Below are 96,490 nucleotides of genomic sequence, written 5' to 3'. Positions count from 1 at the left end.
AAATTTCAGGATGGCCGCCTCTACCGGCGGCAGACCGCCGAACTGTCGCACCTCACCGCCCATTTTCTTTTCCCTCAGTTGTTCGCTTTACCGGCCGGCTGAATCCGGATGAGCCGCAATCCATACCGCTCGTATTCCCCTTCTTGAAGCAAATCGACATCCGGCAACGAACGAACCTGTTCCGTAAAGTTTTCACGTAATTTTACGAGATCAATACCATGCACAACGTCCGGCAACATCTGCAACGACGGGTATGCGGATGCGAATAATTTCTTGACACCCCGCAACATCCCTTTTTGCAGTTTGAATTGAGCGGTTGCCACTTGTACCAAAGCTTTGTAAAACGGCTTTTCCACCGGATGGTTCGTTTCTTTCCAAGCTGCTTCAAAAATTTCGTGACATTTGTAAAAATCCTGCCGTTCGTTAAACAAACGCACAAAATCATTTGTCACCCGGTTCATCTTTGCATCCCACCTTTATTCGCTCCACTGAAGGACTTATCGCTTTCATTTCGGGGCAGGTGTGGCGGGCGGCAGCAGTTGATACGGGGCTCCGGGCGGAGCGAACGGGGTTCCTTTGGCATCGTAAAAAAATTGCGGAACCTCACCCACCATCATAATCGAAGCGATCGGAACCTGTGTCTCGATATCCACCGGCTGTGTGACAAAAGGGATGATCACATTGACTTGTGCGTGGATGATCAATTTTAAAGAATACTTGGTCTGATTGATGCCAAGGGATTCCGAGTGTTCGTCAATATCCGATTTTACGGTACCCATCGGCACGATTTTTATCGGTATGTCGGGACCCAACGTAGCCAAAATCGAGGAATGCATGGCTTGCCCGATCGGAAGTCGAATTTCCTTTTTCTCGATCTCCCGCAATATGCTTTGCACGCGATTGGTCGCTTGCGCTTTGATTCGGCCGGCTTCCGACATATTAAAGATCGCGGAGCGGATATTTCCCCGGTCGTCTTTAAAAAACTGCACGATTTGCTGATAATCGGTTTCTTCCGCCACTTTCCTTGTGATCGCTTCGTTAATTGCTTCTGTTGCGATTTTACGCGTGTAGTTTTCGGCGATTTGGACAAACTCCGGCCGGAGACTGTATTCAAGAAACATGAATGTCTGTACCGTCATGAGAATCACCAGAAACAAAACCGTCACGGTTATGGCTTTCCATCGCTTAACGGGTTGCCGCAGGCGCATGCGTCTTCTTCGAAATCTCACCATGCACGCCTCTCCCCTTTCGGCTTCATTTTATGAGCCAAAGGGAACAGGCAGTACAATTTTTATGACTCGAGTCGAATTCTGACGAATTTCCGTTTTCCGACCTGCAGGATCATTCCGTTTTCAGCCTGAATCCGGGCTTCCACATTGTCGATTTTTTCGGAGTTGAGCTTGACGCCGCCTTGCTGGATCATCCTTCTCGCTTCTCCGTTCGACGGACAAAGCCCCGTATCGGTCAACAATTTCACGATCCAATAGGTTCCGGCCGCAAGACTGACCTCGGGAATATTCTCAGGAACGGCTCCCTGCTGGAACACCGTTTTGAAATGTTCTTCCGCGGCTTGGGCCGCCTCTTTCCCGTGGAAACGGGTGACGATCTCGCGTGCCAAGCGCATTTTTACGTCTCGCGGATGAAGACTGCCGTTTTCCAACCCGGAACGGATGGCTGCAAGCTCTTCCACCGATACGTCGGTGGTCAACTCGAAATATTTGATCATCAACTCGTCCGGAATCGACATGGTTTTTCCATACTGTTCAGCGGGCGGTTCGTTGATGCCGATGTAGTTGCCGAGCGACTTGGACATTTTCTGAACGCCGTCGAGGCCTTCGAGTATCGGCATCATGATCGCAACCTGCTGTTCCTGGCCAAACTCTTTCTGCAGCATGCGCCCCATCAGCAAATTGAATTTTTGATCCGTTCCGCCCAGTTCGACGTCCGCTTGCATCGCCACCGAATCATACCCTTGCATGAGAGGGTACAAAAATTCATGCAGCGCAATCGGCTGGTTGCTCGAATATCTCTTTTGAAAATCTTCCCGCTCAAGCATCCGGGCCACCGTGATTGTCGAAGTCAGCCGCACCACGTCCGCAAACGTCAAGGGCGCCAACCAGGTGGAGTTGTACAGGATCTCCGTTTTTTCGGGATCGAGCACCTTAAAGGCTTGTTCGGCGTATGTTTTGGCATTCTCAAGCACTTCTTCCCGCGTTAACTGTTTGCGGGTTTCCGACTTGCCGGTGGGATCTCCGATCATCCCTGTGAAATCCCCGATCAGAAGCTGAACGCGGTGTCCGAGATTTTGAAACTGCCGCATCTTGTTCAAAACCACCGTGTGCCCGAGCGTCAAATCGGCACCGGACGGATCCACTCCCAGTTTCACGATCAACGGCTTGCCCGTTTGAATCGAACGGCGCAGCTTCTTGACCAGTTCGTCCTCGGGCACGATCTCGGCCGTACCGAGGCGGATGATAGACATCTGTCTTGCGACCTCTTCCTCGACCTTTGGATCTTTCGCTTCTACAGTCTCTTTTGGCATTTCCATAAAAATTCTGTCCCCCGTCCACAAAAATAAAACCTTCCCAAGGCGCGAGCAAACGCCTGCGGAAAGGGATGTCCATCCAGGTTAAACCGTGTCACAGCAAAGTATGTTTTGGGTAATCCTGTTTATTCTAATCGTACATAAATGTATCACACGCCGGCAAGCATTGTCAAAACGAACGGGTCGAACCAAGTCTCTTAAACGGTTTCCGCAATTTGGTATAATAGAGACACGATAAGGGGGATCTCTGATGGAACACACAAAAAAACAAGCGCCGCCGGACGACTGGACTCGTTCCAATCCGAACAAACCGAACCGGACGTTCCGCCGGTGGCTGAAAATCGGCCTGTTTTCGATCCTGGTGCTGGGCGCGACGGGAATGATCGCCGGGGCAGGATACGCATACTACCTGATTCAAGATGCGCCCGCGTTCAACCCTCAAGCCTTCAGCAACCTTTCGGCGACAACCAACGTATATGACCGCAACGGCGAATTCTTGGGTTCCATGCAAACGGACGGAAACCGCGAACTGATCAAAAGCCTTTCGGAAGTTTCCCCGCTTGTCGTGAATGCCTTTATCGCGGCCGAAGACAAAGATTTCTACAATCATCACGGCATCAATCCCTTGTCGATACTGCGGGCTGCCTACCAAAATTTCATCGGCGGGGGCGTTGTGTCGGGAGCCAGCACCATCACCCAGCAAACGGTAAAAAACGTGATGTTCCCGTCGCAGGAGCAAACGATCAAACGAAAAGTGCAGGAAATGTACCTCGCCCTGCAGCTCGAACGGACGATGACCAAAGAAGAAATCCTCGTTCATTACTTTAACTGGATTTATTTCGGCAAATCGGGCAATTCGAATCTGTACGGAATCAAAGCCGCTTCCAAAGCGATTTTCAACAAAGATCCGAAAGACCTGAACCTTGCGCAAGCGGCGCTGCTTGCCGCACTGCCCAACAATCCGAGCAAGTACAATCCCTACATCCGCTTGGAAAAAACGCTTGAGTATCAGGACTATGTCCTGAAAAGCATGCTGGAGTCAGGAAAAATAACGGAAGCGGATTATAAGGAAGCCCGCGCCTTCGATATACAATCGTCCATCGCGAAACCTGCCGTCACCGCCACTGGATACGGCAAGTATCCGTTTGTTATTTCGGAAGTGGAACAACGCGCAGCCGAGAAACTGATGACCGTGGCAAAATACGACAGCCTCGACGATGCCCGGCAAGCGCTTTTTAAAGGCGGCTACAAAGTGTATACGACGATAGACCGGAATCTGCAGGACACAGTGGACCAGGTTCTCGGCAACGACAAAAATTTTTACCCGAAACCGGTCACTTATACGGCGAAGAACGGCAAAACCGTCGAGAACGCCTTGCAGCAAGCCGGCGCGAGCTTGGTAGACAACAAAACCGGGGGGCTCCTTGCAATCGGCGGCGGCCGCGACTATCAGCGGGATCAAAACAACCACACGATTTTGCCCCGCCAACCCGGTTCGACCATGAAACCGCTGTCGGTATACGGTCCGGCGGTGGAAAGAAAACTGCTCTCGCCCGGCTCGGTCCTCGACGACACGCCGCTGCCGCTGGCAAACGCCAACGCAGCCGGAGGCAAATATTTCCCCATGAATCACGACCGGAAATTTCACGGTTTGATTACAGTCAGGGAAGCGTTGCGCCACTCCTACAACATCCCGGCTATCAAAGCCACCCAACTGGTAACCCCTTCCGTGGGGCTGGAGTACGTGAAAAAAATGGGGGTAACCACCCTGGACAAAAGCGACGAACATCTCGTCTCGGGGATTGGCGGCTTGGCTTACGGCCTTTCCGTCGAGGAAGCCACCAGCGCCTACTCGACCTTCCCGAATGCCGGGGTCTGGAAAGAATCGCACCTGATCGACAAAATCGTCGATCGCAACGGAAAGGAAATTTATGTCCACAAGCCGAGGGAAACAAGAGTTTTTTCCGTCCAGACCGCCTATTTGCTGACGGACATGATGCAGGACATTGTAAAAAGAGGTACCGCTTCCGGCGTGGGCGCCCGGTTTCCTGGCCGCGCCATCGCAGGGAAAACCGGGACCACGGACGACACCACCGATTCCTGGTTTATCGGCTTTACGCCGGGAGTCACCCTTGGCGTCTGGGTCGGCTATGACATCCCTTATCCGATGGACCGTCTGAGCGACACGGACAGCCGCGGCCTCCGGCCCATCCTGCTGTGGAACGCCATCATGGAGCAAGCGTATCCGAAAATCGCCGCGCAAGAAGACGGTTTCCCCGGTATGCCGGGCGGGATTGTGCGGGCGGAAGTCTGCACGAAATCGGGCAAAATCCCGACCGACCTGTGCCGGGCTCTCAACACTGTGACAACCGATTTGTTCGTTGCGGGAACCGAACCGAAAGAGCCCTGCGACGCAATGATCAGCGTCAAATATGTTGAGATCGACGGCAAAAAATATTTGTTGAACGACAAGACTGCAGATTTGGGCGGCATCGTGAAAGACGGAATCTTCATCAAGCGGGAACCGTATACGCTTCCCAACGGAGATCCGCGATACAAACCCGCCGATGCCTACCTGGAAATGCCGCATGAGTTCAGCCAAGAACAAAACGGGAACTCTGCCGCGGCATCCCCGACCGGATTAAAAGCGGCCAGCGGTCCCTCCGGTTCCGTCATTCTGCGGTGGGACCCCGTACAGGGAGCGGACGGTTATGTCGTATTGCGGTCCGCTTCACAGACCGGCCCCTATGCGATCGTGTCGGAAATCCTAACCGGCACCGAATATACAGACTCAAGCGTTCAGCCCGGAACCGTCTACTATTATCAGGTGTCGTCGGTCATAAAGGGCACCATTCAACCCGCGCACGACTTTATCGAAGCAATGCCGGGCCGGACAAGCGGGACGGGTCTGACCGCTCCATCCGGACTTGCAGCGGTCAGCAGCCCTGCAGGTATTGCCGTTTCCTGGAAAGCGGTCCCCGGGGCCATCGAATACATCCTGTACCGAAGCGTCGACGGCATCTCCTTTGAGACCCTCGCTATCACTCCCGGCACAAGTTACCAGGATATCACGGCGACCGGTCCAAACGTTTGGTATCAAGTCGCAGCCAAAAACGCGTCCGGCACATCCGCCGTGTCGGGAGCCGTCAAAGCGGGAAGCGGTTTGACGCCGGCTTCTCCGCCGGCTCCTTCCCTTTCGTTAAGTGCGGGGAACGGAAGTGTTGCGCTCTCCTGGAATCAGGTGCCGGGGGCCGTTCGATATGCCATTGAACGCAGTTCGGGTGGTTCCTGGCAGCAAATCGCCGAGGTCACCGGCACATCGTACACGGACGATGCCCTGGATCACGACAGCGTTTATTCCTATCGCGTTCGTGCCGTAAGTGCCGGCGGACAGGCTTCATCGCCGTCCAATACGGTCATGTCAAAACCGTAAAGGAAGGAATCTTGCATGAAACGATTGATACGAAATTTTGATTTGCTGGTCATCTTGCCGATGGGGATTGTATTGGTTGTCCAACTGCTGATCCCGCCGATTGTGGGGCTTGCCAACAACGGGGATTTTGAACGGATGATGCAGTGGGCCGGACTGCAGTACCGGACGGATGATTTTGACGAGAAATATTTTAACTACGTTGTGCGCAACTTTGACATCACAACAGCCCGTTTCGGTTCGTATGTGTCGTCGGAAGTGTTGTTTTTGAAACTCACCTTGCTGGTCAACCCGCTTTTTGCCCCGGGCAGCACGTTTGATATCCGCTCGATCGGCATCGTGCATTCCATTGCCTTTCTGGCGGCCATGCTGTTGATCGTTACGGGAATCCGCAAACTGAATTTGCCGGGACGAGGGTTGATCGCGCTGTTGTTGTTTGTCTCGTTTGTCGATGTCGGCTACTTTGCCTATTTTAACTCGCTATACTCGGAGAATGCGTCCCTGATTTTCTTGCTGGCGATGTTTGGCTTTGCCCTGCATCTGTTCGCTCCCGGGGGAAGCCTTCCGGCGGAAAGCGCCGTGGATGCCGGTTTGCAATCCGATGGACAAACGCACAAGAATCGGCCGAATTATTGGATGCTAAGCGGCTTTTTCCTGACTGCGCTTTGCCTGGTGCTGGCAAAAGTGCAAAATTCGCTGCTCGGCTTCATGCTCCCGCTGTTTGGCTTACGGCTGATGAAACTCCATCCGGACAAACGCTGGAAACGGACGGTCGCCTCCTTTTCCGTCCTGATTTTGCTGGTGTCGCTGGCAATGTCCGCGTTTAATCCCTTTGACCGGATCAATACCTATCAGACGGTGTTTTACGGTATTCTGAAAGATTCTCCCAACCCGTGGGCGGATCTGAAAGAACTGGGATTGAGCGAAGAGTACGCGGTGCTGGCGGGAACCAACTATTTTACGCCGGACAAAAAAATCGACATTCACAGTGGAGAGTTTGCAAGGGGATATTACGATCGCATCAGTAAAAAGAAAGTGGCGATGTTCTATCTGAACCACCCCGTGCGTTTCTTTAAAAAACTGGATGTCGTAGCCAAAAACTCGTTAAACAATGGCTTTTACCTGGGAAATTACGAGAAAAGCGCCAACAGGGGGCCACTTGCGCTGAGTCGCAACTTCAGCCAGTGGACGTGGATTTTGAACTCGGTTTTTCCGAAATCGATCTGGTTCCTGATTGCTTATGCCGCGCTGTTCCTCGGCTTCCTCTATCGGGAACACCGCCGAAGCCCGGTTTTGCACGGCAAGCTGTTGATGGAATTCCTGCTGCTGCTTGTGGTGATGGCGATGCTGCAATTTGTGATTCCTTTGCTCGGCGACGGGGAGGCGGATCTCGCGAAACATCTGTTTTTGTTTAATGTGCTGTTTAGCATGACAGTCGTCGTGTCCCTGGTTTGGCTCGGCAGGAAATTGATAGAGATGGTCGCCAGCGGTCGCAACCGGTCCGGCTCCGTCAAGGGCGCTGGCCGTCTTGCTTGACATTTCAAGGGGGCTGTCCCAAAAGTCATCTTCTGATTTTTGGGACAGCCCCGTTTTCATCACTCTCCAATTATTGTAGCCGCTTTTCCATCTGCCGGTTTGCCGTCATTCAGGAAAAGCATCCTCGCGATTTGAGACAGCAGTTCGCTTGCCGTAAGCGATGTCTCACTCACCTGCTCGGCAGAGACCACGGCATGAAAGGTCATGCGTTCATACAGCAACACATTTAACCAAGCGATGCCAAATGAGCCGCTGACTTGCCGGGCCGTGTTGGTGATGGCCGATCCTTGCCCCTCCTTTTTCTTGGGAGCGGTGTTCATTCCCGCCGTCGTAACGGGCATCATCATCAGTCCCACTCCCAGACCGCGAATGATCATCCAGGCCGTGATCGTTGCGAAAGAAGTGTTCACATCGAGAAAATGGGTCAAATATTGCGAATACGCAGTGATCGTCAACCCTACAACCGCCAGCCACCGGGCTCCGATTCTGTCAAACAATGCGCCCGAGATCGGCATCATGATCCCCATCACAATCGCTTGTGGCAGCAGGAGGATTCCGGTCTGAACCGCCGAAAGTCCGGAAACATTCTGCAAGAAGACAGGGATCAGAAACACATTTCCAAACAGAATGATATTCGCAAAACTGGCAATCAGCAGAGACAACGAGAATACCGGATTTTTCATCAACCTCAGATCTAGCATGGGTTCCTTCACATTCAGTTCAATCAGGACGAAAGCCGTTAAACTGATTCCCGCAACAAGGAGGAATGAAACCACTTCAACATCCGACCACCCTCTATCGGGCATAATACCAAGAGCATATAACAGTGAAGCGAAACCGACGGAAGACATTACGAATCCCAAAACATCAAATTTCTGCCTGAAAACCGTCTCCGTCTCCTGTAAAATCAATACCCCCAACAAAAAATCGATCATTCCAATCGGCACGTTGATATAGAAAATCAGCCTCCAATTCAAGTATTCGGTCAAATATCCGCTCAGCGAAGGTCCCAATGCCGGCGCAAATATAATGGCAATGCCCATAATTCCCATGGCCGTTCCGCGGCGTTCGGGCGGAAACATTTGGAAGGCCATCGCCATGCTGACCGGCATTAACGCACCGCCGCCGACAGCCTGAACAATGCGAAAGACGATCATCGATTCATTGCTCCAGGCCATCCCGCAAAGACCCGATCCGACCGTAAAAATCGCCAAAGCATACAGAAAAATCCGCTTATAGCCGTATCGGTCCCCCAAATACCCCGTCACCGGCACAAGAGCGCCGACCACAAGCGTATAAGCCGTGACAACCCATTGAATTTGCGAGGTTGTGACACCAAAAACGGCCATCATTTTGGGAATCGCCACATTCACGATGGTCGTGTCCAAAACGGACATAAAGACTCCGAGGACCAGAATGAACATCGAAAGACCGGTTCGTCGCTTCACGGTGAATCCCCTCCTACTCGACCCGGACCTTGGCCCCGTTTTGCAAGGTGCTGTCAGGCCGGATCACCAACTTATCCGCTTCACGGATCCCCGACTCCGTCACAAACCAGTTGCCATCTTTCATCCTGCCGCGAATTTCGGCCAATTGCACCGTGTCTCCCATGACTTTAAAGACATATTTTTTATTTTCCCTCTCCACAACAGTGCTTGCGGGAATCTCGATTTGTCCCGGCAATAAGAATGCCAGTTCCGCTATCATACCGGCCCGCAGGATCCCGTCCGGATTCGCGACTTTCACTTTTACCGGGAAGGTGTTGCTGTTATTGTCGGAAACCTCTCCCACAAACGAGACGGTGCCCGCCCATTTTGAGTCCCCCAGACCGGGAACCCGTACGATCGCAGAATCTCCCGCTTTCAACCGGAAAACGAGATGTTCCGCAACGCTTGCTTCAATCGCCACTTCATCCAAATTTACCAGCGTCACCAGCGGAACGCCGGGGGATGCCATCTCACCCGGATCGATATTTTTCTTGGCGACGATTCCCGCAATGGGGGCCACAATTCGTGTCTGATTGTAGGCGTTGCGGGCCATCTCTAAGGCAGCTTGCGCCTGGTTCACCTGAGCTTGCAATCCGGTAATCGTGTGTGCAGACGCCCCTTCCCGGTCGAGTTCCAATTTCGCCTTGGCCTGCTCGTACCCGCTTTTCGCGATTTCCAATTCCAACTGAGCTTTCTCGTAAGCGGACAAGGGGATCGCTCCGCTCTCATACAGGCTTTTGGTACGGTCAAAATTGCTTTGCGCCAGATCCAGCACCGCCTTGGATTTCGTCACCTCGATCTCCAATTGCCGCGTTTGCGGCTCCCGGGAATCGGCCTGCGCATCGGCCAACTTTGCCTGAGTAGCTTGCAACTGCGCTTCCGCCTGCAGCACTCTGCTCACATAATCGTCCGGCTCCAATTCAATTAAAAGCTGTCCTTTGTTCACCCTCATGCCTTCCTGCACATGAACGGCCTTGACTCTCTCCGAAAGTTTTGAAGCAACCTGAACCTCCTCACTGGCAGCCACTTTTCCTTTGACTGACGCACCTGTTCCAACCGTAAAAAATTTAACCGTAAAAACGCGGTCCTCCGCCTTTGCCGCAGGTTCCGGTTTGCCGCATCCCGCCAGCAACATAATTGACAACAATGAGACCAACAGCAATATGCCGCGCTTACTATGTTTCTTCATGGATTCCCACCATCCTTCCGGTTTCCGGTATGAATTTTGAGGACTGTACTCATTCCCGGGGATAAAGGCAGGTTCCGTTGATCGTCAATCGTGATTTCAACCGGCACCCGTTGTATCACTTTGGTGTAGTTGCCGCTTGTATTGACCACCGGTAGCAATGAAAAAATGGAAGCGGTCGCTTCCCCGATTTTTCTGATTTTCCCGCTTAATCTGTGACCGGGGAAAGAGTCTACCGTAAACTCGACATACTGGCCGATCTGCAACTTGTTTAGGTCTGTTTCTTCAATATTGGCAGTTACATATAGGTCTTTTTTGTTGATTATCATGGCAACCGTTTGGCCTGGCGCCACCACTTCCCCTTCTTTCGCCAAAATCTTCACGACCGTTCCTTCGATTGGAGAGCGCAGTGTGGCATGATTCAGCATGTTACCGGAGAGATTCGTTACGTCCTGCTGGCCGACGATTTGGTCTGCCACCACATAATCTCCTTCCGCAATCTTTAAGGAAGTCAGTTTTCCCGATATCCTCGGCATTACCCGGTAGATATCGCCGCTGATGCGGGCATCTTCCGTTTCCACGTAGTGGGCCGCCCGATACCAATAGTAAAAGACCGTTCCGCCGCCGCCCAGAAGCAATACAGCAAGGAGTGCAATCAGGACGCTTTTTTTGTTCATATGTTCTCTCCCCCGTAAGTAGCTGTGAAATACCGTCAAGCGACCGGCTCAGGCTCAGGAATATCCGACCATGCGGGATTTCATATCGCTTGCCTTTTGTTGACGCTCAATCCTGTAATGGGCATATAGATAACAACTTCCCATGCCGAACAAGAAAATCGGCGCTACAATCCACGGTGTGGGAGGGAGCAAAAGGCAAATCACCAATAGCGAGTAAACGCCAATGGTGAGCCATTGAATGTGTTTGGACCAAAACGACCGATAGGATCGAGGATAATGGAGCATGGTTTTGCGCAAACGGATGACAGTTCCGGCAATCAAAGCGTAAATCACGCACTCGATAATCGCGGACAGGGTGACAGGTACCAGGAAATATTGCGTAAACACAACGGCGATCGTAATCAGCAACTGCATCACAAACATAAGAGTGAGCGCCGCCCAAGGGGTGTAAAACTTCGGATGAACTTTATCCAAAAAAGAAGGCAAAATCCCTTCCCTCGCCAGTCCGTATAAGAGCCGCGAGTTTCCCATCATGCCCGCGTTAAAAGAAGTGAAAGTGGCCAAAAAACTGATCATTCCCATGACCGCCAAACCTACTGGACCCATCATCGACGATGCGAACGCAAGATGCGGTACGGACGACCCGACCAGTTCTTCGACCGGTATATGCCAGGTCATCGCCACCGTGAACAAGGAATAGGAAACCATGAGCAGAATGATCGAAACCGACATCGCTTTCGACAGGTAATGAATATCTTTCACTTCCTCCACCATGGGAACCACCCATTCAAACCCTATGTACAAATAAATGGAAAGTGCTATCGCCGTCATAAATGAAATGCCATCGGTAAAAGCGAAGAGTCTCGAAAGTTCCGGTGCGCTGGCTTCACTTTTACCCGCCAAAAAAATATAAACCGAAACGGCGGCAATCATGCCAAACACACTGAAGGTAAGCCACTCTTGCAACCTGCCGGCAGTCTCGACACCAACCAAATTCACCAAAAAAAATAAGGTCATCGTCAACACCACCCAAGCCAGTTCCGGAACCCGAGACAAAAAAGTGAAACCGGTATACTCGGCCAGAAACTTCACCACCCTTGCAAAGACATAAGCTTCCGCCGCACCCGCACACCAAGCCAAAACAATGTACATCAGACTTACCGTCGTGGCGAGCCGTATGCCAAAAGCCTGTCTGATAAACACATGGATACCCCCGGCAACGGGAAACATACTCGCCAGTTCCGCAAAATTGGCACCGGCAAGAATATTCACCAGGCCAGCGATTGCGATTGCGGCGGCAACCCATATTCCACCGGCGGCATGCGCCGATTCGACCGCAACGGAGTAAACGCTTGACGCCATCGCCAAACCGGCGCTTGTTGCCACTAAACCGCTCATTTTCAGGCTTTGTCTGAGAACCGCCATTGGATTTCACCTTACTTCCACAGGATTTTCACTATCATATCCAGTTTCATCTCATCTTTAATGCCTCCCCGAAACCGCAGTCTGCCGGCAGCGTATTCCTTGGCCGGACTCCGTTCGCCGTTGAAAATCCCGACAAGGCAATCCGATTGGCCGACCAAAAGAACGTGACACGGTTCCACGCGCTCGCTTTGAATGCGGGTAACATTATTTTCTACAACAATGCAGTAAGTGTCGTTTGTATCCACAGCTTCCACGTTGATATTGCAATCCCAATCTTCCAGATGTTTCAGCACATCCGGGTGATTGTTGATTTTCTCGGAAAACCGGGCCAAAGTATCCATTAACATACTCATTGACAATCCCCTCTCAAGATTGGGTATTTTGTTCTCGCCAGCCGTTTTTGACCAGTTTAAAAAGGCATTGGCCGTGTCCTTCGGCAAAAGTTTGTTCCACTTCCAAAACGAACCCGAGATTTTTCGCCATCGTCAGATCCAGACCGTGGGTAGCCTGGCACAGTTTTCCCTGTCCTTCAGCCAATCCGAACGGACAACCTGGCAGCCTCACGACGATTTCCGATTCCGTTTCCTTGATGATTTCATAACTCAGGTTGTTGTAAAACGAAACATATTTCAGATACTCGGCAGCATTCTGCCTAAAATCATCCGTTTTCCTGAATCCGAACAATTGAGCCAACAACACTCCAAGCCATGGTCCCCAGTACCGGTACAAAAACTCCCTCCCCCATACGGTGTTGAACATGCCAAACTGCAGCCCCATCAGCAAAGCCAGAGGTTTTGCAAAATCTTTAAACCGCCTCATGGCCCCCGTCTGTTTTTCCTCCACCCACTGCCATACACTTTTTTCGCTCATGACTCACACACCAGTGGAAGATGGGAGCCGTTCCGTCCGCAGCATCTGACGGAGTTTGGCGGAAGCCAGAGCGATTGCGGTTGTTCTGATGGTTTCCCCCTGGTCCCGGCTTTGAGTGATGATCGTTCTGACAGTTTGGCGAATACGCCGCGAACATTCTTCCAACACGTTTCCGAGCTCCGCCTGGCCGGTGATGAGAAGCCCGAAACCTGTTGCGGCTCCCGCATTGACGACAAAGTCTGGAAGTACAGGAATGTTTCGGTCGGATAATTTTTGATCCGCCTCAAATGTGGTAGGCATATTGGCGCCTTCCACAATCAATTTCGCTTGAATTTGAGCAGCGTTTTCGCCGTTAATGGCTCGTGCGGCCGCGGCCGGAATCAGGATATCGACCGGAAAATCGAAGATTTGATCGCGGTCTTTGATGGTTACTCCCGTTAACTTTTCGCGGTCGATGCATCCGTTTGCCTTACGGGCAGAGTTCAATCCGTCAATGTCGAGTCCCTCTTCCCGGAAGATAGTTCCCTCGATGTCACTGACCGCGCAAATGGTAGCGCCCCGTTCGGCCAACAGCTTCGCAATCCCCGCTCCAACCTTGCCGAATCCCTGGATGGCGACTTTTGCGCCTTTCAGTTGAAAATCCAGCATTCCGGCCGCTTCATCGATTCCCTCCATAAGACCGAACCCGGCCAATCGGTCCATAAATTGTCCACTCAACAGATCGTTAGCCGTCACGCCTTCCGGCACATATACTTCGACGCCTTTGTTCCGCAAGTGCCGGATGACAAAATCGATCGGATCCAAACCGATAGTCTGATAGATATGTCGCACCTCTTTCGCATTGGTTCCCATATCTTCGCCGACAAGGAAACAAGAACCCAGAAAGGGCTCCGCCATCCGGGCAAAAGCGGAGAGTTTCGCATGTTTGTCCGGAGCGGAAGGGTCCGCTACAATACCGGCTTTCGCTCCGCCGAGCGGCAATCCCATCACACAATGCTTAAAGGTCATGATTTCCGCCAAATCCCGGATCTCATCCAGCGTCACGGTAGGGGATACCCGCAAACCGCCCGTTGCCAGTCCCCCAATTAATCTGTCGATCACGATAAACCCCTGGGTTTCCGTTTCCGGATCAAACAGCTTCACTTCGTAATGAGTGTTCATGTTTCGGCCCTCCTTCGATTTTCTCCCCTACCTCGAAAGTGAATGCAAACGCTTTGTCCTCGTGATTCAAACGGGCGATCATATCCACATCCCGCATGACTTGCGATCCCAGATATTTGGGAATTGACCGTTTTGCTAAAAAATTGCGGTAGCAGAACCTGCCGCCAACGCGTAGCGTTCTGACCACTTCATCGAGAATCGTGTAAAATTCGGCCTCCGGAATCCAACCGGAAATATCCGACAAAGATACTTTGTCGACACTGGATTCCGGCAGCGAGGCCAGATAAGCATCCAGGCGTTCCGTTACGATCTCGATTTTCTCAAGATTTTGTTTGATGCGGTCAAAAAACTTCTTTTGCAAATAAACTGGCATTGCTTCCTCATTGACATACCCGCCGCAAAACAGAAAAGTAAGAAAATGATTTTCCCTGACCAGGTGATTGGTGAAGGTATGTTCCATCCGTTCAAGCAAATAGTTTCCGACAGACTTTCCCTTTTCCACTTGTTGAAAATAGCTGGGATCGCCTAATGCGATTTCGAATATTTTCGGGTTGCTGAAAGTCCTGATCAACCATTTCCAAAACGGGGTATTCCACCTCTCGTAAAAAAAACGGCGTTGCTCTTCGATCGTTTCGCATTTCAGCATCTCCCGGAACTGGCCCCGTTTCAGACGGAACAGCAAGGAACCGAGATATTTCCTGTAAAACAATTCGTGTTTGCCGAGAAAGATCACACCCCGGTTGATCTTGTCCGCATGTCTCCGCCAAAATAAGATGGCTGGCTGACTGATAAACGGCTCAAATTCGCGGTAAATCTCCAGGCGGTTGAAGGAAGCCGGTCGTACTCCGAGAAATTCCAGGTATTCCCGATGGTCCAAATGTTTCATCGCTTGTATTTTCAACTCAAGCAAGAAGTTTTGATGCGGGTTGGCGTCAACTGAGACAAGGCGTTTGGGGCCGTCCGCCAATAAAGCCAGACTCCGGCAGCCGCTTCCCGTAATCACGACAACCGTGTCGTCCAGGTCGATAGCAAGGGCTTTTAATTCCGATTCCGAATCTTCGTCACTGGTGGTATACAGAATCCAATCATCTTGAAAGATACTGTTTTTGATTTTTTCATGTGTCCAATCGTGTGCCTCAACTTCAGTTACAAACGGCATGTTTCCGGTTTCTTCCTTTCTGCCCGGCTATCGGCTATAGCAATGCGAGCCCGATGCGTTCCAAGCGGTTCTTGTGAACTTCCTTGATTTCGTTCAGCAGAAGTTTCACCTGAACTTCGACAGGAGTGTCAATCATTCGCATACCGGGCGCAATCTCGGTGTCGCCGATCAAGTCCGCATGTTCCTGACACGCTTCTTGGTATTCGGACACAAACAGGCCCAGGAAGGTATTGAAGGAATCTTCCATGATCTTTGACAGTTCGCCCGCCAGCTTGGACAATCGTTCCTTTTCGCGGGGAAACTTGCCAATGACTTCCGCCAGTTTTTGCTCGCCGAAACCAACGTGTCTCGTTTCGTCCTTAAACGCGCCGATGATGATTTCGCTGAGTCCGGGATCGAACGGTTTCCAATACCTGGCCTCATAGCTATAAAGGGGAAACGCCATGCCCTCCAATATGATGTTTAACGCAATGATTCCGCCCAACAGGTCTTCCCGTTCAACCTGCAGCAACATCAAGTTTTGAAACTCAAGCATGGAATCGGTCATGACCATGGAGATCAACTGCTCGCGTTCATCATCCGTTAAGCCCATTTCCCGTATTCTTTGGCAAAAAACCTCATAATGGCGGGCTTCGTCAAAAGTTTGCGTGGCAAGGAAGATCCGGCTCCAATCGTCGTCCGCAACAGCGGTGAGACCGGAAGCGGTTTGCACGGCTACCCGTTCGGCTTGCGTAAAAATGGCAAGGTCATACAGACAAACCCGGCGCAGCAAGCCTTCCTCCAACAAAATATCTGGCACCCCGTACTGTGGCGAATGGCCGAACACCATCCCCTTCAGATAGCCATGAGGCACGATTTCGAACCATTTTTCAATCGTAAAGTTTTTCATCGATACCTTGTTTTGTTGAGCCAAGACATTCATTTTGAATCCTCCTGTTCTTTTCTTTTTTACAAATTCACGGCGCACAGGCACTCCGCTTGCCGTCTCACCGCATGAATCTTCTCTTCGCTTATTTCTTTTTCAAAGCTGTGCAGGCTGGCAAGCTGGAATCCGTGCTTTTGAGCGATCGATTGCAGATAATGCACGTCTTCCATCGTAATGCGGCCGCCGATTCCGTAATTCTTGGTTTGCTTTTCAAACGTCAACAGCATTGTTTCCGAAAGACAGGCAAGGTTGACGCCCGGTTTGTAACCGAGATTCTGGCCAAATGAAATCGGGTCCGGGTACTGAACCAAACCTCCTTCGATTACCAGCACATCAGGCCGTTCATTCTGAACGTATTTGCCAACGTTCGCCGGACGGGATATATCGCAAATCACCGCTCCCCGTTTAATTTGCCCGATCGGCAGCAATTCGTCCGGAGTACTGGTGGCTGTAAGCACAAGGTCCATCTCAGGCAATGCGGTTCCAATGTCTATACTGTATTTAATCGGGGGAGCCACTTCGTGCAGTTCGCACAGAAACTCAATGTCGTCAAGGACATACAAACCATCGATCTGGGCTTCCGATATGGTCGAATTGATAATTGTATCCAGTCGCTTCCGGCATTCTAGGTAACGGTCGTCCAGAGTTGTCTGCCGGAGAGGTTTCAGCAAGGCCAGCACTTTTTCCCGAATCCCCTGTCCCTCCTTTTGATACAACAGGACATGCAAATAGATTTCGTTTGCCAATTTCCGTAGTCTCTTGAGATTGACTTCAGGATTCGTATTGCGACCGACGAGTATGAGACTGGACACAAACTGCGCCAGAATAATGGAACAGACTCGCCCGATCGAACCGTTGGCCCCAATCAAACCGGCGGTTGCCCGCTCAATGTCGATATCCATTTTTTGGGCCGCTTTCACCAGAGCATCAACGGAAGTGATTACCGTAAAGGTATTGCCCGTCGTGAGCGTGACGCCCTCATCCAACAAGTCCAATCCTCCGCGGGAAACAATGGACGTATAAGCTCCCAGACCGAACACGTTGGCTCCCAATTTCCGTCCCTTCTTGATCGCCGACCGGATCGCTTTAAGAACTTCTTGTCGCGGCCGTTCCAAAATTTGTTCCCCGCCAAACGGGATTCCGATCAACCACCCCTCGATGATTTCGCCATGCGGCGACCGGACAGCCGGCATATGGCAGAAAACGCCAGGTTCGCCAAAGTCCGCCTGCCATTCCAGAATCGATTTCAATTCTTCCTCGCCAAACTGCTCAAAAGAAGGAGTGTTGACCACCAAGTCACGCGGCGCCGGATAATGACACAAAAATGCAAACGCATAATCCGGAGTCTTTCCTTTATCAAGTGCAGACCCGACCACGGGGCGGTATTTACTGCGATAATCGCGAACTTCGTATGGAACGCGATAGTCGCCGACCGTATAGCGATAGAGAAGATAGAAATCTTTGTAATAGAGGATTTCGCACAAGCGGTCAATCGCCTCGACCAGATAATCGATGTCTTCTCTCGAAATGATTAACGGCGGCTCAATTCGGACGGACGTTTTTTCATTCAAAAACGGCATCAGCCGCAACTTGTAAACATTTAACAAAAATCCGCAAACCAGATAAGCGAAACCACCCTGTGAACAAACATTGGCGAGCTCGAAAGAATCCCCCGCGTCAATCCCCTCAAATTCAAGCGCCAGTAAATACCCTTTGCCCCGAACATCCTTAATGACATTCGGCCATTTTTTTTGAATCGACCTGAACCGTTCAAACATTTCGTTTCCGTTTTTTTTCACTTCCGCAAATATTTCCGGATGTTTTTCCAGATAGCGCAAGTAAGCCAGACTGACGCTACATGTAAAATTGTTGTTGGCAAAAGTGGAACTGTGATTCAGCCCGAAATCCTCGTTCCACACCCCCGGACTGCTGATGCAGACCGAAATCGGCACAAGTCCGGCACCAAGCGCTTTGGATAACACCAGAATGTCGGGGACTATCCCCTGCTCTTGACAGACTAACCAGTTGCCCATCCGGCCCAACCCGGTTTGAACTTCGTCAAGAATCAGCAATACGCCGTATTGCTTGCAAAGCCTTGATACCTCTTGCAGGTAATTCCCGGCCGGGACACGCACTCCCCCCTCCCCTTGTATCGGTTCCACGATAAATGCGGCCAGTTCATGGTGAGATTCGGCCAATGCTTTTTCCAACGCTTCAATATCGTCATACGGGATTTTCAAAAAATCTTGCGAATCGATAAAAAAAGGTTCCTGATAAACCTTTTGCCCCGTAGCGTGAAGAGCACCCATCGTTTTGCCGTGAAAGCCTTTGTAACAGGAGAGGATCTTGCGCTTTTTCGTCGCCGACCTTGCGAGTTTGATCGCCGCTTCGATCGCTTCCGCGCCGCTTTGCGCAAACGTGCAAATCGACAGATCCCCGGGGGTGAACTTAGTTAACCAACTAGCTAACTGTTGCGCAATTAATGGAACGGAGGGCTGACACAAACTTGGAAGGCTTGACTTGCGAAAATCTTCGATGTTCTCCCAAATCGCATCCGGGTTGTAACCAAGCGGAATCGCTCCGTATTGAGCGATAAAATCAATATAGCGTATGCCGTCCCGGTCATATAAATACGGTCCTTTTCCTTGAACAAACACTTTATCAAGATGAAAAATCTTTAACATTTCAGCAACTGTGGGATTTAATTTTTCCACAATGACATTCCCCCTTCCCCCATTTACCCGCTTTTTACATGATTGCGAACCTATTTCTATTATTTCCCTCTTTGCAAAAGGTTGTCTATAGCGAACCATGACTAATTTTGTCGTTTTGTTTTAAGAACTGACTAATTTTTTTATTTTTGACAACTTCACATCTCACTTGACTTAGGGGAAACGATGCTATAAAGTTTTATTTAGTTGGTTGAATAACTTTTTTGCTCACACCCCACGAAGTTTGGAGAGTTTGTATGGCAAAACCTAACGTGGTTTCAAAGCAAGACTTAATCAATTCGGCCAAAAAATGTATCGTGGAACAGGGGATTCAACGGCTGACCCTCAATTCCGTGGCAAAGGGCGCAAACGTGACCCAAGGAACGGTTTTTTACCACTTCCGCACCAAGGAACAACTGATGTTTGAAATCGTCAGAGATTTGTGCCAGTCTTCCTGGGAATCGCTGAAACTCATTCCCGAAACCGGGCACGAAAAAATCAGGTCCGCCCTGGATTCCGCACGCAGCCGGTGCACACCCGACTCCTTTTATCACCAGTTGTTTCTGTCGTTGGTTGTCTCGGGGTTTCAGAATGAAAAAATCAAAGAACAGTTGGGAAATCTTCTGGAGTACGAAAACCGGTTTCTTACGGAACAGCTTACTTCGGTCTGGCCGCGGTCCCCGGTTGAAGGGGTCTCATTGAAAACCTGGGGCATTATCCTCAATGCGATTATCGACGGTCTCGCGCTGCAGGCCCTTTTATCGAAGGATTTCCCGGCAGATGAGGTTTTTAAGGAGCTTGAACTGATGATTCACCACCTGACGCAAGCTTCTCAAGCAAACCCGACTGAAGAGGAGTGAAACCATGTTCTTCCAAAAAATCGGATTGACGCTTTTGTTCGCTGTACTCGTCTGGGGCGCCGCCACCGCCTTTTTCATGTTGCTCGGTCCGGCCATTCTTGTCGATCCCGACAAAGACAGCTTCCTCCCGGTGTTTCTGGTGCTGGAAGCCGGCACCGCCATTCTTTTGTATCTTGTGATTCTGTTGTACACCCGTATCGACCGCAGCCCCAACGCCGCAATCAAGTTCGGAGTGTGGGGAGCGGCTGTCGGCTTGTTTTTGGACACTTTTTCCCTGTGGTGGCACACCGTGTTTTTCCCGGCCTTAAGCCATGGCCAACTGCTCTCGTTTGCTATCTGGATGGTATGCGCCTACGCGATCTATTTGATTCTCCCATTATTCGCCGACCGCGGGAGACAAACGACGTAAGACACCCGACGGGGCTGTCCCAAAAGGGTAATCCCGAATGACTGAATGACATTTGGGACAGCCCATGTACATGTAATTTATTCATTTCAACGTTACAATCGTGACTCCCGTGTGGCCTTCGCCGTGTTCCCCGATCCGGAACGAACGGACTTGCGGATGTGTCTTCAGAAACTCCTGCACGCCCGCCCTGAGAGCACCCGTTCCTTTTCCGTGGATGATGGACACCTGGGACAGGCCGGCCATGACCGCGTGATCCAGATACCGGTCGATCTCGTAGACCGCTTCTTCCACCGTCGCTCCCCGCAAATCCAATTCGAGCCGCGTCGGTTCGTCCGATTTTCGCTTGACGATTCCCCGGGTTTCCTGTTGTTTTTTCTCTTCGAGTTTTTCGAGATCGGATCGCTTGATTTTTATTTTCATCGAACCGATCTGGACATACGCCTCGTCCGGACCCGCTTCCAGAACGGTGCCTTTTTGGTTTAGCGACAAGACTTGCACCTCATCCCCCGCACGAATCTCCTTCACTTCACGGGCGGCTTTCACTTTGCGCTGGATATGGGGCTCCCGGCGTGCGGGGACGGCTTCTTCCAGCTTTTTCTGCAACCCGATCAGTTCGTGCTCCTTGAAATTCGCCTGTTCCCGCTCCCGGATCCGGCGCAGTTCCCGGATGATTTCCTGCGCTTCGCGCTCCGCTTTTTTCACGATTTCGCGCGCTTCTTCCGCCGCCCGCTCCATTCTGCGATCCCGCTCGCTCAGGAACCGCTCGCGCTCCTTCTCAAACTGTTCGCGCAGCGCTTCCGCTTCTTTGCGGACCGCCTCCGCTGCGCGTCTGTCTTTTTCAGCCTGCAACCGGTTGGCCTCAAGCTGCCGGATCAGGTCCTCCACCTGCGCGTGCTCCCGGTTCATCCGGGATTTCGCATCTTCGATGATTTCCTTGCGAAGTCCAAGACGTTCCGAAATGGCAAACGCGTTGGAGCGCCCCGGCACCCCGATCAACAAACGGTAAGTCGGGCGCAGGGTTTCCGCGTCGAATTCGACCGATGCGTTGATCGCTTCCGGTTGCAAATACGCGTACGCTTTCAACTCACTGTAGTGGGTGGTCGCCACGGTTTTGGCTCCCCGCTTCCGCAGGAATTCCAAAATCGCCTGCGCCAGGGCGGCCCCTTCCGCCGGATCGGTGCCCGCTCCCAATTCGTCGAGTAGGACCAGCGAGCGGAAATCCGCTTTTTCAAGAATCTGCGTAATATTTTTCATGTGGCTCGAGAATGTCGACAAGCTTTGTTCAATGCTCTGTTCGTCGCCGATGTCGGCGAACACTTCGTCGAAAACGGAGACCTCGCTTCCGTCGTCCGCCGGGATGTGAAGCCCCGACATCGCCATCAGCGTCAGCAACCCGACCGTCTTCAGGGTAACCGTCTTGCCACCCGTATTCGGCCCGGTAATGACCAGCAAACTGAAATCGTCGCCCAGCCGTATATCGGTTGCCACCGCCTTATCCCGGTCAAGCAACGGATGCACCGCTTTTTTCAGGCGAATTCGGCCCTGATCGTTCACTTCGGGATTTACGGCCTTCATTTCATGGGCGAGATTCGCTTTGGCAACAATAAAATCGATCTCGGCAAGAACGCCTAAGCCGCGCTGAAGCACCTCGGCTTCCCCGCCGACCCGGGCTGTCAAACGGGTCAAAATTCGCTCGATTTCCCGCCGTTCTTTCACTTCCAATTCGCGCAACCGGTTGTTCAATTGGACAACCGCGGCGGGCTCGACAAACAACGTGGCTCCCGAGGAAGACTGATCGTGCACGATTCCGCCGAAAGCGCCTCTGTACTCCGCCTTTACGGGAATGCAGTAGCGGTCATTGCGGACGGTCACAATCGCGTCCTGCATCATTTTTTGGTATTCCAGGTTGCGGAGAATGGAGTCGAGCTTGTCCCGGACTTTTGCCTGGGTTTGGCGAATTTCGTTGCGCACGCTTTTTAACTCGGGAGAGGCGTGATCCGTCACTTCCGCGTTGTTGTCGATGGCGAAACGAATCTCCTCTTCCAGTTCGCGAAGTTCAAACAATTCGCCGGCCAGGCCTTTTAACGTCGGAATCGGATGTTCGTCCGCAAGATCGAACAAAAATTTGCGAAGGCGACGGCCCGCCCTGATGGTATCCGCCACATCCAGCAATTCTTTCGTTTCCAACATGCCGCCTACCGCCGCACGTTTCACCGCTTGCCGGATATCCCGGATTCCTCCGAGCGGAATCAGCCCCTTCAACCGGTACACGGTTCTGCCTTCTTCCGTCGCGGCCAGCGCCTGTCTCACCTCATCCAAACGGGACGCGGGATGCAGCGCTTCCGCAAGCTCCTTCCCCATCCGCGTGCTCGCCTGTTGCACAAGTCTCTCGACAATTTTATGGTATTCGAGTACGCGCAGCACTCGCGGGTTCATATTTTTTCCTCCCGTAGAAACTATTGTCTGCCATAGGATCCAGACTCCCGGAAACACTATTGGATAAGCCGGTCCTTACCTATTGTAACCGAAAGGAGGCAGTTTTTGATGAACAACTTCATAGGAACTGTGGTTCGATTTGTCGTCTCTGCGCTGGTTTTGATGTTTGTCGGATTTTTGGTGCCCGGTTTCGGAAGGCTTACCTTCTTCACCGCCATTCTGGCCGCCATTGTGATCGCGGCGCTTGGCTGGCTGATTGAGCGTCTCTTTGGCAGAGAAGTTTCTCCGTTTGGGAGAGGAATCTCGGGATTTTTGTCAGCCGCTGCGGTGATTTATGTGGCGCAATGGTTTATCCCCGGCATGCGCGTCACCATTCTGGGGGCTCTGCTCGCTTCGCTTGTCATCGGCATCATCGATCTGTTTGTCCCAAGTAATGTAATCCGCCGCGGGGCAGCCGGCAACATCGGAAACGACAACAACCGCAATCGGGAAGACAACCGATAATGATTGAGATCGAGTAGGAGGGGGCGGAACATGCACAGCAGCATGTTCCGCGTCGCAGTGCAAAAAGACCGTTTCAGCTCCCCGGCCGAAACGGTCAAATCGCTATTTGGGGAACAACATATCACTGATTCCCATATTTAACAGGGCGGACGCGATCTGTGAGGATTTCAGGGCCGTTTGGACAGTAGGATTCGGCACGAAAGCACCCAAATTGACAAGCAGCAGTAAAACCAGCACACCGACCGCCAGCCCCGCCGCCAACCCGGCCACACGATTTACAAACGAAAGCCCCGGCAGCGAAACCACCAGATCGATCAGCCGTCCCGCTACGCGGGTTGCAAGGAGTCCGGTCACAAACACGATGGCAAAGGCAAGCATCCCATATCCGCTTTTAAGCAGATACTGGGGCAGCGGGATTTCCATGCCGCCCAATCCGGAACCTTGGCTCGCAGAGGTCGCGTTGGCCCCGCCCAATCCTTTCTCCAGCCAGGGCGTTACGAGAGGACTGTACGTTTTGGCAGCCCAATACGCGACAAAAAGGCCGATAAACCGGATCACTTGCAGTACGAATCCTGTCTTATAGCCGTTCCACGCGAATAACAAGAGCAGGCCCGTGAGCAGGAGATCGGTAATGGTCACGAATCCATTCTCCCTTGGGGTCGTTCTTGCGACCGTTCCAAAATTTTCAACAGTTCTTCGTATTCTTGCCGAAGGCGCAAATATTCATCCGCAATGTTGACCGCGGCCAAAACCGCCAGCCGGTTCAAATCCAGTCGGGGATTGCTGCCAGCGATTTCCCGCATTTTATCGTCGACAAGCCCCGCCACCAGCCGCATGTGTTCAACGGAAGCTTTCCCGCGAAGTTGGTATTCGGTGCCGTATATGTCAACTCGAATTCGGTTGTTTTCCTCTTTCTGCAAGGGATTCGCCCCCTTCATTCCGTCTCTAACTATTTCGTTTCAGAAAGAGTGAAATCCTGCAAAAACGGCGCCACGAAGGCGGCCCAAATCAGCGGAATTTTAAGAGCGCAATTCCGCTTGGAACGCTTTTTCCAGCGATTCCACCACTTTATTGTGCCGCGCTTGCACCTCTTCATCGGTCAATGTCCTGTCTTCCGCCCGGTAAACGATTGAGAACGCAAGCGATTTTTTGCCGGCTTCCACCTGCTCGCCCTGGTAGACGTCAAACAGGCGAACCTCTTCCAGCAAATCCCCGGCCGCTTCCCGAATTGCAAGCTCTAGGGAACCCGCCGGAACATCAAGTGGAACCACAACCGCAATGTCCCTTTCAATTGCAGGGAATTTCGGCAAAGGCTTAAATTCGATTCCCGGTTGAACCGTTTGTTCCAGGGCGGCCAGATTCAGTTCGAAATAATAGGTTTCTTTCAAGTCCCAGACCTCGGCCAGAGCGGGATGAAGCGAACCGAGATATCCGAGAACGACCCCACGCGCTTCAAGCGACGCCGTTCGCCCCGGATGCATTCCGGGAACGCTTGCCGGCCGGTATTGGACGCCGATGATTCCCAGATTTGCCAGAAGGGTTTCAACAATGCCTTTTACCGTATAAAAATCAATTTTCCTCGGTTTCTCCCCGATCGTCAACGGCCCGAAGTTGCCGGTAAAAATCGCGGCCACCTTGACATCTTCGCTTGGCAGTTCGGTGACCGGCAGATTGTCGGTCAGAAAGACTTTGCCGATCTCAAACAAAGCGAGGTCGAGATTTTTGCGGTTCAGATTGTACTGCAGCACTTCCACAAGGCTCGGAAGCAGCATCGTCCGCAAAACCTTGCGTTCATCCGACATGGGCAGAGCCAACGGCAACTGTTTCCAAAGCGGCGATGTTTTGTCCAAGCCGAGGGGCTCCAGCCATGCCGGGGAGGTGAAACTGTAGGTGTACACTTCGAACAATCCCATGCCGGTCAGCAGATTCCGAATCAGACGGCGCAGCCGCTGTTGCCGGTTCAAGCCTCCCCGCGTGAGAACCCCTTCCGGCATCGTGGTGCCGATTTGGTCGTAACCGTGCAATCTCGCCACTTCTTCGATCAAATCGATCTCCCGCGTAATGTCCGGTCGCCGCGTAGGAACCTTTACAGTAAGAGTATCCCCGTCAACTTGCGAGTTGGCAAGCCCCAATCTATCAAGAACAGCTTGCACCGTATCCATTGTAAGACCGGTTCCAAGCACCAGGTTGGTCCGGCTTACGCGGAGCCGCAATTCCATCACTTCCGGCTGCTGTTTGACGACTTCCACAGGTTGGCCGACCAGATGGCCTCCGCCCAGTTCCGCAATCATCCGGGCTGCCCGCAACAAAGCGGGTCGCATGATGGTCGGGTCGATGCCTTTTTCAAACCGCATTTGCGCTTCCGAACGAACTCCCAATTTTTTCCCGGTCTGACGGGTTGTTCCGGGATCGAAATAAGCCGATTCCAAAACGATGTCGGTCGTCGTGTCGCGAACCTCCGAGTTCTCTCCGCCCATCACTCCCGCAAGCCCCACGGCGCGTTTCGGGTCCGCAATGACGAGCATCGACGGGTCAAGCGACCGTTCTTGTCCATCCAGTGTCACGAGCTTCTCGTTTTCGGACGCTTGCCTGACCACGATGGTCGATTCGGTGATTTCGGACAAATCAAACGCGTGCAGCGGTTGGCCGTATTCAAACATCACATAGTTGGTGACATCCACAATATTGTTGATCGGCCGCACGCCGACCGCCAACAAACGCATTTGCAGCCAAAGCGGTGAAGGGGCAACCCGAAGCCCTTTCACCACCTGAGCCGCATACTGGGTGCAGTTCGGCGATTCAATCCGCACTTGTACGGGAGATTCACCCGTCAACCCGGCTGCGTTGGCGGACACGCGTTCTTCGAATTTCGGTTTTGTCCCGAGAATGGCCGCCACTTCGTGGGCGACACCCCGATAATTCAAACAGTCCGCGCGGTTTGGCGTCAGTTCGAGTTCCATCACCACATCGTCCAGCCCGAGCACATTTACGACCGGCTCCCCGACCGGCGTATCTTCCGGCAGGATGTACAATCCCTCCGTCTGCTCTTTCGGAAGCAGCTTGACATCCAGGCCCAATTCGCTGGCGGAGCAGAGCATGCCTTGCGATTCCACATCCCGCAGTTTCGCGCGTTTGATTTTCACTCCTCCCGGCAGTTCGGCTCCCACGACGGCACAGGGCACTTTCTGGCCCGGTTTGACATTTGGCGCGCCGCACACGATCTGCAAGGTTTCGGAACCTCCCGCGTCGACTTTGCAAACCTGCAAACGGTCCGCGTTCGGATGTGGTTCCGTATGCAGCACACGACCGACCACAACGTTTTTGATCCCTTTGTTGAGGGGCTCGATGACTTCCACCGGAATCCCGTGGATCGTCAAAAGGTCGGCCAATTTTTCCGGCGTCATATCCGGCCCCAAATCGACATATTCCTGTAGCCATTTGTATGAAATTTTCATGTCGGATCCTCTCCCTAGTACCGATTGGTGAATTGACGCAAGAAGCGGACGTCATTGACATAAAAATGGCGGATATCGTCCACGCCGTACTTCAGCATCGCAATCCGCTCGACACCCATTCCGAAGGCAAATCCGGTGTATGTTTCCGCGTCGTAACCGGCCATCTCAAGCACCCTCGGATGCACCATGCCCGCACCCAGGATCTCAATCCAGCCGGTATGCTTGCAGATCCGGCATCCTTTGCCGTGGCAGGCGTAACAACTGACATCGACTTCCGTGCTCGGCTCGGTGAACGGGAAATAACTGGGGCGCAGCCGGATCTGCTGCTGCGGCCCGAACATTTGCCGGGCGAATGTCAAAAGAATCCCTTTCAAATCGCTCATCCGGATGTTGCGGTCGACGACCAGCCCTTCCACTTGCGTAAACACATGCGAATGGGTTGCGTCGTCGTCGTCGCGGCGGTAAACGCGGCCCGGGCAGATAATGCGGACTGGAACGGTCCCTTTTTTCGCTTCCAGCGTATGCACTTGAACCGGCGACGTATGGGTCCGCATCAAAATTTCTTCCGTCAGGTAGAACGTGTCCTGCATGTCGCGGGCAGGATGATTTTTCGGTATGTTCAGCGCTTCAAAGTTGTAATAATCGGTTTCCACTTCAGGGCCTTCGGCAATTTCAAAGCCCAATCCGATGAAAATGTCTTCAATCTCCTCAATCACGCGGGTCAGCGGATGCACGGCGCCTACGGGCACGGTTCTCCCCGGCAGCGTCACGTCGATCGATTCCGTTTTCAGTTTTTGTTCCAAGGCTTTTTGCCGGAAATCCGCTTCCTTTTGTTCGTACGAACGTTCCAGCGCTTCCCTGATCTCGTTCACCAACTGTCCGACAACAGGGCGGTCCTCGGCGGACAGTTGGCCCATGCCGCGCATGATGGCGGTTAACTCGCCTTTTTTGCCGAGATACCGCACTTTCCAATCGGTCAATTCGCCCTGGGACCCGACTTTTTCAAGGTCGGATAACGCTTTTTCGCGTAACTCCCGCAGTTGCTCTCTCATGATAAACCTCCCCACACGACTGTATAAAATTAAAAAACCTTTCATCCGTAAGGGACGAAAGGTTTATCATTCCGCGGTACCACCCTAATTAAGCAGAAGAAGGCTCCCGGCAAAAGTTGGTCGCCGGGTGCATCTGCTTCGCTCTCTTTCGATAACGGGAACCCCCGGCCCACCCTACTTTATCCCCCGCCCGGGCGGGCAAAGAAACGGTTCAGGCGGCAGCTTCGGAGTGAACTTCCGCACAGCGTCCCTTAGAGATGCTCCCAGTCTCCGGCATCTCCTCCCTGCAAGGAGCCTGCTGTCCGTACTCTCTCCGTCATTGCTGTTGATTTTGGAATTTGGTACCTAGTATAGTACAGTCAACAGCAGAACGCAAGGCCTGTTACATCTCCCCTGTTACATTTCCCGGAAGAGTAAAAAGCACAGCCCCCATGGCTTGAAAAGGAAACATCTCCCCTGTTACATTTCCCGGAAGCGGACGAATTTTGCGTGATAAAAAATCTCCACCCCCGCTACAAGCAGCCCCAGTATCGTTGCGAACGTCCAGGTGACCCGCATGCCGGGCAGCAAATAATTCCCCAGATAAGTAACCAGAGCAGCCAACGCAAAATCGGCAAAAATCGCCGCAATGTGGTTAACCGCCCGGGGAATCGCCAGATCCGCCACATAGCCGAGAATCGTGATGACAGTTCCCAACAATAGCATGTGAAACAAATTCACAACCCCGTACAACGGGAACAACAGGCCGACAAACAAAACCGATGCGACCGTTCCCAGCCATTTGACCGCAAAAGAAGTGATGAATCCATACGGCACGGGCTACACCTCCTATGCGGTAGCATTCCCGAATCATTTTGCGTTAACCCAGATTCCCGCGAATAAAGTGAAGAGAAACGCGAGGCAAAACGTCAGCGGGACCGCCCAACGCGGAAATACCTTGGGCAACAGCAGCAGATTTCGAATATCGATCATCTGCCCGATCACCAAAAAGCCGAGCACGCCGCCGCTGGTCGTCAAACCGGCAAGGGAACGGGCCACGAAACCGTCAGCGGTAGAACAAAGCGACAGCAGGATCGCCAGCACCATCATTGACAACACCGACCAAACCGGATGATGGCCGATCGGAGCGAGTGCCGCTGCGGGAACGAACGTCTGCAGCAGGGCGGCGACAGCCGCGCTCACCACCACAAACCCCATGATTTCAAAAAACTCAATCACCGCATGGTTGATAACAGAGCCCGTTACCTGACGGAACGAACGCCTTCCCGGGGCGGAAGCGGCAGCCGCGACTTCCAGCATCGGCAGTTCATCACAACTCGTCTGCGGCCGCATATCCTTTTTCCTCTCCAGGAACAGCAGCACCCAGCCAATCGCAACCGCAATCCCGAAGGTTGCGGCGGTGCGCGCCCACATCATGGAGGAATTCATGCCAAAAGCGACGTACGTTGCCAGCATCGTCATCGGGTTGACCACCGGCGCCGCCAGCGTGAAGGCCATCGCCACGGAGACCGGTACCCCTTTTCGCATGAGGCTCCTCGCGAGCGGAACCGTTCCGCAATCGCAAACCGGTACAATCAATCCCAAAAATCCGGCGGCAACGACCGCCAACCCGCGATGATCCGGCAGCAGCCGCAACATTCGCTCCTGCGAGACGAACGCCTGCACGAGGGAGGACAAAATCACCCCCAACAGAATAAACGGCAAAGCTTCCAACACAATCGACAAAAAAATCGTCTGCGCCGCTTGCCACATCCTACTGCCCTCCCGAAACGTAGTTGATGCCAAACGGATTCAGGTAGGGATCCTTCGGCTCTTCGATCTTTTGGATGTCATGCGCGATCAGAACCGGTTTTTGTTCGTATCCGTAATACCAACTGACCGGCGGCACCTGGTCGATTTCGGGAACCTTTGCCGCCGAAAGGGTTGCATCAATCCGCACCCATGTGTCGTTCCCGAATTCTTTCGCGCCTTCCGTCTCGACGGTCAAACCGACAGGCAGCGTGTCCGCCGCGCAATGGACCATCACATACCGCATCAGCACCATCCGATTGTCCGGCCATCCCGGCGGATGATAAACGAACCCGGTGTACTTGTATCTTTGGTTGAAATAATTTTCCGGCGCAATCAAAATGTTATTCATCACTTCATACATCGAAACTTCCGATCCCGCCTCGGGTTTTGGCGGTACCGGAACGCCCTGCATATTCACTTTGGGCACAGTCGTCAGATCCACCGGCTTCACATTAACGGGGTTCGCATACATGCCGCTGCTTAACATCGCCGTGCCCAGCGACTGAATTGGCACGGCCAGCCCAAGGAATACCGGCACCAGCAGCAATATCCATCCTTTGCCCGGCTTTAAACCGTGTTCGTGATCGCAGCAATCGTGGTGTCCATGCTCATGTCCGCAAATGTGTTGAGGTTGCCGCATCGTTATCCACACATACAGGGTCATCACCAACATTACACCTGAGGTCACCGCCAACAGCACCATCATATGCGGTGCCACCAGTCTCTGAATTTCCCCCGTCCAGAACAGCTTCCACAACAGAACCGTAAACCCTGACAATATCACACCTTGCAAAAACCGCCCTCTGTTCAACCCCAACCCGGTCATTTCGAACGCCCCTCTATAACCGTGCAGCCACTGTTTGCAGCAAACCTGATTTGACTACTAATTCACCGAAAACATGCCGACTCCTGCCGATCGCGTAAAGAACAAACCCGTGGAAAATCGTCCATGGGCACTATTTCTTGCTTCTTCTCTGCCGGAGCGCTTCGTACAAAACAATTCCGGAAGCGATCGCAGCGTTTAAAGATTCCGCTTTCCCCGGCATCGGTAGCGAAACCCACCGTTCGACACGGGGTCGAATTTCCTCGGAAATACCGTGGGCTTCCGACCCGATGACGATTGCGGTTTCGGCAGTAAAATCATAAGAATACATGTCTTGTTCCGCATCTGCCGAAGTCCCGATCACTGTCACCCGCTGTTTCGCAAACAGCGAGAGTAGCTGCGGCAGATCGGCTTCGATTACAGGCAGGTGAAAAAGCGAACCCATCGTCGCCCGGACCACTTTCGGATTGTACGGATCCACACTGCCTGTCCCGACAAACACCGCAGTTGCGGCGACCGCGTCGGCGGTGCGGATCATCGTTCCGAGATTGCCCGGATCTTGAATATTGTCAACCACAAGATACAAAGGGTTCGTTTTGCTGGAGACCAGCCCTTCCGTGTCGTGTTGATACTGATGACCGATCGCAATGACTCCCTGCGGCGTTTTCGTATCCGCAACATGCTCAATAACCGCCCGATTTACTTCAACCAGTTCCGCATTCAGGGAATGAGCCGCGTTGACAATCCGGTCCACCCGTCCGGTAGGAAGCAATTCATCAAGCACCAGGACAGTTTCAATCGGAGCGTCCGAGTCCAGTGCCTCTTCGACCAGCCGGATTCCTTCGATCAAAAACAGGCCTGTCCGATCCCGGAATTTCTTCTGTCTGAGCGCCGCCCAATCCTTGACCCGCTCGTTCCGTGTCGACGTGATTCGTTCCAATCGCAATCAACCTCTCTACGCTTGTTGTTCAAGTTCCTGCAAGTCCTCATTTTTCCCGATCACAACCAAAATATCGCCCTGTTTGATCCGATCGTGGGCCATCGGCGAAATGTTGATCTCCGTTCCGGTCTTGATTGCCATCACGGTGCAGCCGAACTTCCGCCGGATATCGGATTCCGCCAGTGTTTTGCCGACCATTTTTTCGTTGGCCACAATCTCCACCATGCTGTATTCCGGCGACAACTCGATATAATCGAGGATGTTCGGGGAAATCAGATTATGGGCAACCCGGATTCCCATGTCGCGTTCCGGGTATACGACTTTGTCCGCTCCGATCTTTTCCAGGACCTTCCCGTGCAGTTCATTCTGCGCTTTGACCACAATCTGTTTGACGCCCTGTTCCTTCAGAATCAATGTCGTCAGGATCGACGCCTGGATATCGGCTCCGATCGCCACAACCACCACGTCAAAATTGCGGATTCCAAGCGCCTTTAACGCATTCTCGTCAGTCGAGTCGGCTGTTACCGCATGGGTGACAAAATCGACCGCGTCTTGAATCCGGTCTTCATCCGAATCGATTCCCAGCACTTCATAGCCCATTTCATACAGTTCTCTGGCCACGCTGGTGCCGAAACGCCCCATGCCGATGACCGCGTATTGCTTCATGGACGCCCCCTCCTCAACCCACAAACAGTTTTTCTTCCGGATATTTCACGAGCGCTTTTTCCTGCCCGCGGAAGGTCAATGCCAGCACCAGCGTAACCGGGCCGACACGTCCCGCGAACATCGTCAAAATTATAATAAATTTTCCCACCGGTGACAGCTCCGGCGTCAAGTTGGTGGACAGCCCGACCGTTCCGAAAGCCGACGTCGCCTCGAACAAAAGCCGGATGAATTCCTTGTTTTCCGTGACAGTCAGGACAAATGTCACGGACACCACCAAAATAGCGGAAATGACGGCGACCGCAAACGATTTGTAAATCGTTTTCGGTTCGATCCGCCGGCGGAACGCCACCGTGCTGTCTTTCCCCGTGATCACGCTGTACACGTACATGAAAATGACAATTGTGGTGACCGTTTTAATGCCGCCGCCGGTCGAACCGGGAGACGCCCCGATAAACATCAACAAAATCGTCCACAGCTTTGAAGCATCCGTGATCGACCCATAATCAATCGTCGCATACCCCGCCGTCCGGGCGGTGGTGGAAGCAAACATGGAAGCCATCAGTTTTCCGTTCCAATCCAGCGTCCCCATCGTCTTCGGGTTGTGCATTTCCAGGAAAAAGTAGCCAATTGCTCCGACAATCAGCATGGCGGATGTCATGGTCAACACCAGTTTGCTGTGCAGGGACAATTTTTCCGGCCTAGGTGCTTTCCACAAATCAACCAGCACCGTAAACCCCAATCCGCCCAAGATGATCAAAATCATCACCGCAAAATTGACGACCGGATCATCCACAAAGTCGGTCAGACTCTTAAAATTCCCGAACAGGTCGAATCCCGCGTTACAGAAAGAGGAAACCGCATGAAAGATCCCGTAATAGACGGCCCGGCCCGCCGGCATTACAAACGAAAAACGAAAAGCCAGTATCGCCGCAAAAAACAGCTCGATCCCCAATGTGATCAGAACGATATTGCGCGCCAGGCGAATGACTCCCTGCAGCGAATTGACATTCAGCGCCTCCTGCATCACGAGCCGCTCTTTCAGTCCGATGCGCTTGCCGGTGAAAATGATGATAAACGTCGCCACCGTCATGAAACCGAGACCGCCGACTTGAATCAAAGCCAGAATCACGAGTTGGCCGAACAGATTAAACTGTGTCAAAGTATCCACTACCACCAGACCGGTCACGCATGCGGCCGAAGTGGCGGTGAACAGCGCGTCGAGAAAATTGAGTCCCTCTCCGCTGTTGGACGCGATCGGCAGACTGAGCAAAAATCCCCCCATCAGAATCAGCGTTGCAAAGCCCACCGCCAAGATCCGGGCAGGCGTTAGCCACCTTTCAAACAATGTCTGAGCCATCAGGGTCCTCCTCTTTCAAAGCGACCGTTTCCCACTGTAGAATACCCATTTTGGCGGGAGTTAAAAGCGGTTTTCTCTTAAACAATGCACTTATAAACAATGAACTTAGCATACTCTCATCAGTTGCAAGAAGCGAGTCCGGCAAAAGCCGTTTTTGCCATAAGAAACCATATAAATTTGGCGAATTTTTGTAGTTATTGTTCTATTTCACACAAAATCTCCGCCTTGCATGGAAAATCCCCCGGGATGTCCCCGGGGGAATTGTTCACTTGCGTGCCTGAATTTCCGACAGAATCATGTCCGCCACGACTTCATACTTTTGCGCTCCCTGATCGCCGGCTCCGCGCTTGCGTACGGCCACGGTGCCGTTTTCCGCCTCTTTCGCCCCGACAACCAGCATATAAGGGATCTTCTGCATCTGGGCTTCCCGAATTTTATAGCCGATCTTCTCGTTACGGCTGTCCAATTCCACACGGATCCGCTTGCTCTTGAGGTACTCGTACACTTTCCGGCCGTACTCCTCAAATTGCGGGGAAATGGTCAGCACTTTCGCCTGAACCGGAGCCAGCCAAGTCGGGAACGCCCCCTCGTACACCTCGATCAGATAAGCGGTGATCCGCTCCATGGTACTGAGAATCCCGCGGTGGATGACCACCGGTCGGTGCATTTTTCCGTCTTCCCCGACGTACTCCAGATCGAACCGTTCCGGCAACAGGAAGTCAAGCTGGGCGGTGGATAGGGTTTCTTCCTTGCCGATGGCGGTCTTCACCTGAACGTCCAGTTTCGGTCCGTAGAAAGCGGCTTCCCCTTCCGCTTCGACATAGGAGAGCCCCATCTCGTCCATCGCTTCTTTCAGCATCGACTGCGCCTTTTCCCACATCTCGTCGTTCGGGAAGTACTTCTCGGTATTGTTCGGGTCGCGGTAGGACAGGCGGAACCAATAGTCCTTGATCTGAAAATCTTGGTACACCCGCTGGATCAGTTGCACCACCTTTTTGAACTCGGACTTGATCTGATCCGGACGGCAGAAAATATGCGCGTCGTTCAGCGTCATCGCCCGCACCCGCTGCAGACCGGACAGCGTTCCGGACATCTCGTAGCGGTGCATGGTGCCCAGTTCCGCGATGCGCAGCGGCAGATCCCGATAGCTGCGAAGCTCCTGTTTAAACAACATCATGTGATGCGGACAGTTCATCGGACGGAGCACCAGTTCTTCGTTGTCCATTTTCATCGGCGGGTACATGTTCTCATGATAGTGGTCCCAGTGCCCGGAAATCTTGTACAGTTCCACGCTCGCCAGATGCGGCGTGTACACGTGTTCATACCCGAGGCTTTCTTCCAGATCCACGATATAGCGTTCAATGGTGCGGCGGATGCGGGAGCCGTTTGGCAGCCACAGCGGAAGCCCCTGGCCCACCTCTTTCGACAGCGCGAACAGTTTCAGTTCTTTGCCGAGGCGGCGATGATCGCGCCGTCTCGCTTCTTCCAGCCGCTGCAGATATTCCTCCAACTGCGACTGTTTCGGCCACGCGGTGGCGTAAATCCGCTGCAGCATCTCGTTGTCCGCCTTGCCCCGCCAGTACGCGCCGGCAATCGAAAGCAGTTTGAACGCCTTGATCCGCCCGGTGGACGGAAGATGCGGTCCCGTGCAGAGATCGGTGAACTCGCCTTGGTGATAAATCGAGATCACCGCATCTTCCGGCAGTTCGTTGATGATCTCGACTTTAAAGCGATCGCCCCGTTCTTCGAACATCTTGAGTGCTTCTTCCCGCGAAATTTCCTGACGGCGGATCGGCAGATCCTCTTTGATGATTTTTTCCATTTCCTTTTCAATCAGCGGCAGATCGTCAGGCGAAAAGGACCGGCCGGAAAAATCGTAATAAAATCCGTCTTCAATCACGGGGCCGATCGCAAATTTCACTTCCGGCCACAACCGGGAGACCGCCTGTGCCATCAGATGGGCGCACGAATGGCGAAGCGTCTCGAGACCCTCGGGGTCGTCGTAAGTGAAAAATTCCACTTTTGCGTCTTCCATAAGGGGCGTGTTCAAATCAACCGGTTTCCCGTTTAGTTTTCCGACAACGGCATTCTTTTTCAACGCTTGCGACAAAGAGGCCGCAATATCCAACAGAGTGGTGCCGGCCGGATACGTTTTTACGGAACCGTCTTTTAACTCCACTTTGATTTCCTTTTCCGAATCGACTGTCATTTTCAGAATCCTCCCTGTTTTAGAAGTCAAAGCCCGATAGAATCCCTGATCGAACGAAAAAACGCTTCCGTTCCCGCAGACCCTAAAAATCTGCAAGGACGAAAGCGTGCCGCTCACGTGGTTCCACCTTGTTTCGATCCGGGGCTTTCCCGAATCCTCATTGCCCCGTAACGGAGGGGAGCCGTCCCGGAATACTGCCCACCAAACCATTTTCATGAGGTTCCTCCGGAAAGCTGCGAGGGGGTCGTTCTTTTGCCGTTTCACAAAAGTGCTTTCAGCCTGTGGCACTTTCTCTCTGGGAGTCGTGCAAAGGAACGCTGTCCTCGGTCATCGCCGCTAAATTCGCTTATGACTTCACTAATGATAGTGCCTTTATCTCAAATAGTCAAGAGGCAACTGACTGTTTGGCAACTGACTGTTTTGCTGCCAATGTTCGGACGGATTCTGACACAACGGGCATCCCTTGCATATATGCGCCCGGTCTTCAAATACGCGTTTCACCGTTTCCACCATCGCATTGTCCGTTAACGACAAATCTGTGACATGAATCCTTAACTTGGCCGGAGCCAGCGTAATCAACGCGGAAACGATCATGTCGTCCCGCTGCAGGTCGCCGTCGCCAAAATCGGTTGCAAATGGGCCCAGATCCTCGGTCACGATACGATTTCCGTTTTGATCCACCAGACGGGACTCTGCCACGTTGGCAATAAGGTGAAGCAAGGGTACCCGCGGTTTTTGCATGATCAAAAAATGGCGCAGCAGCTTGATAAACTCTTGGTATTCCCGGTCCATCAGGTATTCGTCGTTCGCCAGTTTCACAGCATAAACAAGATCGGCCTCGAATGCGCGAAGGCGAAACCGAATCAAACCTTCCAGGTTCAGAACCGGTTGCTCCTTCAGACAGCGCAAAATTTCCAGCTCCATTTCCTTTTTTCTGCAAAAACGCGCATTGGCCCGTTTGTAAGCCGCCAGATATTGAACGGCTTTTTCCGTAAGGTACTCCACTTCCTCCAGATCATAGTATGTATATTCGTTGGCGATTCGTTTGCGGATTTGTTCCCGTTCCCAGATCCGCGTCAGGAAATCGGTTAACGCTTTCGCCAGACAGGCCTGCACCGGCTCGGACACGTCCGTTTCCTGCCACTCGACGGTGAAATCCCAACTGCCGCTTCGTCGGCATCTGCCCGTCGTGATTCGATTCCCGAATATCCGCAGCTCTTGCAGACCGGTCTCTAAACAACAAGCCATCCGGTCAAACAACTTGCCGGCACCGATTGCGCAGAAGTTCAAAACATTCACCCTTTCATTAGGCAAACGCCCCAAAGGTGTTATACAGTATATGTTTTGACTGTGCGCGATATACGGGAGCACAGCGCAAACACTTCTCGCTGGATCTTATCGAACCCTTTGGCGAAAAGCGTTGATCAACTTCCGAAAAAGCAAGAGACCCTGAGCCGGTGCCACGGTCAGAGTCTCGCCTCACAGTAGGCGCGAGGGCGAAAGCCCTCCCCTGCAACCCCATCTGAATATGTGGATCATACCCTCTCCATCTGCTTAATGTAAAATAATGTAAAAACAGGAATTTTAAGTCCTGCAATCGCTGGGTTCCGTTTTGTCACGGGTGAAGAAGAACATAAACACAGCCAAAAACACGGCCATGAAAAAGATAGTGCCTCGCGACGGCTTAATGGCCGGGATGTCCGGCAACGCCATAGGGTATCAGTCCTTCTTTTTGGCAGGATAGAGTTGGCATTTTTGCAACACCAGGTCCTGGTATTCGGTAAAAAAGCGCACCGCTTCCGGTACGTATGCTTCTTTCTTCCGCAATCCGAACGGCGGCCCGCCAATGACTATGGTAAATCCGCCCGACGTTACATAAGTCCCGATCACGTTGATTTGACCGACCAAAAGCAGCAATGCAGCGATGATGTCCAACGAATCAAGGACAATGCTTGCCTGCGGAACTTGCGGGATGGCTTCCGCCCGCGGCCTGCCGGTAAAAGGACCGGACAGCGACAGCGAAACCCCCTCGGGCGTAACAAACACTCCGCGAATCGTAATTTGTCCTGTCAACAGCAGAATAACAACGGCAATATCGATCGTCTGGTAGACCGTACGAACGATGTCTTGTGCAACGTTTCTTCCGTTTCCTTGCAACATCACCCACCCCGCCGTTGCACCTTTGATCTTAAGATATGCAATGGAAAGCTCCGGTGTTCTCAGCATAGCGGGATCTGGTTGAATATACAACGCAAGGTACAATTTTTTCCAATAAAAAATCCCCTCGGTGAAGGCGCAACCCACCACAAAGGGGGAAAAATCCCTTGGGTTAACAAACTTCCGTTAGACACCGGGGATTCATCGTTCAAAACACTGCCCGGTGGTTCCGGACAATCGGCCAAAAACCTTGCAAGTCCCAGTTGGTGCCGGAAGCCGGACTCGAACCGGCACGGGTGTAACCACCCGAGGGATTTTAAGTCCCTTGTGTCTGCCATTCCACCACTCCGGCATCTGAAAATGGAGGCGCCACCCGGATTCGAACCGGGGAATAAAGGTTTTGCAGACCTCTGCCTTACCACTTGGCTATGGCGCCGTAAAACAATATCAACATTAAAAAGTGAAGCGATGGTTCACTGCCTGTTCTATCTAAACGTTATGCTGGCGGGGCCCCGCACATTCTGCTATTACGGAACCCCCAAACAGTGGTGGAATCGATGGGACTCGAACCCACAACCCCTGCGCTGCCAGCGCAGTGCTCTACCAATTGAGCTACGACCCCGAATCGGCGGCAAATATTATTATACATAGCCCCTGCCGGATAAGCAAGAGGCGAGAAAAACTTCCACCCCGCACGTATCCACATCCATACCGACATATCCGTGCCATATCGTTGTGCTTTTCCGGATCACACCCCGGAGTTCGGCGATAACGGGCGTCCCGTCGCATCCACTGCGATCCCTCCAGCAGCTTACCAGACGGATGAGGTGCCGGATTCGCCAAGGAACGCCCGATCAAAAGTGGGAAAAATTTATTTTTTGCGGCTCAGAAACCGCTCGATTGCCGACTGATGGATCTCCGAATTCCACAGCGACGCACACAGCCTGCTTTCCAGATCCATCGCCTTGTCCAGCGGCAATTCCAGCGCTTCACGCATCATTTGCAGCATGCCTTGCACCGCTGCCGGCGAATTCCCGGCGATTTCCCGGGCAAATTCCCAGACTTGCTCCCAGAACGCTTCTTGTGGCGCCACTTCATCGACCAGCCCGAGCTGTTTGGCTTCCCCGGCCGACAATACCCTGCCTGTCAAAACCAGTCTGAGCGCAGTCTGGTAGCCGACGGCTCTCGCAAGCAGCGCGGCTCCTCCCCAACCGGGGGATATCCCGAGCTTGACCTGCACAAACCCGATTGTTGCCGTTGCGGAAGCCACACGGAAATGGCAGGCTGCCGCAACTTCTCCGCCGCCGCCGCGTGCAGCTCCGTTAAGCGCCGCAATTACAGGTTTCGGAAACGTCGCAATTCGGTAGAGAATCCCTCGCATGTCACTCCATTTTTTGTACACGTCCTCAGCAGTCTTCAGGGACTCATGGAACTCTTTCAAATCACCGCCCGCGACAAACGAACGGTCGCCGGTTCCCGTCAAAATCACGGCCCGCACATCCGCATCGGCGGCCGCTTGTTCCAGCGCTTCCGCAAGCAAGGCCATGACTTCGGAGTTAACGGCGTTGCTGGCTTCCGGCCGGTTGATCCGGATAACCGCAATGGAATCTTTTTTTTCGCAAATGACCGGCTTTGTCATGCAAAAACCCCCGTTTCCAGATCGTCTCCGTATATGGTAGCAGACTTCAACAGGGGTGTGAACCTGAACGCCAAACAAATTTTATTGCGTGCTTCAGATGCCTTCCTGTTCGATCGGGTCCCGCACCCCTTTTTTCATCGCATAACTGATCGTCAGCACCAGAGCCGCCGTGACAAGCGGGATGATATAATGAATGCCCGGTATTTCGTACACCAGTCCGTAAACCATTTCGTCATCGACCAGCATCTCCCCGGCCGTGTAGGCCAGGATACCGGCTCCGATGTAAATAATCGCCGGAAATCTTTCAATCAACCTTAAAATGATAGTGCTGCCCCAAACGATAATCGGTATGCTGAACGCGATCCCGATCACGACAAGATAGAAATTCCCCTGAGCGGCACCCGCGATCGCCAAGACGTTATCCATGCTCATGATCAAATCGGCAACGATAATCGTTTGAACAGCCTGCCACAAGTTGTTACCGGCTTTGATTTCCACATGCTCGTCTTTGTCAACCAACAGTTTAAAAGAAATCCAGATCAGCATCAAACCGCCAACTAACATTAAAAACGGGATTTCAAGCAGCCAGACAACGATAAACGTCAGTGTGATCCTGAGCGCCACCGCGCCCAAAGTTCCCCAAAGTATGGCCCGTTTGCGCTGGGTTTCCGGCAGTTTCCGGCTTGCCAGCGCAATCACGATGGCATTGTCGCCGCTCAATACCAGATTGATGATGATAATGCTAAATAAGGACGCGATGGATTCCCACATCTCGTTTCCCTCCCCGAGTAGTGTTCCATAATCCAGAAAAATAAAAAACCCCGCCCTGACAGAGGGCAAAGGTCTTGCAAACAACATCGCGTTGCCAATAAAGCCGGGGATCGCAGAATCCCGGATTGACGGCTTTATTGTCCAGAGAACATTCGAACGCGATTCGCCCGAATGATCTTTCCCAGAAGCTACTCCCCTTTGCAGAACACGCTTTTCCATTCATGAAAAGAATACCGGTTCCCGCCCAAATTGTCAATAAGCAAATCAGGCAAATCAGGCATATGCAAATAAGATATTTTATCGACAGGAATCTGTCGACTCATATCGAATCTTTTATCAAACATGAAAGCAAGTGGAGGTTATGGAATGGAAAACCGTATTCAGCCCCGTGTCAAGATTTTGCGTTATTCCGATCCGGACCGGCTGTCACTCGCCAAAACCGCGGCGATTTTTTTGGGAAAATTGGACGAAGAGAACGTGAAACGCCCGTTAAACATGTTAAAAATGGGGCATACTTCCGTGTTTCGCGGAGAGCATGTCAAATTTGAATTTTGGACGAGCAAAGTGGTATATGATCATCTTGTAACCTACACCACAGCCCAAGTGCGCGCCTGCGGGGGCCTACGGGCAAACGAAGCCCATTATTTTATCCCCCCGATCGAAGCGCCGGAATTGTACGAAATCGGCCAGCGCCACCTGGAAACCTACAAAATGCTGGTCCATGGCATCGACCCGGAAACCAACGATCCGAAGGAACGGATCCGGCTGCAGGCCGCTCGGTCGGTCGCGCCGATCAGCGTGGAATTGCATTACATCCTGCAATTTAACTTCCTGACCCTGATGGAAGCAGTTTTTCCGCAGCGCATCTGGGAACCGGGCGCCCAGCCGGATACGTTCGAGGTCGTCAATCTGATGTGGGAACAGGTTCGCGAATACGATCCGGAACTGTGGGATCTTGCAAAAGAGATTTACGGCCCCGAAGCGATCGCATGGAAAAAAGCGCGGGCCAAACTGAAAAAGGACAACCCGGAGTTGTTTGCAGAAATCATGGCCAAGTACGGCCAATTGAAATCGATGTGGAGCTAATGGGAACCCAAGAACCTGTTTTGTCAGTGTTTCGGAAACCAAAATAACTTCCCATATTTGTGGTGGGGGGAACGGTATGCAAGTTTCAAAACGGCTGGAACATTTCGGTTCCGCCATCTTTTATGAACTGAACGAACTGAAACAACAACTTCGCGCGGAAGGAAAAGAGATCATCGATCTGGACATCGGTTCGCCCGACCTGCCGCCGCCTCCGCATGTGATGCAAACGTTGAAAGAGGCGGTGGCGGATACTGGCGGGTATGGGTATCCCAGTTCGCAAGGCGCCACTTTTTTCAGGGAAGCGGTCGCGGCTTGGTATGGCAGGAGGTTCGGCGTCCGGCTCGACCCCGCCTCCGAATGCATGGCTCTGATGGGGTCGCAGGACGGATTGTCCCACTTAGCGCTTGCTTTGGTCGATCCCGGCGAATATGTCCTGGTGCCGGACCCGGGGTATCCGATTTACGAAGTCAGCGTGCATCTGGCTAACGGTATCCCTTACCGGATGCCGTTGACGGAAGCGAACGATTTTCTGCCCGACTTTTCCGCCATCCCGGAAGAGGTGGCCCGCAACGCGAAGTTCATGATCCTGAATTATCCGAACAACCCGGTTACCGCCGTCGCGGATCGCGGATTTTACGAAAAAGCGCTGGCTTTTGCAAAAAAATACGGCATCGCGGTCGTAAGCGACATCGCCTATTCGGAACTGGCGTTTGACGGGTGCCGGCCAATCAGCATCCTAGAGATCGAGGGAGCCAAAGACATCGCCGTCGAATTTCATTCTCTGTCAAAAAGCTTTAACATGGCAGGCTGCCGCATCGGTTTCGCGGCCGGCAACAGAGAGATTCTGCGGGCGCTGGCTGTGGTGAAGTCCAATATCGATTACGGAGTCTTCACCGCAATACAGAAGGCGGGTGCGGCAGCGCTGCTCGGCGATCAGTCCCACACCGCCAAGATGGCGAAAACGTATCAGGCCCGGCGCGATGTGCTGCTTGACGGACTCGCCCGTATCGGTTGGCGGATTCCAAAACCGAAAGCTACCATGTTTGTTTGGGCAAAAGTGCCGCTCGAAATGCCGTCCCGCGAGTTCGCCCGGAAATTGCTGAAACAAACGGGTGTCGCCGTGGTTCCCGGCATCGGGTTTGGCCAGCAAGGCGAAGGCTATGTGCGGATCGCTCTTGTGCAGTCTGAGGAAAAGCTGCAGGAAGCGGTGCGGAGAATCGAGGAAAGCGGAATCCTCACTTCCGGTTGCGATGCTTAATCGAACCGCCCTGTATGCAACAGGTGACAGCGCCGCTTCCATCGCCCAAGGCGGCGGTTCCGCCGCCCTCTTCGATATTATTCGTAGCAAGCTTCATAAATCGCCAATACATCGGATTCCCGCAATTCGCGAATCCCCGGGATGAACCCTTGTCCCCGCCCACCGACGCGCACCGCGTCGCCAGCCATTATGGACAGTGAATCCCGCGGGATGCCTTGGTTTTTCAGAGTGTCATACACGCCGATTTCCTTAAACCAGGCTGCGACCGATTGAATCGCGGCTTCCGCCGCTTTCAGATCATCCGCCTCCTGTACCCCGAACACGCGCCTTCCCATCTGGGCGAATCGTTCCGGACGATCTTTGTACACATATCGAAAATAAGCCGGAGCCAGAATCGCAAGTCCTCTTCCATGGGAGATGTCGTAATGCCCCGACAGCGGGTGTTCGATTTGGTGCACCGGAAACGATCCCCCGCGCCCGGCTCCCGCCACTCCGATCAGCGCCAGGGTACTGGCCCAAAGAATCGCGGCCCGTGCCTCGTAGTTGCACGGCTCATCCAGAACCGTTTTGGCAAAACGGATCACGCTGCGCATCAACCCTTCCGTGATTTCATCCTGCACATACGCATCCGCTTCCCCCGTCAAATACGACTCATACAGGTGGGTGAAAATATCCGCGCAGCCGTCCGCCGTATAAGACGGCGGCACCGTATACGTAAGTTCCGGGTCCAAAATCGCCGCGACGGGAAACAGGCCCGGCCCGGAGATGCTCGCTTTTTCTTTTGTTTCCCAGTTCGTGACAACCGCGGTGGAATTAGCCTCCGAACCTGTGGCAGCCAATGTCGGAACGGTGATCACAGGCAGCGCTTCGTGCACCGGCAGCAGTTCTTTCCAGAGTTCCGCATGCGTTCCCGCCAAATACTCATGGATCGGCCGTTTCGACAACGCCACCGTCGCAATCGCTTTCGCCGCATCCATCGCGGAACCTCCACCGACAGCGACGACCACTTCGCAATGTTCCTCCCTTGCGATGCGTCCCCCCTCGTCAATTGTGGAAGCCCGCGGATTCGGTTCAATCCGGTCGAACAAAACCGCCTCAACCCCCGCTCCATCCAGCGAATGGAGCACCCGATCCAGCACCCCCGTTTTCCGGGTCGAATTTCTGCCTGTGACAAGCAGGATCTTACGGCCGTATCTGACCGCTTCCGTTCCCACTTTGTCGACTTCTCCCGCTCCAAACAGAATCCGCGTCGGCATGTGCAGTTGGAAATTCAGCATTTCGATCTATCCTCCGATCCGTCTTGCATTGTATGGGTGCAGCCCCTCTCGGGGATTCTATTCTTTGAAAAATTCCGCCAAGGGGGCTTTGCTATGCGATTGGTCACCCCATTTCTGATTGGAGCCAGTCTTCTCGCTCTGGCCGGCTGCAGCAGCAACAGGCCCAACCAAACTGCCCCAAAGACCGGGGAATCCGTGATTCAGAACGCCATCGGGCAAGGCCCAATCAGCGACCTCGAGCTTCCCGCCATTCAACAACAACTGATGCGGGACATGAACCCGCCCGCCGATAAAAAACGGCCGTTGTCCATAAGGCAAACCGCCCACACGCAAAAGGTCTCATACGTATTGTACAGCATACCGGGCAATGACGGGCTCGCCATCGTAACAAAACAAGGCCCCAACATCCGTATCCTGGAACGAATCGCGATCCCAGTCGGAGATCCCGTACGGGAATCGGTCTCCTATAACACGATTGTCGCGGGCAATCCCTGGGACCCTGAGAACGGGGTCTTGTTCGGCATGGTTTACAATCCTTCCATCAAAAGCATCGAAGCTTATTTCCGGGACAACACAAAAATCAAGGTGGATGTCACCAACTCGCGGGGATTTATCATCATCCGGCCCGGAACCGATACAAGATTCGTGCAGATCAACGCAAGCTGATTCTACCACTGTCCGGACAAGGTTTCCAGTCAGTCGCCCGGCAAATACATTTATTTCCTCTCAAGCTGCGCGGTTTTTGGTGCAGATTAAAAGATAAACATTTTCCGGAACGTGAAGGAGGGGCTGTCTCGTGCGACACGTGTTACGGCGGAAAAGCCACAAGGGGATCCCGTTTTTTTACTTCGATCTTGCCGATCCGAGCCATGAGAGTCTGCTGAAAAGGGCCCGCAAGCTGAATCCCATGGCGTTGATCGATGAAATCACCAAGCTTGACGAGTATTGAGGTGGTATGGCATGAAGAAAACCTTCCGTATTCTCCTCTGCGTCTGGGTGCTGTCCCTGCTGCCCCTGGTTCCAACATACGCCGCAGACACGGCAAGAAGCAATCCGAAGGCGGACCCGACCTTGAAATTTAAAAATGTGGCCGCCAAGACCCAAGTTCCCTGGTATTATATCGCGGCGATTTACCAGTACGAATCCAACCTGCGTTGGAAAAAAAAACAGCAACCCGGTGAAACCTCGATGGAAATACCCGCACACATATGGTGCGGGCAGCTCAACCCAAACCAGGAAGACCGCTATGAGGGAACGATTCGGATTTACGGCGGCATTGGCCGCGATGGCAATATGGATGGGAGCGCCGATCCCAAAAATGAAAGCGACATCCTCTATGCTTTAGCCGCTTTGCTGCGATCGGGCGGCACCTCGGAAGACGACATCCGAATCGCGCTTTGGAATCATTATCAAGAATCGCTGATCGTCGACCGTATCACTTCTTTTGCCCGCATTTACAGCCAGTTCGGCACAACCGAACTGAAAGGGAACGCGTTTCCGATCCCCAAACGGTACAATTACACTTACCGCAGCACATGGGGCGACCGGAGAGGTTGGGGTGGCCGCAGAATTCACGAAGGAACCGACATTTTCGCCGCTTACGGAACGCCGGTTGTCGCCACAACCTACGGATACGTCGAACTGAAGGGGTGGAACGATTACGGCGGTTGGCGAATCGGCATCCGTGATCTGAACAACGTCTATCATTATTACGCCCACCTCTCCCGCTTTGAAAAGGGGATTCAAATCCGAAGCATCGTAACCCCCGGACAGGTGATCGGCTATGTCGGGGCCTCCGGTTACGGAAAGCCCGGGACCTCCGGCAAATTCGCCCCGCATCTGCACTACGGCATGTACCGGGACACGGGCAGAACCGAATTTGCGTTCGACCCGACTCCTTATTTGAGACAATGGGAACGAAACGGCAACCCTTCCAAAACGAAGTGAGCCTTCGCAGTTTAAAAACAAAAGCCCGCTGCAAGGCGGGCTTTCATCACTCTTTACTCTTCCCCGTATGTCACGTCGTGTGTAGGATGCATGAACGGCGCGAGCGGTGACGGGACATCTCCTGACAACAACTGCTGATTCTCCCTTCTTTCGGATCCGGGATCGTGTTCGTTGTCAACCCACTGATCCCCCGACATGACGGCGGGATCAATATCCTTGCTCCAGTGGTCGAGCGGGGTGTCGCGCCAAGGCGCTTTCTTCTCCCGCAAAGGCGGATTGATGTCAGTCATTTTCCCTCACCTCCATCTTTAGTCTTTCCCCCCTCCCGCCGGGAATACACTTATGGTCAAACGGAATAAAGTACATACTGGGGTACAAAGGAGGCGGGCAAATGATCCAATTTTTGCGCGTCTGCGGTTTGACGGCGCTGCTTGTTTTTCTGGTCTCCAATTTGACCCACACCGCGCCGCGAAGGGGAGAATTGCCAATGTCCGAAAAGCTGTCCGCCGAATCGATGGGGGATCGAATTCTGATCGTCGCTCCGCATCCGGACGATGAAACGATTGCCGCCGGCGGTCTGATTCAACACGCCAAGCAAGCGGGCAAACAGATCCGGTTGGTGGTGCTGACCAACGGCGACGGATTTCGAAAAGCGGCCGCTACAATTGCCGGTACCGGTTCCCCGGCCCCGGAACACTATAAGCAGTTGGGAGAACAACGCCAGGCGGAACTGCTGCGGGCTGTGTCCATGTTGGGACTTTCCCCCGGGGACGTACTGTTTTTCGGATTTCCCGACGGGGGACTGCATTTGCTTTGGAAAGAGTATTGGGAAGCGGAACCTGCATTTTCCGGCCGTACCGGCCATACCAAATGCCCCTATCCGTTGGCGTATGCAGCGCAAGTCCCCTATTTCGGGCAACAATTGGCAAAGCTGTTGGAGTCTTATATTCTGCAGTATGATCCAACCGATATCCTGTATCCGGCAAGCGTCGACCGGCATGACGACCATTGGGCGGCGCAAGCGTTTATGGAATACGCGCTGGCAAAGTGCCACTTGAATCCTCGGCAGTGGCGCTATTTGGTCCACTATCCGCATTGGCCGCATCCGCACGCTGCGCGGCCGGACATGAGTTTGACGGTTCCCGGCGCCTTAAGCGTCAAGTCCGGTTGGCGCTCACTTGCTTTAACGCCAACGGAGATCGACGTGAAAACGAAAGCGCTGCATCAGCATAAAAGCCAAATCACCGTGATGAAAGGATATCTGGAATCTTTCATCCGAAAAAACGAGTTGTTCGAATCCGTAACCCCTCAGATTTTTAAGCAATCCGCCATTGTTGAGGGAGCCCGCCACCAAGTGTCGTTGACCCGCCAAACCGGAACATGGCGTCTAACCATCCGTCCCTTGCCGTTTGCGGATCCGGCACTGGAATATGTCGCTTACGTCCGTTCCCTCTCAGCCGGCTCAGAGCATCACTTTATCGCGTATGGCCTTAATAACCAAGTACCCGAGCGGATCTTGGAGGGAGCCCGTCATTTTTTCCTGTCTTCGGAAGCGAGAAAGAACGGGAAAACCATCGACCGGACACCGTGGGTGCTATTTGCCGTTCCGGCGAATTTCTGAACACCCCTCCGCGTATGTATGAACTAGACGGTGCTTGCACTGTCAAAATTTGAGGGGGGATTCAATTGGCGACAACGTTTGCACGTGTGTCTGGTTGGATTTTCATCGTCCTCGGTATTTTGGGTTTCTTTGTAAAACAGTTGTTCGGCCTCATTCAATTCGACGTCACACACAATGTCGTCCATCTGGCGCTGGGAGTGTTGGGGATTGCCGCCGCTGCAAACAACAGAGCGAATTTGTATGCCTCCGTTGTTGGCTCCGTGCTGTTGGTGTTGGGAATCGTCGGATTTTTTGCTCCGTCCCTTCCGGGAATCCGTCTCGAAGCGACCGAAAACATCCTGCATCTTGCCCTTGGAATCTGGGGATTTTACGCCGGGGTATACAAGAAGGCTTAATGGCTCATCCTACAGACTGCGGGGATGCTTCGCAGTCTTTTTTATTTCACAGAGGAGGCGATTGGATGAAACTGCGCGAACTCATGACCCATGACGTTCATACATGCAGTCCCCAGAATACGGTTTTGGACGCAGCCAAAATCATGCGCAGCATTGACGTGGGAATTGTCCCGGTCTGCGAAAGGGACAAACTGGTCGGCGTCGTCACCGACCGCGATATCGTTCTGAAAGTGGTGGCGGAAGGGAAGGATGTCAACACCGCCCGCGTTGAAAGTTGCATGACCCGTTCGGTGGTCACCGGCACCCCCGAGATGGATGCCCATCAAGCGGCCGATTTGATGGCCGAGCATCAAATCCGCCGGCTGCCGATTGTTGAAAACGGCCGTCTGGTCGGGATCGTGGCAATCGGTGACCTGGCAACCGTCTCGATTCACGAAAATGAAGCCGGGCACGCTCTGTCGGAGATTTCCGAACCCAGCCAACCGCAGCACTGAAATCCCGGAAAAAATCCCATGAAGTGAAGTTGCGCCGTATGCCTGTTCATCAGCCATTGTTCCCGATGAGCCGTGGGACTGGCAAAAAAAGCACCCTGACGGTAGAATCAAGAAGAATGATCCTGCCGAAAGGGTGTGTTTTTTGTTGTTCCGGAATCGGTCGGGCTATCTGTGGCTGACTGCAGCTCTTGTTTTCATGCTGGCGATTTTTTTGAAATCGGCTGAACCCTATCAACAACAGGACCTGAAGCCGGTTTTGGGTTCCTTCCTCCCGCTGCCGGTCCTGCAACAATGGCTGCCCCATATCGAGTTTTACTACGACGGCGAGCTTGTCACGTGGCAAAAACCCTATGGCATGCTGGAATTTTTTATTCGAAAAGGGGCCCATGTCACAGAATTTGCAGTTCTTACATTCCTCTGGATCCAAACCCTCAAGCAAACGCGTATCCGTCCCCCGAAACCCCTGTTGCTCGGTGCTGCCATCGCCCTTTTATATGCGGCAACGGATGAGTGGCATCAAACATTTGTGCCCGGGCGGACAGGTCATTGGGTCGACGTGGGGGTCGACTCCGTTGGAATCGCTCTGGTCGCGTTATTCGACAGCGTGCGGCCGCTTTTCAGAAAATCGTAAAATCTGACCCGAGTCTCAACGATTTCGGTACGGTTCACCAGGCTGTCCGGGCGAAAGGAACCGTTGCCACAACAAAACCCCCGTTGAACGGGGGTTTTCATTTTTCTGTTATATTACAGATATGCGGTTTTTACTCACACTCGTTTTATTTGCGCTCACGGATCGGCACAAATTCCAGATCGACGGGACCGGTATAGTCGGCACGCGGACGAATGATCCGGTTATTGGCGTACTGCTCAAGGAAATGAGCGGTCCAGCCGGACATGCGGCTCATCGTGAAAATCGGCGTAAACAGTTCGACCGGGATGCCCATCGCGTTGTAAAGGCACCCGGAATACAGGTCGACGTTGTATTTCAAATCTTTTCCTTTGCGTTCGAAATGTTTCAATACGACTTGTTCCGTGATCTCGGTCATTTCGAACCACTTCGTGTTGCCGGCCTTTGCGGTCAGCTCTTTTGCGTAACGCTTCAGAACCAGTCCGCGCGGGTCATAGTTGCGGTACACGCGGTGGCCGAATCCCGGAACTTTGACTCCCCTGTCAAGTCTTGCCTGGACTTCTTTGGCCGTATCCTCAATGGAACCGATTTCCATCAACATTCTCATCACGTCTTCGTTGGCGCCGCCGTGCAGCGGTCCTTTCAGAGCGCCAATTGCGGAGGTGACACCCGAATAGAGGTCGGACAACGTAGCCACCGTTACACGTCCCGCAAAGGTGGAGGCGTTTAATTCATGGTCGGCGTGCAGGATCAACGCCACGTCAAAAGCTTCCACCGCCAGTGCGTCCGGTTCTTTTCCGGTCAACATATAGAGGAAATTGGCGGCGTGCCCAAAATCCGCACGCGGCGGGATATAGTCCTGGCCGTTTTTGAAACGGCCGATCGCAGCCGTTATGGAAGCGGACAGCGCGATCAATTTTGCGGCTTGTTTGAGATGGGTATTGCGATTCATCGACTTGTCGGGATCAACCGCTCCGATATAGCTCACCGCGGTGCGCAGAATTTCCATTCCCGAGGGATTCGCCGGGTTATTGGCCAGCGAGCGCACCAATTCGAGCACATCCGACGGAATGTCACGGTATTGTTTCAATTCGGTTTGCAGATCGTCAAGTTCTTTTTGGTTCGGGAGTTTGCCGTGCCAGAGCAGATACACGACTTCCTCAAAAGAAGCTTTCCCGACAAGTTCGTTAATGTCATAGCCGTGATACACCAATCTGCCTTTTTCACCGTCGACAAAACAAATCTCTGAAGTACCCGCAACCACATCTTCCAAACCTGCTTTTACTTGAGTAGTCATCATCTTCCACCCCCGAAAAATTCCCAGATCGAATATTCTGGATTTATCTATGTAACCCTTTTCATAGGCCTTTCTCAAACCATAATACCACATTTCTGTCATATAACATAGAGTGCAAAAAAAACATGGTTCTTATACCTCTATAAAAACCATGAATGAAGCACCATATGGGAACCGACGGAAAAGCCGACCCCTATCAATACGCCGGCCAACACGTCGGTCGGATAATGAAATCCGAGATAAACCCTGGAAATTCCCACGAGGGAAGCTAATCCGTAACCCCATCCCGCCACGGCCGGAAAAGTCATCGAAAAAGCAGTCACAATGGAAAAGATCGAAGTTGTGTGTCCCGACGGAAACGAGTGGTCTTTTAAAGGTTTTCCCAACAATTTGATCTCAGCCATCACAAGGTAAGGTCGGAATCGCTTGACCATCTTTTTCATCCCTTGCACGGCCACAAAACTTCCCGACAATCCCACAGCGGCCACGATGGCGGCTTGTTTGATCGGGCCGTCCGCTATCAGCAGCAGCAAAAGAACCGTCCCCACAGAAAACACGGCCCCGCCAAAAACGGTGATCGCCCGCATCAACAAATTCAATGCCGCAGAGGATCGCAACCGCAGCAAAGAAGTGAGAAGTTTCCGATCTCCCTCCCGAATCAAAGCCCGAACCCGCGTCATTGATTCTCTCCTCCCTTGATTGATTCTATTATCCATCAACTCCGCATAAAAAGAAACAGAGGCCAATTGCAAACAAACAAAAATTTTCTTGCAAAAAACGACAACGTGGAAAACTGTGCATAACTTTATCCCCGTTATCCACCCAGTTATATAAACGTCCAGCCAACTTTTCCACATCTTGTGCACATCTTGTCAACAACGGATTGTGGATAAATAGAACGCTTGTTCTCACCTCATTTCGGTGTTACGATAAAACCACAGCGAAAAAATCGCTACACGGGCCAAATTCCGATTTGAGGTGATTAAACATGCGGTTGTTGAGCGACGATGCGCTGTTGGAAGCCTACAAAACCGCAGTGGAGCTGAAACTTGACGATCAATTCATCCAGATGCTCCTCGACGAAATCAACCGGCGGGGATTGTGCGTACGAGCCGAGTCATTTTCCGCCTGACCCGCATTCGAGCAACACGTAAGCCACTGCCAGGCCGGATGCGTGAGACAGGCTGGCGCTGATTTTCGTCACGCCAAGACTGTCGGCCTTTTCCCGAGCTTTACCGAGCAAACGGACGACAGGCTCACCCTGCCCCCCGCGCAGGGTTTGAATGTCGCGAAATCTGATTCCGTCTGAAATACCGGTACCCAACGCCTTTGCAACCGCTTCCTTGACAGCAAACCGTCCTGCTAGAATCTCCGCTTTCCGCCTGCTACACACCTCCTGGACAAGCTGTAACTCTTCCTCCGTATAGATGCGGTGCAAAAAGGAGGGGTTTTCCGCAAGTCTTTCGACCCGTTTGATTTCCACCATGTCAACGCCGACAAGCATCGGTTTCACTCCTTACCATGCGGGCGCTCTCTCCCTGCAAGTTCCGTCTCCCGGCATCCGAACCCCCGGGCTGTCCCCAAATCCGCCCTCCGGCCTGCGGGGCCCTGCGCCGCTTTGTGTAATCCGCTTCCGCGGTTGTGGTATATTAGATTTTAGCACACCGTTGGAGGATTGTTATGAGAGGTCTGCCGGAAACTTTTGTCGCCCGCATGACGGAATTGTTGCGGGACGAAGCGGAGATGTTTTTCAACAGCTACGACGAACCGAAAACGACCGGACTCCGTGTCAATACCCTGAAAATTTCAGTCGAAGCGTTTGGGGCGATGTCCCCTTTCAAATTGGAACCGGTTCCTTGGGCTTCCCAAGGATTTTACTGCGATGTAGAAGAAGCTCCGGGCAAACATGCGTTTCATAAAGCGGGGCTGTACTATATTCAGGAACCGAGCGCGATGGCGATTGCACCCGCCCTCGCTCCCCGTCCGGGTGAGCGTGTGCTTGATTTGTGTGCGGCACCGGGCGGCAAAGCGACCCATCTCGCCTCCCTTATGGGAGGCAATGGGGTGCTGGTCGCCAACGAATTTACCCCGAGCCGCGCCAAAATTCTGGCGGAGAATGTCGAACGACTCGGAGTGCGCAACGCTATTCTATTAAATGAAACCCCCGCAAAACTGGCAACCGCGTTTCCCGGATGGTTCGACCGCATTCTGGTCGACGCCCCCTGTTCCGGCGAGGGGATGTTTCGCAAAGATCCGGCTGCACGCGAAGAATGGTCCCCCGAAAATGTGGTCTACTGCACCGTCCGACAGTTGCACATTCTCGAGGAAGCGGCCAAAATGCTGCGGCCGGGCGGAAAACTGGTTTACTCGACATGCACCTTCTCGCCGGACGAAAACGAAGCCGTGCTGGATGAATTTTTAAAACGGCACCCCGAATTCGACCTGCTTCCGTTTCCCAATGCCTCCCTGTTCTCCCCGGGACGTCCGGAATGGGGGAAAGGCCGCGAGGCTTTGGCGCTGGCGGTCCGCTTGTGGCCGCATCGCCTGCGGGGGGAGGGACATTTCGCCGCGCTGTTGGAAAAAACGGACGGGTCCGAAACGCGACTCACTCCCCTCCGGACGGGAGCGCCTGCGGAAGCGGTCAGGCTTTATCTGGACTTTGCGCGGGACAACCTGTCCGATTCGCCACGAGACGGACAATTTCTGGTGCAAGGGGAACACCTCTACCTGCTTCCTTACGATCTCCCCGCCCTGAAGGGGCTGAAATGGGTAAGACCCGGGCTCCGCCTTGGGGCATTGAAGAAAAAACGGTTTGAGCCGAGCCATACGCTGGCAATGACTTTGAAAGGTTCGGATGCGATCCGCAAACTCCGCCTGCAGCCGGACGATCCGAGAATCCGCAGCTATCTCCGGGGGGAAACGTTCCCGCTGGAACACCCTGGCGAATCCGACGGCTGGACCCTGGTTTGTGTTTTGGACTACCCGCTCGGTTGGGGAAAAACGGTGCAGCACACGTTGAAAAATCATTTCCCGAAAGGGCTTAGACTTCCTTGAGATCCTGCCGATCAACGCTCCCTTTGTGCCGGAGGGTTCTTCGGTTACAATCCAAGTTCTTGGAACCGCCGATACTTTTTATTCCTGATTGCCGGTTACCGATTTTCTCTCCGTCGCTTTGGAAGAAACGTTGAAAAATGTGTCCAGCATTTTTTCCGCGATCGGGCCGGCCATCTCATAGGAGTGGGCGTTCAGGGGACCTTCGGGAACGACCACCGCGATTGCGATCTTCGGGTTGTCGTAGGGAGCGAATCCCACAAACCAATAGTTCTCCGTTCTGCGCCCCGTCTCGGAGGTACCGGTCTTCCCAGCGACGTTGTAGGGTTTGTCTTTGAACAGATAAGACGCCGTGCCGTAAGATTCATGCGTAACCTGCCACATCCCTTCCCGGGCGTATTGCAGGAGCTCAGGGGAAAACGAAACTTTGTTCAGGACCTCCGGTTCAAATTTTTTGACGGTATTCCCGTTAGGGTCTCGAATTTCTTTTACCAGATACGGTTTCATGCGGTTCCCGCCGTTGGCGATCGTGCTTACGTATTGCGCAAGCTGGAGCGGAGTAAAAGCCTCGTTTTGGCCGATCAACATAAACGGCAAGTTGATTGCGGTCAACTCGTTGTAGTTGTAGCTACCGGCAGCTTCATACGGAAGATCGATCCCCGTTTTCACGCCAAGACCGAATTCCCGCTGATACTGTTTTAATTTATCGATGGCGGGCTTGTCGTATTTCTCCATCCAGTTTCGCACATTCATTTGGGTGAGGTATTGGTGTTTGGCCAATCTCATTGCAAGGCTGTACATATAAACGTCGCAGGACTCTGCAATCGCTCTTTTCCCGTCGATGGCACCGTGTCCCCTCGGGTTCCAGTCGCCTGCATTGTAACCGGCGATATTCAGGCTGCCGCTGCAATAAATCGTTTCCTCTGGTTTTACAACACCCTCTTTAAGCCCCATCATGACGGACAGCATTTTGACGGTGGAGCCCGGCTCGACCGGATATTCCGCCGCATAGTTCCATTCGGCGGGTTTAAACAGTTCATAGTTTTCAGGGGAAATTCCGTTCAGCCAATGGTTTGGGTCGAAGGGCGGATAACTCGCCATGGCAAGCACTTCCCCCGTATTGGGGTCCAGCGCTACCGCAGCCGCATGTTTCACGCCACGTGATTTCAACGAATTCACCCTTTCGGCCAACGCCTCTTCCGCAGCTTGCTGCAGATTTTTTTTGATGGTGAGGATCAGGTCGTCTCCGGGAATCGGCTTTTTCTCAATATAATTGCTGTTTTGGTCGCGGCGGATCGGATCGCCGTTGATGTTCACTTCCACCCGTGTCGCGCCGTGCGTGCCTTTCAAGTATTCTTCGTACTGTTTTTCCAGGCCCGTATAGCCGACCCTGTCGGTCATCAGATAGCCTTTGTCCTTGTATTTCGGCCACGTTTCGGCCGTAATCGCGTTCATATAGCCGAAAATGTGGGAAGCAAACGTCTTCAGCCGGTAGTCCCGTATCGCCTCCGGAATGACGGCAATCCCCGGCAGTTCGTGCAGGTGTTCCCTCACTCTCGCCACCTGCCTGTCCGTGGCGTTGACCTTGATCTTACGCGGGGTCGACCGTGGCATGTCGGCCGGATTGTTTTTGATGATGGAAGTGATTTTTTCCTTGGTCAGTTGCTCTTTGTCGTCCGGATCCTCCAACAATTCCGCCAGCTTCCCGGCGATCTCTTCGATTTGCCTGTCCTTTTCCGTCTTGTCCTTCGTGGTAAACGGGTCGGTATATTGAATCGTAAAAGAGGGTTTGTTCCCGACAAGCACCTCGCCATTCTGGTCCAAAAATCGCCCGCGCGGTGCAGGAAGAATCTGCTGCGCATAACGGTTGGCTTCCGCTTGTTGCGCGTATTTTTCCCCGTTGCCAAGCTGGATGAAACTCAACCGTAACAGCAAGATGACCAAGCCGATAAACAAAATCAAGAACAATATATGCAACCGCGCACTCTGCGGCGACTGGTTTTCCGTTTCCATACGTCTCCCTCTTTCCAAGTCAGCCTCGACATCATTATTTTAACAACGGAGAACTGTGTTTTGAACGGATATAATTTCCTTTTTTTCAAAATATAACAAATTCATTTTGTGGCCACGCTGCGCAACCTGCAACAAAAAACCTTCCCGCCAAAAAGCGAAGAAGGCTTTGCTGCTTCCGGATCTTCATTTAATCGTTCTGCGGAAAAAGTTTCAAAATTTCCCCCTCTTCCGGAAATCGGTTCAATTCCTTTTTCGAAAAGATCAGCTTATCGCCCGCCATTACCTCAAACACACCGCCCGCCGAAGGGATGAGAGTCAGACCGGAAATTTGTTTGGCATACTGCCCGAGCAACTCTTCCGCCACACTGACGGCTCTCGGCAGGTAGTTTCACATGGTGCAGTATTCGATGCTTACCTTTACCCCTTCCGTCATTGCAAAACGCCTCCTTCATCCGGTTTGTTTCCACCTTCACATTGTACCCCATTTTGCCGCCCCGTGCTGTAGGCTGCATTACGTTCGATTTTATTTTCCGCTGCTGATATAGAAGATTACGCGTTCTCCCGGCTGGAAAGGCCGGTAAGGTTCTTGCAACTGTTTGAAAACGGTGCCGGCAGGAGCGTCAGACCGTTCGAGGTAATACGCATAGCGAAACCCCATGGACAGCAACAACTGTTCCGCTTCCTGCATCCTCAACCCGACCAGATCGGGAATCAACTGCCGCCTTTTTTCCGTTTTTCCAATCGGTTCTTCCGGCGAGATGGCGATTGGGGACACCGGGGTTTCCGCTTTGGCCACGCTGACGGGAGAGGTGTCGATACCGCCCGTCAGCCGCTCCCGCTCCTCTTCCCCCGGATCAAAGAGAAAAAAGGAAGCCAGCATTCCCAACACCAACATTCCCGCCGAAATGCCGAAATAAGACATCCGCTTCGCGCGAAATCTGCCGAACGCGGCACTGGCGCGATGCTCCTCCGGCAGTTTTCCCGGACGGGACAGATCCCGCAACTCCAATCGGGCAGCCCCACAGGAGTTTGCCAACCGGCCACCTGTCGCCAGCGGACTTGCAAAGAACGGATTTGCATCTTTTGTGAGAATCATCTTCAGGTCGTGGGCAACATCCGAAGCAGCCGTGTAAGCCGGCTGCCGCCGCCCTGTCAACCTGTCGGCCACTTCCCGGGTTTTTGCGTGAACGTCCGGTTTGTAAAGCGGTGGTGTCGCGGCCAGCAGCTCCTTGAAGATTTTTCCCATCGCCACCAGATCCTCTCGCCATCCAGCTGATGGGTCCGGCATCCGCGGACAACCGAAGGCCACCTTGATGTCTCCTCCCTGCCACCAAATCATGTCAGAAGACAACTGTCCGTGCACCACACGGTTTTGGTGAGCGTGAGCCATCGCCTTCGCGATATTGAGCGACATAAACAAGACTTCTTCCAGCGAAAACCGATGTCCTTCGTCGATTGCTTCGCGCAGGGTCAGACACTCCCGGAATTCCGAAATCAGATAACAGGTGTCACACTCGCATTCGAGGTCGTAAATACTGATGATATGGTGGTGGGAAAGCCCGGCCAACGATTGGGTGCGGGAGCGAAGGGATTCGATGGTGGGTGCGTCACAACAGGAAAAAACGGTAACAAAAACATTGCGTGGAAACAAATTGTCGCGTGCCCGGTACAGGTTAACGCCATCCGAAGCGTCCAGACACTCTTCCAGCTGATACCGCTCTGAAATCGTAAGACGCCGCAATGCTTGTCCCTCCTCCGGAATTCGAAGCCATGTATATCCGAACAACCGTGCAGTCCTAAAGTGTTATCATTCGAGAAATGATCCGTTTTGGCTATTAGACAATATTCGCCAATATACGGACATTTCCTTCATGAACCTCCCAAAATTTTCGTTGAAAACCGTTTGCCAAATCCGATATGATTTTGCCATAAAGGAGAGGTTACCGATGAAAACCCGAAAAATGGTGATTACAATCATTTCCCTGCTGATTGCGCTCGCAGGCACGTGGCTGTACACGGCTGGAAAAAATTCCGGGCGGCCGGTTCCGTATTACGTGCTGGGAATGTTGGCTTATGGCTGGATTTTTGCCGTATATCTGCTGATCGATTCCGCAGCTCGCGGTTTCAAAAAACGGTACCGGGGGAAATAAGGCGCGTGCGGACTTTTGTGACTGAACCCGTTGTGCTTGCCATGTTTGGCGAATTGCTTTCCCCCGCCTGTCCGGTTCGCTATTTGTTTCCTCTTTCCACCGTGCGGGAATTGCAGATCCTGGCCGGTGAAAATCTGTCCTCCGGAGATGAGGAGCAAGCGGTACTACACTCGAATCTCGAGCGTTTGCGGAACTTTTTTGAGAATCCGTTTGTCCGCAAAAACATCGAATCGGGTACCAACGCCCCCTGGCGGATGAGTAACCCCGTCATATACAACGACAAAGTCACGTTCCAGATTGTGAACGCGGTGGATACGGCGGCTTACGGGGAAACGTTCGACCCGATCGAGACGGAACTGATTCTTGTTGCCATGAAGGAAGAGGTGCCTCTGCTGATTGAAGACCCGTCGGTTCACGAACGGATTATCGAACTGGGGATTCCCGTCCAGGTTTACGATGTGGCCGATTTTGAATTCGCGCTGGAGGAGGATTTGCCGGGCATGCCTCCCGTCAACGCGGAGAACCGCTCTGAACACCACATTCTGCCCGCTGTGATCTTCGGCGGGTTCCTGCTGATTCTGGCAGCAGCATTGATCATTTCGCTTCGATGAAGCGGAAAGACCTGTGGCCTCGCAAATCGAAAAACGGGCAGCGTGTTACGCGCTGCCCGTTTTTTGCAAACCCGCCGGAAACTGCCGCCTCGCCCCGCCATTTGCCGGTGCAACGCCGTATTCCGGCACCGATTTTTTAATGCGGTATCATCCAAGTCAATACATGCGCCTGCAACCAGGAGATGATACTGATCAGCAAGACGAAGACCACGCTGTGCTTCAAGGTAAACCGCAAAATGTTGCCTTCCTGCCCCACCATGCTAGTGGCACCCGCGCCGACGGCGATCGACTGCGGAGAGATCATTTTCGCCGCGCAACCGCCGGTGGAGTTGGAGGCGACGGCAAGGATGTCGCTGATGCCGACTTTTTGCGCAGCCACTTGCTGCAGCTTTCCGAACAGCGCGTTCGTCGAGGTGTCCGAACCGGTCAGGAACACGCCGATATATCCGATAATCGGCGCAAAGAACGGAAACGCGACACCCGTGGAAGCCAGCGCTTCCCCAAGCGTTCTCCCCATTCCGGAACGGCTGCTCAACTCCGCGTAGGCGAGGAAACAGGCGATTGAAACAAGCGGAAGCGCAAGCTGTTTCATGGTTTTTCCGAACGTTTGCAGATACTTGCCAATGGGCATCCCCAGCACCAAAGCGCTGAGCAAAGTCGCAATCAGGATCGCGGTTCCCGACATCAAGAACCAGTTGTAGTCATACACCGCGGCCACCGGTTTTCCGCCGGCAACCACCGCGTTGTGCACCCCCGGCATGTTAAACTTGATCTTCCAGAACGGAGCGGTAAACAGATTCTTAAACTCCGGACGGCCCCAAACAAAGATAACAATCGAAGTGATGATATAAGGCGACCAGGCACGCAGGATCTGGCCTCCGGTGTAATGCCTATCATCTTTCACCGCCACATTGGTGCCTTCAAAACTCCATTTGTCTTTCGGCTTCCAGAAGAGAAGCAGGATGGCCAATGCGACAATCGAAGTCATGGCGGCAATCAAGTCGGTCTGCTGATAGCTCATATAGTTCGAAGCCAAAAATTGGGCACCCGCAAACGAGACACCTGCGACCGCCAGAGCGGGCAGCACGCCTTTCACCGCTTTCCAGCCGCCCATGATCATTACGACCCACAGCGGAATGATCAACGTCAAGAACGGCAACTGACGGCCCGCCATCGCACCGATCAGTTCCGCTTTGATACCGGTTACGTCCCCGGCCGTGGTAATCGGAATCCCGATGGAGCCGTACGCGACCGGGATCGAGTTGGCGACAAGCGCCAAGCCGGCTGCGTAAAGCGGCGGAAACCCCATACCGATCATCATCGCCGCCGCAATGGCGACCGGCGTACCGAATCCGGCAGCCCCTTCAATGAAAGCACTGAAGCAAAACGCGATCAGGATCGCCTGAATCCGCTGGTCATCCGACACTTTTGCGATGGAATGTTTGATCACTTCAAACTGCCCTGTTTCGACCGTCAAGTTGTACAGGAACACCCCCATCAACACGACATAACCGATGGGAGCAAGGCCTTTCAACGCCCCGAGAATATCCGTGGCTATGGCGATCCCGACAGGCATCCCATAGACGACAATCACGATAAGAGTCGCTAAAACGATGGTGAAGAGTGCGGCAAGATACCCTTTCATTTTTTTGATGGCAAGCGCCCATCCCAGGAAGAAGATCGGGATGGCGGCCACCAGGGCCGATAACCAGAGGTTACCGAGAGGATTGGAGATTTGTGTCCAAGTCATTCATGAACCTCCTATCAGATAAGGTGATATGATCACATGATCATGATAGTATAAATATATCATGAATGAAAGCGTTTGCGTAGAAATTTTTAAAAAAGATTGAACAAAAAATATCAGACGGAACATGTCGCACGAATAATCCTCTCCGTTGCGTTTGTCAAAAGTTCTTCCGCATTCGCCAACGCTTCTTCCAGTGACATCGGACGGTCCACGATTGAAAATACGCTTTGCACCCCATGCCGGTACAGCACCTCGACACCCCGCCCGATCGACCCAACGACCAGAATGACGGGCACTCCCGCTCTCCGCGCCACCTGTGCCACGCCAAACGGCGTTTTCCCCCGCTCCGTTTGAAAATCGCACTGCCCTTCCCCGCTTAAAACAAGAGCCGCTCCCCGTACCTTTTCCTGCAAACGGGTCGCTTCGATCACAATCTCGACACCGCGTTTGAGAGTTGCCGCCAGAAACGTCACCACACCGGCTCCCAAACCGCCGGCGGCCCCGGCTCCCGGCAGATGTTGCACCGAGATCCCCAGTTGTTTTTCAATGACGGAAGCGTAGTGGGCAAGATTTTGGTCCAGCTTGGCCACCATTTCGGGCGTCGCCCCTTTTTGCGGCCCGAATACGTGGCTGGCCCCGTTCGGACCGGTCAAAGGATTGTCAACGTCGCACGCCACGGTAAATGTGCATTCTTTCAATCTCCCATCGAGACCAGACACGTCGATGGTATGCAATCGCCCAAGGCTTCCCCCGCCGGGCGGAAGTTCCTTGCCCTGCGCATCGAGAAACCGCACGCCCAGAGCTTGCGCCATGCCGGCGCCGCCGTCATTGGTGGCGCTCCCGCCAATCCCCAGGATAAACTTGCGGCAGCCGTGGTCCAAAGCTGCCCGAATCAACTCACCGGTACCGTAAGTCGTGGCGGTCAGGGGATTCCGCAAAGCGGGCGGGACCAGGCATAGCCCGGACGCCTCCGCCATTTCAAGGACAGCGGTTTCTCCATCGCCAAGAATTCCGTATCTGGCACGCACCGGTTCCCCCAGCGGATTTGTCACCTCCCGCGAAAAAATTTGCCCGCCCGTAGCGGCCACCAGGCTCTCAACCGTTCCCTCTCCGCCGTCTGCCATCGGGACTTTTATAATCTCCGCAGCGGGGAGTACGCGGCGAATCCCTGCTTCCATCGCGTCGCAAGCTTCCTTCGCCGTGAGACTGCCTTTATAGGAGTCGGGAGCCAACACAATCTTCATGTCCACCCTCTCCTTCACGAACAATTTTACTCCCGCGTGACACAAGTTTGTAAACCGCCATGTGCCCGTCACTTTTCCCGGCAATTTGCCACCTGTTTGACCGCCGCTTCTTTCAGCAGTCTTTGCTTGAGTTCCCAGAGCTTCTCCGACAAATCCACATGGTAAGCGTGCGGATTGATCGGCCGCTTGATCTCGCGCGGCATCGCTGCCAGCTGCCGGTCGGCCCGTTGCCTGATTTGTTCAAGCTCCGGCAGTTCGTATACGATCTCGCCGTTCACCAAAATGGGCACCAGCAGTTCTTCCACTCGATAGTCGCGAATCGTCTTTCGCTTGTAGGTGTGGATCGGGTGAAACAGGGTCAGCGGCTGCGACGGATCCAGTTCTTCATCCGCCAGCAGAATAAGGTCGGCTGTGGCCAATCCGTTTTCCAGGTATAGACGAACAGCTTTCTTGTAGCCCGGATTCGTGATTTTTTCCGGGTTTTCGGAGACCTTTATTTTGGGAACCATTTCGCCGTTCTCTTCTTCGGCGACCAGTTTGTACACGCCGCCCAAAGCCGGGCAATCGTCAGCGGTGATCAGGGCGGTTCCGAAACACCACGTATCGATTTTCGCCCCCTGCAAAATCAAATCGCGAACCACATATTCGTTGAGATCGCCGGACGCCAATATTTTTACGTTGGGAAACCCGGCTTCGTCCAGCATGCGGCGCGCTTCCTTTGACAACCACGCCAAATCGCCGGAATCCAAGCGGATTCCCTTCAGTTCATAGCCCTTTTCCCGCAGTTCGCGCCCCACCTGAATCGCATTGGGCACGCCGCTTTTCAGCGTATCGTATGTATCGACGAGAAGCGTTGTGCGGTCCGGATAGGTCGCCGCATAAGCCCGGAACGCTTCCAGTTCGCTGGGGAAACTCTGGATCCAACTGTGGGCCTGCGTTCCCACCACCGGAATCGAAAAATTTTGCCCCGCATACACGTTGCTTGTCCCGACAAACCCGCCGATATAAGCCGCGCGGGAGCCAAATGTCGCCGCATCCGCGTTCTGGGCCCTCCGCAAACCGAATTCCACCGACTCGTGAATGTGCTCGTACAGTTCGCCGCGGGTTGCTTGCACCATCCGGGCCGCTTTTGTCGCAATCAGCGTCTGATGGTTGATAAACGACAGACAAGCCGATTCCACCAGCTGCAGTTCAAAAATGCGGCCTTCAAAGCGCATTAACGGGATGTTCGGAAATACAACGGTCCCTTCCTCGACGGCGTAAACGGTCCCAGTAAAGCGAAACCGCTTAAGTTCGTCGAGGAAATCCTCATCAAACAGCGCCAAAGAGCGCAGATATTCGATATCTTCCGCCTGAAACCGCAAGCCTGTCAAAAACATGACGGCCTGCTCCAATCCCGCCGCGATCGCGAAGCCGTTCCGGCACGGATTCTTGCGGTAAAACAGGTCAAACACGGCACGCTGGTTCATTCGTCCCGATTTATAGTAACCATACATCATGGTCAATTGGTAAAGATCGGTCAACAAAGCGGAACACGTATTGCGGTAGACAGGTTTTTGCCGCAGTTCTTGCAGCCGTTTCGCCGCCGGAGAGACGGTCATTGCTCCTCACCTTCTGATCGTTTTTTCTTTTCATTCTACCCGATTTTATGTATAAATTTCTTTGTAGCGCTCATAGTTGTAAAGAACCCGCTGCACGTAGTGGCGTGTTTCCCCAACAGGGATCCGGTCGAGATGTTCCAGTGTGCCGTCCCATTTGCCTTCTTTCAGCCAGCCGTCGACACGGCTCGGACCCGAATTGTAAGCGGCAAGGGCGGCTACCCGGTTTCCTTGGAACCGTTTCTCCAGATAGGCGACATACCAGCATCCAAGCCGGATATTCGTCTGAGGCTGGGCCAGATCCTCCGGACTGTTGTACGCGAGCCCGCTCTGCTTGGCAATCCACTCGGCCGTTTCCGGCATTAACTGCATAAGTCCGACCGCCCCGGCGCGGGAAACGTTCGTTTCCTTAAACCTGCTCTCCACGCGGACGATCGCGACAACCAGCATCGGATCCACATTGTAAGCGAGCGCGCTTTCTTGGATGATGCCGTAATGATACAGCGGATACATCCACCGTAAAATCGGCTTGGATCCGAGCAGCGTCAGAAAAACGACAAGCAAAACTCCGATCAGCGCATACCTTTTCTTCACGAGAGCGACTTCAACTCCTCCCAGATGCGGGCCACTTGTAAGCGCGTTTCATCCAACGAACCGCGGTTGTCGATCACATAGTCGGCAAACGCCTTTTTCTCTTCGATCGGCATCTGCGCATGAATCCGCTTCAGCGCTTCTTCCTCCGTCATGAAATCCCGTTCGATCAGGCGTCGCAACTGGGTTTGCTGATCGACATAGACGAGGATGACCTTGTCCACTTGTTTGTACAGGCCCGTTTCGATCAGCAGCGGCACATCCTGGATCACGGGCCTTTTCGGATCTTCCCTTAGAAAATCGGCCGTCTGCCGGTTCGCTTCCTCCCGCACGCGGGGGTGGACGATCCGGTTCAGCTTGTCTCTTTCCGCGGCATCGGAAAACACGATACTCGCCAGCTTCGGCCGGTTAATCGTGCGGTCGGGCAACAAAATCCCTTCCCCGAAGTGATCAACCAGATCGCGCCATGCGGGACGATCCGGTTCCACCACGAGCCGTGCGATCCGATCCGCGTCGACAATGGGGGCCCCCAGTTGTCGGAACATGTTTGAAACGGTGCTCTTTCCTGTGGCGATGCCGCCTGTCAGCCCAGCAATCATGTTTTGTCCCCTCAAGAAAACATCTTGGTCAGTCCGATTGCGATCAAAATCAGGCCGGGCGCATAAGCCATCCGGCGGATAAGCGGTTTCTCCGCATATTTATGCCCAATTTTCAATCCCATGCCAATAAAAAGCAAGCTCATCAGCGAGACGGTGGCAGCCGTCAAAACGGCGGGATACCCGATCATGGAAGCCCCAATCCCCGCCCCGAACGCGTCCATCGACAGGGCGAAACCGAGCAGGAGCGCTTCGCCGGCACTGATCGACCCTGAGCAGTCAATGTCGGCAACCGCCGGGGTTTTTAGAATCTGAATCACGAACCCGAGCTTCCTGAACTCCAGTTTGAAGACCCGGGCCGCACTTTCCTCCGCTGCCGGAAGGGGGGCGTACGCATCGTCTTTTTGCGTGAAGATCTGACAGATTGCCCAGGTTCCGATCAGAATCAAAATACCGGCCCCGATCACCTTTGCGCCGGCCGGGGACAGGAAGCGGACAAGCAATCCCCCGAGCCACATCGACAACAGAATCATCATCGCGGAAAGAAGGGTGACTACCAAGAGCGACCACCAGGGAAAACGGATTCCCCGCAGTCCGTACGTGATGCCGACCCCGAATCCGTCAAGACTGACCGCAAACGCCAGAACAAACAGCGACAGGAATTCCACAAGTCTTGCCCTCCCCGTTCAACTCATATGGCAGTGTATGAGGAAGGGCAATGTCCTGTGCACCCGGACTTGTGCACCCGGAGTTTATTTCTTTCCCGTCCGCCGTTTCGGCTGACAGGCGGGGCAGAAATGGGTGCCCCGCCCGCCGACGCGGATCTTCTCGATCCCGGTGCCACAGTTCGGACAAGGCGTTTTTGCTTTGCCGTAGACTTTCAGCCGGAATTGAAACCCGCCCGGCTGGCCGGCGCCGTTGACATACGATTTTATGGAGGAGCCGCCCAGTTCCACCGCCTTCGACAAAACGTCCACAATCGCGCGGTGCAGCCGTTCGCATTCCTCGCGGGTCAGGCTTTGGCCAATGCGCTCCGGGTGGATCCCCGCTTGAAACAACGCTTCGTCCGCGTAAATGTTGCCGATGCCCGCCACAAGATCCTGATCGAGCAAAAGCGCCTTGATTTTTCCCGTGCGTTTTTTCAACCGCTCCTTGAGAATTTGCGGCGTAAAACCGGCTTCAAGCGGCTCCGGGCCGATTTTGCGAAGACCCCGGACGGCGGACAAGTCCCCGCGCAAAAGCAGGTCGAAGGTGCCGAACTGCCGCACGTCTTTGTAGCGGAGCTCGGTGCCGTCCGTAAAATGAAAGATCACATGGGTATGCTTTTCCACGGGGTCTTCCGGATGATACAATCCGTATCGTCCTTCCATCCGCAGATGGGAGACCAATGTGTAAGGACCTGTTTCAAACAACAGGAATTTGCCTCGTCGGCCGACCTGTTGGATCGTCTGTCCGCATAGCATCCGTTTGAACCGCTCCGCATCATCGGGGGTTCGAATCAAGCGGGGCAGGTTGACGGTCACGTCCCGAATCTTTTTTCCGGCGACAAGCGTTTCCAGACTCCGTCTGACTGTTTCAACCTCGGGCAATTCCGGCACACCTGCACACCCCTTTTTGTCAACGGAACATTCCAATGGTGCCGTTTATTTGGCGTCATACCAGGTGTCCCCGTATTTGACGTCGACTTTCAGCGGCACGTCCAATTGAACCGCGGTTTCCATAATGCCGGGCACAAGGGATTGCATCGTTTCCAATTCGTCCTCCGGGACCTCAAATACCAATTCGTCGTGCACCTGCAGGAGCATCCGGCTTCTCAGCCCCCGCTTTTTCAACTCGCCGGCAACCCGGTTCATCGCGAGCTTGATGATATCCGCCGCCGACCCTTGCACGGTGGTGTTTTGCGCGGCCCGCTCCGCAAAACTCCGGACATTGTAGTTTGACGCGTGCAAATCCGGCAAATACCGCCGCCGGTTCAACAATGTAGTCACGTACCCGTCTTTGCGTGCCTGGACTACGACGTCCTCCATGTACTTTTTAACGCCGGGGAACTTGGCGAAATAATTTTCGATGAACTCGGCCGCCTGCTTGCGGGGGATGTTCAGGTTTTGCGACAGGCCGTAATCGGAGATGCCGTATACGATTCCGAAGTTCACCGCTTTCGCCGCGCGGCGCATTTCCGGCGTCACTTTGTCAATCGGCACTTCGAACACGTCGCTTGCCGTCCGCGTATGAATGTCCATATCCTGCACGAAAGCGTCGATCAGCGACCGGTCGCCCGAAATGTGGGCCAGAATCCGTAATTCGATCTGGGAGTAGTCGGCAGCCAGGATCTTCCATCCGGCTTCACTCGGCACAAACGCCTGCCGCAACCGGCGGCCTTCCTCCATCCGGATCGGGATGTTTTGCAGATTCGGTTCCGCCGAGGACAAACGTCCCGTCGCGGTAGTCGCCTGGTTAAAACTGGTGTGCACCTTGCCCGTGTCCGGCCGCACAACTTTCAACAATCCTTCCACGTAAGTTGACAGGAGCTTGCCAAGCTGCCGGTATTCTAGGATCTTCCGGACAATCTCGGAGAAGGGAGCCAGTTTTTCCAATACATCGGCCGAAGTGGAGTAACCGGTCTTCGTCTTCTTCTGGGTCGGCAGCCCCATTTTGTCAAACAGGATTTCTCCCAGTTGTTTAGGGGAGTTGATGTTGAATTCCTGTCCGGCCAGTTCGTAAATCTCCTTAGTCAACCGGTCGATGTTCACGCTTAGTTCCTCGCCGATCTCGCGGAGACGCTTGGTGTCGACCTTGACGCCCTGGTATTCCATGTCGGCCAGCACGTAAGCGAGGGGCAATTCCAAATCGGCATACAAAGCGTGGAGTTCCTGTTGCTGCATCTGCCGATCAAGGATCGGTTGAAGATTCGCGAGGGCGGCCGCCACTTCCCCGTAAAAATCGGCCCTCTCCGCAAGGGTCGGTGCGGCCTTTTTCCTGTCCGTTCCGGAAACCGCCGGCATGGACCAGTTCAGTTCCCGGGCGACGATATCCTCCAGTTTCGGCGTCCCGTCCTGGGGATTCAACAAGTAACCGGCCAGCAGCGCGTCAAACGTGCGCCGGTCCAACTCGATTCCGGCGTCGCGCAGCATATAGACCGCAGATTTCACGTCAAAAAACACTTTCAACCTGTCCCCGTTTTGAAAAAAAGGCTTGACCGCGTCCGGCACGACTCCCCCCTGCAACGGAACAAACCAGGCCCGATCCGGCGCGCCAAACGCTAGCCCCGTCAAAGTCGCCTGCTGATAGCTTCCGGTAAATTCGAGGCAAACCCCCACAGTCACCGGCAGGCCGGACAGCACTTTGGCGATGTCGCCGGCCGGGACGATTTCAACCTGCAAAACTGCCGCTTTCCGGGGAGCTGCGGATTCGCCTCCGTCAGCAGGCAGTTTGTTCAGCAAAGATCTGAATTCATACTGTTTGAACGTTTCCCGGACACGGGCCGTGTCGAACCCGCCGTATGCAAGCCGGTCCAGCGTAACATCCACCGGGGCCTCGCGGGAAATCGCCGCCAATTTTTTGGAAAGCAGCGCGCTTTCGCGGTATTCCGCCACTTTCTCCTGCAGTTTTTTGCCGGGGATCTTGTCCACATTGGCAAGAACGGCTTCCACCGACCCGAATTCGTGCAGCAGCTTCAGCGCGGTTTTCTCTCCCACGCCGGGAATGCCGGGAATATTGTCGGACGAATCGCCCATCAGCCCTTTCAGGTCAATGATCTGATGCGGGGAAAGCCCGTATCGCTCCCGCACTTTTGCGACATCATAGTACTCGGTTTCGGTAATCCCTTTGCGGGTCAAAATCGCGTGTACGCGATCGGACACCAGTTGCAGCAAGTCCTTGTCGCCCGACACGACGAGGGTTTCATACCCTTCCTGTTCGGCGCGGCGCGATAAGGTTCCGATGATGTCGTCCGCTTCATAACCCTCGATCTCGATATGGGCGATGCCAAACGCATCCAAAACTGCGCGGACGATCGGGAACTGCTCCGACAACTCGCCCGGGGTTTTCTCCCGCGTTCCTTTATACGCGCCGTAAAATTCATGACGGAATGTCGTTTTTCCTTTATCGAACGCAACCGCCACGTGGGTCGGGCGTTCGTCCTGCAGAAGCCGCAGCAGCATCATGGTGAAGCCGTAAGCGGCATTGGTATGCCTGCCGCTTGCCGTCGACAATAGCGGCAGGGCGAAAAACGCGCGGTATGTGATACTGTTCCCGTCAATCAGGATCAGTTTTCTTGTGTCGCTCAATCCTGTCCACTCCGATCGTGCAGTTTGTTCTATTGTACCATAAAAACGCCCCTGTACGCGGAGCGCAACTTCCGCAATAACCGGAGATCCCCCACACAGGACACCTGTTGACAGACTGACGGGAGCGAAAAATACGTTTATTTCAGCGATTTAATATACAGAAAAAGACTATACAAGGTCCGCACACCGCGGTGTTCCAATTCATCCAAAAACCGGCTCCAGATTTCGGCCGTAAGGATTGCGTCCGCCAGCGATTGATGGCGGTTCGCCCACTCGATTTGGTAGTGGTCCGCCAATCGTTCCAGCGAATAATCCTTCCAAAGCGGAAACAAATGGTAGGCCACCGACATCATGTCGATGACGTGATGCCGCAGCGTGACCTTGCAATACCGGCGCAGCTTGAGATTGATAAAATTCAGGTCAAAGTCAGCCGGATGCGCCACCAGAATCCCCGTCCCGGCAAATTCCAAAAACTCCGGCAAAATCCGGATCAAGCTGGGAGACCGCTCGGCTTGCTGCTGCGTGATCGATGTCAGTTCCGTAACCGTCTTCGGAATTTCGCGGTAGGGGTTCACCAAACGGTCGAACACAGGGCTTTCCAGCCGCTTTCCGCCTTCCACAACCACCGCGGACAAAGATATGATTTCATCCCCGGCATACGGATGAAATCCGGTTGTCTCCGTGTCAAAAACAATATACCGCATGTCGCGAAGAGGCTGGTCGGCTACAGGCCTTTTTTCGTGGGACTGGACCAGTGCCCGCAGCGCCGCAAGCAGTTCAGGGGTTACGTCCGGCGGGAATTGGGCCGGAACGGATGCAAATTTCATTCGCACATGTTCGATCGCCTTGCGTATCATAATGCCAACCCTTCCGCACGAAATGAGTGGATCAACAGATTCTGCAAATCCTTGGTTGCCTGGAACACCCGCTTCAGTCGCGTGCGTTCATGTTTGTTCAAATTACCCATATCGACAGTACGGATGCCTTGCACCCGGTATCGCATAATCTCCTCATACACCTCTTGATACGTTTCAAATTCGTCCCGGCTGAACACACCTTGCTCAGTCAACGCCTGCAGCCGCTCCAACGAGTTGATCTGCGACAAACCATGTTTGAGCGCAAGGATGCGCAGCGCATTTACAAAATGAACACTTAAGCGCGTCTTGATCTCAATTTCGCCGCGGTCAAACCAGCCAAGATGAACTTGGGATTGCACGTCGTCAAGCACCAACTGGTGAAGAAACGCGGGGACGTTTTGGGTCAGATACAAGACGCGCAGCCGCAATTCATGCGCCAGTTCGAATGTGCCGTAGACCGGACGGAAATCCAAAAAAATCGTCAGGTTGCGAACACCTTGCCCGTCAGGTTCCAAGATCCAGTCTGACACTTCGCTTCTCCATTCGGAAATCGATTTTCGCCAGACGGGGTTCTTCGCCATCACGCCGCCCGGACAATAGGGAAAGCCGAAGCGTGCCAAAGCGTCGTTTGTTTTTTCCGCAAGCCGTTCAAAGTAACCCTCGACGGCCTCTTTTTTCTCTGCGGCCGGATCGCGGTAGATCAGCGCGTTGTCTTGATCGGTCCGGCGCGGCTGTTCTTTTCGGCCACCGCTGCCCATCGTCACCCAGCAATAGGGCACCGGAGGAGGCCCCCATCCTTCTTCCGCCAATTCTTTCTCGACAAGATGGATGATTTTGCGTGTGATGCGATCGTCGTAATCCGCCACCACGCGGCAAATCTCGGAAGGCCGTAAGCCTTCCTCCTGCATCCGGTCGACTAAAGTTTCCACACGGTCTGCAATCGCATACAAATCCTCAAGCCGGACAGCGTGTTCGATCCGCTCTGTCAAAGCCAACGCATGATGGCTCCTGGCATCAAGCAAGTCTTTTATGGTCAGAATCCCGGCCAGTCCCGCTTTTCCCATAACCGGAAGATGGCTGATCCGATGATTCATCATCAGCAGCAACGCCTCATAATAAAAGGCTTCCTGCGATACGGTGATCGGCGGTTTCGTCAGGAGCGAACCGATCGCAGTTGATGCCGGGTCCAATCCGACGGCGAGTATCCGGGTTACAAGATCCTTATCCGTGATAATCCCCTGCAGTTCACCGTTCTCATCGCACACCACCAACGATCCGATATTGCGCTCCCGCATGATCCGGGCCGCTTCCAGTACCGTCGTTCCGCTTTGGCAGGCGGCCACGTCAACGGTCATCATCTCCCCCACTTTGAGACGGATCGGATACTGGTCTATCCCTTTTGCGGCATACGACGATTCAGCCGCAAATTCCCGATACAACTGATACAACCGGTCAGCGAGCAGCCGGCTGGATGCCCAAAGCGCACCAGCGCGAGCCTGCAGCAGCGGCTTGACGACCGCATGCGGCACAGCGACGGCTTCCCCGTCTTCCGCGGCGATAAAATGGAGAGGCGCGGACGATGTCGCCAGCAAGCCCGCCAATCCGAAGAGATCCCCCGGCCCGTGATAGTGTAACGTGATTTCCTCGTCCGCCCTATTGTGAATCACAACCCGGACATGCCCCCGCAAAATCACGTACAGAGCGTCAAGCGGAACCTCTCCGCCCGCCACCCGTTCATGCTCGCGAAACGGGCGCAATTCGGCCGATTGTTCGAGAACCGCCAGTTCGTTCCCGCCGAATTCCGCGAAAAGATCGATTTTTTCCAGTTGTTCGCGTATGGTTGCCATCATGGCTCCTCCCTTGCCCGATACTGCACCTATGCCCATGATAACAGAAATTTAAAATTTAAGGAAAGTTCCTGATCATCCAAAAATTCAAACTGCGGAAAAGGAACCCCACCCTCCAACAAAAAACAGCCTTCCGCCTGGTCAAATACCAAGCGGAAAGCTGTTGCGCCCATGGCTCAGCGATTAGCCAACCACATTCATCACATTGCGGACAGAGTCAGCCGATTTGTCGAGAGCGGCTTTTTCTTCCGCGGTAAGTTCCAGTTCGTAAACTTTTTCGATACCGTTGCCGCCAAGCAGGGTCGGTACGCCCATATACAGATTCTCGTATCCGTATTCCCCTTCCAGCAGGGCGATCGCCGGCAAGATACGCTTCTTGTCTTTCAGAATCGCCTCCGCCATTTGCGCAAGGGAAGCGGCCGGAGCGTAATAAGCGCTGCCCGTTCCGAGCAGGTTCACGATTTCGCCGCCGCCTTTGCGGGTCCGTTCGATAATCGCGTCGAGCCGATCCTTCGGAATCAGTTTTTCAAGCGGGATGCCGCCTGCGAATGAGTACCGGATGAGCGGAACCATATCGTCGCCGTGTCCGCCGAGAACGAATCCGGTCACGTCTTCAACCGACACGTTCAGTTCTTGTGCCACAAAGGTACGGAAACGTGCCGTATCGAGCACACCGGACTGGCCAATCACACGGTTTTTCGGGAAGCCAGACACTTTGTGCGCGACGTAGGTCATCGCGTCCACCGGGTTGGACAGAACGATGATAAAGCAGTTCGGCGAGTATTTGACGACTTGTTCCGTTACGGATTTGACGATGCCCGCGTTGGTGGTCACGAGGTCGTCGCGGCTCATGCCCGGCTTGCGGGCAACACCGGCTGTGATGATAACCAGATCGGAATCCTTGGTGTCTTCGTAATTGCTGGTGCCGATGATGTTGGCATCCACGCCGAGAACCGGCGTCGCTTCCAACATGTCAAGCGCTTTCCCCTTGGTCGGGTTTTCGAGTTGCGGAATATCGAGCAGCACTACATCTCCCAGCTCTTTCTGAGCGAGGAACAAAGCGGTGGTTGCTCCGGTAAAACCGGCGCCAATTACGGAAATTTTTTTGCGTTTGATCGTCATTCTGGTCTCCCCCATTACAGATTGTTGATTAAAGCGGTTCCGAATTCGGAACATTTCACTTCTTTCGCGCCATCCATCAAACGAGCGAAATCGTAGGTCACGATTTTCTGACCGATGGTTTTTTCCATCGAGCGGATGATCATATCGGCCGCTTCCTGCCATCCGAGATGCTCCAGCATCATCACGCCGGACAACAGAACGGAACCCGGGTTCACTTTGTCTTGTCCCGCATATTTTGGCGCGGTGCCGTGCGTTGCCTCAAATACGGCATGTCCGGTCACATAGTTGATGTTCGCGCCGGGTGCGATCCCTATGCCGCCGACTTGGGCCGCCAAAGCGTCGGAAATGTAATCGCCGTTCAGATTGAGCGTCGCGATTACGTCGTATTCCGCCGGGCGAGTGAGGATCTGCTGCAGGAACGCGTCCGCGATGCTGTCTTTCACGATGATTTTGCCGGCAGCTTCCGCTTCCGCCTGCGCCTTGTTGGCCGCTTCGGAGCCTTGTTGTTCCTTGAGGCGGTCATACTGGGCCCACGTGAACACCTTATCGCCGAATTCGCGCTCGGCCAGTTCGTAACCCCAATTTTTGAACGCGCCTTCGGTAAACTTCATGATATTGCCCTTATGTACCAAGGTCACGCTCTTCCGGTTATGACGCAGCGCATATTCGATTGCGGCACGCACAAGCCGCTCCGTACCGTCCTTTGAAACCGGCTTGATACCGATACCGGAAGTTTCGGGGAAACGGATTTTCTTCACGCCCAATTCGTTTTGTAGGAAGTTGATGAGTTTCTTCACTTCCGGAGTGCCTTCCTGATACTCGATACCGGCGTAGATGTCTTCGGAGTTCTCGCGGAAGATAACCATGTCAACCAGTTCCGGATGTTTGACAGGCGAAGGAACACCGTTGAAATAACGAACCGGACGCAGGCAAACATACAGATCCAGTTCCTGACGCAACGCCACGTTCAGCGAACGAATCCCGCCGCCAACCGGAGTCGTCAGAGGACCTTTGATGCTGACGATGTACTCTTTGAGAGCGCTTAACGTGTCGTTCGGAAGCCACTCGTTGAACTTGTTGAACGCCTTCTCGCCGGCATAGACTTCGTACCAGGCAATTTTTCTTTCACCTTTGTAAGCCTTTTCAACCGCCGCATCCAACACACGGGAGGCAGCCGCCCAGATATCCGGTCCGGTACCGTCCCCCTCGATAAACGGAATGATCGGGTTGTTGGGAACAATCAGTTTCCCGTTGTCAACTCTAATTTTCTCCCCTTCAGTGGGCATAGCAAACTTCTCGAACAATGCCATGAAACGTTCCCCCTCATTTCCATAATAACAGGATCGTAACTGCAGTCGTTTTCATCATACCATATCTGCATTTTATGCAACAAGAAAATTTTCCACCTATTGAACCTATGTTTCGCAGAATGAAACAAAATGGTTGTTCCGTCACACTGCTCCGGTGGGGGAAAGCACGCAAAAGCGCCACGGTCGAAACCGTGACGCATCTTGGAAAATTTTTTAGCCCGAACCCGGCTACCTATGCCGGGTTTTTTTGCTCGCAGAATTCTGCTTGCCGGATCTTCCTCTACTTAGCGTTGTTTGCAGCGGCAGGGTTTTGGGTGTCGCTCTGCGGGGCGCCGCCGTTAAAGCCTTGCAGCACTGTTGTGACTTGCTGCTTATTGGCCAATATTTGCTGTTTCAAAGCGATAATCTGCTGCTTCAGGCTGATGATCTGATTCAGCGTATTCAAAGCACCTTTATAGTCTTTTGCTTGAATTTGCCCCTTGTAGGTCGCCCAATTGTCATGCTTTTGCTGTTCCAAGGTTTTTATCTGGCCCCACAGGTTCTTATCGCTTTCCCATAGCGGCTTGACGTTGGAAAGCGCCTGTTTGACCGCTTCCCGCTGGGCTTTTGTCGCAGCGATGTCCGTCTGAACGGATTGCCGGTTCGACTTAATCTGTTCCCAGAGCGGTTTTATCTGGTCCGCCAACTGTTTGATTTGTTGGCGAATGTTTGCTTTCCGGTCTTTGTCGGTGACGGATTGAAGCTGGCTTCTTAACTCCTTTATTTGGGTCTGCAGCGGTTCAATCTGTTTGCGAATGTCTTCGTTTGCAGCCCTCACCTGTTTGATCTTGTCAACAGTCGCCTGATTGACGGTACCTCGAATTTGAGCGATCAAACCTTTGTTGGTCTGGGTTTGCGAAGCCAACTGCTGGTTCAGGGCTTTTTCTTGCTCCTGAAGACCTTTCAACACCTGCAACTGCGCTTTCAAGGCTTCGCGATCAGGATCGGTCTGTACGGAAGCCGCCTGCTTTCCCTGATCCTGCGCTGTCGGAGATACGGCAGTTGTTGCCGAAGCCGTTGCGCTTTCAGCAACAACAGGGGAGATCCCCAAACCGGAAACCGTTAAAACCGTTAATGCAGAAACAATCGCTCTTTTCATCCGTTTTCTCCTCCCTGTATCGCTATTTTATTGAACGCTTGCATCCACCAGCGAAGAATCGGGCTTCCAATCATCACCAGCATCAAGCCCGTCCATCAATTCCGCCAGATCCGTTTCTTCGTCGGCCGACATCAGTTCCGTGCCGGTTGAATTCCCTTGAATGGACAGATCGTTCAGATTCACACCGCTTTCCGCACTTCCTTGTTGCAGATCGGAACTGCCTGCACTACTGATGTACACTGTGTTGTTGACCCAATTGACTTTGGCACCAAGCGCTTCCGCCACCATCCTCACCGGCACGAGGGTGCGGCCGTTTAAAACAACCGGAGGCACATCGCCGGTTACTGCCTTCCCCTTGACCAGCACACCCACTTTTGGAAGGCCCATGAATTCGCCGCTCACTCTGGCCGGAACCGTTTGGGGAGAAGCCGTATCTTTCGCGGTAATAATCACATTGTTCGTTTCCTCGTCGTATTTCACCTCCGCTTTTAAATTCTCGGCAATTACCCGCAGCGGCACCATAGTCCGGTCCGACAACAGAATCCCAGGCACATCGGATTGGATCGCTTTCCCGTCGATTACTAGGTTGACGGTCGGATATCCCTGGAAACTGCCATCCGCCGAAGCGACGCCGCCCACACCTGCCGCCAAAAGGACCGCCCAAAAAATCGCCTGTGTTTTCTTCACTCCCACATCACCTCTACCCGTATTTAAATTGCCTTCGCACCATCTTCATCCTAAAGTCTAGCAGAAAATTATGGAATAACTGTGGAAAATTCCAGGCAGGAAAATTTCCTCCAGCGCATCACCCATTTCATTCCTACCATCCTCGATAGCTGATCCACACGCCTTTTGCCAACCGTTTCTTGATCCGCTGCTTTATGAGCCGTTTGAACGGCTCCCGCGCCGGGGGAAGCAAGAGGATCAACCCCAGCACATCCGTTACAAAACCGGGAGTCATCAGCAGGATTCCGCCGATCAGCACACAGACTCCATCCAGCAGCGCATCGCCGGGAGGTCTGCCCATGGACAATTCCGTTTGCAGCCGCCGCCAAGCCGTACGCCCCTGCGTTTTGGCCAGGTATGCACCGGCAGCGCTCGTCAACAGTACCAGAAAAACGGTCTGCCAGCCTCCGATTACTTTGCCCGCCTGGATCAGGACGTATATCTCGACAAGGGGAACAACGATAAAAAGCAGCAGCAGGATTCGAAACACGAAAATCCTCCTTTACGGTTAACCTGATTCCGGGAAAAACCGCTTTTGAATCGCTTCATACATTTCCGGTGCGGCTTTCCGCAATTGAATCGGTTTCATCTCACGGTCCACCCAGGCGTGTACCGTATACCCGTTCACCAAAAGCTGCCTGTCGGTTTTCCGCACGATTTCGTAATCGAATTGCACCTTGACACGGGCATGCGACAGCCGGGTTCTGACCGTGACAAGATCGTCGTACCGGGCAGCCGCTTGAAAAAAAGCCCGCGCCTCGATCACAGGCAGCAAAATCCCCCGTTCTTCCAACTGCCGGTAAGGAATCCCCGCCGCCCGCATCATTTCGGTCCGGCCGACCTCAAACCAGTTGAGATAATTGGCATGGTACACCACCCGCATCGCATCCGTTTCCGCATAGCGGACCCGCAGCTCGGTTTCGTGCCAGTTCCCTTCCATTCCGACCTCACTCCGTCTTCCTGATTGCCCGATTCATCATTACAAAACTTGCGCCTGGCCTTTGTAAATCAAGCCCGGCACCGGATCCACGGTGACGGTGGATCCGTCTTGCAGCAGGTCAGTCGCGTGTTCAACCCCGACAATCGCCGGAATTCCAAGGGAGATACAGGCAACCACCGTGTGCGAGGTAAGTCCGCCTTCTTCCACAATGACCGCACCCGCTTTCTCCATTGCGGGAACGACATCCTCGTCTGTTGAACGCATGACCAGAATGTCGCCTTGTTGCATTCGCGCCAGGATATCTTCAGGGCGTTTCCCGTTGACCACGCGTCCGGTGACAGCCCGCTGCCCGATCCCCTGGCCTCTGGCGATTACATCGCCGATCGTATGGATTTTCAGCAGGTTGGTGGTTCCGGGAATCCCAACCGGGACGCCGGCCGTAATCACCACCAGGTCCCCGTGTTTGACGAGTCCGGATTTTAATGCGCCTTTCACTGCCATCTCCAGCATCTCGTCGGTAGTTCTCGTCCCTTCCACCACCACCGGATAGACGCCGTTGGAGAGCAGCAGGCGGCGAGCCACTTCTTCCTTCGGGGTTACCGCAATAATCACCGTTTCCGGCCGGTACTTTGATACCATCCGGGCGGTATATCCGCTTTGCGTCGGGGTGACAACCGCTTTCGCCTTTAGCTCTTGCGCAATGCTCGCAGCCGCTTGGGAAAGGGCGTCCGTCACCGTGGGATCGTCATCCCACAGGCGTTTTTTCGGCGCCACAATGCGATCCCGCAACGCCTGCTCGGCCCGTTCGGCAATGCGGGCCATGGTTTCAACCGCTTGGACAGGGTATTTCCCCGCCGCCGTTTCACCGGACAGCATAATGGCGTCCGTTCCGTCAAAAATCGCGTTTGCGACATCGCTCGCCTCCGCCCGGGTAGGACGGGGGTTACGCTCCATCGAGTCCAGCATCTGGGTTGCGGTAATGACCGGCTTGCCGGCCCGATTGCATTTTTCAATCATGATTTTCTGCCAAAGCGGAACTTCTTCGGTCGGGATCTCGACCCCGAGGTCGCCGCGGGCAACCATCAAGCCGTCCGCCACTTCAATGATCTCGTCCAACTTTTCAAGGGCTTCCTGCGCTTCGATCTTCGCGATGATGTCCATATCGGCGTTGCCCTCTTCCAACACGCGCCGGACATCCAGCACGTCGCCCGCCTTGCGGACGAACGATGCGGCTATCATGTCCACACCCTGTTCAATGCCGAATTTGATATCGGCGATATCCTTCTCCGTTACGCTTGGAATGCGCAGGCGGACTCCGGGCGCATTGATGCCCTTGCGGTTTTTCAGCAGGCCGCCGTTGACCACCCGGCAAAGAATGTTACTTTTCTCCACTTTTTCCACGACCAGCCCGATCAGCCCGTCATCGATCAGTAGGCGGGAGCCGCGCTCCACATCTTCCGGCAGACCTTTGTAGGAAATCGAGACCCGTTCCGCCGTTCCGAGCACGTCTTCGGTAGTCAAAGTGATATAAGCGCCCTCTTTCAATTCCACCTGATCGTTTTGGATCAAGCCGGTGCGAATTTTCGGCCCTTTAATGTCAAGCAAAATCGCGACCATTTTGCCCGCGATCCGGGAAGCTTCGCGGATGTTGCGGATGCGCGCCGCATGCTCTTCGTAGGTGCCGTGCGAAAAATTGAGCCGGGCAACGTTCATGCCGTTTTGAATCAGAGATGTCAGCACCTCCACCGACTCGCTGGCCGGACCGATCGTGCATACAATTTTCGTGCGTCTCATCTTTTACCTCCCACCTGATCCCGGCAAAGCGGCACAATACCTGGCGCTCCCCTCCGAAGCCCCGTGCCGTTTTGCACCTGTTTCAGTTTCCGTTAAATAGAAAGAATTGAAGCGAGCGAGTACAGGGACATGTTGGGCTTTCGGGGAGTCGCCAATACCCGGCCAATCTCATTCGCTTGCAGGACTCCACCCACGATTCCCACCGCTTTGCCTCCATCGCCTTTCATCAAAAGATCGACCGCCATCGATCCCATCCGGGAGGCAAGCGTTCTGTCAAATGCGGTCGGCGATCCTCCCCGCTGGATATGCCCGAGTACCGTCACACGGGTTTCCCAACCGGTTTTCTCGCGGATCTGCTGACCGATCTCAAACCCCTTGCCGGTCCCCTCCGCAACCAGAATGATCGAGTGCCGCTTCCCCCGGGCGGCGCCGCGTTTCAGTTTCTCCACCATGCTGTCGATGTTCACGGGTTCTTCCGGGATCAGAATCGATTCCGCGCCGCCTGCCACTCCGGCCCAAAGCGCAATATCGCCCGCATTGCGCCCCATCACTTCGATGACATACGTCCGTTCGTGGGATGTGGCGGTATCCCGGATTTTGTCGATCGCGTTGATGACCGTGTTGATGGCGGTATCGAATCCGATGGTGAAATCGGTGCAAGGAATGTCGTTGTCAATGGTTCCCGGCAACCCGATCGTCGGGATCCCTTTTTGCGTGAGAACGTTGGCACCCCGATAGGAACCGTCCCCTCCGATCACGACCATCCCATCGATTCCGTGTTCGCGAATGGTCGAAATCGCCTTGGCCTGTCCAGCCTCTGTTTTAAAGTCTTCACACCGGGCCGTAAATAAAATCGTGCCGCCCCGATGAATGATATCAGCGACAGACCCGAGATCCATCGGCACCACTTCGCCGGTAATCAACCCGTGATACCCCCGCTTGACGCCCACAACTTCAATGCCGTGATAAATCGCGCTCCTTACGACGGCGCGAATTGCCGCGTTCATGCCGGGTGAATCCCCGCCGCTGGTCAACACTCCGATTCGTTTCATAGCCCAAAACCTCCCAACCTTTATTGTACTCGAAATCGGCCCGCGACAGTGACGTTATGTGCCAAAATTCATTCCCCGCCTTCCGCGGAGAACTCACACAACACCACGCCAGAAATGCCGTCCCGGAGGGACACTTTTTGTCCCGATACTGCAAAAAAGAGAAGGTGCTTATTTTTCGAGAAGCACACTCCTCGTGAACTTATTTTTGCGCGATTTCCCCCGCCAGTGCGACCGGTTGCAAGGTTTCTTTGTAACGGCCGATCGCCTTGTATTTGCGGTATCTCGCTGCAACCAGTTCTTCTTCCGTCAGCAGCGACAATTCCTTAACGGCAGCCAGCACGTATTCCTTGACGCGGGCGATCATTGTCTCCGGGTCTTTCTGGGCGCCGCCCAGCGGCTCCTCGATCACACCGTCGGCAATCCCGAAACGGCGCAGGTCCTGCGCCGTAATCCGCATGGTTTCGGCAGCCCGCTGCGCCTGCGAAGCGTCCTTCCACAAAAGCGCGGCTGCCCCTTCCGGCGAAATCACCGAGTAGACGGCATGTTCCAGCATAAAAATACGGTCGCCGACACCCAGCGCGAGCGCCCCGCCGGAACCGCCCTCCCCTGTGACCACACACACGATGGGAACTTTCAGGCCGGCCATTTCAATCAGATTCCTGGCAATCGCTTCGCTTTGGCCCCGCTCTTCCGCCGCCATTCCGGGGTAAGCCCCGGACGTGTCGATCAAGCAGATCACCGGGCGGCCAAACTTTTCGGCCTGCTTCATCAGACGGAGAGCCTTGCGGTATCCTTCCGGTTCCGGCATGCCGAAACGGCGGTAAATGTTTTCTTTCGTATCGCGCCCTTTCTGGTGCCCCAGGACGGTCACCGGGATGCCGTCCAGTTTCGCGATGCCGCCGACCAGAGCCGGGTCGTCGCCGAACGTGCGATCCCCATGCAGTTCGATAAAATCGGTGAAGATGCCGCGGATGTAATCGAGCGTCGTCGGCCGTTCCGCATGCCGGGCGATCTGCACCTTTTGCCAGGGCGTCAGTTCCCCGTAGATCGACTGCTCCAATTCGGCCGCCTTCCGCTCCAACTTGGCGATTTCGTCGGAGAAGTCAATTCCCTTTTCCTCGGTGAACCTGCGCAGTTCTTCGATCTTGGCGCGGAGTTCTGTCAATGGCTTTTCAAATTGCAGTTCATTGGCCATGACGAACACCCCCCGCGTGAATATCCAGGATCTTCCCCAACGTTTGCCTCATTTCTTTGCGCGGCACGACCCTGTCGATCATCCCGTGTTTCAAAAGGAACTCGGCAGTCTGAAAATCGTCGGGCAATTTTTGCCGGATGGTTTGCTCGATCACGCGCCGGCCGGCGAACCCGATCAATGCGCCGGGTTCGGCAATGTTGATATCCCCCAGGCTCGCAAAGGAAGCGCTGACGCCTCCCGTCGTGGGATGCGTCAATACGGAAACATACAGAAGTTTTGCGTCGCTCAATTTTTTCAGAGCGGCGCTGGTTTTTGCCATCTGCATCAGGGAAAAAATCCCTTCCTGCATGCGGGCTCCCCCCGACGCGGCAAACAGGACCACCGGATATCGTTTCTCGATCGCTCTCTCGATCGCCCGCGTAATCTTTTCGCCGACGACGGATCCCATTGATCCCATAATAAATCGGGAATCCATGACACCGATTACCACCGGATGCCCCTCGATCGCCCCTTCGCCCGTGACAACCGCTTCCGTAAGTCCGGTTGCCTGTTGCGCCAGTTCGACCTTGGCGAGGTAATCCTCAAACTGCAACGGATCCACCGTGGCCAACCCCTGGTCATACTCAAAAAAACGCCCCTCATCCAACGTGACTGCGATCCGTTCCTGAGCGGACATCGGAAAATGGTAGCCGCAGCGCGGACACGTTTTCAAGTTCTTTTCCAGTTCCCGGCTGATCAACAATTCGGAGCATTGTTTGCACTTCGTCATGATGCCCTCCGGGATGGTCTCCCTCCGATCAGCCGGTTCTTGCGTGGTAATGGTGGCATATTTGCGTTTCTTATGGAAAAGATCCTTAAGCACTCTTTCACCTCTTTAAATAAAAAGGCTTTATTGCCCGAAGAACCCTCACCGGCAAGGCGAATCCAAAAGTTGTCTGAGTCACCGGTCGTTTCCGGGTGGCGCCCTCCTACTGCCGCAAATGGGAGAAATGCAGGATATCCTTCAGCACCTCTTGCACCTCGTCCAATTCCGATTCGGGAACCAGAACTTCAAACTGTTGCTTGGCGATGTTGGTCTGCCGGAGTTTTACGAGAAACCCCTCATCTGCCAGTTTCCGCTTGATCGTTGCGGCCAATTTTTCACCAGAAGCGATATAAATGACTGTCCACATAGCGGCAGTTCCTCCTACCCCCTGGAAAAACTGAACTCATCATAACACAGCCATTTTAAAGGAAGCAAGAAAAGGCACCGTTTATCCTGATTTTTCATTTGATGCCAGACATTTCCCGCGTCCGGCTCGCCACATCGGCAGGATCCACATGAATGCGGGCGACTCCCGATTCCATCGCCGCTTTCGCCACGGCAGCCGCTACGCTGGGAGCGACGCGCGGGTCAAACGGACGCGGAATCACATAATCGCTTCGCAGTTCATCTGGACCGATCAGTTCGGCGATCGCATACGCCGCCGCGATCTTCATCTCTTCATTGATGGTCGTCGCCCTCACATCGAGAGCGCCCCTAAAAATCCCCGGGAAAGCCAAGACGTTGTTCACTTGGTTCGGAAAATCGGATCTTCCGGTCCCGACCACCTTCGCTCCGGCGCTTAACGCTTCATCCGGCAAAATCTCCGGATCCGGATTCGCCATCGCAAAAATGATCGGATCGCGATTCATCGAGCGAACCATCTCCTTGGTGACCGCCCCGCCGACCGACACGCCGATAAAGACGTCGGCTCCCACAAGAACTTCCGCCAGAGAACCCGACCGCTTTTCATAGTTGGTATTCTTGGCGACGATTTCCTTAATCGGGTTCATGCCCTCGATACGGCCGTCGTAGATAGCTCCTTTCGTATCGCACATGATGATGTTCCGGACCCCCATCGACAACAGCAGTTTAATGATGGCGATACCGGCGGCGCCGGCCCCATTGGCCACGACGTGAATATCCTGCATCGACTTGCCGACGACTTTCAGCGCGTTGATCAATCCGGCCAATGTGACGATCGCCGTTCCGTGCTGGTCGTCATGAAAAACGGGGATCTTCATCTCTCGCTTCAACCGGTCTTCGATGGCAAAACAAGCCGGTGCCGCAATATCCTCCAGATTGACGCCGCCGAATGTCGGCTCCAGAAGCTTGACAGTCTCGACGATCTTGTCGACATCCGTTGTGTTCAGGCACAAAGGAACCGCGTCGACGCCACCAAATTGCTTGAACAACACCGCTTTCCCTTCCATGACCGGCAGCGCCGCTTCCGGCCCGATGTTGCCCAACCCCAAAACCGCGGTGCCGTCGCTGACTACGGCAACCAGATTGCCTTTGCTGGTGTATTCGTACACGCGATCGGTCTGCTGGTGAATTTCCTTGCAGGGTTCCGCCACTCCCGGCGAATAAGCCAAGCTCAAGTCGCGGGCATCTTTCACCTCCACTTTTGATACAACGCCGAGTTTCCCCTGATGCACGCGATGAAATTCCAATGCATCTTCCCGTAAAGACACCAAACAACACCATCCTTACACATTCCCCTCAAAGCGACACAGCACTTCCGGTGATGCGCCGGGCACCCTGAGGGGATCCTATAATGCTTGCAAACATCTTCAAACAACCATCCAAAAGCGGTCTGTCCTCAAATTATACCACGGAAAAACATGGTGTACTACCAGGGAGTCAAGACTGCCCCCTGGGAATGGTAAATGTCCGGCCATTGCCGGGTTTCCGCACATTTGTCACAAATCTGTATCCCTCTCTTCCACCGCCGATTTGGCCCGATGGGCGATTCTGGCACTGGCTGCCGCCGCCACTCCCGCAACCAAATCGTCGAGAAAAACGTGGATTCCTTTGCCTTTCACGTTCAATTTCGCAATGATTCCGATCTTTTCCTTGTCCAGGTATCCAAATGACGTCAAACCGATCGATCCGTACACGTTTGTGATGCCAAGCGCCAAGATTTCGTCGACGCCGTACAGCGGTTCGTCCTCGTTCATAATCGTTTGCAGGGGTTCGGGCAGAAGATTCCGTTCGGCCAACATGTCCAACGCGATCCCCGTATACAAAGCATATTGAACTTCCCGTTTATTTAAAACCCGAAGCACGCTTTCCCTGCATTCCTCCACATCGAGATCCGCGTGATAGGGTTTTTGCAAGGTATATACGATTTCGACGATATCGTCAACCGTTACTCCGCGTTGTTCCAGCAAAGCGACAATTTTTTCGTGCATGGTGCTACCTCCCGAGTTGTCTGGATAATACATGCTATGTCGGAGAACGATCCGAATTTCCGACTATGTTTTCACAGCGACGCTGCCGCTTCCCATCAGAAGCTCGATCTCTTCGATCAATTCCGGCTTCACATCGACACGTTCCGTAATTTGCCGCGTCGTTTTGGTTTTCGCGTAATAGAGAATCACCTGGCTCGCGCCTTGATGCCGGAGCAGACACGCTTTCAGGGTGCGAAGCCGGGAAGGGTCTTCCCGGTCCGCCTCAATCTTGATAAACAGCGTCGGAGGCCCCGCTTGCTCCGCCGTCTGTTTCGCCTGCTTCGTCGGCCGTTCCGGCAGCCTCATTCCTTGGTCGGCAGACGCCTCCTCCGCAGGCTCCGTCCCTGCAGTTGCCTGTGTAATCGGCTGCGGCAAAGGCCGGATGGAATCGGCCAACAATTTGACTTCTTCGTCCCGGATCTGAACTTTTGCTTTCACCAGTACGACCGGTTCGTTTTGCAAAACCGTTTTCGCCTCGGCAAACACCGCCGGAAAAACGACCACCTCCACAACGCCCGTCAAATCTTCCAGTTCGACAAACGCCATCGTCCGCCCCGTCCGCGTGTGGATCGTCCGCAGCTCGCGCACCCTGCCGGCAACCGTTGTCACGCTGCCGTCTTCCGCTTCCTGCAGTTCCGCGATGCGGTGGCGGGCATGCTGCGACATGGCGAGCCGGTAGCGGTCGAGGGGATGCCCCGACACATAGAGCCCGAGCAATTCTTTCTCCGCTTCCAGGCGTTCCGTTTCGGAAAAATCCTCCACTTCCGGATAGATCAGCGCAGCCGTTTCCGTTGAATGGTCCATCATCCCAAACAGGGACATCTGTGGCGCACCCTGTTCTTTCTGCAGCAATCCGCCTTTTTCCATCGCTTCGTCAAGGGCGAGCAGCAGCGCACGGCGCCCCCGCCCTGTCCAGTCGAACGCTCCGGCGCGAATCAGACTCTCGATCACCCGCTTGTTGCAGGCACGCGAGTCGACCCGGCGGCAGAAATCCAGCAGGTCGGCAAACGGACCTTTTTCCCTTGCCTGCAAAATCGTTTGAATTGCGGCAACTCCGACATTTTTGACCGCCGACAGGGCAAACCGGATCTTTCCGCCCGTCACGGTGAACCGGTACGAACTTTCGTTGACATCCGGGCCGAGGACGTCGATTCCCATTTTCCGGCAGTCGTCCACGTACTGGGCGACTTTTCCGCTTGCATGCAGCCACGACGTGAGCAGAGCCGCCATGAATTCCGCCGGATAGTTCGCCTTCAGGTAAGCGGTCCGGTACGCGATGACCGCATACGCCACCGCATGCGAACGGTTAAATCCGTAGTCGGCAAAGCGCACGATCAAATCGTAGACATCGTTGGCGATTTTTTCGCCATAACCGTTGCGCAAACAGCCCGCCACAAAGATTTCGCGCTGCTGTTGCAACACTTCCCGCTTTTTCTTGCCGACCGCCCGCCGCAAAAGATCCGCCTGGCCAAGCGAAAATCCGGCCATCGCGGACGCGATCTGCATGATCTGTTCCTGGTACACGATGATTCCGTAAGTATCTTTCAAAATCGGCTCCAGATCCGGGTGCGGATACGAAACGGGGATCTTGCCGTGTTTCGCCGCGATGTATGCCGGAATATTCTCCATTGGCCCCGGGCGGTACAGCGAGATGACCGCCACAATGTCTTCAAAGTCGCTCGGTTTCAACTCCCGCAGCACGTTCTTGACGCCGCCCGATTCCAACTGGAAACAGCCGTCGGTATCCCCGCGGGCGAGCAGTTCGTAAGTCGCGGGATCGTCCATGTCCATGCGGGTGAAGTCGATTTCCACACCGCGGCCCCGCCTGACCGATTCGATCGTGTGATCGATAATGGTCAGGTTCCGCAGGCCGAGAAAATCCATTTTCAACAAGCCGACCGCTTCCAGGTCTTCCATCGCGTACTGCGTGACGACACCCCCGTCCGCTCCCCGCAAGAGCGGAACGTATTTCGTTAGCGGTTCTTTCGCGATCACCACGCCCGCCGCGTGAATCGACGTGTGGCGGGGAAACCCTTCGATCGCTCTGGCGGTGTCCAGCATTTTTCTGACAGTTGGGTCCGCGTCATACAGCTTCTTGAGCTCCGCTTCCTCTTCAAGCGCTTTGTCGATCGTCATGCTGAGCGAATGGGGAACCAGTTTGGCCACCCGGTCCACCTCGGCCAAAGGAACGCTCATCACCCGCCCCACGTCCCGAATCGCGGCGCGGGCCGCCATCGTACCGTACGTCACGATCTGGGCGACGCGGTTTTCCCCGTATTTGCGGGTCACATAGTCAATGACTTCCTGCCTTCTTTCATAGTCGAAGTCGATGTCGATATCGGGCCAGGACACGCGTTCCGGATTGAGAAAGCGTTCAAACAGCAACTTGTAACGAAGCGGATCGACGTCGGTAATCCGGAGGACGTACGACACGAGGCTTCCCGCCGCCGATCCCCGCCCCGGCCCGGTTGAAATCCCGCGCTCGCGGGCAAACTTCATGAAGTCCCACACCACCAGAAAATAACCGGCAAACCCCATCTGCCCGATCACGGACAGTTCGTACCGCAACCGTTCCTTCGCTTCTTCCGTCGGGGTGCCGTAGCGCTCCTGCAGCCCCTGCTCGCAGAGCAGCGCCAGATAGGTGTTTTCGTCATACCCTTCCGGCAAATCGAAGTGCGGCAGGTGCGTTTCGTCCAGCTTCAAATCCAACCGGCAGCGTTCGGCGATCTTTCGCGTGTTTTCAACCGCTTCCGGCAGATGGCGAAACAGTTCCGCCATCTCCTCGCCGCTTTTCAGGTAAAATTCGTCGCAGGGAAACCGCATCCGGTCTTCGTCCTGCAAGCTTTTCCCGGTCTGGATGCAAAGCAGCACATCATGCACCGCCGCGTCTTCCCGACGGATATAATGCACATCGTTGGTCGCCACAAGCGGGAGTTCCAGCTCCCGCGCCAATCGGATCAGGTGCTGGTTGACCTGTTTTTCCTCCGGCAGGCCGTGATCCTGCAACTCGACAAAGAACCGGTCCGGTCCGAAAATCTGCTTGTACTCGGCCGCCGCCCGGCGAGCCCCGTCCAGATCCTCCCGCAGTATCTTGCTTGCCACTTCCCCTCCAAGACAGGAAGACAGGGCGATCAGCCCTTCGCTGTGAGCGTTCAAAAATTCTTTGTCCGTCCGCGGTTTATAGTAAAATCCTTCCAGTTGGGCGGCTGAAACGATCGCCAGCAAGTTCCGGTAGCCGGTTTCGTTTTCCGCCAACAGGATGAGGTGGTAAGGTTTGTCCTGACGGCCGGATTTTTCCCGCATCGACGTTCCGGCCACATACACTTCACAGCCGATAATCGGGTGAAGTCCGCGCTCTTTCGCTTTTTTGTAAAATTCGACAGCCCCGTGCATCACCCCGTGGTCCGTCAGGGCAACCGACGTCATGCCAAGCTCCCGCACGCGGTCCAACAAGGCGTCGATCCGGCAGGCGCCGTCCAGCAGGCTGTATTCGGAATGAACATGCAGATGTACGAACGAATGCAACTCCATCTCTCCCAACAGAATGTGAGACCGCGACGCCGATACGATCATCTGTTTGATTTTTATTATTTTATCATATCTTGAGCTACTTGCGATGTCCGGCAAGCCAGACGAACAGGGTTGAGAGGCAGGCAAGAACAAGAACGAAGCGCCTGACGGGCGCCGGGATACCGATGCCGATTCCGGTACGCGGCATGGCCAAAATGAAGATGAGATGCGGGCTAGCGCTATGCGTGACAGTGGCGATGGCGCTAGACCGATTTCCACTCATTTTTCCACTCATTTTGTGAGGACAGCCATCGAAAAACATGCATCGCAAAAAGCTCAACATTCACTTTGTTTGTATCAGATTTTAAATTGGAGTAATTAATATTAAAAAATATATGAAAATTTCATTTTTTACTTGTTTCCACCACTGTGTATGAGATAAAATGAAATTGTCTGTAATTGTTTTCCACTCAGGAGTATTGCTCTGTACGTCCAACCCGAATGACCCGTTTTTACTCCTGTTTTTACTCCATGTGTGCATACCTGCCTTCATGTTTTTCCCACATCTTAGAGTTCACAGAATGTATCCCAATTGCCGAGAACCTATCAACTTGATTAGGGGGAATTGGAAGTGTCGATTGCGATTTACAACCCAACCAGCCCAAAGAGCGGCGGATTGGTAAATCACTATGCGGGAGAATGGTCCGTTTCAAAAAAATCAAGTGTCGATGAAACAAAAAATTTAACCCGAATTTCGAAAGTGGCATAGCTTGAAATTGCTAAAAAAGTGCCCTAATCTTACGTCCGATTTGACAAAGGGTTTGGGGGAGAAGAGTTTTACCGGTTTTGGGAACAGAAACAAATCGGCTATGTAGGAAAACTGAAATGGACAAAACGCCTTCAAGATGCGATTTCTTCTTGCAACCATTGGAAGCGGTACGTCGACGAGGATATCGTGATTGAAGGCATCACACTGATCTACCAAGCTACGACATGGAAGAAACCCCGGCGTGTCGTAATAATCCGGAAAGCCGAACGCTATGAGTTGGATCAATTGCGACTGTACGATTTTCTTTGGGAGTATGAAGCGATCGTCACCAACTTGGATTGGTCACCGATTGATATCTGGCGGTTCTACAACCAACGGGCAGGTGTAGAGAATTCGATCAAAGAAGCCAAGAACGGGTTCTCCATACATGCGATTGCAAGTTCCGAGTTTGAAGCCAATGAAGTCGACATGCTCATCAAGCTTTTCACCTATAACTTGTTTCAACGCTTCAAGAAAGACTGTTGTGATCCCCTCCACCAAGGGTTTACGATACAACGGTTCCGTCAGGACTTTCTACGAGTGGCAGGGATATTGGTGAGTCACAGCAGGACCGTGATCCTCAAGATCGCTGACTCTTTCAGCAATCGTTGGATCTTGGAGCAGATGATGGTAAGGGTAGCCCAATTGGAGTGAATTGGGAAAAAACTGAATGGAAACTGCGAGAGCCCGTATTGGTGGGGAGGGGGAAAGTGTGCCCAAAAACGAGAAATAATTACCATATCATGTAAAAACGCTTCCAGTTTGCAGACCAACCCACAAATTCCCATTCGAATCGAGGCTCTCTATAATGGGCTTTCGAAATTTGGGTTGAAGTTTGTGGAAGGAAAAGAAATGAGGCTTATTAATTCCCCCTGAAAAATCAGGGGGTTTTGTTTGATCAAAACAAAAGGAATTTGCTACCTCGATATGGAATTTGGACAGTCATGTGGGGATTTTGAAGGAGTGAAAGAACCTCCAGAATCAGCCATAGATATACGCTTTACCAAGAAACGAAAAAAGAAGGCAAGGAACGGTCACTGCCCGCGCTTGCGCCGCTCCGTCACGGTTTCTCCGCCGATTCCCCAATTGTCCGTTTCAACCTCGTCGATGACCACGACTGTAGTCTGCGGATTTTTGCCGAGCACATCGACCAGGAGTTGCGTGGCCCCCTGGATCAGCCGCGCTTTTTGTTCGGGAGTGGCCCCTTCTTTTGTGATCTTGATGTTTACGTAAGGCATCCTCATTCTCCTTTCCAAATGATTGTCACCGGAAAAACTATTGTTCCCGGAACCCTCCGGCAAAGATTCCAAGCTGCGCAAGATTGCCAAAATCCCGGCGCCAGTCAGCAAAACCGCGGCCGCGAGAATGAGCGGAACGGCAAATCCGCCGGTGGTCTCCGCCAAAATCCCCGCCGCCGCCGGCCCCAGCACCTGGCCGGTGCCGTAAACGGCGGTCAGATAACCGATCGAACGGCTGCTGTTTTGCGGGGACAGCTGGCGGGCATATGCGGCCGCCATGGCGGTAATCCCCATAAAAGTGCCGCCAAACAGGAGGGCCCCGAGAAATACCCCGATCCAGTGCAGAAACACAACCGGCAGTACAACCCCGGCCGCCTGCAGCAGATACGCCGCCATCAACGCGGGAACATATCCCCGTTTGTTTGCAATCCGCGCCCACAAAAAAGCGGAAGGTGCGGCGGCGGCCCCCACCAGTACCCAGCTCATCGGCGCCAGGCTCTGCAATTGCGGGATTTGATCGACAATCGCCACGAGAAAAGTGCCGCTCACAATATATCCCAGACCTTCGCACCCGTAGGCGGCAATCAGCCAAAACAAAGCGGCCGGTGTTGAGCTCCGGGCATCTACGAGCCCTTCCCGGGTCTCCATCGGTGCAACCGGCCCTTCCCGCAGCCATCGCCACGCGCAAAAGCCGAACAAAATCCCGCAAACCACAAGACCGGCCCACGCGCCCCGCCAGCCAAATCCTTTGTCAAACAGGGGAACGAGCAAACCTGTCGCCGCAATTCCCAAACCGACTCCGCCATAGAAAATCCCCGATCCGGACATCCGTCCCCTAGCCACCAGTACGTCCAACACCACACTCGACGCCAGGACGAAAACCAGGGCGCTGGTCACCCCCGAAACAAACCGCAAAACCAGCCACAGGGACAAATCCGTCGTCCACCCCATGCCCGCCGTGGTCACGACATTGACGAACAAGCTCCACCTGAGACAGGATTCCTTGCGGTCTCCCCAGTTGACAACACCCGCCAGCAAAGCGCCGAGAAGGTATCCCAGATAGTTGCTTGAAGCAAGATACCCGGCAACCGCCTGCGAAAAATGCAAATCCTTTTGCATCAACGGCAAAATCGGGGTATAAGCGAACCGGCCGATTCCCATGGCCGTCATCAACGCAAAAATCCCTCCAGCCACGACAAAACCGGGATGATCTGCGGTCCACCCCCTCGTTTTTTTGCCGGGAGCGGTCATGCGGTTTACCCCTTTCCCTAAAAATTTTGAACCCGGGTCCCGATTCCCATCGTAGAGGTCGGATGCTAAAATGTAAAATATTCAAATTTTATGCGTCCATCATTTTTCTTGATAACTCCCGGCGTGTCCAAAAGGAGGGTAACCACCTGTGGAGATCAGCGATCTGAAGATTTTTTGCGCGGCGGCTCAGGAAGGGAGTATCACCAGGGCGGCGCAGATACTGAACTACACGCAATCCAACGTCACGACACGCATCCAGGCGCTCGAGTCCGAACTGCAAACCACTTTGTTTTACCGCCACAGCCGCGGGATTACCCTGACGCCGGCCGGCGAGACATTGCTTAAATACACGCGAAAAATTTTTCAACTGGTCGACGAAACCCGCAAGGCGGTGCAATATTCCCCCGTGCCGCGCGGTCCGCTGGCGATCGGCTCGATGGAAACGACGGCGGCCGTAAGATTGCCCGCGCTTCTGTCCCGCTACCACCAGCGCTATCCGGATGTGGATTTGACACTGGTTACAGGTCCCACGGAACAGCATGTCAACGCGGTTTTGGAATATGCGCTGGACGGGGCTTTTGTCGCCGGTCCCGTCGAACATCCGGAATTGTTGCAGGAACCGTTTATCGAAGAGGAACTGGTATTGGTCACCGATTCTTCGCACCCACCCGTAAGAAGCCCGAAGGATCTGAGAAAACGGACGATTCTCGTCTTTCGTCCAGGCTGCTCCTACCGGGCCAAACTGGAGCAATGGCTGCACGGGGAAGGAATCCTGCCCGTGAAGATTATGGAATTTGGAACCCTGGAGGCGATACTGGGATGCGTCAGGGCGGGACTCGGAGTCACCCTGCTGCCGAAATCGGTGGCAGGCAACAAGTCCGAAAGCGATCCGGTCCGCTGCCATCCGGTTCCGCCAAAATACGGAAACGTGACTACCGTGTTCATCCGCCGGAAAGATGTGTTCATGACCGGGGCGCTTGAACGGTTTCTGGAGCTTGCACGGGAAAATGCCGAAGCCTCCCCGCAATGAAAACTCCCCGGCCCGAACGATTGTCGGGCCGGGGAGCTGCGTCTGTCCGGCTTCAAACAGCGCTACCTGTCCAACACCTGGGCGGTCAGCAGCGCTTTTGCCATCCGTTCTCCCTCGAAATAGATTTCAATGTCCGCTTTTCCGAATTTGCGCCCCATGTCGATCACTTCCGCCCGGATCGTGATCTGTGAGTCAATTTGGATCGGTTTCATGAAAAATACAGTCACATTTTCAACCGACATGTCCGTGTTTTTGAAGCGGCGGATCGCCAGTTTTCCCGCCTCGCTGATCAGCGTCATCAGAACCCCGGACAAAACGCCGCCTAGCGAGTTGGTCATCTGCGGGGTCACTTCCCCCACCAGGGACACCGATTTGTCGTCGTTTCTTTCTTCCCGGAAATGACGCAAGATCAGATCCTTGATGGTGTCCCCGGTGTGCGGCTGTTTCTGGCTGTACTGCAGCCCCCTGATCACATCCTGCCGGGAGACGACGCCGACCAGTTTGCGCCCGTCCACCACCGGCAAAAGCTCGATCCCTTCCCAGATCATTTTGTGCGCCGTGGAAGCAACCGACGTTTTCGGGGTGACCGTGATCGGATTTTTCGTCATGATCTTCTCGATCAATGTGCCGTCCGCCTGTCCGGAGACGTCTTTCGAAGTGACAATTCCAAGAACCCGCATATTCGAATCGACGACCGGAAACCTCGCGTGTCCCGTTTTTTCCACCAGTTCGTGCCAGTGTTTCACCGTCTGGTCCGGCCTCATGACGACAGGCTCCGGCTGATTCGCCAGAATGTCCTCCACCATCACGATCTCTTTTTTGATCAGCCGGTCGTAGATCGCCCGGTTGATCAGGCTCGCGACGGTAAACGTGTCGTAGGCGGAAGAGATGATCGGAAGCTCCAGCTTGTCCGCCAGCGCCTTGACCGTATTGCTCGCGTCAAAGCCGCCCGTAATCAAGACGGCAGCCCCCTGTTCAAGCGCAATCCGGTGTACCTGGTCGCGGTTGCCGACAATCAACAGACTGTCGCGGTCGATATATTTCACCATCGCGTCGACTTTCATCGCGCCGATCACAAACTTCTGCAGCGTTTTGTGGAGCCCGTTCGCCCCGCCAAGCACCGTGCCGTCCACAATGTTGACAACTTCCGCGTAGGTCAGGCGTTCGATATTTTTCTTCTGCTGCTTCTCAATGCGGACCGTCCCGACCCGTTCAATGGTCGAGGCAATGCCGCGGGCTTCCGCTTCCTTGATCGCACGGTAGGCTGTTCCTTCCGATACACCCATGTGTTTCGCGACTTGCCGGACGGAGATTTTCGATCCGATTTCCAGACTTTCAATATATTCAAGGATTTGTTCGTGTTTCGTAACAGACATGTCGCTCCTCCGAACCCAGTGTTATATATTATAATTATACACTGTAATAATCCGGAGTTTCAATCAATGCCAGCCGTCAGCGCGACAACAGCCGCCGTCTGCGCCGGTTGTACTGGAGACGGGCCGCCGTGCGGACCACTTCCCGTTCCCACTCCCGCTGCCGGCGTTGGCGAAACTTCCGCTCTTTGTCGACTCCGATCAAATCATACAAATTGGCACCGACGATCAAGATCCCAAACAGCAGCCACACCGCCGAAAAAATTCCCGCCGCCGACCAGGAAAGCCCCGGAAGCTGCGGAATGGCATAAAACAACACCGCCAATCCCAACCCCATTTTCACAAACGAACGTGCCGCCCGTTTCCGTTTCATACAGCCCACCTCTCGAACTATGCGTTGGCACATTGTATGAAGCAAACCGGACAAGTATGCCCGTTTCCGCAAAAAGGGCAAAAAAAAGGTGGCTCCAGCCACAAAATAGAAAGGGGGTTATGTCGTAATTTTATTATAGTTCTTCTATGTTACAGATGTGTTACATAACGATTACAATACTATGACTTTTTGTGATTCGTTTCACAAGCCGGGTTCGTGACAAGCCGGATCCGTGAATAGATTTTCCGTCGGCGAGAAAAAGTAAACCTGTGGAGAATCCAAATCATCTCATTGCTGGAGGGATTTTAGCATGTCGGTACTCGACAATTTCGACCGTTGGAGAGAATTTCTGGGCGATCGTGTGGAGCAGGCAAAACAAGCCGGTTTGTCGGAGGAACAGATTGAAAGTGTCGCCGTAAAAATGGGCGAATACCTGGCCAACAAGGTCGACCCGCAAAATCCGCAAGAGCGTCTTTTGAAACAACTGTGGGACACAAATCCCGATCAGAAACACAATCTGGCCCGCATGATGATCAATCTGGTGACCAAGCATTGACAAGACAGCCGGCTTCCAACAGGAGGCCGGCTGCCCGTTATCACCTGAAAACGATTTTCTCCAGGAATCGCTTTTTTACACTTCAACCGACTGTCCCGGTTGCAACACAATCCCCTCAATACCGGCAGGCTGCAATCGGGCCGCAAACGCCGCCGCATCCTGCTCGATCAACGGCCACGTATTATAGTGCATCGCGATTACTTTCCGGGCTTTGATCCAACCGGCCGCAATCACCGCGTCATCCGGTCCCATCGTGAAATTGTCCCCGATCGGCAATGCCGCCGCGTCAATTTTATTCAATTCGCCAATCAGCTTCATATCCCCGAACAACGCCGTGTCCCCCGCGTGATAGAACGTTTTGCCCTGCATCGTCAACAAAAATCCGCACGGGTTGCCCGCATAGATTGCCTTTCCGTCCTCTTCCACGCCCGATCCGTGAAACGCGATCGTCAATTTGACGCGGCCAAACTCGAATTCATGCGCCCCTCCCAAGTGCATCGGATGGACCGGAGCCCCTTTCCCGCTACAGTACGCCGCCAACTCAAACGGCGCAATAATCGGAGCGTTGTTGCGTTTCGCGATGTCGATCGCGTCACCCAGATGGTCGCTGTGTCCATGCGTGACGAGTACGGCATCCACTTTGATATCTTCCGCTTTGGCGACAGCTTTCGGATTCCCCGTCAAAAACGGATCGATGATCACCGATTTGCCGCCGGCTTCCGCAAGGAAACACGAATGCCCGTGAAACGTAAGCTTCATACCGATTCCGCCTCCTCACTTGTCGGTTTTTATTGCCACCCCATTATTAATAATGCCTGAATCAAACCGATTAGTCCACCGAGCAGGGCCCCCAGCCACGCGATCATTTGCAATTCTTTTTTGACCACGCCGACCACCAGTCTTTCCAGTTTCGGAATCGGAAACGCGGCGACCTGCCGCTCCACGATCCCCCGGATGTCAAGCGACCGGAGAACGGGCGCCGCCCATTCGACGGAAGACCGCCGGATTCCCGCCAAAAGACAGTCCAGCCAATCGGCCGCACGGGAGCGGTTTGCCCGCAAGAATTCGTACACATCGAAACTCAATGCTTTCTCAACCGCCGCTTGCACGATTTCGCCAACGACATGCGGACCGGATTCCGGGTTCGGCTCCAACCCTCCGTCCTCACCCACATTCAACACGGAAACCAGGACCGTTTTCGCGTTGCAGTCGAGAAAGGCCTTCCACTCCGCTTGCAGCTTGTCCCGCACAAAATGGAGGACGGCCTGGCTCCTCAGCCAATTTTTCAGATGGGGAACCAGTTCGTCGACCAGCTTGTCCTCCCGCACAAAAACGTTCGCCACCCGCGCGATCACTCCTCCGCTCTCCAACCGTTCCCGAATCGCGGCGGCCATCAACCGCCTGGCGGACGGCGAATCCACCCAGCAGGCCGCGTGATTGAGCAGCTTCCCGGCCCATTCCCCGACTTGAGCTTCCACCTGTTCCTGCACGGCGGGAGGCAGCAAGTCGCCCACCCGTTTCGTTTCCAGTTCCCGCAATATGCGGGTCGCAACTACGAAACGCAGCCATTTTTCCGCTTGTTCGGAAAGCGTTTCCTCATTCCACCCGGTCAGCTTGCCGACGAGTTCGCGAACGGCCCGATCCTTCGCAAGCGCCGACTCCAGCCACGCCAGTACGCGATCCCGCGTATCCGCCACCCATTCCGGCCGGTGGAGCGAGGAAGCCACCCCCTCTTCCGTCAGCAGGTGTTCCTCCACAACCTCGCCCAATTTTTGCGCGATTTCCGGTTGCCGCTTCGGTATCAGACCGGGAGTTAGGGGGACTCGCAGCCCGAACATCCTCCATTCCCGCCATGGCCGGAACAGCATGACGATCGCGATCAGGTTTGTGCCGAAGCCAATCGCCGCCCCGACCGCCGTAAGCACCAAAACTTCCATGCCATCACCTTGTTCTTCCGTTTGCCATAACTCTAATACAACGGGGGCACGGCGGCAACTTCACCGGAACAAAACGTTTGTTGCGATTGACGTGTCAGGTTGGGTTTGACGGCTGCCTTGACATTCGCGCTTTTCCCGGCTGAACGGTCACCATGATCACCCCGGCCGCGATCAGTATCCCACCGATGAAAAAGTTCCAGTCCAGGCGCTCCCCCAACAGGAGCCACCCCAAAAACGACCCGACAACCGGCTGGAAAAAGAAAAACAGAGAACCGGCTCCCGCGTCCATCAATTCCATCCCCTTGTTCCACAAGAAGAAGGCGCCCGCCGTGGACACGATTCCAAGGTAGAGAACGCCCCACCAGACCAGGGGTTGCGAGGGGACGGCAACGCTTTCTCCCCTGATCTCCCAGATCATCACAGGGGTTGTGAAAATGATCGCAAAAAACAGGGCGTAAGTTGTAATCGCCAGCACCGGATACCGTTGGGACGCTTCCTTGGCAAAAACCGACAGCAAAGCCCACGTAACCGCGGCCACCAACAGGAAAAGGTTGCCCCACAGGCTGTTTCCGTCCTGCATTCCCCAGCCAATAACGGTCACCACGCCAAACGTGGACACCGTAAGGGAAACGATCTTGCGAAGCGTCAACGGTTCTCCCAGCAACAGACGGGCAAATAGCAGAATGAACACCGGAGACGCCGACGTGATCAAGGCTCCGGTATGGGCGTCGGACAATTTCGTTCCGTTAAACTGCGCACCCACCGAAACAAAATACCCGACAAACCCGATCTTGGCGAAAAGCGGCCAGTCCCCTCTAGCGACCTTGTAACGTCCGCCGGAAAACAGGGTAACCGCCAATACCAAAAACGCGATGACATACCGCAACCAGAGCAAAGTAAACGGCGGAATGAACTCCAGCACATATTTGCTGACCACGTACATGCCGCCCCAGATACTGGCTGCCAAAGACAGGCACAAGGCCCCGAACACCTGATTTTTCATAAATTCAACCTCCGTGTAAGGATTTGTTGCGTATCCTAAAACGGAGGACCATGCCATCATTCATCCCCGTTTTAGGCTTGGAGACGAACGACGGGCTGATC

Annotated in this window: 88 protein-coding genes, 3 tRNA genes, 2 pseudogenes and 1 other annotated feature; of the genes and pseudogenes, 22 read left to right on the top strand and 71 right to left on the bottom strand. The window is 53.7% G+C overall.

The features are described from left to right. Nucleotides 1–74: 74 nt before the first annotated feature. From AC4ED1_RS11700 to tyrS, 3 genes are read right to left on the bottom strand one after another with little or no spacing between them, the layout of a single operon-like run. On the bottom strand, nucleotides 75–461 hold the full coding sequence (locus AC4ED1_RS11700; RefSeq protein ID WP_490938770.1) for a DUF309 domain-containing protein: 387 nt from the start codon (nucleotides 459–461) through the stop codon (nucleotides 75–77). A gap of 45 nt (nucleotides 462–506) precedes the next feature. Continuing rightward, a complete protein-coding gene (yunB, locus tag AC4ED1_RS11695; protein ID WP_490938768.1) occupies nucleotides 507–1,232 on the bottom strand; it encodes a sporulation protein YunB in 726 nt (241 codons plus the stop codon). Between the two features lie 59 nt (nucleotides 1,233–1,291). Beyond that, on the bottom strand, nucleotides 1,292–2,548 hold the full coding sequence (gene tyrS / locus AC4ED1_RS11690) for a tyrosine--tRNA ligase (RefSeq protein WP_490938766.1): 1,257 nt from the start codon (nucleotides 2,546–2,548) through the stop codon (nucleotides 1,292–1,294). A gap of 247 nt (nucleotides 2,549–2,795) precedes the next feature. On the opposite strand from tyrS, the gene AC4ED1_RS11685 reads away from it, so the two are divergent. Together AC4ED1_RS11685 and wsfD are read left to right on the top strand one after the other, a co-directional pair. Next, nucleotides 2,796–5,978 (top strand): transglycosylase domain-containing protein, encoded by a 3,183-nt coding sequence (locus AC4ED1_RS11685; RefSeq protein ID WP_490938764.1) that lies wholly within the window; start codon nucleotides 2,796–2,798, stop codon nucleotides 5,976–5,978. Nucleotides 5,979–5,993: 15 nt separating this feature from the next. Continuing rightward, a complete protein-coding gene (gene wsfD / locus AC4ED1_RS11680) occupies nucleotides 5,994–7,511 on the top strand; it encodes a glycan biosynthesis hexose transferase WsfD (RefSeq protein WP_490938762.1) in 1,518 nt (505 codons plus the stop codon). A gap of 59 nt (nucleotides 7,512–7,570) precedes the next feature. Here the strand turns inward: wsfD and AC4ED1_RS11675 are convergent, their stop codons facing one another. Genes AC4ED1_RS11675 through AC4ED1_RS11630 form a run of 10 tightly spaced genes read right to left on the bottom strand, consistent with a single transcriptional unit; the run spans nucleotide 7,571 to nucleotide 19,115 of the window. Continuing rightward, complete coding sequence (locus AC4ED1_RS11675) at nucleotides 7,571–8,959, bottom strand: DHA2 family efflux MFS transporter permease subunit (RefSeq protein WP_490938760.1); 1,389 nt, start codon at nucleotides 8,957–8,959, stop codon at nucleotides 7,571–7,573. A gap of 13 nt (nucleotides 8,960–8,972) precedes the next feature. Continuing rightward, nucleotides 8,973–10,187 carry an efflux RND transporter periplasmic adaptor subunit gene (locus AC4ED1_RS11670; RefSeq protein ID WP_490938758.1) on the bottom strand — a complete coding sequence of 405 codons (1,215 nt, stop codon included), beginning with the start codon at nucleotides 10,185–10,187 and terminating at the stop codon, nucleotides 8,973–8,975. After that, complete coding sequence (locus tag AC4ED1_RS11665) at nucleotides 10,184–10,861, bottom strand: HlyD family secretion protein (protein WP_490938756.1); 678 nt, start codon at nucleotides 10,859–10,861, stop codon at nucleotides 10,184–10,186. Before AC4ED1_RS11665 ends, AC4ED1_RS11670 begins: the two co-directional genes overlap by 4 nt. 54 nt (nucleotides 10,862–10,915) lie before the next feature. Next, nucleotides 10,916–12,286: an APC family permease gene (locus AC4ED1_RS11660; protein WP_490938754.1), complete on the bottom strand. Its 1,371-nt coding sequence runs from the start codon at nucleotides 12,284–12,286 to the stop codon at nucleotides 10,916–10,918. Between the two features lie 11 nt (nucleotides 12,287–12,297). Then, the gene (locus tag AC4ED1_RS11655; RefSeq protein ID WP_490938752.1) at nucleotides 12,298–12,639 is read right to left on the bottom strand and encodes a hypothetical protein; all 342 of its coding nucleotides are present in this window, start codon (nucleotides 12,637–12,639) and stop codon (nucleotides 12,298–12,300) included. A 13-nt stretch (nucleotides 12,640–12,652) separates the two neighbouring features. Next, entirely contained in the window at nucleotides 12,653–13,156 is a 504-nt protein-coding gene (locus AC4ED1_RS11650) for a hypothetical protein (RefSeq protein WP_490938750.1), read from the bottom strand. Between the two features lie 3 nt (nucleotides 13,157–13,159). Continuing rightward, on the bottom strand, nucleotides 13,160–14,317 hold the full coding sequence (locus AC4ED1_RS11645; protein ID WP_490938748.1) for a Glu/Leu/Phe/Val family dehydrogenase: 1,158 nt from the start codon (nucleotides 14,315–14,317) through the stop codon (nucleotides 13,160–13,162). Further along, entirely contained in the window at nucleotides 14,286–15,476 is a 1,191-nt protein-coding gene (locus AC4ED1_RS11640; RefSeq protein WP_490938746.1) for a DUF3419 family protein, read from the bottom strand. Before AC4ED1_RS11640 ends, AC4ED1_RS11645 begins: the two co-directional genes overlap by 32 nt. 34 nt (nucleotides 15,477–15,510) lie before the next feature. Continuing rightward, on the bottom strand, nucleotides 15,511–16,398 hold the full coding sequence (locus tag AC4ED1_RS11635; protein ID WP_490938744.1) for a ferritin-like domain-containing protein: 888 nt from the start codon (nucleotides 16,396–16,398) through the stop codon (nucleotides 15,511–15,513). Between the two features lie 26 nt (nucleotides 16,399–16,424). After that, on the bottom strand, nucleotides 16,425–19,115 hold the full coding sequence (locus AC4ED1_RS11630; RefSeq protein WP_490938742.1) for an aminotransferase class III-fold pyridoxal phosphate-dependent enzyme: 2,691 nt from the start codon (nucleotides 19,113–19,115) through the stop codon (nucleotides 16,425–16,427). A 254-nt stretch (nucleotides 19,116–19,369) separates the two neighbouring features. Here AC4ED1_RS11630 and AC4ED1_RS11625 point away from each other — a divergent pair, with 254 nt between their 5' ends. Together AC4ED1_RS11625 and AC4ED1_RS11620 are read left to right on the top strand one after the other, a co-directional pair. Then, nucleotides 19,370–19,972 carry a TetR/AcrR family transcriptional regulator gene (locus AC4ED1_RS11625; protein WP_490938740.1) on the top strand — a complete coding sequence of 201 codons (603 nt, stop codon included), beginning with the start codon at nucleotides 19,370–19,372 and terminating at the stop codon, nucleotides 19,970–19,972. 4 nt (nucleotides 19,973–19,976) lie between these two features. After that, entirely contained in the window at nucleotides 19,977–20,381 is a 405-nt protein-coding gene (locus tag AC4ED1_RS11620; RefSeq protein WP_490938738.1) for a hypothetical protein, read from the top strand. Between the two features lie 81 nt (nucleotides 20,382–20,462). On the opposite strand, the gene AC4ED1_RS11615 is transcribed toward AC4ED1_RS11620, so the two are convergent. Next, nucleotides 20,463–22,817: an endonuclease MutS2 gene (locus AC4ED1_RS11615; protein WP_490938736.1), complete on the bottom strand. Its 2,355-nt coding sequence runs from the start codon at nucleotides 22,815–22,817 to the stop codon at nucleotides 20,463–20,465. 108 nt (nucleotides 22,818–22,925) lie between these two features. On the opposite strand from AC4ED1_RS11615, the gene AC4ED1_RS11610 reads away from it, so the two are divergent. Beyond that, nucleotides 22,926–23,321 carry a phage holin family protein gene (locus AC4ED1_RS11610; protein ID WP_490938734.1) on the top strand — a complete coding sequence of 132 codons (396 nt, stop codon included), beginning with the start codon at nucleotides 22,926–22,928 and terminating at the stop codon, nucleotides 23,319–23,321. Nucleotides 23,322–23,423: 102 nt separating this feature from the next. On the opposite strand, the gene AC4ED1_RS11605 is transcribed toward AC4ED1_RS11610, so the two are convergent. The 18 genes from AC4ED1_RS11605 to AC4ED1_RS11520 form a co-directional block, all read right to left on the bottom strand. After that, the gene (locus AC4ED1_RS11605) at nucleotides 23,424–23,960 is read right to left on the bottom strand and encodes a CvpA family protein (RefSeq protein WP_490938732.1); all 537 of its coding nucleotides are present in this window, start codon (nucleotides 23,958–23,960) and stop codon (nucleotides 23,424–23,426) included. Continuing rightward, nucleotides 23,957–24,241, bottom strand: coding sequence for a cell division protein ZapA (zapA, locus tag AC4ED1_RS11600; RefSeq protein WP_490938730.1), 285 nt, complete (start codon nucleotides 24,239–24,241; stop codon nucleotides 23,957–23,959). Before zapA ends, AC4ED1_RS11605 begins: the two co-directional genes overlap by 4 nt. Before the next feature lie 99 nt (nucleotides 24,242–24,340). Beyond that, nucleotides 24,341–26,776, bottom strand: coding sequence for a phenylalanine--tRNA ligase subunit beta (pheT, locus tag AC4ED1_RS11595; RefSeq protein WP_490938728.1), 2,436 nt, complete (start codon nucleotides 26,774–26,776; stop codon nucleotides 24,341–24,343). 14 nt (nucleotides 26,777–26,790) lie between these two features. Then, the gene (pheS, locus tag AC4ED1_RS11590) at nucleotides 26,791–27,828 is read right to left on the bottom strand and encodes a phenylalanine--tRNA ligase subunit alpha (protein ID WP_490938726.1); all 1,038 of its coding nucleotides are present in this window, start codon (nucleotides 27,826–27,828) and stop codon (nucleotides 26,791–26,793) included. Nucleotides 27,829–27,875: 47 nt separating this feature from the next. Then, nucleotides 27,876–28,157 (bottom strand) — a binding site (T-box leader). A gap of 130 nt (nucleotides 28,158–28,287) precedes the next feature. After that, nucleotides 28,288–28,644: a DUF2512 family protein gene (locus AC4ED1_RS11585; RefSeq protein WP_490938724.1), complete on the bottom strand. Its 357-nt coding sequence runs from the start codon at nucleotides 28,642–28,644 to the stop codon at nucleotides 28,288–28,290. 33 nt (nucleotides 28,645–28,677) lie between these two features. Further along, the gene (locus tag AC4ED1_RS11580) at nucleotides 28,678–29,580 is read right to left on the bottom strand and encodes a permease (protein ID WP_490938722.1); all 903 of its coding nucleotides are present in this window, start codon (nucleotides 29,578–29,580) and stop codon (nucleotides 28,678–28,680) included. Nucleotide 29,581: 1 nt separating this feature from the next. Beyond that, on the bottom strand, nucleotides 29,582–30,445 hold the full coding sequence (locus tag AC4ED1_RS11575) for a TIGR03943 family putative permease subunit (protein WP_490938720.1): 864 nt from the start codon (nucleotides 30,443–30,445) through the stop codon (nucleotides 29,582–29,584). A 130-nt stretch (nucleotides 30,446–30,575) separates the two neighbouring features. Next, a complete protein-coding gene (locus tag AC4ED1_RS11570; protein ID WP_490938718.1) occupies nucleotides 30,576–31,382 on the bottom strand; it encodes a TrmH family RNA methyltransferase in 807 nt (268 codons plus the stop codon). Nucleotides 31,383–31,397: 15 nt separating this feature from the next. Next, nucleotides 31,398–32,048 carry a potassium channel family protein gene (locus AC4ED1_RS11565; protein ID WP_490938716.1) on the bottom strand — a complete coding sequence of 217 codons (651 nt, stop codon included), beginning with the start codon at nucleotides 32,046–32,048 and terminating at the stop codon, nucleotides 31,398–31,400. 13 nt (nucleotides 32,049–32,061) lie between these two features. Continuing rightward, entirely contained in the window at nucleotides 32,062–33,405 is a 1,344-nt protein-coding gene (locus AC4ED1_RS11560) for a TrkH family potassium uptake protein (RefSeq protein ID WP_490938714.1), read from the bottom strand. Nucleotides 33,406–33,670: 265 nt separating this feature from the next. Continuing rightward, nucleotides 33,671–35,614 (bottom strand): threonine--tRNA ligase, encoded by a 1,944-nt coding sequence (gene thrS / locus AC4ED1_RS11555; protein WP_490938712.1) that lies wholly within the window; start codon nucleotides 35,612–35,614, stop codon nucleotides 33,671–33,673. Between the two features lie 372 nt (nucleotides 35,615–35,986). Then, nucleotides 35,987–36,904 carry a sporulation protein YtxC gene (gene ytxC, locus AC4ED1_RS11550; RefSeq protein WP_490938711.1) on the bottom strand — a complete coding sequence of 306 codons (918 nt, stop codon included), beginning with the start codon at nucleotides 36,902–36,904 and terminating at the stop codon, nucleotides 35,987–35,989. A 429-nt stretch (nucleotides 36,905–37,333) separates the two neighbouring features. Continuing rightward, on the bottom strand, nucleotides 37,334–37,774 hold the full coding sequence (locus AC4ED1_RS11545) for a hypothetical protein (protein ID WP_490938710.1): 441 nt from the start codon (nucleotides 37,772–37,774) through the stop codon (nucleotides 37,334–37,336). Between the two features lie 261 nt (nucleotides 37,775–38,035). Next, nucleotides 38,036–38,123: transfer RNA gene (locus tag AC4ED1_RS11540), tRNA-Leu, on the bottom strand. Between the two features lie 9 nt (nucleotides 38,124–38,132). After that, nucleotides 38,133–38,207, bottom strand: a tRNA-Cys gene (locus AC4ED1_RS11535). A gap of 110 nt (nucleotides 38,208–38,317) precedes the next feature. Next, nucleotides 38,318–38,393, bottom strand: a tRNA-Ala gene (locus AC4ED1_RS11530). A gap of 249 nt (nucleotides 38,394–38,642) precedes the next feature. Continuing rightward, a complete protein-coding gene (locus AC4ED1_RS11525; RefSeq protein WP_490938708.1) occupies nucleotides 38,643–39,410 on the bottom strand; it encodes an enoyl-CoA hydratase/isomerase family protein in 768 nt (255 codons plus the stop codon). Nucleotides 39,411–39,503: 93 nt separating this feature from the next. Next, nucleotides 39,504–40,181 carry a TerC family protein gene (locus AC4ED1_RS11520; RefSeq protein ID WP_490938706.1) on the bottom strand — a complete coding sequence of 226 codons (678 nt, stop codon included), beginning with the start codon at nucleotides 40,179–40,181 and terminating at the stop codon, nucleotides 39,504–39,506. 366 nt (nucleotides 40,182–40,547) lie between these two features. Between AC4ED1_RS11520 and AC4ED1_RS11515 the strand changes: the two genes are divergently transcribed. Together AC4ED1_RS11515 and AC4ED1_RS11510 are read left to right on the top strand one after the other, a co-directional pair. Then, nucleotides 40,548–41,267 (top strand): FAD-dependent thymidylate synthase, encoded by a 720-nt coding sequence (locus AC4ED1_RS11515; protein WP_490938704.1) that lies wholly within the window; start codon nucleotides 40,548–40,550, stop codon nucleotides 41,265–41,267. 76 nt (nucleotides 41,268–41,343) lie between these two features. Then, on the top strand, nucleotides 41,344–42,525 hold the full coding sequence (locus tag AC4ED1_RS11510) for an LL-diaminopimelate aminotransferase (RefSeq protein WP_490938702.1): 1,182 nt from the start codon (nucleotides 41,344–41,346) through the stop codon (nucleotides 42,523–42,525). 77 nt (nucleotides 42,526–42,602) lie between these two features. On the opposite strand, the gene AC4ED1_RS11505 is transcribed toward AC4ED1_RS11510, so the two are convergent. Continuing rightward, nucleotides 42,603–43,802, bottom strand: a complete 1,200-nt coding sequence (locus tag AC4ED1_RS11505; protein ID WP_490938700.1) for an iron-containing alcohol dehydrogenase — start codon at nucleotides 43,800–43,802, stop codon at nucleotides 42,603–42,605. Between the two features lie 93 nt (nucleotides 43,803–43,895). Here AC4ED1_RS11505 and AC4ED1_RS11500 point away from each other — a divergent pair, with 93 nt between their 5' ends. The 3 genes from AC4ED1_RS11500 to AC4ED1_RS11490 all read left to right on the top strand — a co-directional run bounded on the left by AC4ED1_RS11500 (nucleotide 43,896) and on the right by AC4ED1_RS11490 (nucleotide 45,749). Continuing rightward, nucleotides 43,896–44,468: a hypothetical protein gene (locus AC4ED1_RS11500; protein ID WP_490938698.1), complete on the top strand. Its 573-nt coding sequence runs from the start codon at nucleotides 43,896–43,898 to the stop codon at nucleotides 44,466–44,468. Nucleotides 44,469–44,598: 130 nt separating this feature from the next. Beyond that, nucleotides 44,599–44,751, top strand: coding sequence for a hypothetical protein (locus AC4ED1_RS11495; RefSeq protein ID WP_490938696.1), 153 nt, complete (start codon nucleotides 44,599–44,601; stop codon nucleotides 44,749–44,751). 11 nt (nucleotides 44,752–44,762) lie between these two features. After that, nucleotides 44,763–45,749, top strand: a complete 987-nt coding sequence (locus AC4ED1_RS11490) for a M23 family metallopeptidase (protein ID WP_490938694.1) — start codon at nucleotides 44,763–44,765, stop codon at nucleotides 45,747–45,749. A 53-nt stretch (nucleotides 45,750–45,802) separates the two neighbouring features. Here the strand turns inward: AC4ED1_RS11490 and AC4ED1_RS11485 are convergent, their stop codons facing one another. After that, nucleotides 45,803–46,039, bottom strand: coding sequence for a DUF3905 domain-containing protein (locus AC4ED1_RS11485; RefSeq protein WP_490938692.1), 237 nt, complete (start codon nucleotides 46,037–46,039; stop codon nucleotides 45,803–45,805). A gap of 101 nt (nucleotides 46,040–46,140) precedes the next feature. Between AC4ED1_RS11485 and AC4ED1_RS11480 the strand changes: the two genes are divergently transcribed. The 4 genes from AC4ED1_RS11480 to AC4ED1_RS11465 all read left to right on the top strand — a co-directional run bounded on the left by AC4ED1_RS11480 (nucleotide 46,141) and on the right by AC4ED1_RS11465 (nucleotide 48,890). Further along, the gene (locus AC4ED1_RS11480; RefSeq protein ID WP_490938690.1) at nucleotides 46,141–47,370 is read left to right on the top strand and encodes a PIG-L deacetylase family protein; all 1,230 of its coding nucleotides are present in this window, start codon (nucleotides 46,141–46,143) and stop codon (nucleotides 47,368–47,370) included. A 65-nt stretch (nucleotides 47,371–47,435) separates the two neighbouring features. Further along, nucleotides 47,436–47,765, top strand: coding sequence for a DUF4383 domain-containing protein (locus AC4ED1_RS11475; RefSeq protein ID WP_490938688.1), 330 nt, complete (start codon nucleotides 47,436–47,438; stop codon nucleotides 47,763–47,765). A 65-nt stretch (nucleotides 47,766–47,830) separates the two neighbouring features. Then, complete coding sequence (locus AC4ED1_RS11470; RefSeq protein ID WP_490938686.1) at nucleotides 47,831–48,259, top strand: CBS domain-containing protein; 429 nt, start codon at nucleotides 47,831–47,833, stop codon at nucleotides 48,257–48,259. A gap of 145 nt (nucleotides 48,260–48,404) precedes the next feature. Next, entirely contained in the window at nucleotides 48,405–48,890 is a 486-nt protein-coding gene (locus AC4ED1_RS11465) for a VanZ family protein (protein WP_490938684.1), read from the top strand. 145 nt (nucleotides 48,891–49,035) lie between these two features. Here AC4ED1_RS11465 and AC4ED1_RS11460 read toward each other — a convergent pair whose 3' ends face one another. Together AC4ED1_RS11460 and AC4ED1_RS11455 are read right to left on the bottom strand one after the other, a co-directional pair. After that, nucleotides 49,036–50,184: a citrate/2-methylcitrate synthase gene (locus AC4ED1_RS11460; protein ID WP_490938682.1), complete on the bottom strand. Its 1,149-nt coding sequence runs from the start codon at nucleotides 50,182–50,184 to the stop codon at nucleotides 49,036–49,038. 140 nt (nucleotides 50,185–50,324) lie between these two features. Further along, on the bottom strand, nucleotides 50,325–50,864 hold the full coding sequence (locus AC4ED1_RS11455; RefSeq protein ID WP_490938680.1) for a phosphatase PAP2 family protein: 540 nt from the start codon (nucleotides 50,862–50,864) through the stop codon (nucleotides 50,325–50,327). A 308-nt stretch (nucleotides 50,865–51,172) separates the two neighbouring features. Between AC4ED1_RS11455 and AC4ED1_RS11450 the strand changes: the two genes are divergently transcribed. Then, a complete protein-coding gene (locus AC4ED1_RS11450; RefSeq protein WP_490938678.1) occupies nucleotides 51,173–51,316 on the top strand; it encodes a sporulation histidine kinase inhibitor Sda in 144 nt (47 codons plus the stop codon). Here the strand turns inward: AC4ED1_RS11450 and acpS are convergent. Next, the gene (acpS, locus tag AC4ED1_RS11445; RefSeq protein WP_490938676.1) at nucleotides 51,302–51,688 is read right to left on the bottom strand and encodes a holo-ACP synthase; all 387 of its coding nucleotides are present in this window, start codon (nucleotides 51,686–51,688) and stop codon (nucleotides 51,302–51,304) included. The genes AC4ED1_RS11450 and acpS overlap by 15 nt on opposite strands. A 176-nt stretch (nucleotides 51,689–51,864) precedes the next feature. Between acpS and AC4ED1_RS11440 the strand changes: the two genes are divergently transcribed. After that, nucleotides 51,865–53,238, top strand: coding sequence for an RsmB/NOP family class I SAM-dependent RNA methyltransferase (locus AC4ED1_RS11440; RefSeq protein WP_490938674.1), 1,374 nt, complete (start codon nucleotides 51,865–51,867; stop codon nucleotides 53,236–53,238). A gap of 78 nt (nucleotides 53,239–53,316) precedes the next feature. Here AC4ED1_RS11440 and mrdA read toward each other — a convergent pair whose 3' ends face one another. The 3 genes from mrdA to AC4ED1_RS11425 form a co-directional block, all read right to left on the bottom strand. Next, a complete protein-coding gene (gene mrdA, locus AC4ED1_RS11435; protein WP_490938672.1) occupies nucleotides 53,317–55,248 on the bottom strand; it encodes a penicillin-binding protein 2 in 1,932 nt (643 codons plus the stop codon). 187 nt (nucleotides 55,249–55,435) lie between these two features. Then, a complete protein-coding gene (locus AC4ED1_RS11430) occupies nucleotides 55,436–55,630 on the bottom strand; it encodes a SelT/SelW/SelH family protein (protein ID WP_490938776.1) in 195 nt (64 codons plus the stop codon). A gap of 141 nt (nucleotides 55,631–55,771) precedes the next feature. Continuing rightward, nucleotides 55,772–56,989, bottom strand: coding sequence for a protein kinase domain-containing protein (locus AC4ED1_RS11425; protein WP_490938670.1), 1,218 nt, complete (start codon nucleotides 56,987–56,989; stop codon nucleotides 55,772–55,774). 205 nt (nucleotides 56,990–57,194) lie between these two features. On the opposite strand from AC4ED1_RS11425, the gene AC4ED1_RS11420 reads away from it, so the two are divergent. Further along, nucleotides 57,195–57,398, top strand: a complete 204-nt coding sequence (locus AC4ED1_RS11420; RefSeq protein ID WP_490938668.1) for a hypothetical protein — start codon at nucleotides 57,195–57,197, stop codon at nucleotides 57,396–57,398. Nucleotides 57,399–57,403: 5 nt separating this feature from the next. Next, complete coding sequence (locus tag AC4ED1_RS11415) at nucleotides 57,404–58,009, top strand: ADP-heptose synthase (protein ID WP_490938666.1); 606 nt, start codon at nucleotides 57,404–57,406, stop codon at nucleotides 58,007–58,009. Between the two features lie 136 nt (nucleotides 58,010–58,145). On the opposite strand, the gene AC4ED1_RS11410 is transcribed toward AC4ED1_RS11415, so the two are convergent. The 24 genes from AC4ED1_RS11410 to AC4ED1_RS11295 form a co-directional block, all read right to left on the bottom strand. Then, a complete protein-coding gene (locus AC4ED1_RS11410; RefSeq protein ID WP_490938664.1) occupies nucleotides 58,146–59,759 on the bottom strand; it encodes an L-lactate permease in 1,614 nt (537 codons plus the stop codon). 113 nt (nucleotides 59,760–59,872) lie between these two features. After that, nucleotides 59,873–61,003 (bottom strand): glycerate kinase, encoded by a 1,131-nt coding sequence (locus AC4ED1_RS11405; RefSeq protein WP_490938662.1) that lies wholly within the window; start codon nucleotides 61,001–61,003, stop codon nucleotides 59,873–59,875. A 68-nt stretch (nucleotides 61,004–61,071) separates the two neighbouring features. Further along, nucleotides 61,072–62,604, bottom strand: a complete 1,533-nt coding sequence (locus AC4ED1_RS11400; protein ID WP_490938660.1) for a nicotinate phosphoribosyltransferase — start codon at nucleotides 62,602–62,604, stop codon at nucleotides 61,072–61,074. A 45-nt stretch (nucleotides 62,605–62,649) separates the two neighbouring features. After that, nucleotides 62,650–63,195, bottom strand: a complete 546-nt coding sequence (locus AC4ED1_RS11395) for a lytic transglycosylase domain-containing protein (protein ID WP_490938658.1) — start codon at nucleotides 63,193–63,195, stop codon at nucleotides 62,650–62,652. Further along, nucleotides 63,192–63,791: a dephospho-CoA kinase gene (gene coaE, locus AC4ED1_RS11390; protein WP_490938656.1), complete on the bottom strand. Its 600-nt coding sequence runs from the start codon at nucleotides 63,789–63,791 to the stop codon at nucleotides 63,192–63,194. The genes AC4ED1_RS11395 and coaE overlap by 4 nt, the downstream gene beginning before the upstream one ends. Before the next feature lie 11 nt (nucleotides 63,792–63,802). Continuing rightward, nucleotides 63,803–64,456, bottom strand: coding sequence for a sporulation membrane protein YtaF (gene ytaF / locus AC4ED1_RS11385; protein ID WP_490938654.1), 654 nt, complete (start codon nucleotides 64,454–64,456; stop codon nucleotides 63,803–63,805). A gap of 84 nt (nucleotides 64,457–64,540) precedes the next feature. Next, entirely contained in the window at nucleotides 64,541–65,386 is an 846-nt protein-coding gene (gene mutM, locus AC4ED1_RS11380; protein WP_490938652.1) for a DNA-formamidopyrimidine glycosylase, read from the bottom strand. Between the two features lie 45 nt (nucleotides 65,387–65,431). Then, entirely contained in the window at nucleotides 65,432–68,074 is a 2,643-nt protein-coding gene (gene polA / locus AC4ED1_RS11375) for a DNA polymerase I (protein ID WP_490938650.1), read from the bottom strand. A 137-nt stretch (nucleotides 68,075–68,211) separates the two neighbouring features. Then, nucleotides 68,212–68,931, bottom strand: a complete 720-nt coding sequence (locus tag AC4ED1_RS11370; RefSeq protein WP_490938648.1) for a 3'-5' exonuclease — start codon at nucleotides 68,929–68,931, stop codon at nucleotides 68,212–68,214. Next, the gene (locus AC4ED1_RS11365) at nucleotides 68,928–70,778 is read right to left on the bottom strand and encodes a DUF294 nucleotidyltransferase-like domain-containing protein (protein ID WP_490938646.1); all 1,851 of its coding nucleotides are present in this window, start codon (nucleotides 70,776–70,778) and stop codon (nucleotides 68,928–68,930) included. Before AC4ED1_RS11365 ends, AC4ED1_RS11370 begins: the two co-directional genes overlap by 4 nt. Nucleotides 70,779–70,961: 183 nt before the next feature. Continuing rightward, complete coding sequence (gene mdh, locus AC4ED1_RS11360; RefSeq protein WP_490938644.1) at nucleotides 70,962–71,900, bottom strand: malate dehydrogenase; 939 nt, start codon at nucleotides 71,898–71,900, stop codon at nucleotides 70,962–70,964. A gap of 14 nt (nucleotides 71,901–71,914) precedes the next feature. After that, nucleotides 71,915–73,210, bottom strand: coding sequence for an NADP-dependent isocitrate dehydrogenase (gene icd, locus AC4ED1_RS11355; protein WP_490938642.1), 1,296 nt, complete (start codon nucleotides 73,208–73,210; stop codon nucleotides 71,915–71,917). A 280-nt stretch (nucleotides 73,211–73,490) separates the two neighbouring features. Further along, nucleotides 73,491–74,348, bottom strand: a complete 858-nt coding sequence (locus AC4ED1_RS11350; protein ID WP_490938640.1) for a hypothetical protein — start codon at nucleotides 74,346–74,348, stop codon at nucleotides 73,491–73,493. A gap of 27 nt (nucleotides 74,349–74,375) precedes the next feature. Next, on the bottom strand, nucleotides 74,376–75,035 hold the full coding sequence (locus tag AC4ED1_RS11345) for a copper amine oxidase N-terminal domain-containing protein (protein WP_490938638.1): 660 nt from the start codon (nucleotides 75,033–75,035) through the stop codon (nucleotides 74,376–74,378). A gap of 133 nt (nucleotides 75,036–75,168) precedes the next feature. Beyond that, complete coding sequence (locus AC4ED1_RS11340; protein WP_490938636.1) at nucleotides 75,169–75,564, bottom strand: FxsA family protein; 396 nt, start codon at nucleotides 75,562–75,564, stop codon at nucleotides 75,169–75,171. Between the two features lie 18 nt (nucleotides 75,565–75,582). Beyond that, a complete protein-coding gene (locus tag AC4ED1_RS11335) occupies nucleotides 75,583–76,014 on the bottom strand; it encodes an acyl-CoA thioesterase (protein WP_490938634.1) in 432 nt (143 codons plus the stop codon). A 39-nt stretch (nucleotides 76,015–76,053) separates the two neighbouring features. Further along, the gene (pyk, locus tag AC4ED1_RS11330; protein ID WP_490938633.1) at nucleotides 76,054–77,808 is read right to left on the bottom strand and encodes a pyruvate kinase; all 1,755 of its coding nucleotides are present in this window, start codon (nucleotides 77,806–77,808) and stop codon (nucleotides 76,054–76,056) included. Nucleotides 77,809–77,900: 92 nt separating this feature from the next. Next, complete coding sequence (pfkA, locus tag AC4ED1_RS11325; RefSeq protein WP_490938631.1) at nucleotides 77,901–78,860, bottom strand: 6-phosphofructokinase; 960 nt, start codon at nucleotides 78,858–78,860, stop codon at nucleotides 77,901–77,903. Nucleotides 78,861–79,059: 199 nt separating this feature from the next. Then, nucleotides 79,060–80,055 (bottom strand): acetyl-CoA carboxylase carboxyltransferase subunit alpha, encoded by a 996-nt coding sequence (locus AC4ED1_RS11320; protein ID WP_490938629.1) that lies wholly within the window; start codon nucleotides 80,053–80,055, stop codon nucleotides 79,060–79,062. Beyond that, complete coding sequence (gene accD / locus AC4ED1_RS11315) at nucleotides 80,045–80,917, bottom strand: acetyl-CoA carboxylase, carboxyltransferase subunit beta (RefSeq protein ID WP_490938627.1); 873 nt, start codon at nucleotides 80,915–80,917, stop codon at nucleotides 80,045–80,047. Before accD ends, AC4ED1_RS11320 begins: the two co-directional genes overlap by 11 nt. A gap of 106 nt (nucleotides 80,918–81,023) precedes the next feature. Continuing rightward, a complete protein-coding gene (locus tag AC4ED1_RS11310) occupies nucleotides 81,024–81,227 on the bottom strand; it encodes a glutamate decarboxylase (protein ID WP_490938625.1) in 204 nt (67 codons plus the stop codon). Nucleotides 81,228–81,321: 94 nt separating this feature from the next. Continuing rightward, nucleotides 81,322–82,551 (bottom strand): NADP-dependent malic enzyme, encoded by a 1,230-nt coding sequence (gene ystJ, locus AC4ED1_RS11305; protein ID WP_490938774.1) that lies wholly within the window; start codon nucleotides 82,549–82,551, stop codon nucleotides 81,322–81,324. Between the two features lie 228 nt (nucleotides 82,552–82,779). Further along, a complete protein-coding gene (locus AC4ED1_RS11300) occupies nucleotides 82,780–83,271 on the bottom strand; it encodes a phosphatidylglycerophosphatase A family protein (RefSeq protein ID WP_490938623.1) in 492 nt (163 codons plus the stop codon). A gap of 63 nt (nucleotides 83,272–83,334) precedes the next feature. Continuing rightward, nucleotides 83,335–86,841 (bottom strand): DNA polymerase III subunit alpha, encoded by a 3,507-nt coding sequence (locus AC4ED1_RS11295; RefSeq protein WP_490938621.1) that lies wholly within the window; start codon nucleotides 86,839–86,841, stop codon nucleotides 83,335–83,337. A gap of 610 nt (nucleotides 86,842–87,451) precedes the next feature. On the opposite strand from AC4ED1_RS11295, the gene AC4ED1_RS11290 reads away from it, so the two are divergent. After that, the gene (locus tag AC4ED1_RS11290; RefSeq protein WP_490938619.1) at nucleotides 87,452–87,589 is read left to right on the top strand and encodes a hypothetical protein; all 138 of its coding nucleotides are present in this window, start codon (nucleotides 87,452–87,454) and stop codon (nucleotides 87,587–87,589) included. Between the two features lie 30 nt (nucleotides 87,590–87,619). Then, nucleotides 87,620–88,282, top strand: a pseudogene (locus AC4ED1_RS11285) (transposase); the annotation flags it as partial. Between the two features lie 380 nt (nucleotides 88,283–88,662). Here the strand turns inward: AC4ED1_RS11285 and AC4ED1_RS11280 are convergent. Continuing rightward, nucleotides 88,663–88,866: a tautomerase family protein gene (locus AC4ED1_RS11280; protein WP_490938772.1), complete on the bottom strand. Its 204-nt coding sequence runs from the start codon at nucleotides 88,864–88,866 to the stop codon at nucleotides 88,663–88,665. Between the two features lie 66 nt (nucleotides 88,867–88,932). Further along, nucleotides 88,933–90,036 (bottom strand): annotated as a pseudogene (locus AC4ED1_RS11275) (YbfB/YjiJ family MFS transporter); the annotation flags it as partial. A gap of 229 nt (nucleotides 90,037–90,265) precedes the next feature. Between AC4ED1_RS11275 and AC4ED1_RS11270 the strand changes: the two are divergent. Beyond that, the gene (locus AC4ED1_RS11270) at nucleotides 90,266–91,147 is read left to right on the top strand and encodes a LysR family transcriptional regulator (protein ID WP_490938617.1); all 882 of its coding nucleotides are present in this window, start codon (nucleotides 90,266–90,268) and stop codon (nucleotides 91,145–91,147) included. Nucleotides 91,148–91,209: 62 nt separating this feature from the next. Here AC4ED1_RS11270 and AC4ED1_RS11265 read toward each other — a convergent pair whose 3' ends face one another. Beyond that, complete coding sequence (locus tag AC4ED1_RS11265; protein ID WP_490938616.1) at nucleotides 91,210–92,523, bottom strand: DRTGG domain-containing protein; 1,314 nt, start codon at nucleotides 92,521–92,523, stop codon at nucleotides 91,210–91,212. Between the two features lie 76 nt (nucleotides 92,524–92,599). Beyond that, nucleotides 92,600–92,893, bottom strand: a complete 294-nt coding sequence (locus AC4ED1_RS11260) for a hypothetical protein (protein WP_490938614.1) — start codon at nucleotides 92,891–92,893, stop codon at nucleotides 92,600–92,602. A 310-nt stretch (nucleotides 92,894–93,203) separates the two neighbouring features. Here AC4ED1_RS11260 and AC4ED1_RS11255 point away from each other — a divergent pair, with 310 nt between their 5' ends. Further along, nucleotides 93,204–93,449 carry a DUF3243 domain-containing protein gene (locus tag AC4ED1_RS11255; protein ID WP_490938612.1) on the top strand — a complete coding sequence of 82 codons (246 nt, stop codon included), beginning with the start codon at nucleotides 93,204–93,206 and terminating at the stop codon, nucleotides 93,447–93,449. Nucleotides 93,450–93,524: 75 nt separating this feature from the next. Here the strand turns inward: AC4ED1_RS11255 and AC4ED1_RS11250 are convergent, their stop codons facing one another. From AC4ED1_RS11250 to AC4ED1_RS11240, 3 genes are all read right to left on the bottom strand, one after another. Further along, entirely contained in the window at nucleotides 93,525–94,208 is a 684-nt protein-coding gene (locus AC4ED1_RS11250) for a metal-dependent hydrolase (RefSeq protein ID WP_490938610.1), read from the bottom strand. Nucleotides 94,209–94,237: 29 nt separating this feature from the next. After that, nucleotides 94,238–95,386, bottom strand: coding sequence for a DUF445 family protein (locus tag AC4ED1_RS11245; RefSeq protein WP_490938608.1), 1,149 nt, complete (start codon nucleotides 95,384–95,386; stop codon nucleotides 94,238–94,240). A gap of 94 nt (nucleotides 95,387–95,480) precedes the next feature. Then, nucleotides 95,481–96,389 carry a DMT family transporter gene (locus tag AC4ED1_RS11240; RefSeq protein ID WP_490938606.1) on the bottom strand — a complete coding sequence of 303 codons (909 nt, stop codon included), beginning with the start codon at nucleotides 96,387–96,389 and terminating at the stop codon, nucleotides 95,481–95,483. Between the last annotated feature and the right edge of the window lie 101 nt (nucleotides 96,390–96,490).

The sequence above is a fragment of the Effusibacillus sp. SKA8 genome, from assembly GCF_058273125.1.
The sequence above is the reverse complement of the archived record's forward strand: the minus strand, read 5'-3'. Positions and strand labels throughout refer to the sequence as shown.

Coding starts and splice junctions, on each gene's coding strand:
- AC4ED1_RS11700 (WP_490938770.1), bottom strand. CDS start 461: ATGAACCGGGTGACAAATGATTTTGTGCGTTTGTTTAACGAACGGCAG.
- yunB (WP_490938768.1), bottom strand. CDS start 1,232: ATGGTGAGATTTCGAAGAAGACGCATGCGCCTGCGGCAACCCGTTAAG.
- tyrS (WP_490938766.1), bottom strand. CDS start 2,548: ATGGAAATGCCAAAAGAGACTGTAGAAGCGAAAGATCCAAAGGTCGAG.
- AC4ED1_RS11685 (WP_490938764.1), top strand. CDS start 2,796: ATGGAACACACAAAAAAACAAGCGCCGCCGGACGACTGGACTCGTTCC.
- wsfD (WP_490938762.1), top strand. CDS start 5,994: ATGAAACGATTGATACGAAATTTTGATTTGCTGGTCATCTTGCCGATG.
- AC4ED1_RS11670 (WP_490938758.1), bottom strand. CDS start 10,187: ATGAAGAAACATAGTAAGCGCGGCATATTGCTGTTGGTCTCATTGTTG.
- AC4ED1_RS11665 (WP_490938756.1), bottom strand. CDS start 10,861: ATGAACAAAAAAAGCGTCCTGATTGCACTCCTTGCTGTATTGCTTCTG.
- AC4ED1_RS11660 (WP_490938754.1), bottom strand. CDS start 12,286: ATGGCGGTTCTCAGACAAAGCCTGAAAATGAGCGGTTTAGTGGCAACA.
- AC4ED1_RS11655 (WP_490938752.1), bottom strand. CDS start 12,639: ATGAGTATGTTAATGGATACTTTGGCCCGGTTTTCCGAGAAAATCAAC.
- AC4ED1_RS11650 (WP_490938750.1), bottom strand. CDS start 13,156: ATGAGCGAAAAAAGTGTATGGCAGTGGGTGGAGGAAAAACAGACGGGG.
- AC4ED1_RS11645 (WP_490938748.1), bottom strand. CDS start 14,317: ATGAACACTCATTACGAAGTGAAGCTGTTTGATCCGGAAACGGAAACC.
- AC4ED1_RS11640 (WP_490938746.1), bottom strand. CDS start 15,476: ATGCCGTTTGTAACTGAAGTTGAGGCACACGATTGGACACATGAAAAA.
- AC4ED1_RS11635 (WP_490938744.1), bottom strand. CDS start 16,398: ATGAATGTCTTGGCTCAACAAAACAAGGTATCGATGAAAAACTTTACG.
- AC4ED1_RS11625 (WP_490938740.1), top strand. CDS start 19,370: ATGGCAAAACCTAACGTGGTTTCAAAGCAAGACTTAATCAATTCGGCC.
- AC4ED1_RS11620 (WP_490938738.1), top strand. CDS start 19,977: ATGTTCTTCCAAAAAATCGGATTGACGCTTTTGTTCGCTGTACTCGTC.
- AC4ED1_RS11615 (WP_490938736.1), bottom strand. CDS start 22,817: ATGAACCCGCGAGTGCTGCGCGTACTCGAATACCATAAAATTGTCGAG.
- AC4ED1_RS11610 (WP_490938734.1), top strand. CDS start 22,926: ATGAACAACTTCATAGGAACTGTGGTTCGATTTGTCGTCTCTGCGCTG.
- pheT (WP_490938728.1), bottom strand. CDS start 26,776: ATGAAAATTTCATACAAATGGCTACAGGAATATGTCGATTTGGGGCCG.
- pheS (WP_490938726.1), bottom strand. CDS start 27,828: ATGAGAGAGCAACTGCGGGAGTTACGCGAAAAAGCGTTATCCGACCTT.
- AC4ED1_RS11580 (WP_490938722.1), bottom strand. CDS start 29,580: ATGTGGCAAGCGGCGCAGACGATTTTTTTGTCGATTGTGTTGGAAGCT.
- AC4ED1_RS11575 (WP_490938720.1), bottom strand. CDS start 30,445: ATGACCGGGTTGGGGTTGAACAGAGGGCGGTTTTTGCAAGGTGTGATA.
- AC4ED1_RS11565 (WP_490938716.1), bottom strand. CDS start 32,048: ATGAAGCAATACGCGGTCATCGGCATGGGGCGTTTCGGCACCAGCGTG.
- AC4ED1_RS11560 (WP_490938714.1), bottom strand. CDS start 33,405: ATGGCTCAGACATTGTTTGAAAGGTGGCTAACGCCTGCCCGGATCTTG.
- thrS (WP_490938712.1), bottom strand. CDS start 35,614: ATGACAGTCGATTCGGAAAAGGAAATCAAAGTGGAGTTAAAAGACGGT.
- AC4ED1_RS11545 (WP_490938710.1), bottom strand. CDS start 37,774: ATGTTGCAAGGAAACGGAAGAAACGTTGCACAAGACATCGTTCGTACG.
- AC4ED1_RS11525 (WP_490938708.1), bottom strand. CDS start 39,410: ATGACAAAGCCGGTCATTTGCGAAAAAAAAGATTCCATTGCGGTTATC.
- AC4ED1_RS11520 (WP_490938706.1), bottom strand. CDS start 40,181: ATGTGGGAATCCATCGCGTCCTTATTTAGCATTATCATCATCAATCTG.
- AC4ED1_RS11515 (WP_490938704.1), top strand. CDS start 40,548: ATGGAAAACCGTATTCAGCCCCGTGTCAAGATTTTGCGTTATTCCGAT.
- AC4ED1_RS11510 (WP_490938702.1), top strand. CDS start 41,344: ATGCAAGTTTCAAAACGGCTGGAACATTTCGGTTCCGCCATCTTTTAT.
- AC4ED1_RS11505 (WP_490938700.1), bottom strand. CDS start 43,802: ATGCTGAATTTCCAACTGCACATGCCGACGCGGATTCTGTTTGGAGCG.
- AC4ED1_RS11500 (WP_490938698.1), top strand. CDS start 43,896: ATGCGATTGGTCACCCCATTTCTGATTGGAGCCAGTCTTCTCGCTCTG.
- AC4ED1_RS11490 (WP_490938694.1), top strand. CDS start 44,763: ATGAAGAAAACCTTCCGTATTCTCCTCTGCGTCTGGGTGCTGTCCCTG.
- AC4ED1_RS11485 (WP_490938692.1), bottom strand. CDS start 46,039: ATGACTGACATCAATCCGCCTTTGCGGGAGAAGAAAGCGCCTTGGCGC.
- AC4ED1_RS11480 (WP_490938690.1), top strand. CDS start 46,141: ATGATCCAATTTTTGCGCGTCTGCGGTTTGACGGCGCTGCTTGTTTTT.
- AC4ED1_RS11470 (WP_490938686.1), top strand. CDS start 47,831: ATGAAACTGCGCGAACTCATGACCCATGACGTTCATACATGCAGTCCC.
- AC4ED1_RS11460 (WP_490938682.1), bottom strand. CDS start 50,184: ATGACTACTCAAGTAAAAGCAGGTTTGGAAGATGTGGTTGCGGGTACT.
- AC4ED1_RS11455 (WP_490938680.1), bottom strand. CDS start 50,864: ATGACGCGGGTTCGGGCTTTGATTCGGGAGGGAGATCGGAAACTTCTC.
- AC4ED1_RS11450 (WP_490938678.1), top strand. CDS start 51,173: ATGCGGTTGTTGAGCGACGATGCGCTGTTGGAAGCCTACAAAACCGCA.
- acpS (WP_490938676.1), bottom strand. CDS start 51,688: ATGCTTGTCGGCGTTGACATGGTGGAAATCAAACGGGTCGAAAGACTT.
- AC4ED1_RS11440 (WP_490938674.1), top strand. CDS start 51,865: ATGAGAGGTCTGCCGGAAACTTTTGTCGCCCGCATGACGGAATTGTTG.
- mrdA (WP_490938672.1), bottom strand. CDS start 55,248: ATGGAAACGGAAAACCAGTCGCCGCAGAGTGCGCGGTTGCATATATTG.
- AC4ED1_RS11420 (WP_490938668.1), top strand. CDS start 57,195: ATGAAAACCCGAAAAATGGTGATTACAATCATTTCCCTGCTGATTGCG.
- AC4ED1_RS11410 (WP_490938664.1), bottom strand. CDS start 59,759: ATGACTTGGACACAAATCTCCAATCCTCTCGGTAACCTCTGGTTATCG.
- AC4ED1_RS11405 (WP_490938662.1), bottom strand. CDS start 61,003: ATGAAGATTGTGTTGGCTCCCGACTCCTATAAAGGCAGTCTCACGGCG.
- AC4ED1_RS11400 (WP_490938660.1), bottom strand. CDS start 62,604: ATGACCGTCTCTCCGGCGGCGAAACGGCTGCAAGAACTGCGGCAAAAA.
- coaE (WP_490938656.1), bottom strand. CDS start 63,791: ATGATTGCTGGGCTGACAGGCGGCATCGCCACAGGAAAGAGCACCGTT.
- AC4ED1_RS11370 (WP_490938648.1), bottom strand. CDS start 68,931: ATGATACGCAAGGCGATCGAACATGTGCGAATGAAATTTGCATCCGTT.
- AC4ED1_RS11365 (WP_490938646.1), bottom strand. CDS start 70,778: ATGGCAACCATACGCGAACAACTGGAAAAAATCGATCTTTTCGCGGAA.
- mdh (WP_490938644.1), bottom strand. CDS start 71,900: ATGACGATCAAACGCAAAAAAATTTCCGTAATTGGCGCCGGTTTTACC.
- icd (WP_490938642.1), bottom strand. CDS start 73,210: ATGGCATTGTTCGAGAAGTTTGCTATGCCCACTGAAGGGGAGAAAATT.
- AC4ED1_RS11350 (WP_490938640.1), bottom strand. CDS start 74,348: ATGAAAAGAGCGATTGTTTCTGCATTAACGGTTTTAACGGTTTCCGGT.
- AC4ED1_RS11335 (WP_490938634.1), bottom strand. CDS start 76,014: ATGGAAGGGAACTGGCACGAAACCGAGCTGCGGGTCCGCTATGCGGAA.
- pyk (WP_490938633.1), bottom strand. CDS start 77,808: ATGAGACGCACGAAAATTGTATGCACGATCGGTCCGGCCAGCGAGTCG.
- pfkA (WP_490938631.1), bottom strand. CDS start 78,860: ATGAAACGAATCGGAGTGTTGACCAGCGGCGGGGATTCACCCGGCATG.
- AC4ED1_RS11320 (WP_490938629.1), bottom strand. CDS start 80,055: ATGGCCAATGAACTGCAATTTGAAAAGCCATTGACAGAACTCCGCGCC.
- AC4ED1_RS11310 (WP_490938625.1), bottom strand. CDS start 81,227: ATGTGGACAGTCATTTATATCGCTTCTGGTGAAAAATTGGCCGCAACG.
- AC4ED1_RS11300 (WP_490938623.1), bottom strand. CDS start 83,271: ATGCACGAAAAAATTGTCGCTTTGCTGGAACAACGCGGAGTAACGGTT.
- AC4ED1_RS11295 (WP_490938621.1), bottom strand. CDS start 86,841: ATGGAGTTGCATTCGTTCGTACATCTGCATGTTCATTCCGAATACAGC.
- AC4ED1_RS11280 (WP_490938772.1), bottom strand. CDS start 88,866: ATGCCTTACGTAAACATCAAGATCACAAAAGAAGGGGCCACTCCCGAA.
- AC4ED1_RS11265 (WP_490938616.1), bottom strand. CDS start 92,523: ATGTCTGTTACGAAACACGAACAAATCCTTGAATATATTGAAAGTCTG.
- AC4ED1_RS11260 (WP_490938614.1), bottom strand. CDS start 92,893: ATGAAACGGAAACGGGCGGCACGTTCGTTTGTGAAAATGGGGTTGGGA.
- AC4ED1_RS11255 (WP_490938612.1), top strand. CDS start 93,204: ATGTCGGTACTCGACAATTTCGACCGTTGGAGAGAATTTCTGGGCGAT.
- AC4ED1_RS11250 (WP_490938610.1), bottom strand. CDS start 94,208: ATGAAGCTTACGTTTCACGGGCATTCGTGTTTCCTTGCGGAAGCCGGC.
- AC4ED1_RS11245 (WP_490938608.1), bottom strand. CDS start 95,386: ATGGAAGTTTTGGTGCTTACGGCGGTCGGGGCGGCGATTGGCTTCGGC.
- AC4ED1_RS11240 (WP_490938606.1), bottom strand. CDS start 96,389: ATGAAAAATCAGGTGTTCGGGGCCTTGTGCCTGTCTTTGGCAGCCAGT.